Origin of the sequence: Pseudoxanthobacter sp. M-2, from assembly GCF_046156265.1 — a bacterium.
In the GTDB taxonomy this organism is placed as follows: Bacteria; Pseudomonadota; Alphaproteobacteria; order Rhizobiales; family Segnochrobactraceae; genus CAMDHY01.
Genome location: NZ_JAWDIR010000022.1, coordinates 341,291 through 454,338, shown reverse-complemented (window position 1 = coordinate 454,338; position 113,048 = coordinate 341,291). Strand labels below are relative to the sequence as shown.

At 70.7% G+C, this 113,048-nt stretch carries 101 protein-coding genes, 2 pseudogenes and 1 riboswitch (1 of these 104 cut by a window edge); of the genes and pseudogenes, 60 read left to right on the top strand and 43 right to left on the bottom strand.

Going from position 1 to position 113,048, the window contains the following annotated elements; all coding sequences use genetic code 11:
• Positions 1–338: 338 nt before the first annotated feature.
• Positions 339–626, top strand: a complete 288-nt coding sequence (gene rpmB, locus RUR49_RS13770; RefSeq protein WP_409146948.1) for a 50S ribosomal protein L28 — start codon at positions 339–341, stop codon at positions 624–626.
• An 83-nt stretch (positions 627–709) separates the two neighbouring features.
• Positions 710–1,309, top strand: a complete 600-nt coding sequence (locus RUR49_RS13765) for a VUT family protein (RefSeq protein ID WP_409147147.1) — start codon at positions 710–712, stop codon at positions 1,307–1,309.
• A gap of 18 nt (positions 1,310–1,327) precedes the next feature.
• Here RUR49_RS13765 and RUR49_RS13760 read toward each other — a convergent pair whose 3' ends face one another.
• Both RUR49_RS13760 and RUR49_RS13755 read right to left on the bottom strand, forming a co-directional pair.
• Entirely contained in the window at positions 1,328–2,329 is a 1,002-nt protein-coding gene (locus RUR49_RS13760) for an esterase-like activity of phytase family protein (protein WP_409146947.1), read from the bottom strand.
• Between the two features lie 5 nt (positions 2,330–2,334).
• Entirely contained in the window at positions 2,335–3,564 is a 1,230-nt protein-coding gene (locus RUR49_RS13755) for an argininosuccinate synthase (RefSeq protein WP_409146946.1), read from the bottom strand.
• Between the two features lie 148 nt (positions 3,565–3,712).
• On the opposite strand from RUR49_RS13755, the gene RUR49_RS13750 reads away from it, so the two are divergent.
• Together RUR49_RS13750 and RUR49_RS13745 are read left to right on the top strand one after the other, a co-directional pair.
• Positions 3,713–3,976 carry a hypothetical protein gene (locus RUR49_RS13750; RefSeq protein WP_409146945.1) on the top strand — a complete coding sequence of 88 codons (264 nt, stop codon included), beginning with the start codon at positions 3,713–3,715 and terminating at the stop codon, positions 3,974–3,976.
• Positions 3,973–4,278 (top strand): type II toxin-antitoxin system RelE/ParE family toxin, encoded by a 306-nt coding sequence (locus RUR49_RS13745; protein ID WP_409146944.1) that lies wholly within the window; start codon positions 3,973–3,975, stop codon positions 4,276–4,278. The genes RUR49_RS13750 and RUR49_RS13745 overlap by 4 nt, the downstream gene beginning before the upstream one ends.
• Before the next feature lie 52 nt (positions 4,279–4,330).
• Here the strand turns inward: RUR49_RS13745 and RUR49_RS13740 are convergent, their stop codons facing one another.
• Together RUR49_RS13740 and RUR49_RS13735 are read right to left on the bottom strand one after the other, a co-directional pair.
• Entirely contained in the window at positions 4,331–5,377 is a 1,047-nt protein-coding gene (locus RUR49_RS13740; RefSeq protein WP_409146943.1) for an aldo/keto reductase, read from the bottom strand.
• A 38-nt stretch (positions 5,378–5,415) separates the two neighbouring features.
• On the bottom strand, positions 5,416–6,054 hold the full coding sequence (locus RUR49_RS13735; RefSeq protein WP_409146942.1) for an arylesterase: 639 nt from the start codon (positions 6,052–6,054) through the stop codon (positions 5,416–5,418).
• A gap of 165 nt (positions 6,055–6,219) precedes the next feature.
• Between RUR49_RS13735 and RUR49_RS13730 the strand changes: the two genes are divergently transcribed.
• The 7 genes from RUR49_RS13730 to RUR49_RS13700 all read left to right on the top strand — a co-directional run bounded on the left by RUR49_RS13730 (position 6,220) and on the right by RUR49_RS13700 (position 14,510).
• Positions 6,220–6,924 (top strand): ABC transporter ATP-binding protein, encoded by a 705-nt coding sequence (locus RUR49_RS13730; RefSeq protein WP_409146941.1) that lies wholly within the window; start codon positions 6,220–6,222, stop codon positions 6,922–6,924.
• Between the two features lie 19 nt (positions 6,925–6,943).
• Positions 6,944–9,547, top strand: a complete 2,604-nt coding sequence (locus RUR49_RS13725) for an ABC transporter permease (protein ID WP_409146940.1) — start codon at positions 6,944–6,946, stop codon at positions 9,545–9,547.
• A gap of 107 nt (positions 9,548–9,654) precedes the next feature.
• Positions 9,655–10,899, top strand: coding sequence for a diguanylate cyclase (locus tag RUR49_RS13720; protein WP_409146939.1), 1,245 nt, complete (start codon positions 9,655–9,657; stop codon positions 10,897–10,899).
• The gene (locus RUR49_RS13715; protein ID WP_409146938.1) at positions 10,896–12,182 is read left to right on the top strand and encodes a GGDEF domain-containing protein; all 1,287 of its coding nucleotides are present in this window, start codon (positions 10,896–10,898) and stop codon (positions 12,180–12,182) included. The genes RUR49_RS13720 and RUR49_RS13715 overlap by 4 nt, the downstream gene beginning before the upstream one ends.
• 187 nt (positions 12,183–12,369) lie before the next feature.
• On the top strand, positions 12,370–13,128 hold the full coding sequence (locus tag RUR49_RS13710) for a Bax inhibitor-1/YccA family protein (RefSeq protein WP_409146937.1): 759 nt from the start codon (positions 12,370–12,372) through the stop codon (positions 13,126–13,128).
• 228 nt (positions 13,129–13,356) lie between these two features.
• On the top strand, positions 13,357–13,893 hold the full coding sequence (gene thpR / locus RUR49_RS13705) for an RNA 2',3'-cyclic phosphodiesterase (protein ID WP_409146936.1): 537 nt from the start codon (positions 13,357–13,359) through the stop codon (positions 13,891–13,893).
• Positions 13,894–14,027: 134 nt separating this feature from the next.
• On the top strand, positions 14,028–14,510 hold the full coding sequence (locus tag RUR49_RS13700) for a hypothetical protein (protein ID WP_409146935.1): 483 nt from the start codon (positions 14,028–14,030) through the stop codon (positions 14,508–14,510).
• A gap of 66 nt (positions 14,511–14,576) precedes the next feature.
• Here the strand turns inward: RUR49_RS13700 and RUR49_RS13695 are convergent, their stop codons facing one another.
• Positions 14,577–15,128: a gamma-glutamylcyclotransferase gene (locus RUR49_RS13695; protein WP_409146934.1), complete on the bottom strand. Its 552-nt coding sequence runs from the start codon at positions 15,126–15,128 to the stop codon at positions 14,577–14,579.
• 439 nt (positions 15,129–15,567) lie between these two features.
• Between RUR49_RS13695 and RUR49_RS13690 the strand changes: the two genes are divergently transcribed.
• Positions 15,568–16,074, top strand: a complete 507-nt coding sequence (locus RUR49_RS13690) for a DUF1097 domain-containing protein (RefSeq protein ID WP_409146933.1) — start codon at positions 15,568–15,570, stop codon at positions 16,072–16,074.
• Between the two features lie 55 nt (positions 16,075–16,129).
• On the opposite strand, the gene RUR49_RS13685 is transcribed toward RUR49_RS13690, so the two are convergent.
• Genes RUR49_RS13685 through RUR49_RS13675 form a run of 3 tightly spaced genes read right to left on the bottom strand, consistent with a single transcriptional unit; the run spans position 16,130 to position 18,885 of the window.
• Positions 16,130–17,053 (bottom strand): SDR family oxidoreductase, encoded by a 924-nt coding sequence (locus tag RUR49_RS13685; protein WP_409146932.1) that lies wholly within the window; start codon positions 17,051–17,053, stop codon positions 16,130–16,132.
• Positions 17,054–17,056: 3 nt separating this feature from the next.
• Complete coding sequence (gene queG, locus RUR49_RS13680) at positions 17,057–18,196, bottom strand: tRNA epoxyqueuosine(34) reductase QueG (RefSeq protein WP_409147146.1); 1,140 nt, start codon at positions 18,194–18,196, stop codon at positions 17,057–17,059.
• Entirely contained in the window at positions 18,193–18,885 is a 693-nt protein-coding gene (locus tag RUR49_RS13675; protein ID WP_409146931.1) for a glutathione S-transferase family protein, read from the bottom strand. Before RUR49_RS13675 ends, queG begins: the two co-directional genes overlap by 4 nt.
• Before the next feature lie 162 nt (positions 18,886–19,047).
• Between RUR49_RS13675 and RUR49_RS13670 the strand changes: the two are divergent.
• Positions 19,048–19,851: pseudogene (locus RUR49_RS13670) on the top strand (undecaprenyl-diphosphate phosphatase); the annotation flags it as partial.
• Between the two features lie 298 nt (positions 19,852–20,149).
• Here RUR49_RS13670 and RUR49_RS13665 read toward each other — a convergent pair.
• Positions 20,150–21,121, bottom strand: coding sequence for a complex I NDUFA9 subunit family protein (locus tag RUR49_RS13665; RefSeq protein WP_409146930.1), 972 nt, complete (start codon positions 21,119–21,121; stop codon positions 20,150–20,152).
• A gap of 254 nt (positions 21,122–21,375) precedes the next feature.
• Between RUR49_RS13665 and RUR49_RS13660 the strand changes: the two genes are divergently transcribed.
• A complete protein-coding gene (locus tag RUR49_RS13660) occupies positions 21,376–22,317 on the top strand; it encodes an acyltransferase (protein ID WP_409146929.1) in 942 nt (313 codons plus the stop codon).
• Between the two features lie 37 nt (positions 22,318–22,354).
• Here RUR49_RS13660 and RUR49_RS13655 read toward each other — a convergent pair whose 3' ends face one another.
• Entirely contained in the window at positions 22,355–23,296 is a 942-nt protein-coding gene (locus RUR49_RS13655) for a sulfotransferase (RefSeq protein WP_409146928.1), read from the bottom strand.
• A gap of 252 nt (positions 23,297–23,548) precedes the next feature.
• Here RUR49_RS13655 and RUR49_RS13650 point away from each other — a divergent pair, with 252 nt between their 5' ends.
• The 19 genes from RUR49_RS13650 (at position 23,549) to RUR49_RS13560 (ending at position 46,200) form a co-directional block, all read left to right on the top strand.
• Positions 23,549–24,517, top strand: coding sequence for a hypothetical protein (locus RUR49_RS13650; protein WP_409146927.1), 969 nt, complete (start codon positions 23,549–23,551; stop codon positions 24,515–24,517).
• Positions 24,518–24,704: 187 nt separating this feature from the next.
• Complete coding sequence (locus RUR49_RS13645; protein WP_409146926.1) at positions 24,705–31,913, top strand: glycosyltransferase; 7,209 nt, start codon at positions 24,705–24,707, stop codon at positions 31,911–31,913.
• A complete protein-coding gene (locus RUR49_RS13640; RefSeq protein WP_409146925.1) occupies positions 31,910–32,839 on the top strand; it encodes an NAD-dependent epimerase/dehydratase family protein in 930 nt (309 codons plus the stop codon). Before RUR49_RS13645 ends, RUR49_RS13640 begins: the two co-directional genes overlap by 4 nt.
• 258 nt (positions 32,840–33,097) lie before the next feature.
• On the top strand, positions 33,098–33,235 hold the full coding sequence (gene rpmH / locus RUR49_RS13635; protein ID WP_409146924.1) for a 50S ribosomal protein L34: 138 nt from the start codon (positions 33,098–33,100) through the stop codon (positions 33,233–33,235).
• 31 nt (positions 33,236–33,266) lie between these two features.
• Positions 33,267–33,731, top strand: coding sequence for a ribonuclease P protein component (rnpA, locus tag RUR49_RS13630; RefSeq protein ID WP_409146923.1), 465 nt, complete (start codon positions 33,267–33,269; stop codon positions 33,729–33,731).
• Positions 33,728–35,596 carry a membrane protein insertase YidC gene (yidC, locus tag RUR49_RS13625; RefSeq protein WP_409146922.1) on the top strand — a complete coding sequence of 623 codons (1,869 nt, stop codon included), beginning with the start codon at positions 33,728–33,730 and terminating at the stop codon, positions 35,594–35,596. The genes rnpA and yidC overlap by 4 nt, the downstream gene beginning before the upstream one ends.
• A gap of 118 nt (positions 35,597–35,714) precedes the next feature.
• A complete protein-coding gene (gene yihA, locus RUR49_RS13620) occupies positions 35,715–36,290 on the top strand; it encodes a ribosome biogenesis GTP-binding protein YihA/YsxC (RefSeq protein ID WP_409147144.1) in 576 nt (191 codons plus the stop codon).
• 390 nt (positions 36,291–36,680) lie between these two features.
• Positions 36,681–37,367 (top strand): TetR/AcrR family transcriptional regulator, encoded by a 687-nt coding sequence (locus RUR49_RS13615; protein WP_409146921.1) that lies wholly within the window; start codon positions 36,681–36,683, stop codon positions 37,365–37,367.
• Entirely contained in the window at positions 37,364–37,918 is a 555-nt protein-coding gene (locus RUR49_RS13610) for a GFA family protein (protein WP_409146920.1), read from the top strand. The genes RUR49_RS13615 and RUR49_RS13610 overlap by 4 nt, the downstream gene beginning before the upstream one ends.
• Positions 37,911–38,216, top strand: a complete 306-nt coding sequence (locus RUR49_RS13605) for a DUF6958 family protein (RefSeq protein ID WP_409146919.1) — start codon at positions 37,911–37,913, stop codon at positions 38,214–38,216. Before RUR49_RS13610 ends, RUR49_RS13605 begins: the two co-directional genes overlap by 8 nt.
• Positions 38,217–38,413: 197 nt before the next feature.
• A complete protein-coding gene (gene argB, locus RUR49_RS13600; protein ID WP_409147143.1) occupies positions 38,414–39,244 on the top strand; it encodes an acetylglutamate kinase in 831 nt (276 codons plus the stop codon).
• The gene (locus tag RUR49_RS13595; RefSeq protein ID WP_409146918.1) at positions 39,241–40,002 is read left to right on the top strand and encodes a pyrimidine 5'-nucleotidase; all 762 of its coding nucleotides are present in this window, start codon (positions 39,241–39,243) and stop codon (positions 40,000–40,002) included. The genes argB and RUR49_RS13595 overlap by 4 nt, the downstream gene beginning before the upstream one ends.
• A gap of 112 nt (positions 40,003–40,114) precedes the next feature.
• Positions 40,115–40,960, top strand: coding sequence for a 2,3,4,5-tetrahydropyridine-2,6-dicarboxylate N-succinyltransferase (dapD, locus tag RUR49_RS13590; RefSeq protein WP_409146917.1), 846 nt, complete (start codon positions 40,115–40,117; stop codon positions 40,958–40,960).
• Positions 40,961–41,038: 78 nt separating this feature from the next.
• Positions 41,039–41,425, top strand: a complete 387-nt coding sequence (locus RUR49_RS13585; protein WP_409146916.1) for a DUF805 domain-containing protein — start codon at positions 41,039–41,041, stop codon at positions 41,423–41,425.
• A 10-nt stretch (positions 41,426–41,435) separates the two neighbouring features.
• A complete protein-coding gene (gene dapE / locus RUR49_RS13580; protein WP_409146915.1) occupies positions 41,436–42,623 on the top strand; it encodes a succinyl-diaminopimelate desuccinylase in 1,188 nt (395 codons plus the stop codon).
• A complete protein-coding gene (locus RUR49_RS13575; protein ID WP_409146914.1) occupies positions 42,620–43,210 on the top strand; it encodes a hypothetical protein in 591 nt (196 codons plus the stop codon). The genes dapE and RUR49_RS13575 overlap by 4 nt, the downstream gene beginning before the upstream one ends.
• A gap of 90 nt (positions 43,211–43,300) precedes the next feature.
• Positions 43,301–43,573 (top strand): DUF2312 domain-containing protein, encoded by a 273-nt coding sequence (locus RUR49_RS13570; RefSeq protein WP_409146913.1) that lies wholly within the window; start codon positions 43,301–43,303, stop codon positions 43,571–43,573.
• A 95-nt stretch (positions 43,574–43,668) separates the two neighbouring features.
• Entirely contained in the window at positions 43,669–44,892 is a 1,224-nt protein-coding gene (locus tag RUR49_RS13565) for a porin (protein WP_409146912.1), read from the top strand.
• Positions 44,893–45,003: 111 nt separating this feature from the next.
• Positions 45,004–46,200 (top strand): porin, encoded by a 1,197-nt coding sequence (locus tag RUR49_RS13560; protein WP_409146911.1) that lies wholly within the window; start codon positions 45,004–45,006, stop codon positions 46,198–46,200.
• Positions 46,201–46,223: 23 nt separating this feature from the next.
• Here the strand turns inward: RUR49_RS13560 and RUR49_RS13555 are convergent, their stop codons facing one another.
• From RUR49_RS13555 to RUR49_RS13525, 7 genes are all read right to left on the bottom strand, one after another.
• Positions 46,224–46,925: an ABC transporter ATP-binding protein gene (locus RUR49_RS13555; RefSeq protein WP_409146910.1), complete on the bottom strand. Its 702-nt coding sequence runs from the start codon at positions 46,923–46,925 to the stop codon at positions 46,224–46,226.
• Entirely contained in the window at positions 46,925–47,671 is a 747-nt protein-coding gene (locus tag RUR49_RS13550; protein ID WP_409146909.1) for an ABC transporter ATP-binding protein, read from the bottom strand. Before RUR49_RS13550 ends, RUR49_RS13555 begins: the two co-directional genes overlap by 1 nt.
• Entirely contained in the window at positions 47,668–48,660 is a 993-nt protein-coding gene (locus RUR49_RS13545; protein ID WP_409146908.1) for a branched-chain amino acid ABC transporter permease, read from the bottom strand. Before RUR49_RS13545 ends, RUR49_RS13550 begins: the two co-directional genes overlap by 4 nt.
• Before the next feature lie 32 nt (positions 48,661–48,692).
• Positions 48,693–49,613 (bottom strand): branched-chain amino acid ABC transporter permease, encoded by a 921-nt coding sequence (locus RUR49_RS13540; RefSeq protein ID WP_409146907.1) that lies wholly within the window; start codon positions 49,611–49,613, stop codon positions 48,693–48,695.
• Between the two features lie 80 nt (positions 49,614–49,693).
• A complete protein-coding gene (locus RUR49_RS13535; protein ID WP_409146906.1) occupies positions 49,694–50,881 on the bottom strand; it encodes an ABC transporter substrate-binding protein in 1,188 nt (395 codons plus the stop codon).
• Positions 50,882–50,992: 111 nt separating this feature from the next.
• Complete coding sequence (locus tag RUR49_RS13530; RefSeq protein WP_409146905.1) at positions 50,993–52,663, bottom strand: benzoate-CoA ligase family protein; 1,671 nt, start codon at positions 52,661–52,663, stop codon at positions 50,993–50,995.
• A gap of 100 nt (positions 52,664–52,763) precedes the next feature.
• Entirely contained in the window at positions 52,764–53,903 is a 1,140-nt protein-coding gene (locus RUR49_RS13525; RefSeq protein WP_409146904.1) for an FAD-dependent monooxygenase, read from the bottom strand.
• Positions 53,904–54,049: 146 nt separating this feature from the next.
• On the opposite strand from RUR49_RS13525, the gene RUR49_RS13520 reads away from it, so the two are divergent.
• Positions 54,050–54,448, top strand: coding sequence for an acyl-CoA thioesterase (locus tag RUR49_RS13520; RefSeq protein ID WP_409146903.1), 399 nt, complete (start codon positions 54,050–54,052; stop codon positions 54,446–54,448).
• Positions 54,373–55,257, top strand: a complete 885-nt coding sequence (locus RUR49_RS13515) for an IclR family transcriptional regulator (RefSeq protein ID WP_409146902.1) — start codon at positions 54,373–54,375, stop codon at positions 55,255–55,257. Before RUR49_RS13520 ends, RUR49_RS13515 begins: the two co-directional genes overlap by 76 nt.
• A gap of 15 nt (positions 55,258–55,272) precedes the next feature.
• Here the strand turns inward: RUR49_RS13515 and RUR49_RS13510 are convergent, their stop codons facing one another.
• On the bottom strand, positions 55,273–55,953 hold the full coding sequence (locus tag RUR49_RS13510) for a TetR/AcrR family transcriptional regulator (protein WP_409146901.1): 681 nt from the start codon (positions 55,951–55,953) through the stop codon (positions 55,273–55,275).
• 256 nt (positions 55,954–56,209) lie between these two features.
• On the opposite strand from RUR49_RS13510, the gene RUR49_RS13505 reads away from it, so the two are divergent.
• From RUR49_RS13505 to RUR49_RS13495, 3 genes are all read left to right on the top strand, one after another.
• Positions 56,210–57,424: an ABC transporter substrate-binding protein gene (locus tag RUR49_RS13505; protein ID WP_409146900.1), complete on the top strand. Its 1,215-nt coding sequence runs from the start codon at positions 56,210–56,212 to the stop codon at positions 57,422–57,424.
• Between the two features lie 160 nt (positions 57,425–57,584).
• Positions 57,585–58,643, top strand: a complete 1,059-nt coding sequence (locus RUR49_RS13500; protein WP_409146899.1) for a Rieske 2Fe-2S domain-containing protein — start codon at positions 57,585–57,587, stop codon at positions 58,641–58,643.
• A gap of 93 nt (positions 58,644–58,736) precedes the next feature.
• Positions 58,737–59,780 (top strand): PDR/VanB family oxidoreductase, encoded by a 1,044-nt coding sequence (locus RUR49_RS13495; protein ID WP_409146898.1) that lies wholly within the window; start codon positions 58,737–58,739, stop codon positions 59,778–59,780.
• A 7-nt stretch (positions 59,781–59,787) separates the two neighbouring features.
• On the opposite strand, the gene RUR49_RS13490 is transcribed toward RUR49_RS13495, so the two are convergent.
• On the bottom strand, positions 59,788–60,264 hold the full coding sequence (locus tag RUR49_RS13490) for a MarR family winged helix-turn-helix transcriptional regulator (RefSeq protein ID WP_409146897.1): 477 nt from the start codon (positions 60,262–60,264) through the stop codon (positions 59,788–59,790).
• 168 nt (positions 60,265–60,432) lie between these two features.
• On the opposite strand from RUR49_RS13490, the gene RUR49_RS13485 reads away from it, so the two are divergent.
• The 10 genes from RUR49_RS13485 to RUR49_RS13440 all read left to right on the top strand — a co-directional run bounded on the left by RUR49_RS13485 (position 60,433) and on the right by RUR49_RS13440 (position 71,435).
• Entirely contained in the window at positions 60,433–61,533 is a 1,101-nt protein-coding gene (locus RUR49_RS13485; RefSeq protein WP_409146896.1) for a cupin domain-containing protein, read from the top strand.
• 16 nt (positions 61,534–61,549) lie between these two features.
• Positions 61,550–62,338: a maleylpyruvate isomerase family mycothiol-dependent enzyme gene (locus RUR49_RS13480; protein ID WP_409146895.1), complete on the top strand. Its 789-nt coding sequence runs from the start codon at positions 61,550–61,552 to the stop codon at positions 62,336–62,338.
• A 10-nt stretch (positions 62,339–62,348) separates the two neighbouring features.
• Complete coding sequence (locus RUR49_RS13475) at positions 62,349–63,041, top strand: fumarylacetoacetate hydrolase family protein (protein ID WP_409146894.1); 693 nt, start codon at positions 62,349–62,351, stop codon at positions 63,039–63,041.
• On the top strand, positions 63,038–63,685 hold the full coding sequence (maiA, locus tag RUR49_RS13470) for a maleylacetoacetate isomerase (RefSeq protein ID WP_409146893.1): 648 nt from the start codon (positions 63,038–63,040) through the stop codon (positions 63,683–63,685). Before RUR49_RS13475 ends, maiA begins: the two co-directional genes overlap by 4 nt.
• A gap of 142 nt (positions 63,686–63,827) precedes the next feature.
• A riboswitch (TPP riboswitch) is annotated at positions 63,828–63,938 on the top strand.
• 112 nt (positions 63,939–64,050) lie between these two features.
• Complete coding sequence (thiB, locus tag RUR49_RS13465; protein WP_409146892.1) at positions 64,051–65,115, top strand: thiamine ABC transporter substrate binding subunit; 1,065 nt, start codon at positions 64,051–64,053, stop codon at positions 65,113–65,115.
• A 7-nt stretch (positions 65,116–65,122) separates the two neighbouring features.
• Positions 65,123–66,721: an ABC transporter permease subunit gene (locus RUR49_RS13460; RefSeq protein ID WP_409146891.1), complete on the top strand. Its 1,599-nt coding sequence runs from the start codon at positions 65,123–65,125 to the stop codon at positions 66,719–66,721.
• Positions 66,705–67,355, top strand: a complete 651-nt coding sequence (gene thiQ, locus RUR49_RS13455; protein ID WP_409146890.1) for a thiamine ABC transporter ATP-binding protein — start codon at positions 66,705–66,707, stop codon at positions 67,353–67,355. Before RUR49_RS13460 ends, thiQ begins: the two co-directional genes overlap by 17 nt.
• A 186-nt stretch (positions 67,356–67,541) precedes the next feature.
• Positions 67,542–68,291 (top strand): sulfite exporter TauE/SafE family protein, encoded by a 750-nt coding sequence (locus RUR49_RS13450; protein WP_409146889.1) that lies wholly within the window; start codon positions 67,542–67,544, stop codon positions 68,289–68,291.
• A gap of 143 nt (positions 68,292–68,434) precedes the next feature.
• The gene (pobA, locus tag RUR49_RS13445; RefSeq protein WP_409147142.1) at positions 68,435–69,607 is read left to right on the top strand and encodes a 4-hydroxybenzoate 3-monooxygenase; all 1,173 of its coding nucleotides are present in this window, start codon (positions 68,435–68,437) and stop codon (positions 69,605–69,607) included.
• A 226-nt stretch (positions 69,608–69,833) separates the two neighbouring features.
• Positions 69,834–71,435 carry an alkaline phosphatase D family protein gene (locus tag RUR49_RS13440; protein ID WP_409146888.1) on the top strand — a complete coding sequence of 534 codons (1,602 nt, stop codon included), beginning with the start codon at positions 69,834–69,836 and terminating at the stop codon, positions 71,433–71,435.
• Between the two features lie 97 nt (positions 71,436–71,532).
• On the opposite strand, the gene RUR49_RS13435 is transcribed toward RUR49_RS13440, so the two are convergent.
• The gene (locus tag RUR49_RS13435; protein WP_409146887.1) at positions 71,533–72,396 is read right to left on the bottom strand and encodes a sugar phosphate isomerase/epimerase family protein; all 864 of its coding nucleotides are present in this window, start codon (positions 72,394–72,396) and stop codon (positions 71,533–71,535) included.
• A 162-nt stretch (positions 72,397–72,558) separates the two neighbouring features.
• On the opposite strand from RUR49_RS13435, the gene RUR49_RS13430 reads away from it, so the two are divergent.
• Positions 72,559–74,067, top strand: a complete 1,509-nt coding sequence (locus RUR49_RS13430; protein WP_409146886.1) for a hypothetical protein — start codon at positions 72,559–72,561, stop codon at positions 74,065–74,067.
• A 92-nt stretch (positions 74,068–74,159) separates the two neighbouring features.
• On the opposite strand, the gene RUR49_RS13425 is transcribed toward RUR49_RS13430, so the two are convergent.
• The 11 genes and pseudogenes from RUR49_RS13425 to RUR49_RS13375 all read right to left on the bottom strand — a co-directional run bounded on the left by RUR49_RS13425 (position 74,160) and on the right by RUR49_RS13375 (position 84,828).
• A complete protein-coding gene (locus tag RUR49_RS13425) occupies positions 74,160–75,104 on the bottom strand; it encodes an FCD domain-containing protein (protein WP_409146885.1) in 945 nt (314 codons plus the stop codon).
• Between the two features lie 259 nt (positions 75,105–75,363).
• The gene (locus RUR49_RS13420; protein ID WP_409146884.1) at positions 75,364–76,581 is read right to left on the bottom strand and encodes a saccharopine dehydrogenase family protein; all 1,218 of its coding nucleotides are present in this window, start codon (positions 76,579–76,581) and stop codon (positions 75,364–75,366) included.
• Positions 76,582–76,634: 53 nt separating this feature from the next.
• Positions 76,635–78,128 (bottom strand): aldehyde dehydrogenase family protein, encoded by a 1,494-nt coding sequence (locus RUR49_RS13415; protein ID WP_409146883.1) that lies wholly within the window; start codon positions 78,126–78,128, stop codon positions 76,635–76,637.
• A gap of 6 nt (positions 78,129–78,134) precedes the next feature.
• The gene (locus RUR49_RS13410) at positions 78,135–78,857 is read right to left on the bottom strand and encodes a cupin domain-containing protein (protein ID WP_409146882.1); all 723 of its coding nucleotides are present in this window, start codon (positions 78,855–78,857) and stop codon (positions 78,135–78,137) included.
• 8 nt (positions 78,858–78,865) lie between these two features.
• Entirely contained in the window at positions 78,866–79,141 is a 276-nt protein-coding gene (locus RUR49_RS13405; protein ID WP_409147141.1) for a cupin domain-containing protein, read from the bottom strand.
• 120 nt (positions 79,142–79,261) lie between these two features.
• A pseudogene (locus tag RUR49_RS13400) lies at positions 79,262–79,591 on the bottom strand (cupin domain-containing protein); the annotation flags it as partial.
• Positions 79,588–80,877: a glycosyltransferase gene (locus tag RUR49_RS13395; protein ID WP_409146881.1), complete on the bottom strand. Its 1,290-nt coding sequence runs from the start codon at positions 80,875–80,877 to the stop codon at positions 79,588–79,590. The pseudogene RUR49_RS13400 and the gene RUR49_RS13395, both read right to left, overlap by 4 nt.
• Before the next feature lie 14 nt (positions 80,878–80,891).
• Positions 80,892–82,025: an ABC transporter ATP-binding protein gene (locus RUR49_RS13390; protein WP_409146880.1), complete on the bottom strand. Its 1,134-nt coding sequence runs from the start codon at positions 82,023–82,025 to the stop codon at positions 80,892–80,894.
• Positions 82,022–82,813 carry an ABC transporter permease gene (locus RUR49_RS13385; protein WP_409146879.1) on the bottom strand — a complete coding sequence of 264 codons (792 nt, stop codon included), beginning with the start codon at positions 82,811–82,813 and terminating at the stop codon, positions 82,022–82,024. Before RUR49_RS13385 ends, RUR49_RS13390 begins: the two co-directional genes overlap by 4 nt.
• Positions 82,810–83,673, bottom strand: coding sequence for an ABC transporter permease (locus RUR49_RS13380; protein ID WP_409146878.1), 864 nt, complete (start codon positions 83,671–83,673; stop codon positions 82,810–82,812). The genes RUR49_RS13385 and RUR49_RS13380 overlap by 4 nt, the downstream gene beginning before the upstream one ends.
• Positions 83,674–83,748: 75 nt before the next feature.
• Positions 83,749–84,828 carry a spermidine/putrescine ABC transporter substrate-binding protein gene (locus tag RUR49_RS13375; protein WP_409146877.1) on the bottom strand — a complete coding sequence of 360 codons (1,080 nt, stop codon included), beginning with the start codon at positions 84,826–84,828 and terminating at the stop codon, positions 83,749–83,751.
• Between the two features lie 200 nt (positions 84,829–85,028).
• Here RUR49_RS13375 and RUR49_RS13370 point away from each other — a divergent pair, with 200 nt between their 5' ends.
• On the top strand, positions 85,029–86,501 hold the full coding sequence (locus RUR49_RS13370; RefSeq protein ID WP_409146876.1) for an aldehyde dehydrogenase family protein: 1,473 nt from the start codon (positions 85,029–85,031) through the stop codon (positions 86,499–86,501).
• A 48-nt stretch (positions 86,502–86,549) separates the two neighbouring features.
• On the opposite strand, the gene RUR49_RS13365 is transcribed toward RUR49_RS13370, so the two are convergent.
• Genes RUR49_RS13365 through RUR49_RS13350 form a run of 4 tightly spaced genes read right to left on the bottom strand, consistent with a single transcriptional unit; the run spans position 86,550 to position 92,394 of the window.
• The gene (locus RUR49_RS13365; protein WP_409146875.1) at positions 86,550–87,281 is read right to left on the bottom strand and encodes an SDR family NAD(P)-dependent oxidoreductase; all 732 of its coding nucleotides are present in this window, start codon (positions 87,279–87,281) and stop codon (positions 86,550–86,552) included.
• Between the two features lie 18 nt (positions 87,282–87,299).
• The gene (locus RUR49_RS13360) at positions 87,300–88,538 is read right to left on the bottom strand and encodes a M20/M25/M40 family metallo-hydrolase (protein WP_409146874.1); all 1,239 of its coding nucleotides are present in this window, start codon (positions 88,536–88,538) and stop codon (positions 87,300–87,302) included.
• Entirely contained in the window at positions 88,535–90,325 is a 1,791-nt protein-coding gene (locus RUR49_RS13355) for a hydantoinase B/oxoprolinase family protein (protein ID WP_409146873.1), read from the bottom strand. The genes RUR49_RS13360 and RUR49_RS13355 overlap by 4 nt, the downstream gene beginning before the upstream one ends.
• The gene (locus RUR49_RS13350; RefSeq protein WP_409146872.1) at positions 90,322–92,394 is read right to left on the bottom strand and encodes a hydantoinase/oxoprolinase family protein; all 2,073 of its coding nucleotides are present in this window, start codon (positions 92,392–92,394) and stop codon (positions 90,322–90,324) included. Before RUR49_RS13350 ends, RUR49_RS13355 begins: the two co-directional genes overlap by 4 nt.
• 187 nt (positions 92,395–92,581) lie before the next feature.
• Here RUR49_RS13350 and RUR49_RS13345 point away from each other — a divergent pair, with 187 nt between their 5' ends.
• On the top strand, positions 92,582–93,211 hold the full coding sequence (locus RUR49_RS13345; protein ID WP_409146871.1) for a cupin domain-containing protein: 630 nt from the start codon (positions 92,582–92,584) through the stop codon (positions 93,209–93,211).
• A 16-nt stretch (positions 93,212–93,227) separates the two neighbouring features.
• Here the strand turns inward: RUR49_RS13345 and RUR49_RS13340 are convergent, their stop codons facing one another.
• The 4 genes from RUR49_RS13340 to RUR49_RS13325 form a co-directional block, all read right to left on the bottom strand.
• On the bottom strand, positions 93,228–94,985 hold the full coding sequence (locus tag RUR49_RS13340; protein WP_409146870.1) for an amino acid ABC transporter permease/ATP-binding protein: 1,758 nt from the start codon (positions 94,983–94,985) through the stop codon (positions 93,228–93,230).
• 124 nt (positions 94,986–95,109) lie between these two features.
• Positions 95,110–95,976: a transporter substrate-binding domain-containing protein gene (locus RUR49_RS13335; protein WP_409146869.1), complete on the bottom strand. Its 867-nt coding sequence runs from the start codon at positions 95,974–95,976 to the stop codon at positions 95,110–95,112.
• A 241-nt stretch (positions 95,977–96,217) separates the two neighbouring features.
• Positions 96,218–97,213: a succinylglutamate desuccinylase/aspartoacylase family protein gene (locus RUR49_RS13330; RefSeq protein WP_409146868.1), complete on the bottom strand. Its 996-nt coding sequence runs from the start codon at positions 97,211–97,213 to the stop codon at positions 96,218–96,220.
• Positions 97,214–97,221: 8 nt separating this feature from the next.
• A complete protein-coding gene (locus tag RUR49_RS13325) occupies positions 97,222–98,757 on the bottom strand; it encodes a 4-hydroxyphenylacetate 3-hydroxylase family protein (protein ID WP_409146867.1) in 1,536 nt (511 codons plus the stop codon).
• A gap of 160 nt (positions 98,758–98,917) precedes the next feature.
• On the opposite strand from RUR49_RS13325, the gene RUR49_RS13320 reads away from it, so the two are divergent.
• From RUR49_RS13320 to RUR49_RS13305, 4 genes are all read left to right on the top strand, one after another.
• Positions 98,918–99,454, top strand: coding sequence for a MarR family winged helix-turn-helix transcriptional regulator (locus RUR49_RS13320; protein WP_409146866.1), 537 nt, complete (start codon positions 98,918–98,920; stop codon positions 99,452–99,454).
• Positions 99,455–99,639: 185 nt separating this feature from the next.
• On the top strand, positions 99,640–100,536 hold the full coding sequence (locus RUR49_RS13315; RefSeq protein WP_409146865.1) for a polysaccharide deacetylase family protein: 897 nt from the start codon (positions 99,640–99,642) through the stop codon (positions 100,534–100,536).
• Positions 100,533–101,444: an NAD-dependent epimerase/dehydratase family protein gene (locus RUR49_RS13310; protein WP_409146864.1), complete on the top strand. Its 912-nt coding sequence runs from the start codon at positions 100,533–100,535 to the stop codon at positions 101,442–101,444. The genes RUR49_RS13315 and RUR49_RS13310 overlap by 4 nt, the downstream gene beginning before the upstream one ends.
• Before the next feature lie 184 nt (positions 101,445–101,628).
• On the top strand, positions 101,629–102,801 hold the full coding sequence (locus tag RUR49_RS13305; protein WP_409146863.1) for a M20 aminoacylase family protein: 1,173 nt from the start codon (positions 101,629–101,631) through the stop codon (positions 102,799–102,801).
• On the opposite strand, the gene RUR49_RS13300 is transcribed toward RUR49_RS13305, so the two are convergent.
• Entirely contained in the window at positions 102,798–105,335 is a 2,538-nt protein-coding gene (locus RUR49_RS13300) for a heavy metal translocating P-type ATPase (RefSeq protein WP_409146862.1), read from the bottom strand. The two genes, RUR49_RS13305 and RUR49_RS13300, sit on opposite strands and share 4 nt — an antisense overlap.
• An 86-nt stretch (positions 105,336–105,421) precedes the next feature.
• Here RUR49_RS13300 and RUR49_RS13295 point away from each other — a divergent pair, with 86 nt between their 5' ends.
• The 5 genes from RUR49_RS13295 to RUR49_RS13275 all read left to right on the top strand — a co-directional run bounded on the left by RUR49_RS13295 (position 105,422) and on the right by RUR49_RS13275 (position 110,727).
• Positions 105,422–105,697, top strand: coding sequence for a metal-sensitive transcriptional regulator (locus RUR49_RS13295; protein WP_409146861.1), 276 nt, complete (start codon positions 105,422–105,424; stop codon positions 105,695–105,697).
• 29 nt (positions 105,698–105,726) lie between these two features.
• On the top strand, positions 105,727–106,335 hold the full coding sequence (locus RUR49_RS13290; RefSeq protein WP_409146860.1) for a periplasmic heavy metal sensor: 609 nt from the start codon (positions 105,727–105,729) through the stop codon (positions 106,333–106,335).
• A complete protein-coding gene (locus tag RUR49_RS13285; RefSeq protein ID WP_409146859.1) occupies positions 106,310–107,977 on the top strand; it encodes a multicopper oxidase family protein in 1,668 nt (555 codons plus the stop codon). The genes RUR49_RS13290 and RUR49_RS13285 overlap by 26 nt, the downstream gene beginning before the upstream one ends.
• Positions 107,978–108,098: 121 nt before the next feature.
• Positions 108,099–109,052, top strand: a complete 954-nt coding sequence (locus RUR49_RS13280) for an acetyl-CoA carboxylase carboxyltransferase subunit alpha (protein ID WP_409146858.1) — start codon at positions 108,099–108,101, stop codon at positions 109,050–109,052.
• 172 nt (positions 109,053–109,224) lie between these two features.
• Positions 109,225–110,727 (top strand): transcriptional regulator, encoded by a 1,503-nt coding sequence (locus RUR49_RS13275; protein WP_409146857.1) that lies wholly within the window; start codon positions 109,225–109,227, stop codon positions 110,725–110,727.
• 103 nt (positions 110,728–110,830) lie between these two features.
• On the opposite strand, the gene RUR49_RS13270 is transcribed toward RUR49_RS13275, so the two are convergent.
• From RUR49_RS13270 to RUR49_RS13260, 3 genes are all read right to left on the bottom strand, one after another.
• Positions 110,831–111,025: a hypothetical protein gene (locus tag RUR49_RS13270; protein WP_409146856.1), complete on the bottom strand. Its 195-nt coding sequence runs from the start codon at positions 111,023–111,025 to the stop codon at positions 110,831–110,833.
• 109 nt (positions 111,026–111,134) lie between these two features.
• Positions 111,135–112,019: a lipid kinase gene (locus RUR49_RS13265; protein WP_409146855.1), complete on the bottom strand. Its 885-nt coding sequence runs from the start codon at positions 112,017–112,019 to the stop codon at positions 111,135–111,137.
• Positions 112,016–113,048 carry the 3' portion of an adenylate/guanylate cyclase domain-containing protein gene (locus RUR49_RS13260; RefSeq protein WP_409146854.1) on the bottom strand. The gene runs 152 nt beyond the window's last position, so the window shows 1,033 of its 1,185 coding nt (coding positions 153–1,185); its start codon lies beyond the right edge, outside the window; it ends in the stop codon at positions 112,016–112,018. Before RUR49_RS13260 ends, RUR49_RS13265 begins: the two co-directional genes overlap by 4 nt.

Here is a 113,048-nt window from a genome sequence, read left to right as displayed (position 1 = left end):
TCGTCGATCTCAGCGCGCCAGCCCGCGTACTCCCCGCTTCTGAAAACGCCTCGCCGAACGATCACTTGCACCTCCCTCGAACCCGAAGCCCACGCTTAAGCCAGACGTGCCGCAGAGGAGAGTTCCTCAAGGCGCGGGACGCGGAACGAAGCGAGGAGCGTATGGCTGAGGACCGTCCGGGCCGCAACGGCCTTGGTTCTTGACGCCTCCGGGCGCGGTGCCTATAGAAGCGCGACTTCCGACCAGGATCTGGCGACGTCAGGGCGCCGGCCGCTCGCTGCGGACGGCACGATATCCCGAACTGACCGTCGACCGAAGAGACAAGAAGGTTAAGACCGATGGCCCGGCGCTGCGAACTGACCGGCAAGGCCGTGATGACCGGCAACAATGTCAGCCACGCGAACAACAAGACGCGTCGGCGCTATCTGCCGAATCTCGTCAACGTGACGCTGATCTCCGACGCGCTCGGCGAGAAGGTGCGGCTGCGCATCAGCGCCTACGCGCTGCGCTCGGTCGAGCACCGTGGCGGCCTCGACGCTTTCCTCGCCAAGGCGAAGGACAGCGAGCTCGGCCCGCGCGCGCTGCTCGTCAAGAAGCAGATTGCCCGCAAGGCGCTGGCGGCCTGAGGCAGACGCGGGTGCGGACGGTGTCCTCGCGACCCGCCACGCCCGTCTCCCGGTCCGGTGCGGCGATCGCCGCCGTCGCCGCCATGGTGGCGGTGGTGGTGGCCTCGAACGTGCTCGTGCAGTACCCGGTCGACGGCACCCTCGGCCCGCTTGTGCTGGCCGACCTCCTCACCTGGGGCGCCTTCACCTACCCGGTCGCTTTCCTGGTCACCGACCTGACGAACCGCTGGCTCGGGCCGACCGTCGCCCGCCGCGTCGTCTATGTCGGCTTCGCGGTGGCGGTGGCGCTGTCGATCTATCTGGCGACGCCGCGCATCGCGGTCGCCTCCGGCACCGCCTTCCTGGTGGCGCAACTCCTCGACATCTCCGTCTTCAACACGCTGCGCCGCGCCGCCTGGTGGCAGGCGCCGCTGATCGCATCCGTGCTCGGCTCGATCGTCGACACGGCGATCTTCTTCGGCACCGCCTTCGGCCCCTTCGGCATCATCATCGGACCGGACGATCCGTTCGCGGTGGAGTTCGCGCCGCTGTTCGGGATCTTCGCCACCGAGTTGCCGCGCTGGGTTTCCTGGGCGCTCGGTGATCTCGCGGTGAAGCTCGCCGCCGCGCTCCTGCTGCTGGCGCCCTACCGGGCCGCGATGGCACTGGTGTTCGCCGCCCCCTACGAGCCGACACGCGCCTGACGCGGCCTGCCGCTCCGGCTAGTCCACCAGCCGGAAGCGCAGGAGCAGCGTCCGCTGCAGGAACGAGCGGTTGTCGTCGGAGACGAGGGTGAACACCGTGCCGCCGGCGTCGGTGTCGACCGCCATCCCCTCCATATTGTCGATCTGCTGGGAGAACCCGGCCTCGATCAGCACCTCCCCGTCCAGCACCGCGCCGGCCGCTATGGTGTCGGCGGCGATGCGGCGGATGCGCATGCCGATACCGTCGCCGAAGCCGAATCGCCGCTCCAGCACGAGAAGGTCGCCGTCCGGCAGGAAGGCGGCATCCGTCAGCGCGTAGTTGCCGGCGCCGGCAAGCGCGATCGACTGCCACCGGCCGCCGTGGATGAGGCCGCCGGGGATGGTCTCCCCGTCCGCTGACGGCCCCTCGGCGAACACCAGCACCGCGCCGGCGAGCGGCCGCCCGGCCGGCACGACGGCGAGCGCCTCGCCGCGGCTGTTGCGCGGCGCCTTCGCCAGCGCCGGCGGATAGGCGGTGATGCGCGGGGTGGTGTCGAAAGGTGGCGCGTCGCGATAGACGGCGATGTGGCCGGGTGTCTCGAAGGAGACGAGCACCTCGCGGCCGCCGTCGGCCCGCATCCGCACGGCCACCGCCTCGGCATCACCCGGCCGCTTGCCGCGGATCGGCTGTCCGTCCGGTCCGGCGAGACGGCCGACGCGGGCGTCGGCGAGCGCCACCGGCGCTCCGCCGTCGTCGAGGGCGACTGTCGCCGTGATCCAGTCGCCATAGTCGGTGACGGCCAGGAGCCGCCGGCCGCCGTCCTCGGTGACGACGCCGGACAATCCGCCGAGGCGGGCGTCCGCCGAGGTCAGCGAGACGCCGCCGAGCCACTCCAGCGCGCCGAAGCGGGTCACCTCCGGGCGCGACGGGTCGAAGGCGGCGATCGGCGCGGCGCGCAGGACGATCGGCTCGTCGGCGGCCGCGACCGCCGACGCCGCGGCGAGTGCGACGGCGAGGGCCGCCGTCGCGGTTCGCAGCACCCGGCTCAGCCGCCGTGCGCCTTGCGGCGGGCGCCGAGCAGGCGCAGGCGGAGCGCGTTCAGCTTGATGAAGCCCGCGGCGTCCTTCTGGTCGTAGGCGCCCGCATCGTCCTCGAAGGTGACGATCTTCGAGGAATAGAGCGAGTAGGGGCTGTCGCGGCCGATGACGATGACGTTGCCCTTGTAGAGCTTCAGCCGCACCGTGCCGGTGACCATCTCCTGGCTCTTGTCGATCGCCGCCTGCAGCATCTCGCGCTCCGGCGAGAACCAGAAGCCGTAGTAGATGAGCTCCGCATAGCGGGGCATCATCTCGTCCTTCAGGTGGGCGGCGCCGCGGTCGAGCGTCAGGCTCTCCATCGCCCGGTGGGCGACGTGCAGGATGGTGCCGCCGGGGGTCTCGTAGACGCCGCGCGACTTCATGCCGACGAAGCGGTTCTCGACGAGGTCGAGGCGGCCGATGCCGTTCGCCCGGCCGAGCTCGTTCAGCTGCGTCAGCAGTGTCGCCGGCGACAGCGCCTTGCCGTCGATCGACACGGCGTCGCCCTTCTCGAAGCCGATCTCGACGATCGTCGCCTTGTCCGGCGCGTCCTCGGGCGACAGCGTCCGCTGGAAGACGTAGTGCGGCGGCTCCTCCGCCGGGTCCTCGAGCACCTTGCCCTCGGAGGACGAGTGCAGGAGGTTGGCGTCGACGGAGAACGGCGCCTCGCCGCGCTTGTCCTTGGCGATCGGGATCTGGTGCTTCTCGGCGAAGTCTAGCAGGTCGGTGCGCGACTTGAACTCCCAGTCGCGCCACGGCGCGATCACCCGGATCTCCGGCTCGAGCGCATAGTAGCTGAGCTCGAAGCGGACCTGGTCGTTGCCCTTGCCGGTGGCGCCGTGGCAGACGGCGTCGGCGCCGACCTTTCGGGCGATCTCGATCTGGCGCTGGGCGATCAGCGGCCGGGCGATCGAGGTGCCGAGCAGGTAGACGCCCTCGTAGAGCGCGTTCGCCCGCATCATCGGGAAGACGAAGTCGCGGACGAACTCCTCGCGCAGGTCCTCGACGTGGATGTTCTCAGGCTTCACGCCGAGAAGCTCCGCCTTGCGGCGGGCCGGCTCGAGCTCCTCGCCCTGGCCGAGGTCGGCCGTGAAGGTGACGACCTCGCAGCCGTAGGTCGTCTGCAGCCATTTCAGGATGATCGAGGTGTCGAGCCCGCCGGAATAGGCGAGGACGACCTTCTTGACGTCGCGGCTCACGCGCGGCTCTCCGTGTCGGTCGCGGGGCCACCCCGCGGGCGGCCGCACTCTAGTCGCGCGCGGCCGGGACGCAAGCGGAAGGGGAGCCTCGTTTGCCGAGGGTGGGCGGGTGGACTACATTTGTTCGTGTCGCAGAGAGGACCGCCCCATGAAGGTCGCGATCGAATTGACGCCAGAGCAGGACGAACTCGTCCGCGTGTGTGTCGAAAGCGGGCGATACGAGAACGCCGAGGCCGTCGTCGCGACGGCGCTTCGGGTGTTCGCCGCTGTCGAGGTGGAACGAGCAGGGTTCGAGCGCTCGATCATCGAAGCCTCGGAGGAGGCAGAGCGGGATGGGACCTTCACCATCGACGAGGTGATGGAGGAGGTCGAGGCGATCATCGCGGAGGCTGAGCGCGAGCGCGCCGCTTGAGGGCCCGCCTCTCACCCCGTGCGCGCCGGGAGGCCGTCGCGGCTGCCCAATGGATCATGCGCGACAACCCGTCCGCTGCGAGAGGCTTCATGGCGGCCGTTCGCCAGGCAACGCTACAGATCAGCGAGTTCCCGCGGGCAGGGAGGCCGCGGCCAGAACTCTTGCCGGATCGCTTTCGTTTTCTGACGCTGACCCGGTATCCCTATCTACTGCTGTACGACGCCGGATTGACGCCGCCGGTCATCATCCGCGTCATGCATGCGGCACGTGATCTCCCCGCCACGCTTCGATCGCTCCAATGAGAGCGGGGTGCGATTTGGACGACGACTTCGAACCGGGGTCGCTGAGCGCTCCTCACGGGCACGGGTTCATGTGCCGCCGGTGGATCGCGTCGATCTTCGCCTCGAGCTCGGGCGTGATCGTCACGTCGGCGGCGCCAAGGGCGGCCTCGAGCTGCGCCGGCGTCGTTGCACCGACCAGCACCGTCGTCGTGAACGGGCGCGACATCGCGAACGCCAGCGCCATCTGCGACGGGTCGAGGCCGGCCTCGGCGGCGAGGTCGCAGTAAGCGTCATAGGCCTCGTCGGCGTGCGGGCCCTGGTAGCGCTGCTGGCGGTCGAACAGGGCGACACGCGAGCCCACCGGCCGGGCGCCGTTTCGATACTTGCCGGTGAGGAAGCCCTGGGCCAGCGCCGAATAGACGACGAGGCCGACCTTCTCCCGCTCCGCCACCTCGGCGAGCGAGCCCTCGAAGGTGCGGTTCACCAGCGAATAGGCGTTCTGCACCGAGACGATGCGCGGCAGGCCCGCTCGTTCTGCCGCAGCGAGCCACGTCATCACGCCCCAGGCGCTCTCGTTGGAGACGCCGATGTGGCGCACCTTGCCGGCCGTCACGAAGTCGGCCAGCACCTGGAGCGTCTCTTCGATCGGCACCTCGTCGGCGGCGCGGTCGGAGCTGCGCCAGACCGTCGGGTTGGAGCCGAAGCCGCTGACGTTCCGGTCCGGCCAGTGCATCTGGTAGAGATCGACATAGTCGGTGCCGAGCAGGCGGAGGGAGCGCTCCAGCGCCGCCGTCAGGTTCGCCCGATCGAGTTTCGCGGGACCGCCGCGGAACCAGCCCATGCCGGTGCGGCCGACCGCTTTGGTGGCGACGAGCACGCGGTCGCGGCCGCCGCGGCTCTTCAGCCACGAGCCGATGATCTCCTCCGTCCGCCCCTGCGTTTCCGGCTTCGGCGGGATCGGGTAGAGCTCGGCGGCGTCGAACAGGTTGACGCCCGCCGCCACCGCCCGGTCCATCTGGGCGTGGCCCTCGGCCTCGGTGTTCTGCTCGCCGAAGGTCATGGTGCCGAGCGAGAGTGCGCTGACACGCACGTCGGTGCCACCGAGAGGGCGGTATTGCATGGAAATTCCGTTTCAGGAGGGAGGTCGGGCGAGCGGCGTCAGGAGGCGCCGACGCGGTCGAGGAGCTGTTCGACCGCCGGCAGGATGCGCTCGACGATGATGGCGACGCCGGCTTCGTTCGGGTGGATGCCGTCCGGCAGGTTGAGCGCCGGGTCGGCGGCGACGCCGTCGAGGAAGAACGGATAGAACAGCGCGCCATGGCGCTCGGCGACGGTGGCAAACACCGCGTCGAACGCTTCGCCGTAGGCTTCGCCGAGATTGCGCGGGGCGCGCATGCCGGCGACCAGCACCGGCAGGCCGCGGTCCGTCAGTCGCGCGACGATCTGGTTCAGGTTTTCCGCCGTCCGCGCCGGATCGGTGCCACGCAGCATGTCGTTGCCGCCGAGCTCGACGATCACCGCCTGCGCGTCGGTGCCGACCGACCAGTCGAGCCGCGACAGTCCGCCGGCGGTGGTGTCGCCCGACACGCCGGCGTCGATGACCGTGACGTCGCGGCCGCGCTTCTTCAGCGCCGCCTCGAGCCGCGCCGGGAAGCCTGCGCCCGGCGGCAGGCCGTAACCCGCCGTGAGGCTGTCGCCCAGCACGACCAGCCGGATCGGCTCCGCGGCGGCGGGTGTGACGACGGGAGCGGCGGCAAGGGCAAAGAGCACCGCGAAGAGGGCGGCAAGGCGTCTCATGGTCTCTCCAACTCTTCCCCGCGACCAAAGGCGAAGCCCGACGGTCTGGAAGCCGCCACGCTAGAGCCCATATCACCGGGGCGGTATGTAGGCCACCGCAGCGCCGCCGGCGACCTCCCCGCCGCCGTCGCCCCGATTTTCCCGCCTCTGGAGACGATCCCGACGATGACGCGCGACGCTCACCGCCCGGCGGTCGAACTCGAGGGCCTGCACCTGTCCCTCGGCAACGGCGCCGCCCGCGTCGACGTCCTGAAGGGCGTCGACCTGACGATCGAGCGCGGCTCCTCCGTCGGCATCGTCGGGCCATCGGGCTCCGGCAAGTCGACGCTCCTGATGGTGATGGCGGGCCTCGAGCGCCCCGACCGCGGCCACGTCGTCGTCGCCGGCGAGGACTTCGGCACGCTGTCGGAGGATGGCCTCGCCCGCGTCCGCGGCCGCTCGATCGGCATCGTCTTCCAGTCCTTCCACCTCATCCCGACGATGACGGCGCTGGAAAACGTCGCTGTGCCGCTGGAGCTCGCCGGCCGCGCCGATGCCTTCCAGGTCGCCACCGCAGAGCTCTCGGCCGTCGGGCTGTCGCACCGCCTCGACCATCTGCCGAGCGAGATGTCCGGCGGCGAGCAGCAGCGCGTCGCCATCGCCCGCGCGCTCGCGCCCGCCCCGGCGCTGCTGCTCGCCGACGAGCCGACCGGCAACCTCGACGCCGCCACCGGCGGCGCCATCGTCGACCTCCTCTTCCGCATGCAGGCGGCGCGCGGCACGACGCTGGTGCTGGTGACGCATGACGGCGCATTGGCGGCCCGCTGCGGGCGCACGGTGCGCGTCAATTCGGGCGTCATCGCCGACGCCGGCCTCGCGGTGCCCGCGTGACGACGGCGGGGGATCGGCGATGACCGTCGCACCCAGCGAGGCGGCCCCGGCCGGCGGGCTCGCCACCGGCGAAGGCGCGTTCGCGCGCCTCGGCCTTGCGACGCGGCTGGCGCTCCGCGAACTGCGCGGCGGGCTTGCCGGCTTCCGCATCTTCATCGCCTGCATCGCGCTCGGCGTCGCCACCATCGGCGGCGTCGGCTCGCTCGCCCGGGCGCTGACCGACGGCATCGCCGCAGAGGGCCGAACCATTCTGGGCGGCGACATCGACGTGTCGCTGATCCACCGCGAGGCGAGCCCGGAGGAGGCCGCCTTCCTGCAGGGCCTCGGCACCCACTCGACGATCGCGACGCTGCGGGCGATGGCGCGGCTGCCGGACGGCGCCGGTCAGGCGCTGGTCGAGGCGAAGGCGGTCGACGCCGCCTATCCGCTGGTCGGCGCGGTAACGCTCACTGGCGGCGGGTCGCTCGCCGATGCGATCGTCCCTGAGGGCGACGGCTTCGGCGCAGTCGCCGACCCGGAGCTGTTGTCGCGCCTCGGCATCGCGGTCGGCGATGTCGTCGAGCTCGGCCGCGCCCGCCTCACCATCACCGATACGCTTGAGACCGAGCCCGACCGCCTCTCCGGCGGCATCGACTTCGGCCCGCGCCTGCTCGCCTCCCGCGAAGCGCTTGCCGCCTCGGGCCTCGTCCAGCCGGGCAGCCTGGTGCGCTGGCACACCCGAATTGCCTTCGCCGGCGAAGCCTCTGACGAGCGCGTCGCGGCGGTCGTCAAGGAGATCGAGACGACCTTCCCGAAGGCCGGCTGGCGCGTGCAGGCGCGCACCGAGGCCGCCCCGGGCCTGACGCGCAACATCGAGCGCTTCGCGCAATTCCTGACGCTGGTGGGCCTCACCGCGCTCGTCGTCGGCGGCGTCGGCGTGGCGAACGCGGTCGCCTCCTTCGTCGACCGCAAGCGGCCGGTGATCGCGACGCTGAGGACGCTGGGCGCCTCCGGCGACCTCGTCGTGATGATCCACCTCATCGAGGTGATGGCGATCGCCGGCATCGGCATCGCCATCGGCGTCGTCGTCGGCGCGGTGATCCCGCCGATCGCCGGCACGCTGCTCGCCGGCATCCTGCCGATCCCGGCGCTGAACGGCGTGTTCCCGCAGCAACTGTCGCTGGCCGTCGTCTACGGTCTGCTGACGGCGCTCGCCTTCTCGCTGTGGCCACTCGGTCGCGCCCACGACGTGCCGCCGACGACCCTCTATCGCGACCGCTCCGGCACTGCTGCGACGCGGCCCCGCCGGCGCTACATGATCGCCACGGCCGCCGCCGCGCTGGCGCTCGCCGGCATCGCGGTTCTCCTCGCCGGCGACCGCATCGTCGCGCTGGCCTTCGTCGGCGGTGCCGCCGCCGCCTTCGCGCTCCTGCGCGGCGTTGCCGCCGGCGTGATGGCCCTGGCGCGCCGGGTGCCGCGCAAGGGCGCGCCGGAGCTGCGCCTCGCCGTCGCCGCCATCCACCGTCCGGGCGCGCTGACGCCGACGGTGGTGCTGTCGCTCGGCCTCGGGCTGACGCTGCTGGTGACGCTCGCCCTGATCGACGGCTCGCTGCGCAACGAACTCACCGGCCGCCTGCCGGACCGGGCGCCAAGCTTCTTCTTCCTCGACATCCAGGACGCGGAGGCGCCGGCCTTCGACACTCTGCTGGCACAGGCCGCGCCGGAGGCGACGACGCGGCGAGAGGCGATGCTGCGCGGCCGTTTCGTGGCGCTGAAGGGCATCGCCGCCACCGACTATCCGGCACCGCCGGAAGCCGAGTGGGTGCTGCGCGGCGACCGCGGCATCACCTACTCGCCGACACTGCCGGGTGGCTCGACGCTGGTGGCGGGGGACTGGTGGCCAGCCGATTATGACGGGCCGCCGCTCGTCTCCTTCGCCGAGGAACCGGCACGCGAGCTCGGCCTGAAGATCGGCGACGACATCCGCGTCAATGTCCTCGGCCGCGAGATCGACGCGAAGATCGCCAACCTCAGGACGGTGGACTGGCAGAGCCTCGGCATCAACTTCGTGCTGGTGTTCTCGCCGAACACCTTCGCCGGTGCGCCCCACACCCATCTCGCGACGTTGACGCTGCCGGACGAGGCGACCGGCGCGCGCGAGCAGGAGATCCTCGCGACCATCACCCAGGCATTCCCGACCGTCACGGCGATCCGCGTCAAGGATGCGCTGGACGCCGTCAGCGGCCTCGTCGAGGATCTCGCGCTGGCGGTCAGGGCGGCCGCCGGCGTGGCGCTGGCGTCCAGCGTTCTGGTGCTCGCCGGCGCGCTCGCGGCGAGCCACGCCGCCCGTATCCGCGAGGCGGCGATCCTGCAGACGCTCGGGGCGACGCGCGGCCGGCTGGTGACGGCCTTTGCGCTCGAATACCTGCTGCTCGGCCTGTCGACGGCGGTCTTCGCCATTGCCGCCGGCAGTGCGGCCGCCTGGGCCGTGCTCACCCTCGTCATGGACATCCCGTTTGCCTTCGACCCGCTGACGGCGGTGGCGGCGGCGGTGGCGGCGCTGGTGGTCACCGTCGGTCTCGGCCTCGTCGGCACCTGGCGCGTTCTCGGCCACAAGCTCGCCCCGGCGCTCCGCGACCTCTGAGAGCGGCCGCCCCACCGCGGTTGCAGGTCTCGGAGATTCGAGCAAAGCTGGTTCGGGGGGAGTGACCTGAACCGACCGGTCGGCGGCGGCCGGGCCGCTTGGCGGAAATGACGACTTTCAACACAGCGATTCTCGATCTCGTCGCCAAACCGCTGGTCTGGCTGTCGGGGTCGCGGGACACCGTTCTGGCCCTGAACACGGCTGCCCGGCGCGTCTTCGCGACGGTGCATCCGCCCGTGCCGGCCGCGGCCGTGTTCGGCGCTGCCGCGCCCGCTGTCGGCGCATGGCTCGCCGGCCCCGGCGCACCGGAGCCGTTCTGCCGCCTGACGATCGACTGCACCACGCCGGCCGGTCCGCGCCGGCTGGAACTGACGGTCGGCGATCTTCCGGCCGGCGCCGAGGGAGTTCTCGTCTCGGTCGAGGACCACAGCGACGACGTGCTCGACGGAAGTGCCGAGAACGCCTGGCGGGCGACGCTCGCCGACGTGCTGCAATCCCTGCCGGTCGGCCTCGAACTCTACGACCAGGACATGTCGGAAGTGTTCGCCAACACCGAATCGTCGGCGATGTTCGGCTACAGCACCGAGGACGTCGGCCGTCTCGACGACTGGTGGGTGGTGGGCTACCCAGACCCCGAATACCGCCGCAAGGCCCGCCAGGCCTGGTACGACGCGGTGGCGCTGTCGCGCACGACGCGCGCCGACGTGCGCATGCAGGACTGGGAAGTCACCTGCAAGGACGGGAGCCGCAAGCTCGTCGCGTTCCGCTATCGCGCGATCGGCGAGCAGCACGCCCTGCTGTTCTGGGACATGACCGAGCGCCGCAGCCTGGAAACGGAGCTGCGGCGGGTCGCCGAAACCGACGTCCTGACCGGCGTGTACGAGCGGCGGCGCTTCCTCGCCGCCGTCGCGGCGGCGCTCGGCGAGGCGGCGGCGGGCGGCGAGCCGCTGACGCTGCTGATGATCGACATCGACCACTTCAAGGTGATCAACGACACCCTCGGCCATTCCGGCGGCGACGAGGTGCTGCGGACCGTCGGCCGGCGCCTCGCCGAGGGGGTCCGCATCGACGACATCGTCGGCCGGCTCGGCGGCGAGGAGTTCGCGGTGCTCCTGCCCCGGCTGCACGGTGTCCCGGCGCGGGAGGTGGCGGAGCGGCTGCGCACCGCCTTGTCCGGTGCGCCGTTCGAGGTGGCCGGCGAACGCCTGCCGGTGCACGCCAGCATCGGCGGCACGCAGTCGCCGGGCGAGACCGACAGCGTCGACACCCTGCTCGAGCGTGCCGATCAGGCGCTCTACGCCGCCAAGCGCACCGGCCGCAACCGCGTCGTCTTCTTCGGCGATCCGTCATGAGCCGGGCGCCGCGGGCGTACGGGGAGCAGACGCTCCCCCCTTGGCTCACTGCCTGGCTCGGCGGCCTTTCCGTACCGCTCGCAGTGCTGTCGCAGGACGGACGCCAGATCCTCGCCGCCAACGCGGCAGCCCGCCGGCTCCTCGCCCTGCCTGCGGGAGTCCGGTCGGACACCGGCGCGCCCTGGTGGCTCTTCAGCGTCATCGGCCGGGACGCGACCGTCGCGGTCCGGCAGCATCTGCGCGCCGATCCGGTCGGCGGGCCTGACGACTGGCTGGCGCTGCGCTTCCGGACGACCGCGGGTCCGCGGCTGATCGCCTTCAGCCTCCGGCGGTTGCCGGAAGGCGGCTGGCTCGCGACGCTGAAGGACCGCACGCCCGCCGGCCTGCACGAAGGCTCACGCATCACCTGGGGGGAGAACATCGAGGCGCTCGCCAACTGGCTGCCGGTCGGCGTCGAGATCTACGACCGCGATTTGCGGGAACTGTTCTCCAACACCCACTCCTACCGGGTGTTCGACTATGCCGGCACCTATTTCGGCCACCATTCCGACTGGTGGGCGCTCGGCTTTCCCGACCCGGCGGCGCGCGCCGCCGCAATGGCCGAATGGCAGGCGAAGGTGGAGGTGGCCCGCCGGCAGGAGGGCGCGGTGCAGGTGTCGGAATGGACGGTGCGCTGCAGCGACGGCAGCGACCGGACGATGCAGTTCCGCTACCGCTTCCTCGGCGACTACTACATCGTCGTGTTCTGGGACGTGACGGAGCAGCGCCAGCTCGAGGCGGAGCTGAGGCGCAGCGCCGCCACCGACGCGCTGACCGGGCTGCCGAACCGCCGCGCCTTCATGCAGGCGGCGACCCGCGTCGGCGCGGCCCCCGGCGACCCGCGGGCGCTGCTGCTGCTCGACCTCGACCACTTCAAGTCGATCAACGACCGCTTCGGCCACGCCGTCGGCGACCGCGCCCTGCAGGAGACGGCGGGGCGCTGCCGTCGGGTGCTGCGCGACGACGACCAGATCGCCCGCATCGGCGGCGAGGAGTTCGCGGTCCTCCTGCCCTCCACCAGCCTGGACGGCGCCCGCATGGTCGCCGATCGCCTGCACGACGCCATCCGAAGGGCGCCTTACGCGCTGGATCCGCACCGGCTGGAGGTGCGCGCCTGCGTCGGCGGGGCCTACGCCACCGCCGAGACCGGCATCGACGTGCTGTTCGAGCGGGCCGACCGGGCGCTCTACGCAGCGAAATCCCGTGGCCGCGACCGGGTGGTCTTCGACGCCGCCTTCGGCTGATGCCGCCGGCCCGTCCTGGGGCGGGACCGCGGCCGGGCGCCCGCACCACATGACCAAGTGTTCATGCCGCCGGACTTGTCCGCCGCAGCGCTTGCGCCCATATTCGACCTCGGACACATGGGCGGAGCTTCCGCCTTCACGCCTGCCCGCCGTCCCGGCGGGCATCCGAGAGGAGATGGAGTTCTCGATGTCGACCTTCGACCGCAATTCTTCCGCGCGCTACGGCGTGGGCACGGTCCCATCTGCGCGGGCCGGGGCCGCCATCGACCAGGGCCTCCGGTCCTACATGCTCAAGGTCTACAACTACATGGCCCTGGGCCTGGCCATCACCGGCCTGGTCGCCTACGGCGCGTTCTCGATGGCGATCGCGCCGGGTGGCGGCCTGACCGCCTTCGGCGAGGCGATCTATCTCAGCCCGCTCAAGTGGGTGATCATGCTGTCGCCGCTGGCGGTGGTGTTCCTGTTCTCGTTCAAGCTGCAGTCGATGAGCGTCGGCACGGCACAGGCGGTGTTCTGGCTGTTCGCCGCGCTGATGGGCCTGTCACTGTCGTCGATCTTCCTCGTCTACACGGGGGCCAGCATCTCGCGGGTGTTCTTCATCACCGCGGCCTCGTTCGGCGCCCTCAGCCTCTACGGCTACACGACGTCGAAGAGCCTGTCGGGATGGGGCTCCTTCCTGTTCATGGGCCTGATCGGCATCGTCATCGCCTCGCTGGTGAACATCTTCATCGGCTCGACCGCGCTGCAGTTCGCCATCTCGGTCATCGGCGTGCTCGTGTTCGCCGGCCTGACCGCCTACGACACGCAGCAGATCAAGGAGATGTATCTCGCGAGCGACGACAGCACCGTGATGGGCCAGAAGGCGATCATGGGCGCGCTGCGCCTGTACCTCGACTTCATCAACCTGTTTACGATGCTGCTGTCGCTGTTCGGCAACCGCAACTGAGCTGATGCCGATCATCGCTGACGAGACAAGGGGGCGCGGCCGCAGAGGCCGCGCCCTTTCTCGTTGGGCCGATGCGCCGCTCCTGATCCGCACCGCGGAGCTGGGGCCGCTGCCGCCGAGACCCCTGGCCAATCGGGCGGCGCCGCGTCCATCAGAAGGCCGGGCTTGCCTCGCCGCCCCGCCGCGCCGCACTCTCTGCCCGGCTCGAATCCGCTGCGAGACACGGCGATGCTCCGACTGTTCACCGGCCTCGAGGTGCCCGCGAGCGCCGGCCTCATGCTCTCGATCCTGCGCGGCGGCCTCTCCGGCGCCCGCTGGGTCGACCCCGAGAACTACCACCTGACACTGCGCTTCATCGGCGACATCGACGAGCGCACCGCCGACGAGATCGCCGACGCGCTCTCACGCGTGCACCGCCCGGCAGTGCCGGTGCGCTTCTCCGGCGTCGGCGCCTTCGGCGGAACCCGGCCGCACGCGCTCTATGCGGGCATCGCGCCGGCGCCCGAGCTCGCCGAGCTGCAGGCCGAGCACGAGCGCCTGCTGCAGCGCATCGGCCTCCCCTCCGAGGGGCGGAAATTCACGCCGCATGTGACGCTCGCCTACCTGCGCGGCGCCCGCGCCGGCGAGGTGGCGCACTGGCTCGACCTGCGCGCCGGCTTCACCGCCCCCGCCTTCGTCGCCCCGCGCTTCGTGCTGTTCTCCGCCCGCTCCAACGTCGGCGGCGGCCCCTATGTCGTTGAGGAGGCCTACCCGCTGGCGGGGTGACCAGCCGGACGTGGCCCATCTCCCCTCTCGCCGGCACGAACGTGACGCCCGTCACCGCCTCTGGCGCGGGTTCGGCTACCCTCGGGGCGCGCACGGCCCCGTCCGTCCGCAAAGCCGCACCAGGGAGGACGCCCGTGAGAAAGATGATGACTGCCGCCATCGCCGCCTTGCTCGCCGCTGGTCCGGCTCTTGCGAGCGAGAACCCGCGCGAGAACCTGCTCGACCTGCCGGCGCGCGCGCAGGGCGAGAGGATCGGCCCGGCCGCGGGCCCGGTGAAGCCGATCTTCGCCCGCGCCGCCATGAGCTGCGATGCAGCCAGCTGCACCGCTGACTTCGGCAGGAAGAACGGCAAGACGCGCACCATCGCCTGGATCACCTGCGCCGTCTCGACCATCGGCGGCATCATGCGCATCGGCGCGCCACTGCTCAACAACACGTCCGGCCTGGTCGGCTACATGGACGTAACGGCGCGGTCGGCGGACCTCGGCAACGAGACGGCGACCTTCACCTTCACGAAACCGTTCCAGGTGCCGCCCGGCGACAGGTTTCTGGTCCTGGTCACCACCACCAACACTCCCGCAGGCGGGCAGTGCACCTTCAGCGGCACGATCGAGTGATCGCGAGGCCGTGGGTCCGCCCTGCATCTGCGGCCGGGCCGCCGCCTTCCGGGCGGCCGCCGTCGATCACTCCGCCGCGGTACGGTCGGTGGCGGTCTCGGCGAGTGCCGCGGCGATGCGAGCGAGCGCGGCGTCGCGGATGCCGAGGTCGGTGAGCGCCGCCACCGTCGAGAGCACGTAGTCGCGGTTGATGCCGGACTGGCCGATGCCGGTGGAGACGAGGGCGATCTGGCGCTCGGGATCGAGCCGGCCGGCATATTGCGGGTGGCGGCGGTCGGCGACGTAGGCGACCGCCTCGACGCGGCGCGCCGAGCCGTCGAGCAGCGTCACCGGCAGATGGCGCTCGAGATAGACGGCGGTGGCCTGCTCGCGCTCGCGCAGATAGGCGATCGTCGGATCGCGGTGCTGGGCGTCGACCCGGAAGACGCGCCCGAGGCAGGAGCCGCCGCGATCGAGGCCGAGCACGAGGCCCGGCTGTTCGGGCGTGCCGCGGTGGACGTGCGAGTAGATGCAGAGCGAGCGATGGAAGCCGGCGAGACGCGCCGGCACCGCCTCCAGGAACGGAAACCCCGGCCGCCAGATCAGCGAGCCGTACCCGAACACCCACAGCTCGCCCATCGCGGCTCCGCCGGCTCCGATCCCCGTCCCCCGCCGCCTTCTAGCGCAGAACGGCGGCGGGCGGAATCGTCCCGTCGGAACACGTCGCCGCGATCGGCCACCGGCCCGCTCGCTGGCCGGGGCGCTGCCCCTGCGCGGCCGATCGGGCGCGGGATTCTAATAATAAGATATTCGCCGCTGGTCCAAAATAATAATAAGCACATTGATGCCGATAAACTTGGCTTTTCACTGAATTATCGTCACAGAGACTCGTCTCGACTACGATGACTTTGGGAAAAACACTGTCCATACTTTCGTCGCAGGGCTGACGGGCACCGATTCCCGGTCGATGACGGACGTCTCCGCGACGGTCCCATCGCCCTGCCGCGGCGAGCGTCCGGGAGAGACGCGCCGTGTCGGGCCGGCCAATCCAGGCGGCCCGGTCATCGGGAGGGACGACATGAATCTCGTGACGGCATTGGCGATCGTCATCGGCGTGATGGGCGGCATCGCGACGTGGCTGGTACTCGGGCCGCTGGCCATGCTCGGCCTGCAGATCTGGATCATCTTCATCGCCTGGGCGAGCTACTTCCACTGCGGCGGCGGCGAGGCCGGCGCCAAGGCGTCGCTGCCGGCGATGCTGTGGGGCGCCATCATGGGCACCATCGCGCTCGCGGTGATCGGCTCGCTTGGCGGTGCCGGCGGCCTGTTCGGCGTCTCCGCGGTGGTCGGCATAACCGTGATCATCCTGATCCTCGGTGCCCACCTGCCGCTGCTCGCGGCCATTCCCGCCGGCGTCTACGGCTATGCCTGCGCCGCCGCCTTCGGCCTGCTCAAGGCGGATGCCGCCGCGCTCGGCTTCAACCTCGGCACCGGCGTCTTCACCACCGTGGCGCTGTCGATCATCGTTGGCACGCTGCTCGGGTGGATCTCGGGCAAGATCGCCGGCGCGCTCGCCAAGGGCTGACGCCACGATGCCGGGCGGGCCCCCGCCCGCCCGGCAGCCAGATTTCTTGGGCCACTCAGCCGGACAGGCTCTCCTCGCTGCGCCAGCGGCCATCCCGCCACAAGGACGCGAGGCCCTCGCGGTAGGTCGGGCAGACGAAGGCGAGGCCGAGTTCGCGCTTCACCCTGGCGTTCGAGACGCGCTTCACGTCGCCATAGAACGAGCGCGCCATCGGCGACAGCTCCGCCGTCTCGAAAGGCTGCTCGGGCGGCGGCTCCACCCCCATCATCTCCGCAGCGAGCGTGATGACGTCCTGCGGCGGCGCCGGCTCGTCGTCGCTGACGTTGAAGACGCCACCCGCCCGATGCTCCAGCGCCGCCGCGGTGGCGCCGGCGATGTCGTCGACATGGATGCGGTTGAACACCTGTCCCGGCTTGACGATCCGCCGCGCCGACCCCTGGGCGAGGTTGACGAAGGCATTGCGGCCGGGGCCGTAGATGCCGGCGAGGCGCAGCACCGCCACCGGCACGCCGATGCGTTCCCCCAGTGCCAGCCACGCCTTCTCGACCTCGATGCGCTCGCGGTTGCGCCGGGTCGTCGCCCGGCATTCCGCCGTCTCGTCGATCCAGGCACCGCCATGGTCGCCGTAGACGCCGACGGTCGAGAGATAGGCGATGAAGGCGAGATCGCGCGTGTTCGCGAGGTCTTCGGCATGGTGGCGCAGGAACGGGTCGCCAGCGTCGTCCGGTGGCGCCGAGACGATGAGATGGGTGGTGCGCGCCAGCCGCTCGGCCAGGGCCGGGGCGGCAGCGGCGCCGTCGAAGGCGAGGCCTGCGATGCCGGCTGACGCCAGCGCCGCCGCCCGCGCCGGATCGCGCACCGTCGCGACGATCGAACCGGCCCGCGGCCGCAGCCGCCGCACGATCGCCCGAGCCGAGAAGCCGAGCCCGACAACCGTCAGCGCACCGATCGCCGGCCCGCCGTTCGCTTCATCCGCCACGCCTCACACCTCCTCGTGTTGTCCGAGACCCGCCCGCCACTCGGCGGCGACCTCGGCATCGTCCTCGCCGGCGAGCGCCGTCGCCGCCGCACCCTCGAATCGCTCCGCCGGCCACAGCCGCGACAGCGCCCAAACCGCTGCGCCCCGCACCAGCGGCGAGGCATCTGCGAGTCGCGCCTCGGCCACCGGTGCAAGCGCCGCGTCGGCGGAGTTGCCGATCGCCACCAGCACGTTGCGCACGAAGCGGTCTCGCCCCGTGCGTTTGATCGGCGACCCCGCGAAATGGGCCCGGAAGGCCGCGTCGTCGAGCCCCGCCAGCACCGACAGCGGCGGTGCGTCGAGGTCGGCGCGGGCGGAGAGCTTCGCCTCCCGGCCTTGCTCCGCGAACTTGTTCCACGGGCAGACCATCAGGCAGTCGTCGCAGCCGTAGATGCGGTTGCCGATGCCGGCGCGCAGGTCGCGCGGGATCGGCCCGGCGTGCTCGATGGTGAGGTAGGAGATGCAGCGCCGCGCGTCGAGCCGGTAGGGGGCGGGGAAGGCGTTGGTCGGGCAGGCGTCGAGGCAGGCGCGGCAGGAGCCGCAGTGGTCGATCTCGGCCTCGTCCGGCGGCAGCGGCAGCGTCGTGAAGATCGAGGCGAGGAACAGCCACGAGCCGGCGCGGCGCGAGACGAGGTTGGTGTGCTTGCCCTGCCAGCCGAGCCCGGCGGCGGCGGCGAGCGGTTTCTCCATCACCGGCGCGGTGTCGACGAACACCTTCATGTCGCCGCCCGCCCGTGACACGAGGCCACCGGCGATCAGCTTCAGGCGACCCTTCAGGACGTCGTGATAGTCGCGGTGGCGGGCATAGACGGAGATGGCGCCGCGGTCCGGCTGCGACAGTGCCGCGAAGGCGCCCTCGCGTGGGCCGTAGTTGAAGGCGAGCATCGCCACGGCCTGCGCCTCGGGCCACAGCACGCGCGGATCGGCGCGGCGGGCGGCGGTCTCGGCGAGCCAGTCCATGGAGCCGTGGTGGCCGTCGGAGAGCGCGATGGCGAGGCGGGCGCCGGCGTCTACGATCGCGTCCGGGCGGGCGATCCCCACGGCCGCGAAGCCGTGCCCGGCGGCGGCGGCGCGAAGCCAGTCCGCGGCCGCCTCAGGGGTCAGAAGTCGAGGTCGTCGTAGGTCGCCGCCGCCGGCAGCCCGCGCACCACCTCGGTGAGCAGCGGCCGGAACGACGGCCGCGACTTCACCCGGGCGTACCAGGCCTTGGCGTGCTCGGTCTCGCTCCACGGCACCTCGCCCAGATAGTCGGCACACGACAGTTCCGCGGCGGCGGCGAGGTCGGCGAAGCTCAGGCGCTCGCCCGACAGCCATTTCCGCGTCACGGAAAGATAGTCGATGTAGCGCATGTGGTGGCGAAGGTTCGCCCGCGCCGCGCGGAGCACCGCCGATTCCGGCGAGCCGCCGCCCTGCTTGGCGGGAATCTCGAGCTTCAGGATGCGCTCGTGCACGAGATGGCCGACGACCTCGTCCTCGAACTTGTGCAGGAACCAGTCGTTCAGACGCCGCATCTCGGCGCGGGCATCGGGGTGGTCCGGCATCAGCCGGCGGTCGCCCTGGGAGTAGCCGCGGGTCTCGTCGAGATATTCGAGGATGGGGCCGGCCCCCACCACCGGCGGCCCGTCGTTCTCGCGGATCACGGGCACGAAGCCGCCGGGATTGAGCGCCAGAAATTCCCGCCGGCGCTCCCATGGCCGCTCGATGACCAGCTCATGGCGGACGCCGTACTCGGCGAGCACCAGGCGGACGAAGCGACAGGCAGGGGAAAAGGGATGGTGGTAGAGGGTCAGCATCGCGCGCGCAGGGGGGAGGAGGGCGCCCCGCTCTCCCGTGATGCGGTGCGTCGGCGCTCGGGTATAGTGCCGACGCCTGCCTTGAACAACTGCTAAACCTGCCGCACGGAACGCCGATTCGGCCGCGCCGCCACACAGATCGGGCCCCGCCGAGGAGACCGCATGGACCCCGCCAGCCTCGCCGACGCCCTGCTGCTCGGCCTCGTCGAGGGATTAACCGAGTTCATCCCGGTGTCCTCCACCGGCCACCTGCTGCTGCTCGGCCACTTCCTGGGCTTCGAGAGCGCCGGCAAGGCATTCGAGGTGCTGATCCAGCTCGGGGCCGTACTGGCCATCCTGGTGGTCTATTTCCAGCGCTTCTGGAAGATCGCGCTGGCGCTGCCGTCGAGCCGCCGGGCCCGCAACTTCGTCATCGGCATCGTGCTCGCCTTCCTGCCGGCGGCCTTCGCCGGCGTGGCTCTGCACGGCATCATCAAGACGGTGCTGTTCGAATCACCGGCACTCATCTGCATCATGCTGGTGGTCGGCGGGCTCGTGCTGCTCGTGGTCGACCGCATCCCCCTCAAGGCGCGCTATGCGAGCGCCTACGACTTTCCGCCCCGGCTCGCCTTCGGTATCGGCATCTGCCAGATGGTCGCGCTGATCCCCGGCGTTTCCCGTTCCGGCGCCACCATCGTCGGCGCCCTGCTGCTCGGGGCCGAGAAGCGCGCGGCGGCCGAGTTCTCGTTCTTCCTGGCGCTGCCGACGATGGCCGGCGCCTTCGCCTACGACCTCTACAAGAACTTCGACCGCATCGACCCGAACGAGGCGGTGACGATCGCCGTCGGCTTCGTCGCCGCCTTCCTGGCGGCGCTGTTCGTCGTGCGCAAGCTGCTCGATTTCGTCGCCCGCTCGGGCTTCGCACCGTTCGCCTGGTGGCGGATCGGCGTCGGGCTCGCCGGCCTCACGGGCCTGTGGATGACCGGCGCCCTGGCGCTGCCCGGTTTCGGCCCGGCAGCACTGCCGGCCGACGACGGCGCCCGACTCGTCACCACCACGACGGTGAAAGTGAAGGACCCGGTCGACCTGCCGATCAACGGGGAAGCCCTACCGGCGGAGGCTCCCGCCGCCATTCCGATGCCCGCTGCGACCGACGTCTCGCCCGCGGCGCCGGCCGCGCCGGAACGCCAGCCGGGCGACCCGCTCGACCCGGACGGCTTCGAGAACCGCTTCTCGGTGACGCCGCAGCGCTGAGGTCCGGCAGCGTCGAGGCGCGCGGCCGGCCTCAGGCCGAGCGGCGGTCGGCGAACTGGCCCTGCACGCGGTACTGCGCGAGGTAGGTCGGGAGGATCGCCTCGAGGCTGGTCGGCTGGATACCGAGACCGGCGAGGGTGCGGCCCTCCGCCTCGGCTGCGTCGGAGACGACATTGTCGCGCTGCAGCATCAGCACCTGGTCGAGCGTCAGCGGCGCGCCCGGCAGCATCTGCAGGATGCGTCCCTGCAGCTTCGCCGCCCAGAACGGCACCGGCACGATCGACCGCTTGCGGTAGATCTCGGCGAGCAGCAGCTCGAGGCACTCCCGGAAGGTGAGCACCTCCGGACCGCCGAGCTCGTAGACCGTGCCCCGCTCTGCGCGCCCGTCCAGGGCCGCGACGATGGCAGCGGCGACATCGCCGACGAAGACCGGCTGGAAGCGCGTGTCGGGCCCGATCACCGGCAGCACCGGCGAGATCTGCGCCATCTTGGCGAAGCGGTTGAAGAATTCGTCCTCGGGGCCGAACACGATCGAGGGGCGCAGCACGACGGCTTCGGGCACGGCGGCCAGAACGCCGGCCTCGCCCTGGGCCTTGCTGCGCGCATAGAGCGCCGGGGACGCGGGATCGGCGCCGATCGCCGAGACATGGGTGAGATTGGTGATGCCGGCGGCTTGGGCCGCCTCGGCGATCGCCCGCGCACCGAAGGCCTGCACCGCCTCGAAGCTCTGCCGGCCGGAGGGGGCGAGGATGCCGACGAGGTTCGCGACCGCGTCTGCCTCGTCGAGCGCCCGCTCGATCGACCAGCGGTAGCGCAGGTTCGCCTGCACCGCCTGGATCTGCCCGACCGAGCCGAGCGGCTGCAGGAAGCCGGCGAGATCGGGCCGCCGCACCGCGACGCGCACCCGCCAGCCGGCTCTCGCCAGCGCCCTGACCGTGTGCCGCCCGACGAAGCCCGAGCCGCCGAACACCGTCACGAGCTTGCCGTTCAACGGTCCCGCCATGGCCGTCCCTCGCTGTGTGATCCCGCCAGGCGCTGTGCGCCACGCACTCTCGCCGCACGATCTTGCCGCACGCCCGGCACCGGCGAGGAGATAGCGCAGCCGCGGCGCACGTGTACAGGCGCGAAGCGCCGCGGCGCTCGACGGACCGGCGACGAGCCGCTAAGCACGGGCCGACCGCTGGCGGGGGACCGGACGGTCGAGCCTGGAAGGGTGCGACCGGCCGGTCACACCGGCGACGGGTGCGTGGAGGCGTAATGGAAGTCCCCGAGGAGCGGCCCGGCATCGCGGCAAGAGCAGGCGAATACCTGCGGCGGCGGACCCGGCAGGGATGGCGGATCGTCCACCGCAGACTTTTCCCCAACACTCCACCGCCGCCGAGTGCGGCCCAGCTCGCCGCTGCGGCACGCCTCGCGGCGATCGAGACGGACGAGGACGACGAGGCGGCGGCGCTCGCGGCCGTCGCCGCCCGGCTGGAAGCGATGGCGCACTCGGTCGCCGCTCTCGCAGGCGAGGTGGAACGGTGCGAGGTGTCGGCGCTGCGGCCGATGCGCCGTGCCGACGTCGCAGAGATGATGCTCACCGACAATCCGGACGTGCGCCGCGTCTTCATCGGCGAGGGGGTGTCGCTGTCGCGCGGCTGCAGCATCGAGCGCAGCGGCGACGACAACTTCATCGTGCTGGCGCCCAACGTGCGGCTGAGCAAAGTCACCATCACGCTGCGCGGCAGCGGCAACCTCGTCTATATCGGTCCCGACACGCGGCTGAGCAACGTCGTCATCAAGACGGTCGGCGAGGGCAACACCATCGCCGTCGGCAGCGACGTGACATTCGAGTCGGGCACCCTGTTGTGCGAGCGCCACGGCCGCTCGCTCCTCCTCGGCGATGACTGCATGGTGTCGAACAGCGTCGTCGTGCGCACCAGCGATCACCACGGCATCTTCGAGCGGAGCACCGGCCAGCGGCTCAACCCGTCCGCCGACGTCGTCGTCGGGGCGCACGTCTGGCTCGGCAATGGCTGCCGGATCAACAAGGGGACGCGGGTCGGGTCGGGGGCGGTGGTCGGCCAGATGGCCATCGCCAGCGGCGATCTCGACGCCAACTGCATCTACGCCGGCGTGCCGGCCCGCAAGCTGCGCGAGGACATCGTCTGGTCGCGCACGGAGAACATCGGCGGCGTGCCGCGTCAGTATCGCTGACGCCGCGCGAGCGGCACGAGCGTTCGCCCGCCGAGGATCAGGAGCGGGAGGCCGCCGCCGGCCCGTCGCCGCCCTCCGCGTCGCGGGCCCGGGCACCTTGTCCCTTGCCACCAGGCCCCTTGCCGCCTTGCCGCTGCCGCCCGGGCCCACGCCGCATCGCCTCGGCCGGGTCGATCGTCGGCTTGTTGAGGAAGGTCGGGAAGTCCCACCAGTGACCGAGGTCGAGCCCGCTGAGGGCCGCCGTCTCGGCGATGTCCTTCAGGAACATGGCGTGCAGTTCCTCGAGCTCGGCGCGCGGAAACCGCGGACGCACCTGGCCGGCGGCGAGACTCTCGGGCGGGATCTCGGCGACGAGGTCGTCTCCCTCCCAGGCGAGGTTGTAGCCGGCGTTCGCGAGCTTCTCGCTGGTCCGCTCGATCGGGGCGAGATCGAGGAAGCCGAGGGCCGAATTGACGAAGCCGAGCGGGTCGGCGACGAGGTCGTCGTAGCGCATGAAGTGGATGCGCTCGCGCCCGAAGGTATCGATGTAGGTGCGGCAGCCGTGCGCGAACAGGCTGAACGGCACCACGGCGACGCCGCCGGCCTTCATCTGCAGGATGCTCTCGCGACCGGTCAGCCGGCCGCGCTTGAAATTATGCAGATAGAGAGAAACGGCCTTCTCGGTCGGCTGCCGGAACGCCACGATGAAGCGCAGGTCCGTGCCGAAGCGCTTCGCGATTCGCGCCGCCGCCTCGTCCGACTGGAAATAGCGCGTCGAGCCCTCGCCCACCCAGCGTTCGTCGCCGGCGTCGGTGAAGTGCGTCGTCAGATAGTCCTCGATCGCCTCTTCCGTGAAGTGCTTCTGGTGGAAGAAGTGAGGCTCCTTCATCTTCGAGAAGAAGATGTCCGGATGCCGGGCGATCTGGCGGCAGAGGTAGGTCGTTCCGGCCTTCTGCACACCGGGAACGAAGAAATTCGGGACGCGGCCTGAATAGGTCATGCTCGATCGACGGTCGTGGACGGGAGGTGGCGACCGGTAACCGGCCGCGAGCCTGAAGGCGACGGACCCTCGCAGATCGAACCCGACGGCGCAAGGCGAGTGCTGACGGCAGCTCACCGCGTCGGTGCGGTCACCATCCGATGCCGAGCCGTCTATCGATCCGGGTTGCGCTGCCCCGCCGTTCATGCGATCCGCCACGACGCTGGCGACGACCGGACGCGGCGCCGGCAGGCCTGCGGCGACGAGGGGTGGATGACGAAGCGGCTGATCCTGCACGTCGGGCAATCGAAGACCGGCACGTCGACCATCCAGGACTTCCTCGCCCACAACCGGCGACGTCTCTGGCGTGAGGCGGGGGTGCTCTATCCGCAGGCCGGTCGTCAGGGCGCGGCGCATCACCGCATCGCCGCCCTGTTCCTGCCTGCCGGCAACGCCGCCTGGATCCGCCGCGAGGACGCCGCGAGCCTCAGGGCGAGCCTCGACCAGGAAGTCGCGCAGGCCCCCACCAGCACGGTGGTGGTCAGTTCCGAGGCGCTGTTCAATGCGCGCTCGATCGACGACGTGCGATCGTTCTTCGACGGCTTCACCGTCGAGATCCTCGTCATCCTGCGCCGCCAGGACCGCTGGCTCGATTCGCTCTACCAGCACCAGCTCAAAGTCGGCGAGACCGAACTCGAGCCGCAGCCGTGGCTCGCGGCCCGGGTCTCGACCCTCGACTATGCCACCCGCGTCGGCCGCTGGGCCGACGTCTTCGGCGACGCGCGCGTGCGCATCGGCGTCTTCGAACCGGCGAACCTCGCCGGGGGGCTGATGGCCTTCTTCTTCCGCACCGCCGGGCTGCCGGTGCCGCCGGACCTCGACGAGCCGTCGGCCCGCAACGAGCGGCTGTCGCGCGACGCTCTCGCCTACCTTCGCCGCGTGCCCCGCAACGACATCTCCGGGCCGCAGCGCCAGCGGTTGCGGCGGGCGCTCGAGCAGTGGTCGCAGGAGAACCCCGATCCGCCCGCCTGGCGATATTTCTTCTCGCCCGCCGAACGCGCCGACATCCTGAGGCGCTGCAAGGCTACCAACGCCGCCGTCGCCCGCCGTTTTCTACCCGGGAGCGAAGGCGTCTTGTTCCACGACAATGTGATCGAGGCGGCCTTCGAGCCCTATCCCGGGCTCGCCCCGGGCGTGGCTGCGGCGATCGACCGGGCCGTGGCGGCGACGGCCGCGGAGTGACTGGCGGCGGGGGGTATCCTCCCGGCCGCGGCTGGGCTAATCGAGTAGCCGAAATCGGCTGCCCGGTGCGATTCCCACGCCACCCGTTCCACGCCCCGCGGCCCTTCCGGCGCCCGCTCGATCGGGCGCGCGGCCGGCGAGCGGGGATTGCCGGCCGGACGTGGCCAGTGCGAGGTGCTGCCGTACGATGACGGATGCCACCCACTGCCTGTTCGTCGTGCCGATGCACCGCAGCGGCTCCTCCGCCTTCGCCCGCGTCCTCAACCTGCTCGGCGCCAGCCTTCCGGATCGCCTGCTCGGCGCCACCAAGGCGAACGCTCTCGGCCACTGGGAGCCGTCGGACGTGGTGCGCGTCAACGACCGCATCCTGGCGGCGGCGGACCTGTCGTGGGACAGCCTGTTGCCGTTCCCCCCCGGCTGGTTCGACACGTCGGAGGCGCTGGCGCTCGAGAAGCCGGTGACGAGCGCGCTGCGGCGCAACTATGTCGGCCGGCCGCTCTGGCTCCTGAAGGACCCGAGGCTCAGCCGCACGCTGCCGCTGTGGCTGAAGCGGCTGCGGCCGCTCGCGGCGCAGCCGGTCGCCGTGCACCCCGTGCGCAATCCGCTCGAGGTGGCCGAATCGCTGCGCGCCCGCGACGGCATGGACCTCGCGCGCGGGCTGCAGCTGTGGCTGCGCTACATGCTGGAGGGCGAGGCGAACACCCGGGCGGTGCCGCGCCTCTTCGTCCCCTATGACGATCTCCTGGCCGACTGGCGGGCGGTCGCAGGCCGCGTCGGCGAGCACCTCGCGGTGACCTGGCCCGTCGGACCGGATGCCGCTGCGGCCGAGATCGGCGCCTTCCTTTCGGAGGGCCAGCGACACCACCGCATTCCGCTCGCCGGCCGCACCGACGTCCCGCCCGACGTGCTCGCCGTCTATGAGGCCTTTCGGCGCCTCGTGCGCGAGCCGTCGGACGCCTCGGCGCTGTCGGTCCTCGACGAGGTGCGCCGGCGCATCGACGGCGACGCCGCCCAGGCGATCGCCGAGGACCTGCGCGCCGAGCGCCGGCGGGTGCGCGATCGCGAGGCGGAGGCCGCGGCCCGTCTCGACACGCTCGCAGCCCTCGCGGAGCGCTGCGCCGCGATCGTCGGCCATGGTTCGGGCTCCTCGGGCGGCGAGGCCGCGGCCGGCCCGCCCGAGACCGCGGTCCCCGATGCCGCCGCCCGCATCGAGGCGGCGCTCGTCACCCTGTCGGCGGGGGCGGCCCCGGTCGGCAGCGACGACCCGGTCGCTCGCGCGGCGCTGACGGCCGACCGTCTGGCCGCCCTGACGGCGACGCTGCTGCGCGATGGCGTGATCGGGGCCGGCGGCGGCAAGGCCGCCGATGCCGCGGAAGTGGCGGGGCTGGAGGCGGAGCTCGCGCGCATCCAGACCGAGCGGACCCGCGCCGAGACGCTGGCGGGAGAACTGCAGGAGCGCGTCGGGGCGCTCCGGGCGGAACGGGACCGCGTCGCCCGCGAGCGCGAGACGGCACGCCGGGAGCGCGACCAGGCGCGGCGCGAGCGCGACGGGCTCCGCCGGGAGGTCGACGGGCTGCACCTCGAGCTCGAGCGTCTTTGGCCCGAGCGGCGGCGCGACGCGGAGGAGCGCGAGCGCCTCGCCACCGACAACCGGCGGCTCGCCAGCGCCGCGGAGGATCTGAAGGCCGCCGCCGATCGCAGTCGCACGATGACGCGCGCCGCCGTCCGGCTGATCGAGGCCGACTGGCAGGTGCGGGCGGAGCGGGCCCGCCAGACCTTGCGCGCCGCCCAGGCCGCCTGGCAGCCCGCCGACGGCATCCGGCGCACCTACGGGATCGCGCTCGCCGCCCGTCTCGACCAGCCGCTCGCGCCGCTCCCGCCCGAAGCGGAACAGTTGCGCAGTGCCGGCCTCGCGCGTCCGCTGCCCCGGCCGCGCGGCTTTGCCCGCAGCCGTGCCGCGCGCCTCGCGCACCGGCTGGCGCCCGTCCACTTCCTCCCCGCCTTCTATGCCGAGCAGGCGGGGCTGTCCGGGCTCGGGCGGACGGCCCTCGTCGAGCACTACCTGACCGAGGGCCATCGCGCCGGCTTCGATCCGTCGCCGCTGTTTTCCACGCGCCACTATCGCGACGCCCACCTCGGCGGCGACACGAGCGTGCCGCCGCTGCTGCACTACCTCTCGACCGGTGTCGTCGCCGGCCTCTCTCCCCACCCGCTGTTCGACGCCGCCTTCTATGCCGGGCAGCTGCCGCCGGCGGTCCGCGGCGCCGTCGACCTCCTGCTCCACTACGACACGATCGGCTGGCGAAGCGGCCTCGACCCACACCCGGCCTTCTCGACGGTCCACTACCTCAACCGCGGGCGCGACGTCGCCGGCGCCGGCCTGTCGCCGCTGATGCACTATCTGCTGCACGGCCATCGCGAGGGCCGCGAGCCGAACCCGCTGTTCTGGCCGGGCTTCCTGCGCCGGACGGAGGGGGAGGGCGAGGCCCCGCTGCAGGTGGCGCTGGCGCGCCGGGCGGAACCGGAGGGGCCGGACCTCGGCGATCCGCATCCGCTGTTCTCTGTGGCGCACTACCGGTCGGTCGCGCGTCATGGCCGCGACGCCGCTCCGCACCCGCTGGAGCACTTCTTCCGCGTCGGGATGGACCGCCTGCTCTCGCCGTCGCCGGCCTTCGACGTCGATCACTATCTCGTCGCCGTCGAGGGAGAGACCGGCGGCCTGCATCCGCTGATCGACCTCGTCGCCGGGCGCGGCAGCGGCGACGTGGCACCCCACCCGGCCTTCGATCCAGCCTTCTACAAGGCGCAGCGGCGGCTGAGCGAGGCCTTCGCCGGACCGCCGGTCGCCGACTACCTCGCCAAGGTGCCCTCACGGCTCACGGCGGCACCCCATCCGCTGTTCGACGTCGACTACTATCTGCGGCAACATCCTGAGCTGGCGCGGCGCGGCCTCAACCCGCTCCTGCACTATCTCGCCCGCGGCTGGCGGGAGGGCCACTCACCGAGGGCCGATTTCGATCCCGGCTTCTATCGGCGGGAACTGGGCCTGCCGCCCTCGATCGATCCGTTCGTCCACTATCTGCGCTTCGGCCACGACCTCGACGTGCCCGGCAGCAGCGGTGGCCGGGGGGCGCCCACCCTCGGCGGACGGCCGGCGCTTCCCGTCGTCCGGGCAGCGGTGCCGCAGGAATCGGACGGTGCCCACCCCTTCGACCCGGCGCTCGGCAGCGTCCTGGTCGTCGCCCACGTCGTTGGTCGGGAGCGTTACGGCGGGGAGCGGTCGTTCCTCGACATGCTCGAGGGACTGACCGGCGTCGGCCTCAACATCGTGGCGGTGCTTCCGCGGGACGAAGCGGAGTACACGGCCGCCGTCCGCGAGCGATCGTCGAAGGTGGTGGTGCTGCCTTACGGGTGGTGGCGGGGGGACGAGGCGGCGTCTCATGGGGTCGTGTCGGCCTTTTCGGGCCTGATCGCGCGCTACCGGGCGCAGGTGGTCCACGTCAACACCGTGATGCTGCTGGAACCTCTGGTTGCGGCGCGGCGGGCGGGGGTGCGGGGGGTGGTGCACGCCCGCGAGATCCTCGTGCACGACCCGGCGCTCTGCGAGCGGATCGGGCTGTCGGCGGGGGAGATCGTCGCGGCGGTGTGGTCGCGGTCGGACGTCGTGATCGCCAACTCGGCGGCGTGCGCCTCGGCCTACGCGGCGGCGCTCGGGCCGGGCGCGGTGGTCGAAGGTGTGGCCGCAGCCGGCGGTGAGGGCCCTGTGGCGGCGGGCTCGGTCGCATCCTTCTCCGACACATCTGCCTCCGACACATCCTCCCCGGACGGATCGCCCTCCGCCCCGGCGGTCGTTGCGGCGGTTGGTCCGGATGGCCGGCGGGTGCTGGTGGTGGCGAACGCGGTGGACGCCTCGGCGCTGGACATGGCGAACCCGGTGACGGCGACCGGTCCGGTGCGGTTCGGGCTGATCTCGTCGAACGTGGCGAAGAAGGGCCTCGAGGACCTCGTCCGGCTGGCGCGGGCATGCGCGGCGGCGGGGCTTTCGGACGCGGCATTCGTCGTGGTCGGTCCGGAGACGGAGACGGTGAAGGCGCTGAAGGCCGGCCAGGCGGCGGGCGAGGTGCCGGCCTCGATCACGTTCGCGGGCTATGCCGAGGGCCCGGCGGAGGCGCTCGCCGGGGTACAGGTGGTGTTGAACCTGTCGCGCTTCGCCGAGAGTTTCGGGCGCACGGTGGCGGAGGCGATGGCGGCGCGGCGTCCGGTGATCGCCTACCGCTGGGGCGCGCTGCCGGAGCTGGTCGACGACGGCGTGACGGGCTTCCTGGTGCCCTATGGCGAGGCGGAGGCGGCGGTCGCGGCGGTGGCGGCGCTGCTCGCCGACCGGTCGCTGATCGGGCGGATGGGCGAGGCGGGTCGGGCGTCGGTGACGGCGCGCTACGACAAGCCGGCCTACCGGGCGTCGATGGAGGCGGCCTACCGGGAGATCCTGGCGACGCCGCCGCACGGTGGCGGCGGCGGACCTGGCGGCGGCCCCGGCAACGGCGCCTCCGACGGTGGCTCCGGCGGCGTGCGTCTCGGCGCGCAGGCGGTGGCGCCGGCGATCACGGCGGAGGCCTTGGCGGTGCCGCTGCCACAGGCCGGCGAAGGCGCGGTGGTGCTGCCGGCGCGCCAGCGCCCCGGCACTGCCACGATGACCGACGGCACAAGGTCCGACGCTGCCCCTGCCTCCGACGTCCCCTCGGCCGCCAGTTCCGAGCCCGAGGCCCCGACTGCCGACTGCCCACTGCCGACTGCCGGATCGCGGAGCGATCCTCCCCCCCGGATCGCCTACTTCCTCTGGCACTTCCCGGTGCCGTCGGAGACGTTCGTGCTGAACGAGCTCCGCCATCTGGTCGAGGCCGGGTACGACGTGAAGGTCTGGTGCCGGCAGAGCCCGCACAGGGATTTCGTGCCGGACTTCCCCATCGAATGGGAGCGGGTGGCGACGCCGGAGGCGTTCGCCGAGCGGCTCGTCGCGACGGGCCGGACGGCGGTGCACGCCCACTTCACCTATCCGACGGTGACCGACATGGTGTGGCCGGCCTGCGAGATCGCCGGCGTGCCGTTCACCTTCATCGCCCACTCGCAGGACATCTTCCGCCACGAGAACGACGCGAAGAACCGCGTCGGCGAGATCGGCCGCTCGGCCTTCTGCCGCAAGGTGTTCGTGCCGGCGCGCTTCCACCGGGCGTATCTCGCCCAGCGCGGCGTGCCGGAGGGCAAGCTCGCGATCAACCCGAACGGGGTCGACGTCGACGCCTACGCGGCGGCGCGGCGGGACGACCGGGCGGGGACGACGAAGCGCATCGTCGCGGTGCATCGCTTTACGGAGAAGAAGGGGCTCGAGCCCTTGATCGCGGCGATGGCGCTGTTGCAGCGGCGGGCGGAGGTCGGCGACGCGGCGGCCGCCGGCATCACCCTCGACCTCTACGGCTACGGCGAGCTGGAAGAGCGCTTCGCCGCGCTGATCGCCCAGGGGACTGGGAACGGAACCGGAGACGGGCCGCTCACCAACGTCCGGCTCGCCGGCCCGGTGAAGGGCCGCGACGCGCTGGTGGACGTCCTGCGCGACGCCGACCTGTTCGCCTGCCCGTCGGTGCGGGCGGCCGACGGCGACATGGACGGCATCCCGACGGTGGTGCTGGAGGCGATGGCCGCCGGGCTGCCCGTGCTCGCCACCGAGATCGGCGGCCTCGGTGAACTGGTGGTGGACGGCCTCACCGGCGTCACCGTGCCGGCAGCCGAGCCCGACGCGCTCGCAGACGCCATCCTCCGGTACTTCGCGCTTCCTCCCGAGCAGGTGGCAGCGATGGGCCGCACCGGCATCGCCACGGTGTCGGAGCGCTACCGCATCGACCGGCTGATGCGGGTGCTGACGCGCACCTGGGAGAACCGCGGCGTCGACCTCGTCATCGTCGCCTGGAACAACCCGGCCGAGCTCGTCGAGGTGATCGACAGGCTCTACCGCTTCACCGCGAGCCCGTTCCACCTGATCGTGGTGGACAACCTCAGCGGCGACGACACCCGGCGCATCCTGGTGGCCGAGCAGCTTAGGCGGCCGTCGATGACGCTCGTCCTGAACGACGAGAACGCCTTCGTCGGCCCCGGCACCAACCGGGCGATGGCGGAGGGGTCGTCGGACGTCGTCATCTACGTCTGCGGCAAGGAGGGCTTTGCCCTCGCCCCGGGCTGGGAGCTGCCGTTCGTGCACGCGCTCGCCGAGGACCCCTCCGTCGGGCTCGCCGGCACGCTCTGCCACGCGCCGAGCTACCTCACCGGCAAGGACTATCCGACCGGCGTCCGGCTGTTCGACCAGTTCCGCAACCCCGCCTTCGCGGCTGAGAACCCCGACCGGCCGTTCGAGCACGTGCAGGGCGGGCTGTTCGCGATCCGGCGGGCGATGGTGGAGGCGATCGGCGGCTACAGTGACGCCGTCGCGCACGACTACACCGACGTCGAGTTCAGCTACTACGCCGAGAGCTGCGGCTGGAGGCTCGCCGAGGTGCCCGGCATCCTGTCGCTCTACCGCAAGACCCGGCCGGGGCTGATGGAGCGGATCGACGAGCGTATCCTCGCCGCCCACCCGCCGACGCTCGCCGACCTGCCGGCGCTGGACGCCATCGCGCAAGGCCACGCCCGCCACTGCAACCTCTGCGGCTGGACAGGACCCGCCTTCCTCGCCGAGGGGGCGGGGCACAGTGGACACGGGCACGGTGGCGAACTCAACGGCGGCCGCGGGCACGGCACCGCCCCCGCCGCAGGCACCCGTGAGGCGCAGGCGAGCGGCCGCGCCGCCTCCATCACCACCGGTCACGCCGCCCCCTTCCACGCCCGCTGCCCGGGCTGCGGGTCCTCGCCCGCCGATCGCGCGGTCTACGCCGTGCTCGCCGCCTCGCCGTGGCTGAACCGGCGCCTGCCGGCGCTCGTCGCCGGCGCCGGCACGAAGCTCGCCGAGACCCTCGCCCGCGCCTTCCAGGGCCCGCAGATGACCGCCGAAGAGCTCCGCGAGACGCTCGCCACCGGCCGCCGCCTGCCCCTGAAGGACGCAAGCCGACAGCTCATTCTCGCCATGGACACGCGAACCGGCGACGGCGCCCGCAGTGCCGCGCCGGGTCACGCCGGAGGCCCCTCGCGGGCCGACGCCGCCGTTCTCGCCGAGCTCGCCCGCCTCGCCGCCCACGGCGCCCCCATCCTCCTCCACGACACAACGCTGCCGCCGCTCGACGGTGCCACAGCGACCGCCGCCGGCCTCCAGCCCCTCGCGCCCCCCCAGGCCGCCCCAACCGCCCCCTCAAACGCCCTCCAGACACACCACAACCCCGTCACCCTCTGGGTGAGGGGAGGGGAGGGCGCATGACGGTGGTGCTGCTCGGCGGTGCCGGCTTCATCGGCCTTGCCGCGGCGGAGGCGTTGGTGGCGGCCGGCGCGCGGCCGCTTATCGCCGATGGCGCCCGCCGGCTTGCCCGCGCCGCGCCGCGGCTCGACGCGACCAGCGGCGTCGCCACCCACGTCGTCGAACCGGGCGACGCCGCCGCGCTCGCCGCTGCGCTGAAAGGCGCCGAGGCGGTCATCCATCTCGCCTGGACGAGCGTGCCGGCCTCCTCGATGGCGGCGATCGCCGAGGACGCCCGCGACAATGTCGTCGCCACCATCGAGGTGCTGCAGGCCTCCGTCGAGGCGGGCGTCGGGCGATTCGTCTTCGTCTCGAGCGGCGGCGCCGTCTATGGCCGCGCCGCCCGCCTGCCGGCGCGCGAGGACGACCCGACCGAGCCGATCAGCGCCTACGGCGTCGGCAAGCTCGCCGTGGAGAAGTACGTCGCGCTGTTTTCCACCGCCTACGGCCTGCCGGGCGTGACGCTCCGCCTGTCGAACCCATTCGGGGCCTACCAGCTCGCCGGCACGCCGGTCGGCGTCGTCGCCCGCATGGTGCAGAAGCTCGCGGCCGGCGAGGCGATCGAGATCTTCGGCGACGGCTCGACGGTGCGCGACTATCTCGAGATCGGCGACGCCGCCCGTGCTCTGGCGCTGGCCGCCGACCCGGACCGGCTGCCGCCGGGGCTCTACAATGTCGGCAGCGGACAGGGCACCAGCCTCGCCGAGGTGGCGGCGACCGTCGGCGCGGTGGCCGGGCGGCCCTTGCGGCTCGTGCACCGGCCGGCGCGCGGCTTCGACGTGCCGGCGATCGTGCTCGACACGGAGCGCCTGCGCACCGCCTCCGGCTGGCGGCCGGAGGTGTCGTTTGCGGAGGGAGTCGAGCGGCTCTGGCGGGCGGCGGCGGGCTGAGGCCGCCGGGGCTTTCAAACGGGCGCTGAGAGCGGGTGGCCGCGCGGCGGCTCCAGCGGTGCCGCGGTCGGCCGCGCGCGTTGACTTGCACCCCCCCATCCCCTAAACGTCCGGCCGTCGGCCTGCGCTCGCACAGCGCGCGGGCCGGAGAGGTTCGGCGCTCCGCGGCGGCTCCACGGCTCCCGGCGGCGCCTCTCATCGTTTCAATCGGGCTCCGAGCGGGCCTCACGGCACGCCGCCCGGGAGCGGAAGAGATCCATGACCAAGCGCACCTATCAGCCGAGCAAGCTCGTCCGCAAGCGCCGCCACGGCTTCCGGGCCCGCATGGCCACCAAGAACGGCCGGCTGGTGCTGAACCGCCGCCGCGCCAAGGGCCGCGCGCGCCTGTCGGCCTGACGCATCGGCCCCGGCCGGCGGTCGTGGCCCGATGACGGGCGAGGCGACGGCGGGCGGGGCGGGCGAACGGGCCGCTGGCTCACCGGCGGAGCGGCTGGCGCGGCTGAAGAAGCGCGCCGAGTTTCTCGCCGCTGCCGGCGGTGCCCGCACGGGCGGCCGCGGCGTGATGATGCAGGCCCGGCCGCGCGGCGACGGTGCCCCCCCCCGCGTCGGCTTCACGGTGACGAAGAAGGTCGGCAACGCGGTCGAGCGCAACCGCATCCGCCGCCGGCTGCGCGCCGCCGTCGAGCGCTGCGCCGCCGCCGCGACGCCGGGCTGCGACTACGTGCTCGTGGCGCGGCGCCCGGCGATCACTATGTCTTTCGAGGCCCTCGTTGCCGAACTCGCGGCCGGCTTCGACCGGCTCGCCCGGCCACGGGGCGAAGTGCCGTCTCCGCGCCGACGCTCCGGTGGCGGGCGAGCGACCCCCGATCCGACCCGCGAGACGACGTCATGATGGAAAACAAGAACATGCTGCTCGCGATCGCGCTGTCGATCGCGGTGCTGCTGGGCTGGCAGTATTTCTACGTGTCGCCGCAGATGGAGCAGCAGCGGGCGCAACTGGCGCAGCAGCAGGCGCAGCAGCAGGCAACCGCGCCGCAGCCGACGACGGCCGCACCCGGCGCCGACGGCGTGCCGGTGCCGCCCGGTGCTGGCGGTGCCCCCGCCGTGCCCGGCGCCGCGCCGGCCGCCGGTGCGGTCCCCGGTGCCCCCGCCAACCGTGCCGCCGTCCTGGCCGCGACGCCGCGCGTGCCGATCGACACCCCCTCGCTTTCCGGCTCGATCAACCTGCGCGGCGCCCGCCTCGATGACGTTCGGCTGAAGAAGTATCGCGAGACCGTCGACCCGCAGAGCCCGACGATCGTGCTGTTCTCGCCTGCCGGCGCGGCCGACGCGTACTATTCCGACTTCGGCATGGTGGCCGACGCCGGCGCCAACGTGGCGCTGCCGGCCGCCGACACCGAGTGGACGGTGGAGAGCGGCTCGACGCTGACCGCCGAGACCCCGGTCACGCTCGCCTGGGACAACGGCGCCGGCCTCGTCTTCCGCCGCACCTTCTCGGTCGATCCGGACTACATGTTCAACGTCAGCCAGTCGGTGGAGAACCGCGGCGAGACGCCGGTGACGCTCTATGGCTACGGCCGCATCGTCCGCGACGGCGTGCCCCACACCTCCGGCTTCTTCGTGCTGCACGAGGGCCCGATCGGCGTCTTCGGCGATGCCGGCGTCACCGAGCTTTCCTATTCGGACGTGCAGGACGACGGCGCGCTGAAGCAGCCGACCGTCACCTCCGGCTGGCTCGGCTTCACCGACAAGTACTGGGCGGCGACGCTGATCCCGGAGGGCGACCGCACCTTCAATCCCGCCTTCCGCCACGACGTGCCGACCGGTGGCGGCGACCGCTTCCAGGCCGACTACCTGACCGACGGCCTCGCCGTCGCCCCCGGCGCTACCGCCAGCCTCGACACCCGCGTCTTCGCCGGTGCCAAGGAGGTGTCGATCGTCGACGGCTACCAGGACAACCTCGGCATTCACAATTTCGAGCTTCTGATCGATTGGGGATGGTTCTACTTCATCACCAAGCCGATGTTCTTCCTGATCGACTTCTTCTACCGGCTGGTGGGCAACTTCGGCGTGGCGATCCTGCTGGTCACGGTGCTGATCAAGCTGGCGTTCTTCCCGCTCGCCAACAAGTCCTACGTCTCGATGAGCCGCATGAAGCTCGTGCAGCCGCAGATGCTGGAGATCCGCGAGCGCTTCAAGGACGACAAGGTCAAGCAGCAGCAGGCCTTGATGCAGCTCTACAAGGACCAGAAGATCAACCCGCTGTCGGGCTGCCTGCCGATCGTTGTGCAGATCCCGGTGTTCTTCGCGCTCTACAAGGTGCTGTTCGTCACCATCGAGATGCGGCACGCGCCGTTCTTCGGCTGGATCCGGGATCTCGCGGCGCCCGATCCGACGACGATCTTCAACCTGTTCGGGCTGATCCCGTGGGATCCGCCGCAGCTGCTGATGCTCGGCATCTGGCCGATCATCATGGGCATCACGATGTTCCTGCAGATGAAGCTCAACCCGACGCCGCCGGACCCGGCGCAGGCGATGATCTTCAACTGGATGCCGGTGATCTTCACCTTCATGCTGGCGTCGTTCCCGGCCGGCCTCGTCATCTACTGGGCCTGGAACAACACGCTGTCGGTGATGCAGCAGGCCTTCATCATGAAGCGCCAGGGCGTGAAGATCGAGCTGTGGGACAACATCACGGCGCTGTTCAAGAAGAAGCCGAAGCCGACGTCGACGACGCCGACGACTCCCAGCAAATGAGCCGGGCGACATGAGCCGTCCACCGGACGAGGTGCACCTGCCGCCCGACGCCCCGGCGCCGAGCGCCGAGGCGCTGGAGGCGGGGCGGCTCCTGTTCGCCCGGCCGTGGCGGTTCGTGATGGGGGCGCCGTCGCTGAAGTTCCTGCCGCCGCTGGAGGGGCCGGAGATCGCGTTTGCCGGCCGCTCCAACGTCGGCAAGTCAAGCCTGATCAACGCGCTCGTCGGCCAGAAGGACCTCGCCCGCACCTCGAACACGCCGGGACGGACGCAGGAACTCAACTTCTTCCGCCCGGAGGATACCGAGGCCGACCTGACGCTGGTCGACATGCCGGGCTACGGCTATGCGGCGGCGCCAAAGGACCGGGTCGACGCCTGGACGCGGTTCGTCTTCGGCTACCTGCGCGGCCGCCAGACCCTGAAGCGCGTCTATCTCCTGATCGATTCCCGCCATGGCCTGAAGGAGAACGACGGCGAGGTGCTGTCGATGCTCGACCGGGCGGCGGTGTCCTACCAGATCGTGCTGACCAAGGCCGACAAGCCCAAGAAGGGCGGCCTGGAGGCCGTCGTCGCCGCCACCGCCGCTGCCGTGGCGCGCCGTCCGGCCGCCTATCCCGGCATCATCGCGACCTCGAGCGAGACCGGCCTCGGGCTGGACCTCCTGCGCGCGGCGATCGCCACGACGGCGTCGGAGTAGGAGGGGCGGGGGGCGACTTGCGCCGCCCGGCTTCGCCCGTTTCCTTTTCCGCGACCGGTCCCTTCCCCGCGACCGTTCGCTCCCGACCTTCCCGCCCTCTCGAGGTCATTCCCGGCCTTGTGCCGGGAACCCATGCAGCGCCGCCGCGCACGAGGCGCCATGCTGAGGTCGGCGCTCGCCGAGAGGGATGGGTTCCCGGGACACGCCCGGGAATGACTGCGGAGGGGGAGGGCGCCAGGACGGGCGCTCGCGGGCTCTCCAGCACCGGTCTCCGGCAGCGATTGCCAACGAGAGATCGCCGAGGACGGACGGGATGTTGACGGACGCGCCCGCAGGGACCGCTCCAGAAACTGTCTTCCCATTATACCGACCATCCGGTATGCTTGCCCCATGTCGCGCCCCACCAAGCTCCATCCCGACCGCGGCGATGCCCGCCGGCGCCTTCTCGAAGAGGCCGTCGACGTCATCCGCGCCAAGGGCTTCGCCGCGACCTCGGTCGACGATCTCTGTCGCGCCGCCGGGGTGACGAAGGGCGCCTTCTTCCATCACTTCGCGAGCAAGGAGGCGCTCGGCGTGGCGGCGGCCGAGCACTGGGCGGAGACGACGACGGCCTTCTTCGCGGCGGCGCCCTACCACGAACCCGCCGACCCGCTCGACCGCGTGCTCGCCTATGTCGCCTTCCGCAAGGCGATCGTCTCGGACGACATCACGGACTCGAGCTGCCTCGTCGGCACGATGGTGCAGGAGGTGCATCAGAGCGCCCCGGCGATCCGCGATGCCTGCGCCGCCAGCATTTTCGGCCACGCCGGGACACTCGAGGCCGACATCCGCCAGGCGATGGCTGAGCGCGGCATCGTCGCCGACTGGACGGCCGAGAGCCTCGCCCGCCAGACCCAGGCGGTGGTGCAGGGGGCACTGGTTCTCGCCAAGGCCGGCGACGACCCGGTGCTCGCCCGCGACAGCCTCGACCACCTCGACCGCTACATCCGCCTGCTGTTCGGCGTGGCGGCGCCCGGGCCCGACAGGACCGGGGAGGCCCACACGCCCGCGACCGTCGCGGCCGGGGTGCCGGCATGACCGCCGTCGCCGCCGGGGCGGGCACGCCGCTCGCCTGCCGCTGCGGGACCGTTCGTCTCGCCGTGCACGGGCAGCCGATCGTTGCCGCCGAATGCCATTGCGACAGCTGCCGGGAGGCCGCCCGGCGGCTTGGCGGACTCCCCGGCGCGCCGGACGTGCGGGCGGCGAATGGCGGGGTACCCTACGTGCTCTGGCGCAAGGACCGCGTCCGCTTCCTCGCCGGCGCGGAGCGGCTGCAGGAGTTCCGGCTGACGCCGGGATCGAAGACCCGCCGCGTCGTCGCCGGCTGCTGCGCCACGCCGATCTTCACCGAGTTCGAGAGCGGCCACTGGCTCAGCCTGTTCTCGTCGCTCTGGCCAGGCGGGACGCGGCCCGCGCCGGAGATCCGCACCATGACGGGCGACCGGCCCTCGGGAACCGTCCTCGACGCCAGCGTGCCGAACGCCCGTCGCCACACGGCGTCCTTCATGCTGAGGCTGCTCGCCGCGTGGGTGGCGATGGGGTTTCGCGTCCCGAAGGTGACCGTCGCGGGGGGAACGCTCGATGCCTGAAGCCGACAGGATCGCCATCGAGAACGTCGTCTCGCCCGGCCGGACCTATCGCGTCGACCGCGCCAAGTACGAGGCGATGCGGGCCGCGCTCCTCGCCGTACTGCCGGCCGGGCCGCCCGGGATGACCCCGGCCGAGGCGCAGCGGGCGCTCCTGCCGCATCTGCCCGCCGACCACTTCCCCGGCGGTGCCAAGGCCGGCTGGTGGATGAAGGCGGCGCAGCTCGATCTCGAGGCAAAGGGCGTCATCGCCCGCGCGCCGAAGCCGCCGGTGCGGCTCTTCCGCGTCGTTGGAGGCTGAGCCGCCGCGCCCGGCTGCCAGCCACCGCATCGGCTGCGTCTTTCGCCCGAAGCGGGCTCTTCTGTCCGTCGCACGGAGCGGCTATGGAGAGCCGCGGCGGGCGCGAGGCACGGGAGAGCGGCATGGCGGCAGAGACGAACGGCAGCAGCGACGACGCGGTGTCGCGGGCGCGCATCATCGCCGAATCCCTGCCCTACATGCTGCGCTACGACGAGGAGACCGTCGTCGTGAAGTATGGCGGTCACGCCATGGGCGACGCGGCGCTCGGCCGTGCCTTCGCCGAGGACGTGACGCTGCTGAAGCTCGCCGGGATCAACCCGGTCGTCGTCCACGGCGGCGGGCCGCAGATCGGCGCCATGCTCGAGCGGCTCGGCATCAAGAGCGAGTTCCGCGGCGGCCTGCGCGTTACCGACAAGGCGACGGTGGACATCGTCGAGATGGTCCTCGCCGGTTCCATCAACAAGGAGATCGTCGCCTCGATCAACGCCGTCGGCGGCCGCGCCGTCGGCCTGTGCGGCAAGGACGGGCGGATGGTGACGGCGCGCAAGCTGACGCGCACCACCATCGACCCGGATTCCAACATCGAGAAGATCCTCGACCTCGGCTTCGTCGGCGAACCGGCCACCGTCCGCCGCGAGGTGCTCGACGTTTTGGCGAAGAGCGAGATCATCCCGGTGCTCGCCCCCGTCGCCCCCGGCGAGGACGGCGAGACCTACAACGTCAACGCCGACACCTTCGCCGGTGCGGTGGCTGGCGCGCTCAACGCCAAGCGGCTCCTGTTCCTCACCGACGTCGCCGGCGTGCTCGACAAGGACAAGACCCTCATCAAGGAGCTCACCGTCGCCGAGGCGCGCCGGCTGATCGCCGACGGCACCGTGTCGGGGGGCATGATCCCGAAGGTCGAGACCTGCATCGAGGCGATCGAGCGTGGCGTCGAGGGCGTCGTCATCCTCGACGGCAAGGTGCCGCACGCCGTGCTGCTCGAGCTCTTCACCGAGGGCGGCGCCGGCACGCTGATCACGCCGTGACGGTCGCAGCTCCCGTGCGGTCCGATCTCTCGCGCTTCGCCGGGGTCGATACCTGGATCTTTGACCTCGACAACACGCTCTATCCGCCGTCGACGGCGCTCTTCCCGCAGATCGAGGTGAAGATGCGCACTTTCGTCGGGCGCCTGCTCGATCTCGACGAGGCCGAGGCGCGGGCGCTGCAGAAGCAGTACTACCGCCGCTACGGCACGACGCTGCGCGGGCTGATGACCGAGCACGGCGTCAAGCCGGAGGACTTCCTCTCCTTCGTCCACGACATCGACCACAGCGCGCTCACGCCGGACCACCGCCTCGCCGAGGCGCTCGCCCGCCTGCCGGGCAAGCGCTACATCATGACGAGCGGGTCGCGGTCGCACGCGAGCGCAGTCGCGAGCCGGCTCGCCATCGAGCACCACTTCGACGACGTCTTCGACATCATCGCCGCCGACTACATCCCGAAGCCGGCGGCCGAGACCTACGACCGCTTCTGGAAGGCGACCGGCATCCGGCCGGAGCGGGCGGCGATGTTCGAGGACCTCGCCCGCAACCTCGAGACGCCGCACGCCTTCGGCATGCGCACCGTCCTCGTCGTGCCGCCGGAGGAGGGCGGCCACGAGGACCCGGAGCTTCCGGACTGGGAGCGCGCGGGGCGCACGGCCGCCCATATCGAGCACGTCACCGACGACCTCGCCGGTTTCCTCGAGGCCGTGCTCGACGTGATCGGCGCCCCGGCACCGGCCTCCGCCGCCGTGGCGCGTTGACAGCGGCCCCTCCGCCGATATGGTCCGCCGGCCCGCCGCGCGTGCGGGTTGCGCGGCCTTTTTGGCCCGCCGACACGAACGACGCCCGCTGGGGCCCTCAGGAAACCGCCCGATGACCGACCTCGTCACGCTCGCCGCCACCGTCGACGCCGCATTCGAGGACCGCGCCAACGTCGGTCCGCAGACGACCGGCCCGGTGCGCGAGGCGGTCGAGACGACGCTGTTGCTGCTCGATTCCGGCGAGATCCGCGTCGCCGAGCCGGACGGCGACGGCTGGATGGTCAACCAGTGGGCGAAGAAGGCGGTGCTGCTGTCCTTCCGCCTCGCCGCGATGGAGGCGATCTCCGGCGGCCCGGGCGGCGCGCCGTGGTGGGACAAGGTGCCCTCGAAGTTTCTCGGCTGGGGGCAGGCGGAGTTCGAGGCGGCCGCCTTCCGCGCGGTGCCGGGCGCGATCGTCCGCCGCTCCGCCTACATCGCGCCGGGCGTCGTGCTGATGCCGTGCTTCGTCAACCTCGGCGCCCGCGTCGGCGAGGGCACGATGATCGACACCTGGTCGACCGTCGGCTCGTGTGCGCAGGTCGGCCGCAACTGCCACATCTCCGGCGGCGTCGGCCTCGGCGGCGTGCTCGAGCCGCTGCAGGCCGGCCCCGTCATCATCGAGGACGACTGCTTCGTCGGCGCCCGCTCGGAGGTCGTCGAGGGCGTCGTCGTCGGCAAGGGCTCGGTCTTGTCGATGGGCGTGTTCATCTCCGCCTCGACGAAGATCGTCGACCGCGAGACGGGCGAGGTGTTCATGGGCAAGGTGCCGCCCTATTCGGTGGTTGTGCCCGGCGCGCTGCCTGGCAAGCCGCTGCCGGACGGCTCGCCCGGCCCGTCGCTGTCGTGCGCCGTCATCGTCAAGCGCGTCGACGAGCGCACCCGCGCCAAGACCTCGATCAACGAGCTCTTGCGCGACTGATGCGCCCGTCCCATTGGCAAGGCGCCTGCGCGCGCCTAGCTGAGGGACCCGAACCCGAAAAACCCGGAACGAGCCCAGATGGCGCCGCCGAGCCCGACTGCCCCCCGTGCCGCCACCGTCCCGTGGGTTCTGTTCGGCCTCGACGGCCGCATCGGCCGGCAGGCCTACTGGCTGGCGTTCCTGCTCACCATCGCGCTGATGAGCATCGCCTTCACGCCCTACCGCGCCGGCCTGCCACAGGAGCCGGACCTCTACTTCCTGGTCCTCGCCGGCATCGGCCTGTGGATGGAGGTGGCGCTGGTGATGAAGCGGCTGCACGATCGCGGACTGTCGGGCCTGTTCGCGCTGCTCCTGCTCGTCCCGCTCGTCAACATCGGTGTCGTGATCTTCGTCGGGCTGATGCCGGGCGACCCAGGGCCGAACCGCTTCGGGCCGCACACCGACAGCCGCGGGCGATTCGGGTGAGGCGGCGGCGATGAGCGCGCCGAGCGAGGCCCCCGGCGTCGTCGAGATCGCCCGTGATCTCCTGCGCGTGCCGAGCCTGACGCCGGCCGGCCCGGACGCCTTCGACATCGTCGAGGCCTGGCTTAAGGCCGCCGGCTTCACCGTCCGCCGCCGCGTCTTCTCCGAGCCCGGCACCACCGACACGATCAATCTCTGGGCCGAGATCGGCGAAGGCCGGCCGCACCTCGCCTTCAACGGCCACCTCGACGTGGTGCCGCCCGGGCCGGAGGCGCGCTGGCGCCACGGCCCGTTCTCCGGCGACCTCGCCGGCGGCGAGCTCTGGGGCCGCGGCGCCGTCGACATGAAGGGCGGCGTCGCCGCCTTCCTCGCCGCAGCCATCGCCTACGTCACCGCGAACCGGAGCGGCCACCTTTCGATCCTGCTCACTGGTGACGAGGAGGGGCCGGCCGTCAACGGCACCCGCAAGATCGTCGACTGGTGCGCGGCCGAGGGTGCCGCCTTCGACGCGGCGATCGTCGGCGAGCCGACCTCGATCGCCCGCCTCGGCGACAACCTCAAGATCGGCCGGCGCGGCTCGCTGTCGGGCACCGTCACCGTCACCGGCGTGCAGGGCCACGCCGCCTACCCTGAGCGCGCCGCCAACCCGGTGCCGCCGCTGCTCGCCATCGCCGCGGCCCTGAACCACCCACCGCTCGATGCCGGCACAGCCCACTTTGCGCCATCGAACCTCGAGATCGTCTCGGTCGACGTCGGCAATCCCTCGTGGAACGTCATCCCCGGCGAGGCGCGGCTGCGCTTCAACGTCCGCTACAACGACACCTACAGCCGCGACACGCTGCCGGACGAACTCGCCCGCCGCGTCGCCGCCGTGGCGCTGCCGGCGGGGATATCGGCCACGCTGGCGATCGAGCCCGGCTACGGCGACGTCTTCCTCACCGAGCCCGGCCCGTTCGTCGAGGGTCTGACGGCGGCGATCGCCGAGGTCACCGGCCTGACGCCGGAACTCGGCACCGGCGGTGGCACGTCGGACGCGCGCTTCCTCAAGGACCTCTGCCCGGTGGTCGAGTTCGGCCTCGTCGGCACCACCATGCACCAACTCGACGAGCGCGTGCCGGTGGCCGAGCTCGAGGCGCTCACCGACATCTACGGCCGCTTCCTGGCGCGCTTCTTCGCCGTCGACGGGGCGGGCGCGCGGTGACGACGGCCGACTTCCGCGCCGGTATCGAGGCGGCGGTGGCGCTGCTCTTCGGCAAGCCGGGGGCACTCGGCCGCTTCGACGTGTCGCTGGAAGGCTTCTGGCGTTCGTTTGCCGCGATCGTGCTGGTGCTGCCGAGCTTCGCGATCTCGCTGATGGCGGTGTGGCGCGGCCAGATGGAGCAGTTGCCGGCCGAGGCGGTCGATGTGCCGTGGCTGGGCTTTGTGCTGGAGCGTGTCGTCTCCCTCGGACTCGCCTGGGTGGCGCTGCCGCTGGTGCTGGCGCTCATCGCCGGCCGGCTCGGGCTCAGCGGGCGCTACGTGCCGTTCATCGTCGCCCGCAACTGGGCCGAGCCGGTGGTTTCGGCGTTCTATGCCGTGCCGGCGCTGTTCTACGCCGCCGGCTTCATCGACAGCGACGTCGCCGCCTTCATCAGCCTTCCCGTGCTCTTCGTCGCCCTGCACTACCTCTACCGCATCGCCCGCCAGACCCTCGGCGCGACCATCAGCCTCGCGATCGGGGTGGTGGTGCTCGACCTGCTGCTCGGGCTTCTCGTCAGCGAGACGGTGAGCCGCCTCTGGCCGGCTTGACCCGAAAGGCCGTTTCGCGCCATCCCTCCGGCCCGCTTCCGTTCCCCGTCCGACCCACCTTTCCCGCCGACCTTCCCTGAGGAGCCACGTATGGAACCCACCGATTCCGGTCCCGGCGGTTTCGCCGCCGGCCAGCTGAAGTCCTTCGTCGAGCGCATCGAGCGGCTCGAGGAGGAGAAGAAGACGATTTCCGACGACATCAAGGACGTCTACGGCGAGGCGAAGGCGAACGGCTTCGACGTGAAGATCCTCCGGCAGGTCATCCGCCTCCGCAAGCAGGACGCCGACGAGCGCTCCGAGCAGGAAACGCTGCTCGACCTCTACATGGCCGCCCTCGGCATGCTGCCAGGCTCGAACGCCTGATGTCGCTGGTGGCGGGCCATCCGGCTGTCGCCACCGCCACCCGCGTTGACCGGCGCCGTCCCCTCCGCCACCTTGCCAATGGGCGGAAACGGGTGATGGGCAAAGCCGACGAAAATCGACCGTCCCGAGCCTGGGCGACTTGGGCCCTGATGCTCGGCGTCGGCCTTCCCGGGTTCACAGACGCAGCGCGGGCCGGCGACCTGCCGGCCGAGCCCGCCGCCATCACCTACGTGCGCGCCTGCACGGCCTTCGGCGACGGATACCTCGTCGTCCCCGGCACCGACACCTGCTTCCAGATCAACGGCTACACGGTGGCCGAATGGCACATCTTTGGCGGCGACAAGGCGTCCCGCCAGCCGGGCTTCTACGGCGACCAGGATGCCAACGTCGGCTACATCAAGGCGAACCTCGCCTGGAACGCAGCGACCAACACCGAGATCGGCCTCGTCCGCACCTACGCGAAGCTCGAGCTCGTCGACACGGCGACGTTCGGCGGCCTCGTCTACAATCTGAAGGCCGCCTACGTGGAGTTCGGCGGCCTGACCTTCGGCCGGCTGCAGTCGATGTTCGACTTCATCACCGGCACCACCTACGCCGATCTCTACGAGCCCGCCTGGTCCGACAGACAGAACACCGTCCTTGCCTACACGGGCACGCTCGGAGAGGGCCTGACGGCGACGCTGTCGATCGAGGACGCCGTCACCCGCCGCACCGGCATCATCGGCGTCGGCGGTGGCGATTGGGGATATGCCCCGGGCGCCCGCATGCCCGACATCGTCGGTGCGCTCGCCTTCGAGCAGGGCACCACCCAGGCGAAGCTGATGGCGGTGCTGCACGAGGTCCGCGCCAACCGCCGCGCCACGGCGGCCGAGATGGGCTGGACGGTGGCTGCCGGCGCGATCTTCGACGTGCCGTTCACCGGCAAGGGCGACCAGGCGATGCTGCAGGCCTCGATCGGCCAGGGCGCGCTCAACTACAACGCCACCAACCCGATCGGCCCCGGCCGCCTCTTCGCCGGTGCCGATGCCCGCGTTGTCGGCCGGCGGCTGGTGCTTGCCGACGTCTGGGCGGTCGGGGCGGTGTACGACCACTACTGGACAACCGAATGGGTAACGGAGCTGAACGGCTCCTTCCTCGACGTCGACCAGGCCGGCCGCCGATACGACTTCCGCAACATCGACGCGCAGCTCAATTTGTCATTCGCGCCGGTCGACGGGCTGAAGTTCACCAGCGAGGCCGAGTACAAGTACATCGACCGTTCGCAGGGCAAGGACGGCGAGGCCTTCGTCATGATGTTCGTCGTCGAGCGCGGATTCTGAGGAAGGCCGCAGGGGCGTGTCTCCGCGCCGGCGCGCGTTGACCCTCTCGGCTCCGCCCGCCACTCTCGCCGCTCGCGGGGGATTCGGATGCGGCGTCGTGTGCGTGAAAGGGTGAGCCGACCGGCAGGCTGGGGCGCGGCGACCTTGATCGCGGGCGCGCTGGCGTCTCCCATCGCAGCTTTCGCCACGGACCTTCCCGCCGAGCCGGCGCCGATCACCTACGTGCGCGCCTGCAACGGCTTCGGCGAGGGCTTCCTCGTCATACCCGGCACCGACACCTGCTTCGAGCTCAACGGTTACCTCGTCGCCGAGTGGCACATCTTCGGCAGCGACAAGGCCTCGCGACAGCCCGGCTGGTATGGCGACCAGGACGCCAATACCGGTTACATCCGCTATGACTTCTTCTCGAACTCCGCCACCAACACCGAGTACGGGCTGCTGCGCAGCTACGCCAAGGTCGAGCTCGTCGAGACGCCGCCATACGGCCTCATCGGCACGCTGAAGTGGGCCTACATCGAGTTCGGCGGCCTCACCGTCGGCCGCAAGCAGTCGATGTTCGACTTCTTCACCGGCAATACCTACGAGGACTACTTCGAGCCCGCGTGGTCGGACACGCAGAATATGGTCGCCGCCTACACCGCCCGCCTCGGTGGCGGCCTCGCGGCGACGCTGTCCCTCGAGGACAATCTCGGCCGCCGCGACGGCATCATCGGGGGCGGCGGCAGTCCCGACGGCTATGGCGGCGCCCGCTTCCCCGATCTCGTCGGCGTGCTGTCCGCCGAGGGAACCTGGGGCCAGGCGCAGGTGATGGCGGCCCTGCACGAGGTGCGCGCCCGTCGCGCCGCGGCCGGGTCGCAGATGGGCTGGGCGCTTGCCGCCGGCACGACGCTGAACGTGCCGTTCACCGGCAAGGGCGACCAGTTCACCCTGCAGGCCTCCATCGGCCAGGGTGCGCTCAGCTACAACGCCACCAACCCCATCGGCCCCGGCCCTGGCTTCGAAGGCGCGGACGCGCGGGTGCTCGGTGGCAACCGCCTGGTGCTCGCCGACATCTGGGCGGTCGGCGCCGAGTTCGACCACAACTGGAGCGACAAGTGGGTGAGCGAGCTGAACGGCTCCTTCCTCGACGTCGACCAGGCCGGCCGCCGCTACGACTTCCGCAACATCGACGCCCAGCTCAACCTCTCCTTCGCCCCGGTCGACGACCTCAAGTTCACCGCCGAGGGCGAGTACAAGTACATCGACCGCACGAAGGGCCGCGACGGCAACGCCTTCGTCATGATGTTCGTGGTGGAGCGCGATTTCTGAGACGGCCGGTGGGCCGTCCCAGGCTAGACGGTCAGGTACTGCGTCAGCCGCTGCGGGTCGCCACCGACGTCGGCGAGCGTGCCGGACCAGCCGATCCGGCCCCTTTCGATGACATAGAAGCGATCGACCAGGGTGGCGAGATGCCGGACGTGCTTGTCGACGATCAGGATCGACTGCTCGAGGGCGCGCAGGCGCTTGAGGCAGATCCAGATCTGGTCGCGCACCACCGGGGCGAGGCCCTCGGTCGCCTCGTCGAGGATGAGGAGCTCCGGGTTCGTCATCAGCGCCCGGCCGATAGCCAGCATCTGCTGTTCGCCGCCGGACAAGAGGTTGCCGTGGGCGTGCCGACGCTCGGCGAGGCCGGGGAAGAGCTCGTAGACCCGCTCGAGCGTCCACGGGTCCGACCGTCCGGCCCGGTTCGCCGCGGTCACCAGGAGATTCTCCTCGGCCGTCAGGTTGGGGAAGATCTGCCGGCCCTCCGGCACGAGCCCGACCCCGGCGCGGGCGACGCGGGCGGCGGAGCGGCGCGACAGCGCCTGGCCCTTGAAGCGCACCTCGCCGTCCCACGCCGGCAACAGGCCCATCACCGTGCGGATGGTCGTCGTCTTGCCCATGCCGTTGCGTCCCATCAGGCAGATCGCTTCGCCCGCGCCGATCTCGAAGGAGAGGTCGAACAGCACCTGTGCCTTGCCGTAGCCGCCCGACAGACCGCGAACCTCCAGCATCAGTCGTCCTCCCCGAGATAGGCGTCGCGAACGGCGGGATGGCTGCGGATCTCGTCCGGCGTGCCGACGGCGATGACGGCGCCGCGCACGAGCACCGTGATGCGGTCGGCGAGGCCGAACACCGCCTCCATGTCATGCTCGACGAGAACGACTGTCGTGCGCCCCTTGAGGGCACGCAGCGCCGTCGTCATGGCGCGGCCCTCCTCCGGGCCGAGGCCCGCCATCGGCTCGTCGAGGAGCACGAGCTTCGGCGTGCCGAGGAGGGCGATCGCGAGCTCGAGCTGGCGCTGCTCGCCGTGGCTGAGGTTGGCGACTGGCTCGTCTGCGCGGCGCTCGAGACCGGCGCGCGCGAGGGCGGCGCCCGCGACGGCGAGGAGCCTCGGATCGCGCCGAACGGGTGGCCAGAGGCGGAAGCCGTGGCCCTCTTTGGCGGCGGCGCCGACGAGGACGTTCTCGAGCACGGTAAGGTCGCGCGCGAGGGTCGTGATCTGGAACGAGCGCGCGAGGCCGCGGCGGGCGCGGGCGTGCGGCGGCAGGTGGGTGATGTCCTCGCCGGCGACTCGGATCGCGCCCTTGTCCGGCGCAAGCTCGCCGAAAAGCTGGCAGATCAGTGTCGTCTTGCCGGCGCCGTTCGGACCGATGACGGCGTGGAGCTCGTTCTCGGCGACGGTCATCGAGACGTCCGCGGTGGCGCGCAGGCCGCCGAAGGACTTCTCGAGGTGGGAGACTTCGAGCGCGGCGGTCATCGGCCCCTCCGGGTGATGAGGCCGACGAGCCCGCCGCGCGCCCACAGCACCACCGCGATCAGGAACAGGCCGAACCAGAAATGCCAGTAGATGGTCAGCGAACCGAACACCTCCTCGATGAGGAGAAAGACGGTCGCCCCCACCAGCGGGCCGGCGAGCGTGCCGACGCCGCCGAGGATGATCATGAACAGCAGTTCGCCGGATCGCGACCAGCTCATCATCTCCGGTGTCACGAAGGTCGAGAAGTTGGCATTGAGGAACCCCGCCAGACCGCAGAGCGTGCCGGCGATGACGTAGGCCACGAGACGGTAGCGGAAGGGGTCGAAACCGACGGCGGCAGCGCGGCGCTCGCTCTCCTTGGCCGTCGTCAGAACGAGGCCGAAGCGCGAGGCGCGCAGCAGGACGAGGACGGCGAGGCCGAGGGCGAGGGCACCAAGGGTGACGTAGTAGAGGACGAGACGGTCGTCGAGATCGAGCGGCGCGGGGAACTGGCTGCGCATGTCGATCGTCAGGCCGTCGTCGCCGCCATATTCCTCGAGCCCGACCAGCAGAAAGTAGATCATCTGCGCGAAGGCCATGGTGATCATGATGAAGTGGACGCCGCGGGTGCGCAGCACCACGAGGCCACTCGCGAGCGCCCAGAGGGCGCTGATGCCGAGGGCGAGGGCGAGCTGGGTGAAGCCGTCCTCGACGCCGTAGAAGGCGGCGATGCCGACCGCGTAGCTGCCGATGCCGAGGAAGGCCGCGTGGCCGAAGCTGACGAGCCCGGCCGCGCCGACCAGGAAGTTGAGGGAGCTCGCGGCGAGCGCGAGGATCAGGGCGCGGTTGATGACGTCGATCCAGAATGGTGCGCCGACGAGGGTCAGCACGGTCGGTGCGGCGGCGGCGGCGGCCAGCAGGGCCAGCGTCAGGCCGGTGTCGAGGGTGATGCGGCGCGCCGGCAGCGTGACCGGTGGCGCCGCGACGGCAGCGGAGATCGGCGCAGACATGGCTCGGTTCCCTGTCGCTCGCCCGCCGTCCATCATCGCGTCGCCGGCGGGAACAGGCCCGCGGGACGGAAGACGAGGACGACGGTCATCGTGAGGTAGATGAGGATCGACGCGAGCGCGGGGCCCGCGGCGGAGGCGAAGCTCGGCGAGACCAGCGCGCCGAGGGCCGTCGGCAGGTAGGCCCGGCCGAGGGTGTCGACGAGGCCGACGCCGAGCGCCGCGATGAAGGCGCCGCGGATGGAGCCGACGCCGCCGACGATGATGACGACGAGGGCGAGGATGACGATCTGGTTGCCCATTCCGATCGAGGTGCCGGTGACCGGGGCGACGAGCATGCCGGCGAGGCCCGCGAGCACCGCGCCGATGCCGAAGACGAGGGCGAAGACGAGCCGCGTCTCGACGCCGAGCGCCCGCGCCATCGGCTCGTTCGAGGCCGCCGCGCGGACCAGCATGCCGGCGCGGGTGAACGAGATGACCGCCCAGAGGATTGCGGCGACCGCCAGTCCGACGGCGACGACGAACAACCGGTAGGCCGGCAGCACGATGCCGCCGAAACCGACCTGGCCCGACAACATCTCGGGGAGCGGCACCGAGAGCCCCTCCGGCCCCCACAGATACTTCACGGCCGTGTCGAAGCAGAGGATCAGGCCGAAGGTGGCGAGCACCTGGTCGAGATGGTCGCGGGCGTAGAGGCGGCCGGCGACGGCCCATTCGACCGCCAGCCCGACGATGAACGCCGCCGGCAGTCCGGCGAGGAGCCCGAGCAGGAAGGAGCCGGTCTCGATCGCCACCGTCGCCGAGACATAGGCGGCGACCATGTAGAAGGCGCCGTGGGCGATGTTGATGAAGTTCATGATGCCGAAGACGAGCGACAGGCCCGCGGCGAGCAGGAACAGGATCAGCCCGAGCTGCAGCCCGTTCAGGACCTGGTTGGCGAAGAGGATGAGATCCATCGGAACGTCCCGGCGGCGAATTTCGAGAACGGGTTCATGGGCGCGGCGCGGGCGCCGCGCGGCCGCGCCCGGTCGGCTGCTCAGCCCGAGAGCTTGCAGTCGCCGACATAGGGATCGGGGGTGTTCTCGAGCACGACCTCGCCCGCCTTCAGCGTCCAGCGGCCGGCCGCGTCGACGACCACTTGCTGGGCGTAGTAGCGGTCGATCGGGAAGTTGTTGGCGCCGAGGCTGTAGCGGCCGCGCACCGAATCGTAGTTCGCCGCCTTCAGCATCGTCCGCACCTTGGCGGTATCGGCGACGTCGCCGCCCGACTGCTCGACGGCGGCCTTGATGTAGGGGATGAGGTCGTAGGCGGCGGCGGCGTAGTTCGACGGCAGGCGGCCGTACTTCTTCTCGAAGTCGGCGACGAAGCGCTTGTTCGTCGGGTTGTCGAGATCGGGCGACCAGTAGTCGGCTGCCTCGGTGCCGATGACGCTGTTGACACCCGCTTCCTGGAGGCGGGGCAAGGACAGCTGGTCGACGGTGTAGACGCTGTAGAGCTTCACCTCGCCCGACAGTCCCGCCTGGTCGTATTGGCGGGTGAAGGCGGCGGCGGCCCGGCCGGGATAGAAGACGAAGATCGCGTCGGCGCCGCTCGCCCGCGCCTTGGCGAGCTCGGCCGAGAAGTCGAGCTGCGGATCTTCGCCCCATTTGGTGAAGTCCCGGCCGACCATCTCACCCGCGAAGGTGCGCTCGACGCCGGCGACCATGTCCTTGCCGGCGGCGTAGTTCGGGGCCATCGCGTAGAGCTTCTTGACGCCGTCCTTGTTCATCACCTCGCCGAGGGCCATCGGCACCATGTCGTTCTGGCCGCGCACCGAGAAGAAGTTCTCGTTGCAGAGCTTGCCGGCGATGTCCGACGGGCCGGCGTTCGTCGAGATGAAGATCTTGCCGGAATCGAGGATCGGCCGCCGCGCCGCCAGAAGCACGTTCGACCAGTTGAAGCCGGCGATGATGTCGACCTCGTCCTGGTTGAGGAGCTTCTCGGCCTTCTGCTTGCCGAGCTCGGGCTTGGTGCCGTCGTCCTCGATGACGAGCTCGATCGGCTTGCCGGCGATGGTGCCGCCGACGTGCTCGACCGCGAGGTTCACCGCGTCGACGACGTCCTGGCCGATCACCGCCGAAGGGGTGGTGAGGGTGGTGACGAGGCCGATCTTGACGGTATCTCCGGCGAAAGCCGGGCTTGCGGCCAGCGCCGCCAGCGAGGCGGCGATGAGGGTGCGCTTCATGGCTGTTCCTCCGTCTGGTGGGGTTTTGGGCGCCGCCGTTCAGAGGGCGGTTCTCAAGGTGTCAGATTTCGCGAAGGCGAGGGCGCAGGGCCGAGGCCGGCGCCTGGATGTTCACGCCGCATCTCCTGATAGTACGACCGGCATCTTCAGGATCGCCTGGCGGTCGACCTTGCCGGTGCCGGTCTTCGGCAGGTCGTCGACGAAGGTGACGATCCGCGGATATTTGTGGGGAAGCAGCATCGTCTTGACGTAGTCCTGCAGGAGGCGGGTCAATTCGCCGGGGTCGGCACCGGGCTGCCGCAGCACGACGACTGCCTTCAGGGTGGTGCGGCGGTCGGGAAGCTCGATCGCGGCGACGGCGCATTCCTTCACCGCCGGGTGCTCGGCGAGACAGAGCTCGACCTCGAGCGGATAGACCCACTGGCCGGACACCTTGACGAGGTCGTCGGCGCGGCCGCGGAAGAAGTAGAAGCCGTCCTCATCGCGCACGAAGCGGTCGCCGGTGTAGATCCAGCCGTCCTCGCGCATCGTCTCGGCGGTCTTGTCGGGACGGTTCCAGTAGGTCGGCGCGTTGGAATCTCCGCGCACCCAGAGGATGCCCTCCTCGCCGTCGGCGACGGCGGCGCCGGCCGGGTCGCGCAGCGCGATCTCGTAGCCGGGCACGCGCCGCCCGGCGGCGCCGAGCTTCTTGGCGTCGACCGTGTTCGACAGATAGATGTGCAGCACCTCGGTCGAGCCGAGGCCCTCGACGATCTCGAGCCCGGTCATCGCCTTCCAGGCGTTGAAGACGTCGGCCGAGAGGATCTCGGCGGCCGAGACGGCGAGCCGCAGCGACGAGAGCTCCGCCGTCGCCGCCTCGGCCGACTTCGTCAGCGCGGTGTAGAGCGTCGGCAGCCCGAACAGCACCGTCGGCTTGAAGCGGGCGATGGCGTCGAAGACGGCGGCCGGTCGCGGCTGTCCCGGCAACAGCAGGGTCGCGGCACCCGCGGCGTAGGGGAAGGTGATCGCGTTTCCGAAGCCATAGGCGAAGAAGATCTTCGGCACGGAGAAGCAGACGTCGTCTTCCCCGAGCCGCAGGATCGTCTCGGCGTAGGAGGCGACGGTGTAGGCCATGTCGTGGTGGAGGTGGACGATGCCCTTTGGCCGGCCGGTGCTGCCGGAGGAGTACATCCAGAACGCCATGTCGTCCCGGTGGGTGTCGGCGGGGGCAAGCGTCGACGGATGGGCCGCCGTCCGGTCGGAGAGCGCCTCGGCGCCGGCGAGGTCGGCGGGGCAGGGACCGTTGGCGACGAGGATTTTGGCGAGGTCGGTGCCCTCCGTGGTCGCGGCACCGAAGTGGGCGGCGAAGGTGGCGTCCGTCACGGCGATGCGGGCGCCGGAGTCCTGCAGGTAGAAGCGCAGCAGATCGGGCGGCGTCAGCGTGTTGACGAGGATCGGCACCGCCCCGATGCGGAGCGCGCCGAAGACGGCGGCGGGATAGACGGGCGTATCGTCGAGGAAGAGCACGATCCGGTCGCCGGGGCCGGCGCCGAGCGACAGCAGAGCGTGGCCGAACCGGCAGGCATCGGCGGCGAGTTCGGCATAGGTGCGCTCGCCCCCCGGTCCGACGACGGCCGTCCGGTCGCCGCGGCCGCGGTCGAGGTTGTCGAACAGGATGGCGCTCGCGTTGTAGCGCTCCGGAACCGAGAACCCGATCTCGCGCGCGCCCGGACAGTCGCGGGGCACCGCATCGCGGATCGCCCCGGCCGGCGCCGCCGCCTCGGCGACGATGTCGATCGTCATCGCGTCTCTATCCCTCTCTGTTCGAAGGCGTTTTCTTGTCGAAGACGGGTGCTCGTGAGGACGACTGCTCGCCGACGGCGCGTCTGGCCGACGACGATCGTCAGGCGGCGGCGACGGGGCGTTCCGCGTCGTAGCGGGCCATGAACCCGGGTGACATCTGCCGGAGCCGCTGGTCGTCGATGCGGCCCGAGCGGGTGATGTAGCTGCGGGCGAGATCGATCGGCGAAAGCCGCATGTGCGCCGGGAAGTGCTCGTACCAGTCGGCCGAAGTGCGGGCGGCGCGGACGAGCTTCTCCACCACCGGCCGCCGCTCCGCCTCGTAGCGCTCGAGCCCGGCCCTGACGTCGCCCGGGCTCTCGTCGAGGGCCTTCACGAGGGCGATGACATCCTCGAGGGCGAGCCGCGTGCCGGAGCCGATCGAATAGTGCGCGGTCCGGAGGGCGTCGCCGACCAGCACCATGTTGCGGTGCGACCAGCGCTCGTTCCAGATCCAGGGGAAATTGCGCCAGGTCGACTTGTTGGCGACGAGCGGGTGGCCGTCGAGGACTTCGGCAAAGACGGCTTCGCAGCGCGAGCGCGCTGCCTCGGGATCGAGATGGTCGAAGCCGGCACCCAGCCAGGTGGCACGGTCGCACTCGACGATGAAGGTGCTCATCCCCGGCGCATAGCGGTAGTGGTGCGCGTTGAAGGTGCCGTCCGGGCTCTCGACGAAGGTCTGCGTCAGCGTTTCGAAGCGCTTCGTCGTGCCGAACCAGACGAACTTGTTGTCGAGGTAGCTGACGGAGGTGCCGAAGTCGCCCTCGAAGCTGCGCCGGACCAGCGAATTGACGCCATCGGCGGCGACGATGAGGTCGAAGTCTTTGAGGCCGTCCAGCGACTGCAGCGGTGTCGAAAAGCGCGGCACCACCCCGACGGTGGCGAGCCGGCTCTGCAGCAGCTGCAGCAGGTGCAGCCGGCCGATCGCAGAGAAGCCGACGCCGTCGATGGTGACGGTCTCGCCGCGGTGGACGAGCGTCATGTCGCGCCAGCTCTCCATGTCCGCGGCGATGAGGTCGGCGGTGTCGGGATCGTCGAGGCGCAGGAAGTCGAGGGCGCGGTCGGAGAACACGACGCCGAAGCCGAAGGTCGACCCGGCGGCGTTCTGCTCGAACAGCACCACCTCGGCCTCGGGATGCCGACGCTTCCAAAGATAGGCGAAGTAGAGCCCGGCGGGACCGCCGCCGAGAACCGCGATGCGCATGGGGCGCCTCCTGATGCTTCCTCTGCCCCACGTTGCCGGCCGGTTTCGGTGGCCTGACCATGGATGCGACTTTTGCGTATGATACAAATCATTGCGCGATACGCAATAACTATCCGCACGGAAGCGGCGCAACCGGGAGGATGAGGATGTTCGAGAACCGCCTGACGGTGGAGTGGGGGGATTGCGACGAAGCCGGAATCGTCTTTTATCCCAACTACTTCTACTGGCTGGACTGCACCTTCCAGCGCCTCCTGCGCAGCCGCGGGCTGAGCCAGCGCGAGCTCACCCGCCGCTTCGGTGGGGTGACGCCCTTGGTCGACGTCGGCGCCACCTTTCGTCGACCGTCGCGCTATGACGACGAGCTCGCGATCAGCGCCGAGGTCGTCGAGTGGGAGGAGAGGCGGTTCAAGCTGTGCTATCGGGTGAGCCGCGACGGCGATCTCGTCGCCGAGGCCTTCGAGGTTCGGGCATGGGCACTGATCGACGCGGACGGACGGGCACGCGGCGCCCCGATCCCGCCGGAGCTGCGGGACCTGCTGAGCTGACCGCCGTCGACGAGGGCGAGGAGACGCGGGACGCGAACGCCCGGGGCGGGATCCAGTCGCTCGACGCGGCGCTGTCGGTCCTGCGGGCGCTCGCCGGCTTTCCCGGCCCCGTGACGCTCACCGACATCGCGCGCGCCGCCGGCATGCCGGCGAGCAAGGTGCACCGCTACCTCGCAAGCTTCATCCACGCCGGCTTCGTGGTGCAGCGCGAGCGCTCGGGCCGGTATGATCTCGGCCCGTTTGCGAGCGAGTTCGGCCTCGCCGCCCTCGCCCGCAACGACTTCGTCAACCGCGCCGCTGACGGGCTCGAGGAGCTCAGCCAGGAGACCGACCTCACCTCGCTGTTGACCGTGTGGGGCAACCGCGGCGCCACCGTCGTGCGCTGGCAGCGCGTGCCGAGCTTCACCGTCACCTCGCTCGGCCTCGGCAGCACGCTGCCGCTGCTCACCTCGGCGAGCGGACGCGTCTTCCTCGCCTTCCTGCCGCGCCGGCTGACCGAGAGCCTCCTGCGCCTCGAGATCGAGCGTGCGCTCGCGGCGGGGATCGAGTGGCCGGACGTGTCGCCGCGGGAAGACAGCATCGCCGCCCTGATCTCGGACACCCGGGCGCGCCGTCTCGCCAGCGTCGACGGCCGGTTCGTGCCGGGGTTGCGCGCCGTCGCGGCACCGGTGACCAACTGGCAGGGCGAAGCGGAGGTGGTCGTCACCCTCATCGGCACGGAGGAGGCGATCCTCGCCTCCGACAGTGCCGCACGCCGCCACCTGTCGGCATTCGCCCGCCGGTTGTCAGTGCCGCGCTGCGAAGAGTGAACGGCCGCCGCGCGGTCAGGCGCGCCGGCGCGGCCGCTTCGGCGCCCGCGGCCCGGCGACAGCCGCTGTCGTCGCATCGCCGCCGCGGACGAGTTTCACCCGGCCGAGCCAATCGTCGATCAGCCGCCGGTATTCCTCGGCATCGTTCTGCCAGATGCGGTTCGTCGCCATGCCGCGCAGGAGGTTGAGCGTCAGTCGCAGATCGATTTCCGTCTGTGTCCGGTCGTAGCCGGCCCGCACCAGCGCCTCGAGCCAGGTGCGGCGCATGCCGTCGTGAAAGCGCTGCAGCACCGGGTGGATCTTGGCGAACAGCGCCGGATCGCTGCGCGCGGCGAGGACGACCTCGAGGGCGGCGATGAACGGCCAGTCGAAATAGATCGACAGGCAGTCGTCGACATAGTCGCGCAAGGGTTCCTGCGAGCAGCTGGCCGCCTCCGCGCGCTGCTGGCCGAGCTCGCCGCAGCGCTCGTAGACATAGGCGGTGGCCGCGATCACGAGGTCGGCCTTCGTGGGGAAGTGATGCACCCGGGCACCGCTCGTCACGCCGGCGCGGGCGTCAACGAGGGCGGTGGTCAGGCCGGCATAGCCGCTCTCGAGCAGCACGTCGATGGTGGCGCGGAGCAGTTTCTCGCGGGTCTCGCGGCTGCGCGTCTCCTGCGTCCGTCGCCGCAGCCGATCCGGTTTTTCCTCAAGCACGCACGCGTCCCCGTTTCCTAACCATCATAACCCCAACCATCCCGGCCGCATGCTCGCGATCGACATTTCAGAACGGTTCGAGCCTCTTGACAAAAGATACCGATCAATCGGTATATATCAGAAGCCCAGGGTGGGGGCGGCCGAAAACCAAGAAATCACCCGGGATGGAACCCGCCGGCCGAGCGCCGGGCGCCTCGCCGGCGCCCTGAGACGTCCGGCACGCCGGCGCCCGATGTCGCGGCGCCCAGGAGGATCAATGCTGAAACGCTCGCGGTCGCTTCTCGCGGCCACCGCCGCCGTGTCCACCGTGGTCATGGCCGCGGCCACCATCCCCGCTGGCGCCGCCGAAGACGAGATCAAGGTCGGCGTCGTCACGACGCTCACCACCCCGGCATCCGTCATCGGTCGCGAAGTCCAGGACGCGATGACCCTCGCCCTCGAAGAGATGGGCGGCACCATCGCCGGCAAGCCGGTGCGCCTGATCTTCGAGGACGACGGGCTGAAGCCGGTCGTCGGCCGCCAGAAGACGGAAAAGCTGGTGCGCCAGGACGAGGTGGACTTCATCACCGGCTACATCTGGTCGAATGTGCTGCTCGCCTCGCGCCGGGCGGCGCTCGACGCCGACACCTTCCTGATCAGCGCCAATGCGGCGCCCTCGGACATGGCCGGAAAGCTGTGCGACCCCGACTTCTTCTCGATGCGCGGCCAGGGCGACGTCATGTCGATGGCCCTCGGCGAGGAACTGAACAAGCGCGGTGTCAAGAAGATCTACACGATGGCGCCCAACTATGCCGCCGGCAAGGACGTCGTCGCGGGGCTGCTGCGGACCTACAAGGGCGAAGTTGTCGGCCAGGACTTCACGAAGTGGGGTGACGACCCGCAGCTCGACTTCTCGGCCGAGTTCGCCAAGGTGCGCGCGAGTGGCGCCGAGGCACTCTTCGCCTTCTATCCCGGCCGCGCCTCGGCCTTCATGACACAGTTCGAGCAGGCCGGGTTGAAGGACACGACCAAGCTCTTCACCGTCTATACCATCGACAACATCGCCCTGCCGAACCTGCAGAAGGGCAACGTCACCGGTGCCCTCGGCTCGAGCCTCGTCGACTACTGGTATCCGGCGCTCGAAACCGAAGAGAACACGCGCTTCGTCGCAGCGTTCCAGCAGAAGTACGAGCGCCTGCCGTCGAACTATGCCGCCGCGGCCTACGACGTGCTGCCACTGATCAAGTCCGCGGTGGAAGCGGCCGGCGGCGACCTCGCCGACCGGGATGCCGTCCGCAAGGGCCTCGAGGCGGCCGACTTCGCCTCCGTGCGCGGCAAGCTCGTCTTCGGGGCCAACCACATGCCGCTCGACAACTACTACGCCCTCGACGTCGAGGCCGGGGCCGACGGCACCTGGGGCGTCGTCTCCAAGGGCCTGGTGCTGGAGCGCGGCGCCGATCCCTACGCCGCCGAGTGCAAGATGGGCTCCTGAGAGCCGCACCGCCGGCGCCACGCGGCTGGTCCCACGATCGTTCGCCGGCTCCGTGGCCGGCGAACGACGCGGTCGGCCCCCGGAGAGGGGCGCCCGCATTGCCGGTATCGACCGTGACGCGGTGCCGGCCCGACCGACCGTCCCAACCGGGAGAACGGCCTTGGAATTTCTACAGAACACCTGGTACTTCGCCGCCTGGGGCGCCGACATCGAGCCCGGCAAGCTGTTTGCGCGGACGTTGCTCGGCAAGCCGCTCGTGTTCTTCCGTCCGTCCGGAGGAGCTGTCGTCGCGCTGGACGACCGCTGCGCCCACCGGGCGGCGCCGCTGTCGATGGGGCGCCTCGACGGCGACCGCGTCGTCTGCGGCTACCACGGGCTCGAGTTCGACGGCAGCGGCGCCTGCGTCCGCAATCCGCACCCGTCGGGGCGCATCCCGGCGGCGGCGCGGGTGCGCAGCTATCCGGTGGTCGAGCGCCACACCGGCCTATGGATATGGCTCGGCGACGAGGCCGCCGATCCGGCCCTGATCCCGGACTTTTCCAAGCTCGACGACACCGGGCCGAGCGTCACGCGCCGCGACCACATGGTGATGGACGCGGCCTATGACCTCATCGTCGACAACCTGCTCGACTGCAGCCATACGAGCTTCCTGCACGAGGGCATCCTCGGCAACCAGCCGATGATCGCGGCGCCGACCGAAGTCCGGCAGAGCGGCCGGACCCTCAACGTCATCCGCACCGCCCGCAACGTGCCGCCGCCGGGCATGTTCGACATGCTCTTCCGCCAGGACGGCGCGCCGGTCGATTGCTGGACCGATTTCCGCTGGGATCCGCCGAGCTGCCTTCTGCTCGATGTCGGCGTGACGCCGCCCGGGCGCCCGAAGGAAGAGGGTACCGGCTATTTCGGCACCCACATCCTCACCCCCGAGACCGAGCGCACCACCCACTATCAGTTCGCCGCAACGCGCTGGAACATCCGCGCCGGCTCCGAAACCGAGGAGATGCGGCAGAAGATCTCCGACCTGCGCCGCTTCGCCTTCGAGGAACAGGACGAGCCGATGATCCGCGCCCAGCAGCGCATCATCGACCTGACGCCGCCGCACGAGCTGAAGCGCGTGCTGCTCGAGACCGACGCCGGTGTGGTGCACTGGCGCCGCATCATCGACGAGATGATCGCCGCCGAGCGCCGACCGTCGGAGCGTCTCGCCGTCGGCGCCTGACCCCCGGCCCCTGCGCAACGTATGCTCCGGGCCGTCCGACGCCGCCCGGGGCGCCGGAAGAGTGCGCGCCCCGCCGCAGCGGAGACCCATCCGATGACGACCATGCCCGCGGTCGCGCAGGCCGCCACACCCGTCGCCGCGCCTGCCGGCGACCGCCTGACGGTGCGCGTGCGCGCGCTGCACGACGAGACGGCCGAGATCCGCCGCTTCGTTCTCGAAAGCGCCGACGGCGCGCTGTTGCCGCCCGCGACGCCCGGCAGCCATGTCGACGTTCACCTGCGCGGCGCGGCGACCGTGACGGCCGGCGCGGCACCGGCGGCGTCGATCATGCGGCAGTATTCGCTCTGCAACGGCCCCGACGATCGCGACGTCTACGTCCTCGCGGTGAAGCGAGAGCCGCACTCGCGTGGCGGCTCGGCGGCGATGCACCGCCTCGCCGTCGGTGACCGGCTGGAGATCGGCCGGCCGCGCAACAACTTTCCCCTCGCGGCCGGGGCGGCGCACCATCTGCTGCTCGCCGGCGGCATCGGCGTGACGCCGCTGCTGGCGATGGCCCGCCATCTCGCTGGCGACGGTGGCGCGTTCGCGCTCCACCATTTCGTGCGCGGGCCGGAGCACGCCGCCTTCGGCGACCTGTTCGCCGGCGCGCTGGCGCCGCGGGCGCACGTGCACGCGGGCCTCGACGCGGTGGCGACGCAGGCCCGGCTCGCCGCCCTCGTCGCCGATCGCGGCGACGGAGCCCACCTCTACGTCTGCGGTCCGGAGCTGTTCATGGCGGCCGCGATCGGCGCAGCCCTGGCGAACGGGTGGCCCGACGCGGGCATCCACCGCGAGTATTTCGGCGCCGCACCGACGGTGGGGGCCGGCGCGGGCTTCGAGGTCGTGCTGGCGGCGAGCGGCGGCGTCAGCGTCCGCGTCGCCGCGGACGAGACCATCGTCGCGGCGCTGGCGCGCATCGGGGTGGTGGTCGAGGTCTCCTGCGAGCAGGGCATCTGTGGAACCTGTCTCACCCGCGTGATCGAGGGGGTGCCCGACCACCGCGACGTCTTCCTGACCGAGGCTGAACAGAGGGCCGGCGACCGGATGTGCCTCTGCGTCTCGCGCGCGGCTTCGAACCGCCTCGTGATCGATCGCTAGCGGCCGGTCAGTCGGCGTCTTTCGACGCGGCGGCGCGCAGCGGGGCGCGGCTGCGCTCGTTCACCGCGTCCGTCGCCTTCGTCAGCAGCGCGATGAGGACACGGCGCTCGTCCGCGTCGAGGCCGGACAGGATGCTCTCCTGGGCACGGGCGACGGCGGGCAGGACATCCTCGAGCGCCCGATGGCCGGCGGGCGTCAGGCGCAGTTCCCGGGCCCGCCGGTCGCGCCCGGCGACATGGCGGGCGACGTAGCCCTTCTGCACGAGACGATCGACGACGCCGCCGATGGTGCTGCGGTCGTAGGCGATGAGGCCGGCGAGAGTCGCCTGGTCGACGCCCGGTTGCGCCGCCACCATCGACAGGGCGGCGAACTGCACCGGCGTCAGCTCGAGCCCGACGCCGGCCACCTCCTCCAGGAAGATCGCCACTGCGATCTGCTGGAATCGGCGGACGAGGTAGCCCGGCATGGCGTGAATGTCGGTCATCGCTCCCGCGCCCCGCTGCTGCGCTGCACCCCCGTCCGCATAGCACCATCACCCCCCATTCGCTACATTGACGGGTATACTCATCATAGGCATACTTACCAATAATCACCGGCAAATTTCACCCGGCGCGTACGACGCCGGGGAGCCGGCGTGACGAGGGAGGACGCGATGTCGGTCGCCGTGACGATGGCCCCAGCCGCCCCCACTGCGGAGGAGGAGGCGCAACTCGCCCGGCTCTATGCCGACTTCGAGCGTCACCATTTGATGCCGCTGTGGACCCAGACCAACGACCTGATGCCGCTGACGCCGAAGCCGAAGGCGGTGCCGCACGTCTGGGCGTGGAAGGACCTCTATCCGCTGGCGCAGCGCTCGGGCGAGCTGGTGCCGGTCGGGCGTGGCGGGGAGCGCCGTGCCATCGGCCTCGCCAATCCGGGGCTCGGCGGCCATGCCTATGTCAGCCCGACGCTGTGGGCGGCGATCCAGTATCTCGGCCCGCGCGAGACCGCGCCGGAGCATCGCCACTCGCAGAACGCCTTCCGCTTCGTCGTCGAGGGCGAGGGCGTGTGGACGGTCGTCAACGGCGACCCGGTGCGGATGAGCCGCGGCGACTTCCTGCTCACCCCCGGCTGGAACTTCCACGGCCACCACAATGTCACTGACCATCCGATGGCGTGGATCGACGGCCTCGACATCCCGTTCGCCCAGCAGATGGACGTCGGCTTCTTCGAGTTCGGCTCGGAACGCGTCACCGACGCCGCGACGCCGGCGTTCTCGCGCGGCGAGCGGCTGTGGTGCCATCCGGGCCTCAGGCCGCTCTCGGGGCTGCGCGACACCGTCTCCTCGCCGATCGGCGCCTACCGCTGGGAGGTCACCGACCGGGCGTTGACCGAGCAGCTCCTCCTCGAGGAGGAGGGCCAGCCGGCCACTGTCGCGCCGGGCCACGCGGCGGTCCGCTACGTCAACCCGACCACCGGTGGCGACGTCATGCCGACCATCCGCGCCGAGTTCCACCGCCTGCGCCCCGGCACGGTGACGCAGACGCGCCGCGAGGTGGGCTCGTCTGTTTTCCAGGTCTTCGAGGGACGCGGCGTGGTGACGCTCGACGGTGGCGAGACGTCGTTAGAGACGGGCGACCTGTTCGTGGTGCCGTCCTGGTGCGCCTGGTCGCTGGCCGCCGAAGGATCGTTCGACCTCTTCCGCTTCTCCGACGCGCCGATCATGGAGCGGCTGAGCTTCGCCCGCACACAGGTCGAGGGTGGCGACCGCTGAGGCGGGGAGGCCGGAGATGGATCCCCTCGAAGCGGCCCGTGCCGCTCTGCGCGTCCGGCAGGGCGCCGGCGCGCGCCATGACGCACCCGAAGCGCCGGCCGAGGCCTTGCTCTGGGCGCGGCTCGGCACGGCCTGCGTCGCCCGGCTTTTGAACGAGCTGCCGGACGCGGCGCTGTACGCGCCGAGTGCTGTGCCCGGCTGGACGAGGGCGCACGTCGTCGCCCGCCTCGGCTATCAGGCGCGGGCGCTCGCCTGTCTGGCGGAGGGTGCGGCGAGCGGTGCCATGCAGCCGATGCACGCCTCGGAGGAGGCCCGCAGGGTGGAGATCGAGAACGGCGCCTCGCTGCCGGCGCGGGCGCTGCGCCACCTCGTCAGTCACGCGGCCGCCCATCTCGACGTCGAATGGCGCGATCTCTCCGGCCCCGCCTGGGACGCCCCCCTGACGCTGCCGGACGGGTCCGTGATCGCCACCCGCGACACGCCCTGGCTTCGCGCCCGCGCGCTCTGGCTCGGCGCCGTCGATCTCGACGCCGGGGGCTCGCTGCGCGACGCGCCGGAGGGCTTCCTCGACCGTCTCCTCGCCGAGGCGGCGGCGACCTGGCAGGGTCCCGACCGCACGCTCATTGCCACCGATCGCGCGTCCCCAATCCGCCTCGGCGCCGGCGGCTCCGCCATCCGCGGCCGTGCCGCCGACCTCGCCCGCTGGATCACCGGGCGAGGTCCGCCGGCCGGACCGGCGGCACCAGGCCTTTCGCACGAGGAACCGCTGCCCGGCGTGGCGGTCGACCCGACATCCGAGCTCTGAAGGAGCGTTCATGTCCCGACATCTGTTCCCGCCTCTGCAGTATCCGACGGTGCCGGCCGGTTCGGCGCACTATCCGGTCCACCGGATCTTCTGCGTCGGGCGCAACTACGCAGAGCACGCCGCCGAGATGGGCGTCGAGGTCGATCGCGAGGCGCCGTTCTACTTCCTGAAGGATGCGCAGGCGCTCGTGCAGAGCGGCGCCACGATCGCCTATCCGCCGGGCACCGGGAACTTCCACTACGAGATGGAGCTCGTGCTGGCGATCGGGGCGCCCGTCTTCCGGGCTTCGCCGGAGGCGGCGACCGCCGCCATCTGGGGCTACGGCTGCGGCCTCGACATGACCCGGCGCGACCTGCAGCTCGCCGCCCGCGCCAAGCAGCGCCCGTGGGATCTCGGCAAGAACGTCGAGCAGTCCGCGGTGATCTCATCGCTGGTGCCGGCGGCCGAGGTCGGCACCATCGGGCCGCAGCGCATCTGGCTCAGCGTCAACGGCGTCGTGAAGCAGGACGCCCACCTGTCCGACCTCGTGTGGTCGACGGTCGAGCTCGTCGCCCACCTGTCGCGCTTCTACCACCTGGCGCCGGGCGACCTGATCTATACCGGTACGCCGGCAGGGGTCGGCGCCGTCGTAGCTGGCGATGTCATCCACGGGGGCATCGACGGCCTGCCGCCGATCGAGCTGAGGGTAGGACCGGCCGAATGATCTTCCACGGCTATTTCCGTTCGTCCGCCGCCTGGCGGTGCCGCATTGCGTTCAATCTCAAGGGCGTGGCGATCGAGGACCATCGCTTCGTCCACCTGCGGCGGGTCGAGCAGCGTGCGCCGGACTATCTGGCGCTCAGTCCGCAAGGCCTGGTGCCGGCGCTCGAGCTCGATGACGGCACCACCCTCATCCAGTCGCTGGCGATCATCGAGTGGCTGGAGGAGACGCACCCGGCGCCGCCGCTGCTTCCCGCCGATCCCGAGCACCGGGCGCTGGTCAGAGGATTCGCCCAGGTCATCGCCTGCGACATCCATCCGCTGCAGAACCTGCGGGTGCTGAAATATCTGCGTGAGGAGCTCGGCCAGACACAGGCCGGGCTCGATGCCTGGTGTGCGCGTTGGCTCGGCGACGGGCTCGCCGCCTGCGAGGCGCTCGTCGTGCGGAGCGGCGGCGACGGGCGGTTCTGCTTCGGCGACAGGCCGGGCCTCGCCGACGTCTGCCTGGTGCCGCAAATGGCCTCGGCCGACCGCTTCGGCGTCGACACCTCGGCCATGCCGCGGCTGCGGGCGGTGGCCGCCGCCTGTGCCGAGATCCCCGCCTTCGCCGACGCCGCTCCGGCGCGCCAGCCGGACGCCGAGCCCTGAGGCCGTGGCACCGGGAGCGCTCGAACCTCCCGTCGCTGCCCTTCGCGCTTGCGAGCCTTCACCGTTCGCGGACCCCGCGTCGGTCTCCATCCGGACGTCGGTCCCACCCTTGCGGCCCACCCCCTTCGTCGTCTAACGTCCCACTCGTCTCACGGGGTGCCCGTTCCCACGGGCTGAGAGGCGGCTTCAAGCCGTAAACCCGTCGAACCTGATCCGGGTCGTGCCGGCGGAGGGATCGAGATGACGGCCTTTGCGCCTTCAATCGAATGCTACCCCCTTGCTCGTTCTCAGTCCGACGGCGCTCGCCCGCGCCGCTGGATGGCCGCGTCCCGGTTTCCCGCTCCCCGCGCACCGGATGCCGCTCTATGAACCAGCCCGACAAGAACCAGCCGGACCGCTCCCGCACGCCCAGCCTTCGCCGCTCGGTCGCGACCGCCCTCACCGCCGCGCTCGCCCTCGGTGCCTTCGCGGCCGGCCCGGCGGCGGCCCAGGACAAGCCCGTCCTCACCGTCTACACCTATGACGGCTTCCCCTCGAAATATGGCCCCGGCGGCACCATCAAGGAGCGCTTCGAGGCGGAGTGCGACTGCACCCTCGAGTGGGTCACGGCCGACGACGGCGGCACGCTGCTCGCCCGCCTGAAGCTCGAGGGCGACGCCACCCAGGCCGACGTCGTGCTCGGCCTCGACACCAACCTGATGGGCGAGGCGGAGGCGAGCGGGATGTTCGCCCCGCACGGCATCACGCCGACCGGCCTCACCATCCCGGTCGAGTGGACGAGCGAGACCTTCCTGCCCTTCGACTGGGGCTGGTTCGCCTTCGTCTACAACGAAAAGAAGCTTCCCAACCCGCCGAAGAGCCTCGCCGAGCTCGTCGACGGCGAGGGCGGTCCGACGCTGCTCATCCAGGACCCGCGCACCTCCACTCCCGGCCTCGGGCTGCTGCTCTGGCTGCAGGAGGTCTATGGCGACAAGTCCGGCGAGGCGTGGGCGAAGCTGAAGCCGAAGATCGTCACCGTGACGAAGGGCTGGTCGGAAGCCTACGGCATGTTCATCGAGGGCGAGGCCGACATGGTGCTGAGCTACCAGAGCTCGCCCGCCTACCACGTCATCGCCGAGAACCAGGAAGGCTTCCACGCGGCGATCTTCCCCGAGGGCCACTACGTGCAGATCGAGGTCGCCGGCATCACCAAGGCGACCGACGATCCCGAACTTGCGAAGAAATTCATGGCCTTCATGATCTCCGACGGCTTCCAGTCGGCGATCCCGACCGGCAACTGGATGTATCCGGCGGCGCTGCCGGAGAGCGAACTGCCGCCGGCGTTTGCGGCGCTGCCGAAGCCGGGGAAGAGCTTCCTGCTCGATCCGAAGGTGGTGCAGGAGAACCGCCGCGCCTGGATCGACGCGTGGCTCGCCGCCTACGGCAACTGACCTCCCGGTGAGAGCCCTTACGCTCGCGCCGTCGGCGCTCGCCGGCGGCGCGGCGCTCGCCCTCGTCGGCGGCGTCGTCGCGATCGCCGCGGTCGGCCTCGTTTCGGCCGCCGGCACCCTGCCGGCGGTGCCGTGGGCCTATGTGCGCGGCATCCTCGCCTTCACCGTGCTGCAGGCGACGCTTTCGACGGCGATCTCGCTCATCCTCGGCGCTAGCCTCGCGCTGGCGCTCGCTCGCCGGCCGGCGTTTCCCTGTCGCGGTGCCGTGCTGGCGCTGCTCGACCTCGCCTTTGTGCTGCCGCCGGTGGTGGTGATCTTCGGCGTCGTCGCCGTCTACGGCAATGCCGGCTACGTCCGCGAGATCAGCGACGCCATCGGCCTTTCCACCGGCCGCTGGCTCTACGGCCTGCCGGGCATCCTCATCGCCCACGCCGTCTTCAACGCGCCGTTCTGCGCCCGCGTCTTCCTCGCGGCGCTGGAGGCGGTGCCCGGTGAGCACTTCCGCCTTGCCGAGCAGCTCGGCATGAAGCCCGGCGCGATCTTCCGGCTGATCGACCGGCCGATCCTGCTTCGCGAGGCGCCCGGCGCCGGCGGCCTCGTCTTCCTGCTCTGCTTCACGAGCTTCCCGATCGTTCTGGCCCTCGGCGGCGGCCCCGGCGCGGCGACGCTCGAGGTCGCGATCTACGAGGCGATCATGTCGGAGGCCGATTTCGGCCGCGCGGCGGTGCTGGCGAGCGTTCAGATCCTCTGCTGCCTGGCGCTGATCGGCGTCGCCGCGGCGCTCGAGCGGCGGCCGGCGGAAGGCGGGGAGGGCGGCTGGCGGCAGCCGCGGCCGGACCGCGCCGCCGCCCTGCCGCGCGCGATCGACACCCTCGCCGGCCTCGCCGGTCTCGCCGTCGTCGCGGTGCCGGTTGCCGCCGTCGCCATCTCCGGCGTGCCGGCGCTGCCGCGGCTCCTCGATCGCGAGGTGCTCGACGCCGCCGTGACGAGCGCCGTCATCGCGCTGCCGGCGGCCGTGCTCGCCTCGGCGCTGGCGCTGTCGCTCGCCGCCTTCTCCCGCCACCTGAAGCTCGACCGCGCCGCGCCGCGCTGGGCCATGCTGCCGCGCCTCGCCGCCTTCGCCATCCTGCTAGTGCCGCCGATCGCGCTCGCCGCCGGCCTGTTCGTCGCAGCCCGCGCCGTCACCAACCCGTTCGCGCTGGGTGCGCCGCTGATCGTGCTCGTCAACGGCCTGATCGCGCTGCCCTTCGTGCTGCGACGGGTGGAGCCGCCGCTGATGCTCGCCGGCGAACGCTGGGGGCGGCTTGCCGACGGCCTCGGCATCGGCGGCCTCGCGCGCCTTCGCATCGTCGACGCGCCGCTGCTGCGGGCGCCGCTCGCGGCGGGCTTCGCCACCGCGCTGGCGCTCTCCTTCGGCGATCTCGGCGTCGCCGCCTTCTTCGGCTCCGGCCGGCTCGTCACGCTGCCGGTGCTGCTCTACCAGCGCCTCGGCAGCTACCGCCTGGACGAGGCGGCCGCCATCGCGCTTCTCATCGGCGTCGTCACGTTCGCCGCCTTCCTGCTCGCCCGCCGGCTCGGCGGAGGTCCCGATGCTGATCGTCTCTGAACTTGCGGTCGAGATGGCGGGTTTCTCCGCCCGCTACGACCTCACCGTGCCGCGCGGCGCGCTCTGCGCCGTCGTCGGCCCCTCCGGCGGCGGCAAGACGACGCTCTTGCACGCCATCGCCGGCTTCGTTCGCCCCGCCTCCGGCACGCTCACCTTCGACGGCCGCGATCTCCTGCCCCTCGGGCCGGCCGAGCGGCCGCTGACGCTGGTCTTCCAGGAGCACAACCTCTTCCCGCACCTCACCGCCGCCGACAATGTCGGCCTCGGTATCCATCCAGGCCTGCGGCTGACGGCCCCCGACCGGGCGCGCGTCGATGCTGGCCTCGCCCGCGTCGGCCTCGAAGGCCTCGGCCCACGTCGGCCGAACCAGCTCTCCGGCGGCCAGCGCCAGCGCGTCGCGCTCGCCCGCGCGCTGGTGCGCGACCGGCCGCTGCTGCTGCTGGACGAGCCGTTCTCCGCCCTTGACCAGGACCTCCGCCGCGAGATGATCGCGCTGGTCGACGACGTCCGCCGCGAACGCGGTCTCACCGTCGTCATGTCGATCCACACGCCGGAGGACGCCGCCGCGGTCGCCGACATGATCGTCGAGGTGCGCGACGGCCGCGTCGACAGCCTCGCGCCGCCGCGCTCCTGAGGGGGCGGGCGCCGGCGACTGTGACGCCGGAGGCCGTGTCGCCGCCCCGTCTTGTCGACACGCGCGGCGAGGCGTAGACAGGGTTCCGCTGCCGTGTACGACCGCGCCGATGCGCCGCCGGTAGCCCCGCCCTCCGCGGCACGCCGGCCGAGCGCCGCTGCCCGCCCCCGACCGGACCTTTCCGCCTTGCTCGAACCGACCACGCTCGCCATCGTCACCGTCGGCCTCGGGCTCGGCGGCATCGTCAAGGGCGTCACCGGCATGGGCCTGCCGCTGATCGGCGTGACGCTGCTCGCCACCTTCATCGGCGTGCCGCACGCCATCGCCATCCTGGTGGTGCCGACCCTCGTCACGAACGCCTGGCAGCTGTGGTCCTACCGGCACGCCTGCGAGCGCGGGCAGATGCGCTTCCTCGTGCCGATGCTCGGCCTCGGCGCCATCGGCATCGGCTTCGGCACCTGGCTGCTGGTCGAGATCGACGAGACGCTCTTGTCGCTCGGCCTCGCCTTCATGCTGCTCGCCTACGTGGCACTGCGCCTGACGAGCCCGAACTTCCGCATCGCGCCGGGCCTCGGCCTCATGCTGTCGGCCCCCGTCGGCTTCGCCGCCGGCGTGCTGCAGGGGGCGACCGGCATCTCGGCGCCGATCGGCGTCACCTTCATCCACGCCATGCGCTTCGCGCGGGCCGCGCACGTCTTCGCCGTCTCGGCGATGTTCATGGTGTTCGCCGTCTCCCAGGTGCCGGCGCTGACGGTCGCCGGCGTGCTGACGCCGCAGCGCTGGCTGGAGAGCGCCTTCGCGCTCCTGCCGGTGGCGCTGTTCATGCCGGTCGGCACCTGGATCGGCCGCCGCGTCGACCACGCCACCTTCGACAAGGCGATCCTCCTGCTTCTGACCGTCACCGCGCTGAAGATGATCATCGACGCGATCTGGTGACCGGCGGCCCGGACGTCCGGGCGCTCGAAAAGTCCAAGTCTGCGCCGGCTTCGTGCATGGCGACGCCCGTTCCCTTGCGCCACAGTCGCCTCGATGGTGACCCCGACGGGTCGCGTGTCGGGAGGCAAAAATCCATGCGCAAGCTGCGCACCCAGGTCGGCATCGTCGGCGCCGGTCCCGCCGGCCTCGTGCTCGGCGAGCTGCTCGCCCGCGCCGGCATCGAGGCGGTGATCGTCGAGCGCCACGATCGCCCCTACATCGAGGAGCGCATCCGCGCCGGCGTCATCGAGCATTGGGCGGCAGCCCTCCTCGACGAGCTCGGCCTCGGCGCCCGCCTGCGCCGCGAGGGCCTCGCCCACCACGGCATCGAGCTGCGCTTCGCCGGCCGCGGCCACCGCATCGACTTCCCCTCGCTCACCGGCGGCAAGGAGGTCGTCGTCTACGGCCAGCACGAGGTGGTGAAGGACGTCGTTGCCGCCCGCCTCGCCGCCGACCGGCCGCTGCTCTTCGAGGTGTCGGACACCCGGGTCGAGGGGATCGAGACCGATCGTCCGGTGATCCGCTTCGTCCACGAGGGCGAGGAGGTGGAGCTTTCCTGCGACTTCATCACCGGCTGCGACGGCTTCCACGGCATCTGCCGGCCCGCGATCCCCGCCGGCGTGCTGACAGCCTACGACCGCGTCTACCCGTTCGGCTGGCTCGGCATCCTCGCCGAGGCGCCGCCGTCGAGCGAGGAACTGATCTACGCCTGGAGCGAACGCGGATTTGCCCTCGCCTCGATGCGCTCGCCGACGATCACCCGCCTCTACGTGCAGTGCCCGCCCGACGACGATGTCGCCGCGTGGTCCGACGACCGCATCTGGGACGAACTGCACCGCCGGCTCGCGGCGCCGGGCTTCTCGCTGACCGAGGGGCCGGTGCTGCAGAAGTCGATCACCGCCATGCGCTCCTTCGTCGTCGAGCCGATGCGGCACGGGCGGCTGTTCCTCGCCGGCGACGCCGCCCACATCGTGCCGCCGACCGGGGCGAAGGGCATGAACCTCGCGCTCGCCGACGTGCTGGTGCTGTCGCGGGCGCTCGAGGCCTTCTACCAGGACGGCGGCACCGCCGGCCTCGACACTTATTCCGACACCTGCCTGCGGCGAATCTGGAAGGCACAGCGGTTCTCTTGGTGGATGACGTCGATGCTGCATCTGTTCGAGGACGACAGCGCCTTCGACCGCCGACGCCAGCTCGCCGAGCTCGACTACGTCACTTCGTCGACCGCCGCCGCCACCGCGCTTGCCGAGAACTATGTCGGGCTGCCGTTCGACTGAGCGCCCGCCGCGACGGCCCTACTGTCAAGAAGCTGTGATCGAACGGTTCTAGGGTTCGCTTGTCCCCGAGGCGCCCGCCGATTCGGTGGCGGTCCCGCCCCAGGCCCGCCGCCGCACGAAGACCCACCCTCCGTACCGACCCCGCCCGCCGGTCCGCCGCGACCCGCGGCCCGGGATGCGTGCGCCGCGGTGACAGCGGTCGCCTCCGCAACCCGCGGAGCCCTGCATGACCCGCCTCATCCTCGACCGCCCGCTCGACCGCCGCCGCCTGCTCGACATCTCCTGGAAGGCGTCCGCCGGCGCCATCGCGCTGTCGCTGATCCCCGGCGACGACCTCTTCGCCGCGCCCTCGCTCGGCACCAATCCGTTCACGCTCGGCGTCGCATCGGGCGACCCGACGCCGGACGGCATCGTGCTGTGGACACGCCTCGCCCCCGATCCCCTCGTCGGCGGCGGCATGCCCGCCCGCGGCGTCGGCGTCCGTTGGCGGATCGCTACCGATGCGGCCATGACCAACGTCGTGCAGGAGGGCAAGGCCTCGGCGCTGCCCGAGCTCGCCCATTCCGTCCACGTGGAGGTCACCGGCCTCCGGCCGCGCCGGCACTACTGGTACCAGTTCTCCTACGGCGCCGAGGAGGAGAGCCCGATCGGCCACTTCCGCACCGCGCCGGCGGCGACCGATCTCGTCGACGAGCTGCGCTTCGCGGCGATCACCTGCCAGAAGTGGGAGGAGGGCTACTACACGGTGCTGCGCGACGTCGCCGCCCAGAAGCTCGACGCCGTCTTCCACCTCGGCGACTACCTCTACGAGTACAGCCCGCTCGAGAACGTTCGCGGCGTCGTCCTCGACCCCGCCCGCTTCACCGGCGAGACGGTGACGCTCGCCCGCTACCGCGACCAGTACGCCCTCTACAAGATGGACGCCGACCTGCAGGCGGCTCACCACGCCCATCCGTTCGTCGTCATCTGGGACGATCACGAGGTGCAGAACGACTATTCCGGCCGCCACCCGGAATACAACCAGACGTCGCCGCAGGAGTTCGTCGTCCGCCGCGCCGCGGGCTACCAGGCCTTCTACGAGCACATGCCGATCCGCGCCAAGCCGCAGGTCGACAAGAACAACCACCTGCGCATCTACCGCAGCCTGCGCTATGGCCGCTCGGCCGAGTTCATCATGCTCGACGACCGCCAGTACCGCTCCGACAACCCCTGCGGCGATGGCGAATCCGCCCGCTGCGAGGGCGCCTTCGACCCGAAGGTGACGATGCTCGGCGCCGGCCAGGAGGCGTGGCTGCAGAAGACGCTCGCCAAATCCGACGCCGAGTGGACGTTCATCGCCCAGCAGCTCCTCGTCGCCGAGCTCGAGCACGACTCGAGCCCGACCGTCGACCGCTTCTGGAACGACGCCTGGGACGGCTATCCCGGCGCCCGCGACCGCCTGCTCGGCACCATCGTCGACACCAAGGTGCGCAACCCGGTGATCCTCACCGGTGACTGGCACTCGACCTTCGTCAACGACATCAAGCGCGACTTCTCGAAGGACTACTCGAAGCTCGTCGCCACCGAGTTCGTCACGCCGGCGATCACCAGCGGCGGCGACGGCACGCCGTATGGGCCCTACTACGCGCCGATGATCCCGAACAACCAGCACATCCGCTACTATGACGGCGATCGTCGCGGCTACTTCCTGATGAAGCTCGGCCGTGACCGTCTCGATGCGGAGTTGCGGATGGTGACGAAGGTCGAGACGCCGGACGGCACGCCCTACAAGGCGGCCCGCTTCGTCGTCGAGAACGGCCGCCCCGGCGCCTACGTCGAGCGCATCTGACAGGTCGTTTCAGCAGCCGGAACGGCGATCGGGGGCAGCTCGCACTGCCCCCGATCATTTGCGCCAAAGCCGATGCGTGGTCGTACTGCGCCGTCGCTCAGGCGAGGCCGTGCAGCTTCGCGAGGCTCTTCAGATAGGGCACGCCGCGCTCCAGCACGGCGTGCCGGTCCGGCGCCACGTCGCGCCAGACGCAGAGCGCCGAGGCGATCTCCGGCGGCAGCGTCACGAAGCTCTCCATCACGAGGTCGCCGGCAAAGCCCGCCTCGGCGAGCGCCCGGAACGTCTCGTCCCAGTCGATGGTGCCGGTGCCGGGCACGCCGCGGTCGCTCTCCGACAGGTGGATGTAGGCGCAGGCGCTGCCGGCCTCGCGGATGGCGGCGCCGAGGCCCTTCTCCTCGATGTTCATGTGGTAGGTGTCGAGGTGCACCGTCAGGTTCGGCTCGTCGATGCGCTCGATCAGCGCCATCGTTTGCGCGCCGGTGTTGAGGAGGTGCGTCTCGTAGCGGTTGCACGGCTCGAGGCCGATCACCATGCCGTAGCCGCGGGCGCGCCGGGCGACCGGCTTCAGCGCCCGGACGATGTTGTCGTACTCGCCCTCCGTCGGCCGCGCGCCGGACTTCCAGCCGAGCGTCGAGTAGGTGACGCCGCAGAGGATATCGCAGCCGAGGGCGTGGGCGGTGTCGAGGGCGGTCGTCAGGAACGCCTCCGCCTTCTCCGGAAGGAGTGGCGCCGTCACCTCGAACGGCAGGCAGAGCGAGGCGGTGGGCTCGACGCCGTGCTTCTCGAACAGCCGCCGCGAGTGCTCGACGTCGACGACGCCGGGGTCGAGCAGCGCGATCTCCAATACCTCGAGCCCGTGCTCGGCCGCCTCGGGAATGGCGAGTTCAGCCGCCTCCCGCGTCCACGACGACGCCCACAGGCTGGTGTGCATGCCGATGCGGCAGCGGGGTTTCTCGGCCACGGTCGAATCCTCCTCGAAATGCCGGTGATGCTAGCGCGGGGGAGGAGACGAGGGCAGTGGGGGAGGGGTCGTTCCGGTGTCTTGTTGCGGAGGTGGGCCCTGCCGCGGCCCCACCTTGGCCGTGCTACCCTCCCCTCTCGTTGAAACCTCGGGAGACCGCCTTTGCGTCCGTTCGGCTCCACCTGGATCGTCTGGCTCGCCGCCATCCTTTCGGTTGTCGCGTCCCCGCTACAGGCCGAGGGCTGGCTCGCGGACCGCGGCGGTCGCCTCGAGATCGTGCCGGCGGCGAACGGCGACCGCATCCCGGACTTCTCGGCCGCCGGCTATGGTGCCCCCGGGGCGGCGCTGCCCGTCGTGGCGGAAGCCGTCCGCCTCGCCCCGCAGCCCGACGCTGGCGACCGCGCCGCGATCCAGGCGGCCATCGACGCGGTGTCGGCCCGTCCGTTGCCGTCATCGGGCGTGCGCGGCGCCATCGTCCTCGCACCCGGCACTTACCGGCTCGACGGACCGCTGCAGATCTCCGCCTCCGGCGTGGTGCTGCGCGGCTCCGGCTCGGGCGATGGCGGCACCGTGCTGTCGTTCGAGCAGCCGCCGGGCCCGGTGATCAGCATCGAAGGGGCCGGCCGCTGGCGCGCCACGGAGGAACCACGTGCCATCGTCGACGCCTACGTCCCCGTGGGGGCCGAGGCGGTAACGCTCGATTCAGCTGACGGCCTCTCCGTCGGAGACCGCGTCATCGTCCAGCGCCCGTTCACCGCGGCCTTCGTGGCAGAAATCGGCATGGACCAGATTCCGCCGCGGGCGGGCCGGACGACCGTGCAGTGGAAGCCCGGGCGCGGCCTCCTGATGGCGCGCACCATCGTCTCGGTGACCGGCGACACCATCGGCCTTGACGCGCCCGTCATCGACGCCATCGAGGCCGCGGACGGCGGCACGGTCTGGCGCTACACGTTTCCCGGCGAAATCATCGGTGTCGGCCTCGAGAACCTGTCGATCGACGGGACGCCGGCGGCTCCGCTCGCTCCCGTGCCGTTCAAGGAACTCCGGGACTTTAGGCTGGCCGGCATCCGCTTGGACAAGGTGTCGGATGCCTGGGTCCGCGACGTGCGGTTCCGCAACCTCTCCAGCTACGTCGTCGTCGATGCGCTGGCGCGCGAGATCACCATCGAGGACGTGCACGGCCGCAACGACCTGCCGCCGTGGTGGCCGGTGCCGGCCTTCGCCTTCAGCGTCGATGGCCAGCGCACCCTCGTGCGTCGCTGCTCCGTCGAGGCAGACAACATGCTGGTCGCGACGACGCAATCCCGCGCCGCCGGCCCGATCGTCTTCCAGGACTGCGAAGGGCAGGGGCCGCGCGTCGGCGCCGGCCCGCACCAGCGCTGGGCCGCCGGCATCCTGTTCGACAACATCGACGTGTCCGGGTCGATCGCGGTCGTGGACCGCGGCAACATGGGCAGCGGCCAGGGCTGGGCGGGCGCCAACGTCGTCGTCTGGAACAGCGCCGCCGACCGGGGCTTCCACGTCGCCAGCCCCCCGACCGCCTACACCTGGGTCATCGGCGCCACCGGCGAAGTCCTCCCAGACCCAGACCACCCGCCCGTCGTACTGCCGCTCCCGCCCGGCGCGCCCCGCAGTCTCTACGATGCCCAGGTGAGCGGGGCGATCCCGTAGCGCCGTCGGGTCGGGCACGGGATGGCGCTTCGGATCGGCTCCGGCTCCTCGTCAACTCGAGAGGCTTGCGCTGCCCGAGGCAGGAAAGGCCATTACCGCCGCGTCAGGCGACGGAACGCCAGGGCCCGGACCTTGTCGAATGCCGGGCGGCGGTCGAGGCCGGCTTCGAGGTGGGCCTTGAGGCGGGCCGCCGCGCCGGCGAGGTCGCCCGCCGCGATGGCGTCGAGGATGGCGAGGTGCTCGGCGAAGACCTCGTGCACACGGTCGCGCATCGCCTGGCGGTGATACTCGCCGACGCGGCGGAGCTCCGTGTGCTGGCGGATCGCCGCGGCGAGGAAGCGGTTGCCGGAGGAGTCGCCGAGGAAGGCGTGGAACTCGGCGTCGAGCTCCATCAGTTCGCCGAGGCGTGGCGGCACCGACGGGTCCTCGGCGAGGACAGCGGCGTGCTGGCGGCGCAGCGCCTCCAGCCGGTTCGGATTGGGGGAAAAGCCCGGCTCGGCCAGCGCCGCGGGCTCGATCAGGATGCGGTAGCGCGTACTCTCGGCGAAGGAGGCGTCGTCGACGAGGCCGGGCGTGAACAGCCAGTGGTGGCCCTCGGAGCGCTCGACCACGCCGTCGCGACGCAGCGCCTCCAGCACCTCGAGGGCGGCGGCGCGCGGCAGGCCATAGCGGGCGGCGAGCTCGGCCTGGGTGATCTGCTCGCCGACGAGCCCCGCGAAGTGCTCGGCGACGAGGGTGCGGGCGAACTCCTCGGTGGCGGAACCCGGCAGGCGGGACCGGTCGAAGCCGGGCGAGCCCGGCTCGGCGGCGAGCTCGAGCCCGCCCTTCTCGGAGCGCCGGGCGAGGCCGCAGCGTTCGAGCAGCTCGAGCGCCTTCCTCACCGGCGTCCGCGATACCGACAAGCGCTCGGCGAGCCTGGGCTCGGCGAGGCGGTGGCCGGTCGGCCAGCCCTCGGCCTCGGCGGCGTCGAGGATCTGGCGGGCGAGCGCGGCGTAGCGCGTCAGGCCGTCGTCCTCGGTATGGCCGGCAATCGTCATCGAAGCGGTGCCTCGGGCGGGAGAAGGGGGCGGTGCTCCTTATCGTGCCGGGGGCAGCGTGGGTGCAAGGGGGTGTTAACCCTCCCCCCCTTGCGGGGGAGGTGGCGGGCTTTGCCCGCCGGAGGGGGCCGCCGCGCGCGAGCGCGGCGGTGCGGCGCCTGAATTTTCGGAACCGTCGCCCGCCGACGGCTGCGCCATCGGCGGCCCTCCCCGGTCCGCTGACGCGGCCCGACCCTCCCACAGGGGGAGGGTCAAGAACTCACGCCTCGCGCGTCGTCGTCTCGATCTCGACCGTGAACTTCCGGCGGCGGACCTCGGCGAGGTAGGCGTCGACGTCGAAGTACTCCTCCGCTGCCCAGACGCCGGGGTTCAGCGGATTCTTCAGGATCTGCTGGGCGGCGATCGACATGTTCATCGAGGTGCCGGCGTCGATGTAGCCGTCATAGAGCGGGTCGGGCTTGCCGAGCACGGTGACGATGACGGTGGTGGGCTTGCCGTCCTTCAGGCCCCGGCCGACGGCCATGTGGAGCTCGTGGCCCTCAGCGTCAGGGATCTGGCCGGCGTGGGCGCCGATGTTGCGGTCGATCACGGCCGACAGCACGTCGAGCGGCTTGACGGTTGCCTTCGTGCCCGGCGCGCCGTCGGCGCGGACGGTGACCGGCGTGTCGAAGTCGCCGAAGCCGGCCTGCACGAGGCCGATCCAGGCGGACTGGTCGGCGGCCGGCAGCGCGAGCTTCCAGGTGAACTCCTGGATGCCCTTCTCGGCGATGCCTTTGGCGAACGGCACCGTCAGCGGCTCCGAATGCTGGGTGTGGATGAAGGTGGTGCGGCCGAACGGGGCGGGCAGGTCGAGCGTCTCGGCGCCGGACTGCGGCGGCACTTCGACGAGGCGGCCGTTGATGAACTGCTGCGAGGTGTTGGCGAACTCGGCGAGCACCGTCGACACCGAATAGGGCGGCATCAGCACCGGCGAGGGCGGGCCGAGACGGGTCGCGGTCCAGTAGAGGTTGATCGAGGTGATCTGGTCGAGCCGGTCGGCGGCGGCGCGGCAGATCAGGTTCGACAGACCCGGATCGGCGCCGAGGCCGATGACGGCGGTGACGCCGGCGTCGACGAAGCGGGCGTGCCAGGCCTTCTGCTTCACGGTGTAGACGCCCATGCCGCCATAGTCGGCATAGGCGCGGCCGGCCTTCAGGCAGGCCTCGAAGATCGCCATCTGCAGGCCGGCGAAGGTCGGCACGCCGTTGATGCAGAGGTCGCAGTCGGCCAGCAGCGCCGCGATGGCGGCCTCGTCGGTGACGTCGACGGTGCGGGTTTCGAGCCGCGGGTCGGGCAGCGCGGCCTTCAGCGCGGCGAGGCGGTCGGCGCTGGCGTCGGCGGCGACGATGCGGGCGACGCCGGGCGACAGCTCGGAGAGCAGGTCGCGGGCGGTGCCGGCGCTCATCATGCCGGCGCCGCCGAGGATCAGGATGTTCATGGGACGTCTCGCTTCGAAAGGCTCAGGTAACGGAGGGCGGCGAGGGCATTCGGTCAACCGCGGTAGAAGACGTCGTCCGGGTAGGGGTACCACCAGTCATGGATCTTCGGCACCGGATCGACGATCGCCATCTTGGAGCGGCGGAAGGCGGAAAGGCCCTCGCGGCCGAGCGCCCGGCCGAGGCCGGAGGTCTTCCAGCCGCCGAAGGGCAGGGCGTCGTTGTCGACGAGGGGGTTGTTCACCCACACCATACCGGCCTCGATCTCGTCCACCGCCCGCATCGCCTCGGACAGCTCTGTGGTGAAGACGGAGGCACCGAGGCCGAACTCCGACCGGTTCGCCACCGCGATCGCCTCGTCGAAGCTCGCCACCTTGCGGATCGCCGCGACGGGGCCGAACAGCTCCTCGCGCGAGATGGCCATCGCGTCGGTGACGCCGGTGATGACCGTCGGCTCGTAGAACCAGCCGGGGCCGGCGGCCTCGGGGATGCGGCCGCCGGTCTCGATGCGGGCACCCTTGGCGACGGCGTCGTCGACGAGACGGATCACCTTCGCGCGCGCCGCCTCCGAGACCAGCGGGCCGATCTCGTTGTGGCCGAGGCCGTCGCCGACGCGCAGCGCCTTCGCCGCCGTGACGAGCTTCTCGACGAATTCGTCGTGGACGGCGGCGTGGACGATGATGCGCTCGGCCGAGGTGCAGATCTGGCCGGAGAGGTGGAAGGCCGCCGTCACCGTGCCGGCGACCGCGACGTCGAGCGGGCCGTGGTCGGTGACGATCAGGGCGTCGTTGCCGCCGGCCTCGATGACGCACGGCTTCAGCCGCGCCGCGCAGGCGGTCGCCACCGCACGGGCGACCCCGACCGAGCCGGTGAAGGCGACGACGTGGGTGCGGTCGCTCTCCACCAGCGCCCGGCCGACGTCGGCCCCGCCGGCGAGGCAGCCGACAACGCCCGCCGGCAGGCCGGCGAAGTGGCGCATGAAGGCCAGCGTGCAGAGCGTCGTCGCCTCGGCCGGCTTGATGATCGCGACGTTGCCGGCGGCGAGCGAAGCCGCGACCGTCCACGCCATCAGCAGGATCGGGAAGTTGTAGGGGACGACGTGGACGCTGATGCCGTAGGGGAACTCGCGCGAATACTGGAACGACCCCGGCTGGATCGGGCCAGCGACCCGGCCGGCCTCGTCGCGCGCCATCTCGGCGAAGTAGCGGAAAACCGAGCCAACATTGGCGATCTCGCCGATGGCTTCAGGGTAAGGCTTGCCCATCTCGAGCGTCATGAGCCGGGCGACCTCGGTGTGGTCGGCGGTCTCGATCGACTGGGCGATGGCGTGCAGGTGGCGGGCGCGGGCCTTGGCGTCGAGGCCGGCCCAGCCGGGGCGCGCCGCCTCGGCGGCCGACAGCGCCGCCTCGATCTCGGCCTCGGTCGCCTCGGCGATGCGGCCGACGGTCTCGAGCGTCGACGGGTTGACGACGGTGCGCGGTTCACCGGCGGCGGGTGCGAGGGCGCCGCCGAGGAAGTGGGCCGGGCAGCAGGGTTCGAGGCGGATCATGGGTCCTCAGCGGATCAGGTAGATCTTGCGCACCGGCTGGTGGACGGTGCAGGTGCCGGTCCAGCCGCGCGGGAAGAAGGCGGCGGTGTCCGGGGCGATCTCGATGACGTCGCCGCTGTCGTGGACGTAGGTCGCCCGGCCCGCGAGGAAGTGGCAGAACTCGTCGCTCGTCACGGTGCAGCGCCATTTGCCCGGCGTGCAGGCCCAGACGCCGCTCTCGGCGCGGCCGTCGGGCTCGGCGGAGAGCACGAGGCCCGACACCTTCGAGGTGCCGGTGATCATCGTCGGCACGACGCCCCAGTCCTCGAGCCCCGTGAGCGTCGCTGGGTCGCGCAGCACGGGGGTGGCGGTGGCGGGGCCGCCTTCGGAAAACATGTAGGTGACGAAGATCGTCTCGGTGATCTCCGCCTCGCCCTGCCAGCCTTCCTTGAAGTGGACGAGGGTGCCGGGGGTGATCTCGATCACCTCGCCGCCGTCGGACCGGTAGGTGGCGCGGCCGGCGGTGAAGTAGCAGAGCTCGTCGGCCGGCAGCATCGGCCGCCACGAGCCCGGCGTCGCCCGCCAGATGCCCGCCTCCGGCAGCCCGTCCTCGCCCTTGAACAGGAGCCGCCCGCGATTGCGCGAGCGCCCGTCGAGCGGGTGCTGGTGGCCCGCCCAGTCGACCATGTCCGCGTCGAAGCTCGACGCGGCATGGACGTGCGGGGCGGTGGAGGCGAGGTGGAGGGTCATCGGGCGGGTCAGCGGATCATGTAGACCTTGCGCACGGTCTCGTGGACCGTGCAGACGCCGGTCCAGCCCTGCGGGAAGAAGGCGAGCGTGTCCGGCTCGATCTCGATGACTTCGCCGCTCTCGTGCACGTAGGTGCAGCGGCCGGACAGGAAGTGACAGTACTCGTCCTTGGTGACGTGGCAGGCCCAGCGGCCGGGCGTGCAGATCCAGATTCCGGTCTCGGCGTCGCCGTTCGGCTCGCGCGACAGCAGGATGCCGGAGGTGCGGGATTCCCCCTCGAGCATCGTCGGGATGACGCCCCAGTCCTTGGCCGCCGGCACGGTGGCCGGTTCGCGCAGCACCGGCGTCGGGCCGGTGGCGGGGCCGCCCTCACTCAGCATGTAGGTGGTGAAGATCGTCTCGGTCACTTCCGCCTCGCCGGCCCAGCCTTCCTTGAAGTGGACGACGGTGCCGGGGCCGACCTCGATCACCTCGCCGTTGTCGCCGCGGTAGACGGCGCGGCCCTTGGTGAAGTGGACGAGCTCGTCGGCGGGGAAGGCGAGGCGCCAGCGGCCGGGCGTGCAGCGCCACAGCCCGACCTCGGGCCGGTTGCCCGGGCCCTTGTGCAGCAGCCGGCCTCGGCTCTTCGAGACGCCCTCGACCGCATCCGGCTGCACGCCCCAATCGACGAGGTCGTCGTCGATGGTGGAGGCGTGCGTCACATGCGGCGCGGTCGAGGTGAGGTGGAAGCTCATGCGTGCTCCTTGACGAGCTGGTCGATCAGCTGCGCGGCCTTCGTGGGGCCGTGGCGGCCCTGCATGTGGGCGGCGGTCGCCTTCAGCTTCGCGGCCATGGCGGGATCGGTGAGGAGGCGGTCGAGGGCAGCGCCGAGCTCGGCGTCGGTCCAGTCGCCGCGGTGCATCTTTAGGCCGTGGCCGGTCTCCTCGACTCGGGTGGCGTTGTCGTGGCCGTCCCAGACGTAGGGCATGACGATCGCCGGCTTGCCGAAATAGAGGCACTCGGTGAACGTGTTGTTGCCGCCGTGGTGGATGACGGCGTCAGCGAGCGGGATCACCGAAGGCTGCGGAAACCACTTGTCGACGATGACGTTGCCGGGCACGTCGGTGTACTCGTCGACATAGCCGCCGACATTGACGAGCGCCTTCACCGGCAGCTTGCCGAGTGCGGCGACGAGGCGCTTCAGGGTGGCGGTGTCGCCGCAGCCGAGCGAGCCGAACGAGACGTAGACGAGCGGCTTGTCGTTGTTTTCCTTGAAGGTCGGCACCGTGTAGGCGGCCTCCTTGCGGACGCAGCCCTCGAGGTACTGGAAGCGCTCCGGATCGAGGGGGTGGCGGCGCTTGAACTTCACCGGCTCGGGATAGAGCAGCAGGTTGAGGTACGGCGAGGCCTCGAAGAACTCGCCGAGCGGGTAGGGCTTCTCGCCGTTTTCCGCCAGGAAGTCGTTGAAGCGGGCGTGGATCGGGCCCACGACCTCGTTGAATCGCTCCTCGAAGGCCTTGAAGCCGGCCTTGTCGGTCTCGCTGCAGCCGGACAGGTGCGGCGGGATGTCGGCGTCGGGGATCTCGTTCTCGCTGCACGAGATGATGCGGACCCACGGCTTGCCGTACTGCTTGATCGCCGGAAACAGGATGACGTTGTCGACGCAGACGATGTCGGGCTTCACCTTGGCGAGCACGTCGGGCAGGCTCTTCTGCGCCCACACGGCGGTCTCGACGATCGCGTCCCAGCAGTCCTTCACATAGGTGTCGATCTGCTCGTAGGGCGTCTTGTTGAAGTTCGGGATGTGGCCGTCGATGAAGGTCTGCCAGTAGGCGGCGACCTCCTCGGCCGGCATCGGCGCCGACATCGGCACGATGTGCTCCTCGAAGCCGTAGCCGGCATAGACGCCGGCCATGTCGGGCGCCGTGAAGAACACGGCGCGGTGGCCGAGCGCCTCGGTCGCCTGGGCGATGCCGACGGAGTTCAGCGCCGGCCCGAAGGCGGCCTCGGGAAAGAACGCGACGACTTTCTTCTCGGCCATCAGAGCCTCCTTCGTCAGTGGGCGTCCGCTTCGGCGGACGCCGCGGCGCTGGTGTCGGGTCCGCCGGCGAGCAGGCGGACGTGTTCGGGCGGGACAGTGAGGCGCACGGCCTCTCCGCTCGCGACGGGTCGGGCATCGGCGGCGGTGCTCGACCGCGACACGGCGATACGGGTGCCGGCGGCGCCATCGAGGCGGACGATCAGCGACTGGCTGTTGCCGTGATAGGCGATCGCCTCGACGGTGCCCTGGAAGCCATTACCCACCTCGGTGCCGCCATCGCCGATCTCGACGCGCTCCGGCCGGAAGGCGGCACAGCCGATGCCGGCGGCACCGTTCGCGCCAGCCGGGCGGACGCCACGGACGAGTCCGAGGCCGTCGACAGCAAGCCCGTCGGGGCCGAGGCTGCCCTCCAGGAAATTCATCTGGCCGAGGAAGCGGGCGGTGAAGCGGTTCTCCGGCCGGTCATAGAGGTCGCGCGGGCTGCCGAGCTGGGCGATGCGGCCGCGGTCGAGGACGGCGATGCGGTCGGCCATGACCAGCGCCTCCTCCTGGTCGTGGGTGACGACCACGAAGGTGATGCCGACGTCCGAGCGCATCCGCTTCAGTTCGAGCTGCATCTGCTCGCGCAGCCGCCGGTCGAGCGCCGACAGCGGCTCGTCGAGGAGGAGGAGGCGCGGCTTCTTGACGAGGGCGCGGGCGAGCGCGACGCGCTGGCGCTGGCCGCCGGAGAGCTCGTGCGGGCGGCGCTTCGCAAGCTCGCCCAGAACGGTGAGCTCGAGCACCTCGCCGACGCGGCGGCGAATCTCGTCACGCGGCCTTCCCTCCGCTTCCAGGCCGTAGGCGACGTTCGCCTCGACGCTCATGTGCGGGAAGAGGGCGTAGGACTGGAACATCAGGTTCACCGGCCGCCGGTTCGGCGGCACGGTGGTGATGTCGCGGCCGTCCAGCGTCAGGCGCCCGGCGGTCGGCGTCTCGAACCCGGCGATCATCCGCAGCAACGTCGTCTTGCCGCAGCCGGACGGGCCGAGCAAAGCGAAGAACTCGTTCTCGGCGATCGCGAGGTCGATGCCGTCGACGGCGACGACGCCGCCGAAGCGCTTTTCCACCTTCTCGGCGGCGAGCAGGGTGTTCCGGACCGCGGCGGTCATCGCACCGCCCTCGGCTCGAGGCGCTGGGCGACGATCAGCGCGAACACGCTGACGCCGAGCACGACGGTGGCGAGCGCGTTGATCTCGGGCGTCACGCCAAAGCGGATCATCGCGTAGATCTGCATCGGCAGCGTCGTGGAGGCCGATCCCGGCCCGGCGGTGAAGTAGGCAATGATGAACTCGTCGAAGGAGAGGGTGAAGGCGAGCAGCCCCGCCGCGACGACGCCCGGCAGGATCTGCGGCAGCACCACGCGGACGAAGGTGCGGACCGGCCCGGCGCCGAGGTCCGCGGAGGCCTCGATCAGCGAGAAATCGAAGTTCTTCAGCCGGGCCCGCACCACCGCGGCGACGAAGGCGATGTTGAAGACGGCGTGGGCGATGATGATCGTGTGCAAACCGAGGGTCGCCTGCAGCATCGTGTAGAAGGTCAGAAGCGCGATCGCCATGACGATGTCGGGGATGATCATCGGCGCCACCAGCGAGGCTTCGAGCAGGCCGGACGGCCGCCCGCGCTCCAGCCCGAAGGCGAGCATGGTGCCGAGGATGGTCGAGATCAGCGTCGCGCCGATGGCGACGATGATGCTGTTCTTCGCCGCCGACAGGATCGGCCCGGCGGAGGCGAGCTTGACGTACCAGTCGAAGCTGAAGCCGGTCCACACCGTCGGCAGGCCGGCCCGGTTGAAGGAGAGCAGCACCAGCACCGCAATCGGCACGTAGAGGAAGACGTAGACGAGGACGAGGTGGACCTTCAGCACGCGCCGGGTCGTCGAGGGGCGGGCGGCGCTCATGCCCGCCCTCCCGTCCGGGCGGAGGCCCGGTGCACGACGACGGCCTGGGTGAACAGGAGCACCATCATCACGGCGATCAGGAGCATCGACAGCGCGGCGCCGAACGGCCAGTCGCGGGCGGTGAGGAACTGGTCGTAGATGAGGTTGCCGAGCATCTGCACGTGGCCGCCGCCGAGCAGGTCCGGCGTGATGAAGTTGCCGATCGACAGCACGAAGACGAACACCGAGCCGGCGGCGACGCCCGGCAGCGTCAGCGGCAGCACCACCTTCAGGAAGGTGCGCGCGCCGGAGGCGCCGAGGTCGGCGGAGGCCTCGATCAGCGAGCGGTCGAGGCGGGCCAGCGACGCGTAGGCCGCGAGGATGACGAAGGGCACGTAGCTGTAGACGAGCCCGAGGATGACGGCGAACTCGTTGTAGAGGAGCGGCAGCGGCTCGGTGATCACGCCGGCGTCGATCAGGCCGGCGTTGATCAGGCCGGTGCGGTTGAGGAGCACCATCCAGGCGTAGGTGCGGATGAGGTAGTTCGTCCAGAACGGCAGCATCGCCAGGATCAGGAGCCGCGTCTGCGCGCCCGGCGAGGCGAGCGTGATCGCGTAGGCGGCGGGGTAGCCGATCAGCACCGCGAGCACCGTGGTGATGAGGGCGATGCGGGCCGAGCCGAGGAAGACCTCGACATAAAGCGGGTCGATCAGCCGCCGGAAGTTCTCAGTGGTGAAGGCGTCGTAGTCGACCCCGCCATAGATGCCGCGCTCGTAGAAGGCGTTGAAGAAGACGAGCAGGCACGGCACGAGCAGGAACAGCGCCAGCCAGCCGAGGCCGGGCGCCATCAGGATCGTGCGGGTGAGGCGGGGGGAGGTCATGGTGCGCTAGCCGGCCGTGGCGCCGTCCCGGCGCGTTGGACGCGCCGGGACGAGCCGTGAGCCCGAGCCGTCAGATCACTTCGCGTTCATGATCTCGGTGACGGTGCGCGAGTAGGCCTTCTGCGTCTGGCCGACGTCGACCATCTGTTCCTGCGCGAGAAGCTCGGCCGGCGTCATCTTCATGTTGGGGAACTGCTCGAGGAGGGCGGGGTCGAGGGCCTCCATCGCCTTCTTGTTGGGCGTCTTGTACATGATGTTCTCGGTCACCCACTTGCCGACGTCTTCCGACAGCACGAAGTCGATGAAGGCGTGGGCGGCGTCCTTGTTCTCCGACGCGGCGGTGACGACCATGGTGTCCGTCCAGAGGTCGGTGCCCTCCTTCGGGATGACGTAGGTGATGTCCTTGTTCTCGGCGATGCCGTAGTTGCACCAGCCGTCCCAGGCGTGCACCAGCGAGGCCTCGCCCGACACGAGCTTCGAGTAGAACGTCGTGTCGTCGTAGGAGAGGAGGTTCTTCTTCGCCGCGATCAGGGCGTCGCGGGCCTGGTCGATCTTCGCCGGGTCGGTCTCGTTCACCGAGAAGCCGAGCGACTTGAAGCCGGCGCCGAGCAGCCAGCGGTCGGTGGCGAGCATGGTGATCTTGCCCTTGAGGGCGTCCGGCGGGTTCATCAGCGCCTGCCAGCTGTCCGGCGAGCCCTCGACGAGGTCGGTGCGGTAGCAGAGGCCGGTGGTGCCCCAGGCGTAGGGGACGGAGAAGGTGTTGCCGGGGTCGTACTTCAGCTGCGAGCCCTCGGGATAGAGGTTCGCAAGGTTCGGGATCTTCGCGTGGTCGATCGGCGCCGAGAGGTTGAGGGCGTGCAGCGCCTGGGCGAACGGGGCGGAGACGAAGAGCACGTCGTAGCCCTTGCCGCCGCCGGCGACGACCTTGCCCATCACCTCCTCGTTGGTGGCGTGGACCGTGAGCTCGGCGTCGTAGCCGGTGGCAGCCTTGAAGCGCTCCAGCAGGTCCGGCGGCATGTAGCCGTCCCAGTTGCCGATGACGATCTTGCCCTTCGAGGCGTCCTGCGCGAGGGCCGCGGGGGCCGCGAGCAGCAGTCCGGCGCCGATGGCGGCCGCGGCGCCGAGGAGGCGCGCCTTGTGGTCGATGAATGCCATTGCCGTTCCCCTTCGTGCGGTGGCCGGTGCGAGGGCACGCGGGTCCGCCATTGCGCGCCCCCGCTCCCGATCCCGCAGCGGCGCCGATGCAGCAGTGAAGCGCGAGGGGCGGGGGACGTCCAGCGCAAATGTGTACTTTTGACGAAAATAATGCAGTCTGGTTCGTGACAGGTCGGGCCGGTTCGGACGGAGGAGTGGGAATGCGGGACGGTCTCTACATCGGCGGGCGCTGGGAGAAGCCGGCGGCGGGCGGCACGTTCGAGGTCATCGACCCGGCGACGGAACAGCCGATTGCCAGCGTCGCGGCAGCGACGGCGGCGGACGTCGACCGGGCGGTGACGGCGGCCGCCGAGGCGCTGCCGGCGTGGAAGCGCACCAGCGGCGCCGAGCGCGCGAAAATCCTGCGCGCCATCGCCGAGGGCATCCGCGCCCGGCGCGACGAGCTCGCGGCGATCGAGGTCGCCGACAACGGCAAGCCGCTGCCCGAGGCGAAGTGGGACATCGACGACACCGCCGGCTGCTTCGACTTCTATGCCGGCCTGGCCGAGGAGCTGGACGGGCGGCAGGAACAGCCGGTCGCAGTCGGCGACCCGCGCTTCACCTCGAAGGTGCGGCGCGAGGCGGTCGGCGTCGCCGGCGCCATCATCCCGTGGAACTACCCGATGCTGATGGCGGCCTGGAAGGTCGCCCCGGCGCTCGCCGCCGGCTGCACGATGGTGCTGAAGCCGTCCGAACTGACGCCGCTGACGGCGCTCGAGCTCGGCGCCATCGCCGGCGCGGCCGGGCTGCCGGCGGGGGTGCTCAACGTCGTGCCGGGGCTCGGCCGCGACGCCGGCGAGCCGCTGACGCACCATCCGCGCGTCGACAAGCTCGCCTTCACCGGCAGCCTCGCCACCGGGCGGCGGGTGATGGCGGCGGCGGCCGAGGACATCAAGGCGGTGTCGCTGGAGCTCGGCGGAAAGTCGCCCTTCCTCGTCTTCGCCGACAGCGACGTCGAGGCTGCCGTCGAGTGGATCCTGTTCGGCATCTTCTGGAACCAGGGCCAGGTGTGCTCGGCGACCTCGCGGGTGCTGGTCGAGCGGCCGCTCTACGACGCCGTGCTGGAGCGCCTCGTCGAGGAGAGCCGGAAGATCACCATCGGCGGCGGCCTTGAGGAGGGCGTGCTGCTCGGCCCGCTCGTCAGCCGCGGCCAGCACGAGAAGGTGCTCGGCATGATCGGCGAGGGCGTCCGCGACGGGGCGAAGGTCGCCACTGGCGGCCGCGTGCCACAGCGCCGCGACCGTGGCTACTTCGTCGAGCCGACGGTGCTCGTCGACGTGCCGGAAACGTCCGCCGCCTGGCGGGAGGAGATCTTCGGGCCGGTGGTCTGCGTGAAGCCGTTCGACGGCGAGGCGGAGGGCCTCCGGCTCGCCAATGACAGCCCCTACGGGCTGGCGGCGGCGGTGATGTCGAAGGACGAGGAGCGGACGGAACGGGTGGCGCGCGATCTCGAGGCAGGCATCGTCTGGATCAACTGCTCGCAGCCGACCTTCAGCGAGGCGCCCTGGGGCGGCGTCAAGCGCAGCGGCATCGGCCGCGAGCTCGGCGTCTGGGGGCTGGAGAACTACCTGACGGTGAAGCAGGTGACCCGCTATGCGTCCGACGAGCCGTGGGGCTGGTACATCAAGGGGTGATGGGGGTCGGCGGCGCGCGCCGCCGCCGCCGTTCCGCCCGGCCCGTCGTCAGCCGACGATGTCCTCGCCGCCGTTCAGGTGGGTCACCGTGCCGGTGATGTAGTCGGCCGCGTCGGAGGCGAGGAATTCGGCGAGCCTCGCCACCTCCACGGGCCTGCCGTGGCGACGCAGCGGGATGCGGGCGATGCGCTCGGGGCTCGTTTCCAGAAGCGCGGTCTCGATGCCGCCCGGTGCAATGGCGTTGACCGTGATGCCCCACGGCGCGAATTCGCGTGCCCAGGACTTTGTCAGACCCAGGATCGCGGCCTTCGAGGCGGAGTAGATCGACGCGTTCGCGTGGCCGACGACACCCCAGTTCGAGGAGGTGTTGACGATCCGTCCGGCGCGCCGCCGCTTCATGCCGGCGAGGACGCCGCGCGTGGCTGAGATCGTGCCGCCGACGTTGACGTCGAACACGTGGCCGATGAAGGCGGCGTCGACGTCCTCGAGGGCGCCGTCGCCGGCGATGCCGGCATTGTTGATGAGAACGTCGACCGGATGCGCCTCGTCCAGCGCGCGGATACCGGCCTCGAAGCGGTCCACCTCCAGCATGTCGCAGGCGAAGGCGATCGCCGTGTGGCCGGAGCCCTCGAGCTCGCCCAGGGTGTCGGCGAGGGCGGCAGGCGTGATGTCGTGGGCGATGACGGTGCTGCCGAGGCCGGCGAAATGCAGTGCATGGGCCCGCCCGATGCCGGAGCCGGCGCCGGTGACGAGCACGGTCTTTCCCGCGAGATCGGACATGGCGCTGGCCCCCGGCCCTCAGCCGTTGAGATAGTCGAAGGCCGTCAGCGCGAAGATCGCGCCGAGGGCCACCAGTTCGTCGACGACGACGTGCTCGTCGGCGCCGCCCATGTTGTAGGCGGTCGGCCCGCACACGACGGTCGGCACGCCGGCGCCGCGATAGTGTCGCGCGTCGGAGGCGCCGACCCGCATGGTCACGGCCGGCACGCTGCCGAGCAGCGCCGCGCAGTTGGCGGACAAGAGGCGGATGATCGCGTGTTCGGGGTCGGTCCAGCTCGGCTCGTAGCGGCGGGTGATCTCCACGCCCACATCATGGAGGGCCGCTAGCCGGACGATCTCGCGCTCGACCTCGGCGACGGTGATGCCAACGGGCAGGCGAATATCGGCCGTGGCCTCGGCATGATCGGCGATGAGATTGGGGAGCCGGCCCCCCGAAATTGTGCCGAAGGTGATGGTGACGCGGCGCAGCACGTCGCTCTCGCCGGCACCCGACAGCACCTCGGAGACCTGGGAGGAGGCGGCGATGGCGTCCAGTACGCGCGGCGGCGCGTCGACCGGCAGATCCCGGACCGCGCGCAGGGCCGCGATGGCGTCGACCAGCTTCTCGATGGCGCTTTCGCCGCGGTGGACGTGGGCGGCATGGGCCGACCGGCCGCGGGCGGTGAGCTTCAGCCAGATCATGCCCTTCTCGCCGAAGCGCAGCACCCGCGGCGAGCCGGCGTCGGCGCTGATCATGGCGTCGCCGCGGGCGTGCGGCACGGTGTCGAGCAGGAGCTTCGAGCCGAGCACGCCCATGGTCTCCTCGTCGCCGGCGAAGGTGGCGACGACCTCCCCCTGCAGCGCCTCGCGGTGGGCGGCGAGATGGATCAGTGCGAACAGGATGGCGGCGAGCCCGCCCTTCATGTCGGAAATGCCGAGGCCGTAGAGCCTGCCGTCGCGCACCTCACCGTCCGGAGAGGCCGACCAGGCCGCGCGGCTGCCGAGCGGAAAGGTATCCAGATGGCCGTTCAGGATCAGGCGGCGGCCGGGCTGGCCGCCGCTGAGCCGCATCACGAGGTTCATCACATGGTCGGCGCCGCGATGGCGCTCGACCTCGATGGAGGGTGTGTCGGCGAGGATCGCCACCACCTCGTCGGCGACGGCGTTGGTGTCGCCGGGCGGAGTCTCGCTGCGCCTCGCCAGGAGCCGCAGCGCGATGGCGACGAGGCTGTCGCCATCCGCCCGTGCCGCCTGCGCCAGTCGATCGCGTACGCTCATCCCCGCTCCCCGGCCGCCCGAAGCGCCGCGGTGGCCGCGGCATCCACCGCGAAGTCGGCGGTGAGCGCCACCCGATAGACGGCACGGGCGCGCTCCGCGCTTACCCAGCCTTCGGCGACATCGGCGGCGACACGGGCGGGGTCGCGCGCTCCGGGCGCCCCGAACCCGCCGCCGCCGTTCGACAAGGACACCACCCGCTGGTCGGCCCGCACATGGACGTGCTCGGAGGTGGCGAGGGGGACGATCTCGCCGGCGTCCGATTCCAGATACTGGCTGGCCGGCAGCGCGTTGCCGCCGCCGCGCGTGCCGAGCGAGGGGTTGACGGTGCCGTCGCTGCAGAAGCCGAGCTCGAAATCGCAGTCGATCGGCCGGAACGTCGTCTTGATGCCCGGGGCGCCCCGGAAGGTGCCGGCCCCTTCGCTGTCGACGAGGATCTTGCGGGTCTCGATCATCATCGGGTGCAGCATCTCGTCGATCTCGATGCTGTCGTAGAAGGGCATGCCGGCATTGCCCATGCAGAACAGCGACAGCCAGCCGTCCTGGACCGGCGTGCCGGGGCCGCCGCCCGCGGCGAGGATCACCTCGTTGACGAAGGCGTGGCCGTTGCGCGGGTCGTGGCCAGAAATGACGCCGGCCGAGGGCGGCAGCGCGGCGCCGCCTTCCGCCATGCCGACGCTCGGGTCGATGGCGGCCATGGCGAGCTGCACGGCATTGGAGACGCGGTCGCCGAGATTGGTGGTGGCGACCGAGGTGGAGTGCGGGTGCCGCGGAATGCCGACGACGCAGTTCTCGCGCAGCCGCACCTCGATCCGCCGCAAGCTGCCGGCGTTCGGTGTCACCGGGCGCGGCAGGCTGTTGAGGACGCCGACCAGCGCGGCGGTGCGCGCACAGGCGTGGCTGAGGTTCACGCCGACCGGCAGGCAGTCGATGTTGTCGGTGAGGTCGACGATGATGCGGCCGCCGGCGGCGTCGACGGTGACGTCCGCATTGGCGGGAATGCCACCTGCCGGCGTGCCGGGCAGCGGGTCGTGCGTGCAGGTGCCGCGCGCCCGGCCCGACCGGATGGTTGAGATCACGTCGACCATCTGGCGCTCGGTGACGTCGAACCATTGCGCCGCGTGCTCGGTGAGGGCGTCCCAGCCGAGCTCCCGGCCCATCCGGATGATCTCGCGCTCGCCGATGCGGGCGGCGCCGACCATGGCGAGATAGTCGCCGCGCCATTGCTCCGGCACGCGGATGCGCATCAGGCACATGTTGATGATGTCGCGATTGTCGCTATAGCCGGACTGTACCTTCACGGCGGGGAAGATCAGCGCGCCTTCCTCGTAGACGTCGCGCGCACTGCCCATGTAGGTGGTGGGCAACGAGTTGCCGCAGTCGGCCTGGTGAGCCTTCGCGACCACCGTGAAGCGGTGGACGTCGTCGTCGTCGAACACCGGCACCAGGATCGTGTGGTCGGCGGCGTGCGAATTGCCGTGATAGGGCGAGTTGTGCAGGAAGGCGTCGCCGCGCTTGACGTCCGGGTGGATGTCGAGCATCGCGCGCGCCATCAGGTCGGCGCCGCCAATGACGTGGATCGGATAGCTGTCGGCGGCAGTGAGCAGCTCGCACTCGGCGGTGACCAGCGCGCAGGAGAAATCGCGCGCGGTGTTGATGACGCCGGAGCGGGCGGTGCGCAGCAGTGTGTTGGCCATCTTGCGGGTCACGCCGTCGAAGCGCTTCTGCATGATCGCCATCTTCACGCCGTCGAAGCGGGTGGCCGCCGGGGAGGGTGCCTGCATGTTCATGTCCTCTCCTCTGCCGCGCCCTGGACGACGAGATGGCCACCGGGGCGCCGCACCGCGCGGGCACCGGGATTGATCACGATGGTGGTGAAGTTGCTGTCGACGATCGCCGGCCCGTGCACCTCGGTATCCGCCGGCAACTGCTCGAGCCGGTAGGCCGGGGCGTCGACCATCCCGGTCTCGCGGAAGAACATCCGCCGGTGCGACAGCGCCCCGATCCCCTGACCCTCGTCGCCAAGCCGGATCGCCTTGGCATCCGACAGTCGGCATCGGGCCAGTGCCCGCCAGCTCATGATCTCGACGGCGTCGCCATCGTCGCGGAAGGAGAACAGGTCGGTGTGGCGGGCGTGGAAGTCGGCGATCAGCGCAGCGACGTCTTCCTCGGTGTCGAAGCGGGCGCCGCGTAGCGGTACTTCGATCTCCCACACCTGCGAGGGATAGCGCGCCTCGATGGCGAGATCGATCCGCTGGTCGCGCGCCCCGGGGCCGGCCTTGTCGAAGAAGGCCTGCGCCCGGCCGATCAGTTCGGCAATGATGGCATTGGCGCGGGCCGCATCGAACGCCGTGGTCTTCATGAAACCGATCTGAGAGTACTCCGTCGAAAGTTCCGACATCATCGCGCCGGCGGCGCTGAGAGCAGCACCGACATCGGGGAAGATGATGGTGTCGCAGCGCAGCCGCCGCGCGATCAGCACCGCATTGATGCCGGCCGCGCCGCCGCCGCCGATCATCACCGTCTCCTGTGGATCGATGCCCTGCTTGACGGTGATGTCCTCGATGGCATTCACCATCCCCTCGGTGGTGAGGTCGAGGATCGACAGCGCCGCCTCCTCGATGCTGAGGCCGAGGGGGCCGGCGACATCGGCCTGGATGGCGTCGCGGGCCGCCTGCAAGGCGAGGCTCATCTGGCCACCGAGGAAGAAGGCGGGGTCGATGTAGCCGAGCGCGACGGCGGCATCCGTCACCGTCGGCCGGGTGCCGCCGCGGCCGTAGCAGACGGGACCGGGCGTCGAGCCGGCGCTCTCCGGGCCGACGTGCAGGAGGCCGGCGCTGTCGACCCGCGCGATGCTGCCACCGCCGGCGCCGACGCTCTTCACGTCCACCGAGGGGAAGCCGGTGAGGTTGCCCTGATAGATCGGCCCGAGCCAAGTCTCGCGGGTCCACGGCAGGGCGCCGTCCTTCACCAGCGAGACGTCGTAGGTGGTGCCGCCGGCATCGGTGACGATGGCCGTCGACGCGCCTTCCAACTCGGCGAAATGCCGGCCGGCGACCGGCGCCATGGCGGGCCCGGAGTTCAGCGCCAGGATCGGACGCTCGGCGAGGTCGGAGACGTCGACCAGCCCGCCCTGCGAGGTCACGGCGAAGATCTGGCCCGCGAGCCCGCGCTCCTCCAGCCGCTGCTTCAGGGCGCGCAGATAGTCGCTCATGATCGGCTTGAGCGAAGCGTCGATGGCGCAGGACGACGTGCGGCGATACTCCCGCACCGTCGGGTTGAGCTGGTGGGAAAGCGTGTATGGCACCCCCGGCAGGTGCTCCTCCAGCATCTCGCCGAGTCGCTGCTCATGGCGTGGATTGACGATCGACCAGATCAGCGAGACCGCCACGGCCTCGACCTTCTTCACCTTCAGTTGCTCGATCGTGGCCAGCGCCGCGACCTCGTCCAGCGGCGCATGCACCCGGCCGTCGGCCCAGATACGCTCGGGGATCTCGAAGGTCAGCGAGCGCGGGATGTAGGGCGCGGGGTAGGCGTTGCGATAGTTGAAGGGGTCGGTGCGGCCGCCCTCGCGGATCAGGAGAATGTCCGGATGGCCCTCTGTCACCAGCAGGGCGGTGCGGGCGGCCGTGCCGGTGACGACGGCGTTGATGGCGCGCGTCGTCGAGTGGAACAGGATCTCGGTCTGCGCCAGCAGGTCCCGGACGCTGACGCCGCGGGCGTCGGCCGCCAGTTCGACGGCGCCCAGAATGCCGCCGAGCGGGTCGGGATAGGTGGTGGGCGACTTGAACATGGTCGCGGCGTTGCCGGGGTCATCGACCATCAAGTCGGTGAAGGTACCCCCCACGTCGATCGACATCCGCATCACTGATCCCTCTCCGACCCTGTCCAGTCACCTATGCAAGTCACTTGCGCATAATGCAATAAAATTTCATGAAATGCGGCAAAAGCGTTTTTGCTTGCGTTTTGCACAAGCTCCGGGGGCTCTGTTAAGGAAGAACGGGCGTGGGCACCCGAATCCCCCAGCGGATGAATCCGAGGTCACGGTGGCAGAAGCCGCCAACGAACCGGGCAGTGTGACGATGACGAACATCGAGATCGACGATGGCGACGACGGCCTGCCGGCGGTCGGCCCGCGGGTGCGCTATCTGCGCCGGATGCACAGGCTGCGGCTGAAGGACCTGGCGGCCGCCGCAGGGTGCTCGGAGAGCCTCTTGTCCCGCATAGAGAATTCATTGGTGGTGCCGTCGCTGAGCACGCTGCACCGCCTCTGCAAGGCTCTGAACGTCAATGTCGCCGCTCTGCTCGACCCTAAAGAGGACGAGATCTGCACCATCTACGGGCCGAACGACCGTCCGCGCTACACCCGCAACGCCGCCGAGGAGGGGGATGGCAGCACCGCGGAAATCCTCACTCCGTTCACCCAGCACCGCCAACTCGAAGGATTGCTGCTGGAAATGCCCGCCGGTGGACCGATGTGCGGGCCTTTCCAGCATGCCGGCGAAGAGGTCGGCTATGTGCTGACCGGCGAACTCGAACTCGTCGTCGAGGGTGAGCAGTACCGGGTTCCGACCGGCTACAGCTTCTTCTTCCTCTCCGACCGCATCCACAGCTATCGCGCCGCCGGCGACGAGAACTGCAGGGTGATCTGGATCAACACCCCGCCGACATTCTGAGAGACTGCCCGGGACGTCAGCCATGACTGACCGCGCGAAGGAAGCGGCGCGTGCGGTCATGGGTCGGATTGTCGATCACCTGCTCTGGCGGCCCCTCCTCGACCACGACACCGCCATCGATGAAGACGACCCGGTCGGCGACTTCTCGGGCGAAGCGGATCTCGTGCGTCACCACCACCATCGTCATGCCGGCATCCGCGAGTTTGCGCATCACGCCGAGCACTTCGCCGACCAGTTCCGGGTCGAGCGCCGAGGTCGGCTCGTCGAACAGCATCAGGCGGGGCGAGATGGCGAGGGCGCGCGCGATGGCGACGCGCTGCTGTTGCCCGCCGGACAGGCGGTGGGGCAGATGATGGATGTGGTTCTGCAGGCCCACCTCGCCGAGCAGGCGGGTCGCCATCGTGCGCGCGACGTCGGGCTTGATGCCGAACACCCGGACCGGCGCTTCCATGACGTTCTCGAGCGCGCTCAGATGGTTGAACAGGTTGAAGTGCTGGAAGACCATGGCGATGCGGGCGTCCGCCCGCGCCTTCGCCAGCCGCCCCGTCGGGCGCGGCTGTCCGCCGGGCAGCATCTGGTAGCCGACATAGGCGCCGCCCACGGTGATGGTGCCCCAGTCCACCGATTCCAGGTGGTTGATGGCGCGCAGGAAGGTGCTCTTGCCGGAGCCGCTCGGTCCGAGCAGGACGACGACCTCGCCCCGGTTGACCGTGAGGTCGATGCCGTTCAGCACCTTGTTGGACCCGTATTCCTTCTGCACGTTGCGGCAGACCACCAGCGGCTCGCCGCGCGGCACCGGGTCGGCGTCGGCGTTCACCAGGGTCTTGAACAGATCGTCCGAGGCCGCCGTCCGGGCGGCCGGCGTCTCGTCGGCCGCCGCATCGACCGGGATCGGTGCAGGAGACGGAGCGGCCTCGGGCTTGAGCCGGAAGCCGAACATCCTGCCGAAGTCATTGGTGCTGCGCTTGTCCTTCTCCAGGTCGAAGCGTCGCTCGGCCCAGCCCTGTGCAATCGAAATGACGCTCACCAGGATCAGATAGATCACCGCCGTTGCGGCGAACACCGTGAAGAACTTGTTGTTCTGTCCGACGATCTGCTGCGATCGAAAAGTCAGTTCGTTGACGAAGACGATAGAGGCGATCGATGTCAGCTTCAGCATGCTGATCGTGTCGTTGCCGACGCCGGGCAGGATGGCACGCATCGCCTGCGGCAGGATGATCCGGCGCAGCGACAGGAACGGACCCATGCCGAGCGACGACGCCGCGATCGACTGGTTGCGGTTGACCGACAGAATGCCGCCGCGAATGATCTCTGCGCTGAACGCGGCCTGGTTGAGGGAGAAGCCGATGACGGCGGTGGTGAAGCTGTCGAACTTCAGGCCGACGAAGGGCAGGGCGTTGAAGATGAACACCAGTTGCAGCAGCTGCGGGGTGCCGCGCGTGATCCAGATGTAGAACCACGACACCGCCCGCACGATCGCGAGCGTGGACAGCCGCATCAGCGCCAGCACGAGGCCCAGGATCAGGCCGAGCGTCATCGAGATGGCGGTAATCTTGACGGCGACCCAGGCGCCCTCCCACAGGAACGCCGAGGCGCAGTAGGACAGGAATTCCCAGAACCAGCCGAACGCCATGTTCGCGTAAGGGTCGACGGCGCTCAGGCCGCTCGCCATGTCCTCGATGCTCGTTCCGGCCGGGGCCTGCGCCCGGGCCGGCATGACGCCGACCAGTGCCGTTACCGCCGTGCCGAGGCCGGCTTTTTGAAGTCGTTTCATCTGCGAGGGTCCCGCGCCCTGGACGCCGCCTTCGTGCGGGCAGCCATCCCACGGAGGCATGCCGGACCGGCGGACCGCTCCGGCATGCCGTGATGACAAACGAGCAGCAATCGCTCTGTTTTTCTCACTCCGTCTTTATGACGACCGGAATCTGCAGCGCTTCGTCTGTGTTGTACCGGGAAAAGATCTCTTTCTGGGTGCCGTTCGCCTGCATGATCTTGAGGCCGTCATAGACGGCCCTGACGAGATCCTCGTTGCCCTTCTTGATGCCGACGCCCATCTCGAAGCCGCTGGCGATCGAGAAGGCGCGCGTGTACTTGGTCGGGTTGGAGGCCGCGATGAAGTCGATGTAGCCGAGGTCCCACATCAGGATTTCGGTGCGCTCGCTCTCGAGCAGGCGCAGGCCGGCGGCGAGATCCTGGAACGGCATGGTGGTGATGGCCTCCTTGCCTTCGGCCGCGCAGACCTCCTGCTGCTTCAGGGTGGCAGCCTCTTCGATGCTGCCGACGCCATAGGCGACGGACTTGCCGCAGAAATCAGAAAGGGAGGCGACACCCTTCGGGTTGCCAGACGAGACGAGGGCGCCGGTGCCGGCTCCCATGTACATGACGAAGTCGATGTTCTTGGCGCGGTCCGGCTTGTAGTAGAGGTCGTCCCACATCGCATCGATCTGGCCGGACGTGACCGCCGGCAGGATGCCCGACCAGGCGCCGAGCACGAATTCGTACTTCGCGCCGGCGCAATCCATCACCACCTTTGCCAGATCGACGGCGATGCCGCGAAGCTTGTCGAAGTCGGCCGGGTCGCGTGCGACGTAAGGCGGGGTCTGCGGGTCGGCTCCGAATGTGACGGTCTTGCCGACGAGGGCCGGATACTTGGTGGCGAGCTTGTCCGGCTCGCAGGCCGGGTCCATCGACGCCGAGGCGACATTGGCAGACAGGAGGCTCGCGGAAACTGCCGCGGCGAATGTGAAGGACAGGCGAACGCTCATTATTCGACTCCGTGATTGTCGCTGAGGCAAGCCGCTGTACCCACCGGAGCAAGACGGCAATTTCGTTTTATCGATATGCAAGTCAACTTGCATAAGACGCAATGAAGCAATCCGCGTGCCAGGCGGCCGCGAGGGTATTGCTGATGTTGGCGGAAGGGGGCTGCCGCTTTTTTGCCCATCGGGCGGGTCTTTGCGCCCGCCTGCGATCCAACGGGCGCCACCGGCCTGCGTGGCCTGGGGGTCAGACGAGTCCGAGCGTGGCGACGCGCTCGCCGCGCGATACCGTGCTGAGCGTGGTGGCGCGAACGAACAGGCCGTCCTCCGGCGCCGTCACCACTTCCACCTCGTCGCCATACACATTGAAGATGCGGCACAGGACCTGACCGCGCACGACCGGCTGCCCGAGTGCGACTTCGGTGATCAGGAGTCCGCCGTGCTGGGCGCGGATGCCGAGGAAGTCACGCATCACATGGGTCTGCGCCGGGGCCACGGGCTCGCCGCCGATCATCCCCAGCGAGCGCAGCAGGTTCAGCACGCAGTCCGCGCCGATTTCAACGAACTCGATGTCGAGCCGCCCGCCCTCGCCGATCTCGAAGGTCAGAGACGGGACGCCGGCCCGGGTGGCCTCCACGCACAAGATCCCGTCGCTGATGTACATGCCGTGCTCACCCCGCATGATCCAGCCGGTGCCAAGGGCATGCGCCATGTCCTCGGCTCTGGCCGCGTGGGGGCCGAGCCCGTGATGGGGCAGGATGGCGATCGGAACATACTTGCCGCCGCGCGTCGGGGTGTGGACGTCGAGCGCGTAGTCGCACCGGGTGATCAGGCGGAACAGCGTCGCCGCCATCACCTGGGCGATGTTGCCATTCGCGTCGCCGGGAAAGCAGGTCCAGGCGTCGGCCGGCACTTGGTCGAGCGGCGATTTCAGAAACTGGGCGAGCGGCAGGCGATGGTCCGCCTGTAGGGCGAGGGGCTGCTGAACCGGCACGCAGACGATGCTGCCGGTCAGCTGCTCCGGATCGACGCGGGCGAGGGCGCGCGTCACCAGCGCGATGCTGTTGACCTCGTCGCCGTGGATTCCGGCACCGATGTAGAGCCGCGGGCCGGGCCGCACGCCGTTGATGAGCAGCAGCGGCAGGTTCACCACCGTGCCATCCGCCAGTTCCAGCGCCGGCAGCTGTGCGCGCACGCTCGTCCCCGGCGCGACCGTGATGCCTTCGAGAATGAGGGGGTCCATCGCGGTCCTCAGTGCGCCAACGCCACCAGCGGGGCGGGGGTTCGAGCGAGAGGCGAAGCCGAGGTCGCTGCGGGGGGCACGGCGTCGGTGGCCAGGTCCGGCGTGCCATAGCTTCCCAGCATCGCATCCACTGCGCCGCTCGCCTTCGCCCAGTCGAAGGTCCGGAAGGCCATCCCGGTCGTCACCGTGCGCGGACCGGAATAGAAGATCTCGTATTGCGCATGGCGTGAGGCGAATTCCGAGCCGATCGCATCCCAGGCCAGCTTGAACAGCTTGACCCGTTCCTGCGAGCTCATGGCGGGGGAGTACTGTGTCCGCTTGATCAGCGGCGCAATGTCCGGGTGCTCGAAGTCCTCGACACAGGACGGCAGCATGAGCACGCCGCCGCCGGAAAGTTCGCGCAAGGCATGGATGATCTTGGGGTAAAGCAGCTGCGACTGCACCTGTGCGGCATAGATCAGGCCCGCATCGGGCAGGAAGTACTTCCCGCGGTGACGCCCCTTGGCCTCGGCGCCGTAGACGAAGGCTTCGATCATCCCGACGTGGGCGGCGAGTTCGCCGAGCGTCTCCCGCACCTGCGGATAGTTGAACGTGCCGATGGTCTCGGTGATCTTGCGCGCCAAGCCGACGAGAAAGCGCAGCTTGACCAAGAGGCGGATCTCCGACTGGTAGTTCTGGTAGGCATGGGCCGGCGTGTCGTGCCACTGCGCCAGCTGGGCCCGGGTGTCGCGATGCACGAAGATGCGGTCCCACGGGATCTTCACGTCGTCGAAGTAGAGCAGCGCATCGTTCTCATCGAACCGGCTCGACAGCGGATAGTCGAATGCGGACGAGGCCGCCCCTTCATAGGACCGGCGCGACAGCAGCTTGATCCCGCGCAGGTTCAGCGGGACGGCGGCGGTGAAGGCATAGCGGGCTTCGTCGTCCTTCAGCGGGCGCAGCGTCGTGACCAGCACCTCGTTGGACAGCACCGCGCCGGTACCGAGCATCTTGGAACCACGCACCGTGATGCCACCGGCATCCTCGTCGACGATGGCGACCGCCAGGTCGGCGTTGCCCTCGGAGCCGGTGGACCGGGAGCGGTCGCCCTGCGGGTCGATGACGACGTAGGAAATGTAGAGGTCGTTCTCGCTGGCGTAGCGATAATAGTCGCTGACCACGCCGGGCCTGCCGCCAGCATGCGCCGCATAGACATCGAGGCCCATGTACATGGCCCCGATGGTGGAGGCGACATGGTCGGGCGCCCGCCCCATGAAGCCGTGATGCACCTCGGCCCAGGCGACCAGCGCCTCGCGGCGGGCGACGAGTTCCTCGTAGCGCGTCGGCAGATGCCAGGCACGGCTGACGCGCGCGCCGTTGCCGGCTTCGATCGTCATCTTTCCGATGTTCTCGGGCAGAGACTGAACATCATAGAGGTCGGCGACCGTGCGGGCGGCGTTGCGGAAGGCCGGATGATCGGCGACGTTCTGCACCCGCGCGCCGTCGATGTAGACGCAGCGGCCGTCGTTCAGGCTGCGCAGATGGCTCTCGGCTGATTTCGACATGAGCGGGCCCTCGGCATCCGGCGTTGACGAATGATCGATAACTAACTTAGCTATGTCAATTATATAAATCCGGCCGGGCCTGCCTGTCTTGGAGGCACTTTGCGTGTGATGTCGGCTTGCGCTAACGCAGACGCCGGTTGGCGCGTGACGGGTGAATCAGTTGGCAGATGACAAGCAGGCCGCGCCGGCCCGGGCCGCACCCCTGACGACATCACGCGCCGCTCTGCTGGTGGACGGCAGCGACCGCCCGTTCCGCGACACGGTGCGCGACCTGGTGGATTTTTCGGCCCGGTTGCAGCAGATCCGCGAGGGCATCGCCCGCGGCATGGGCCTGACGCCGCCGCAGTACAACATGCTGATGACGCTCTCCCAGCTCGGCGACGACGTGACGGTCGGCGACCTCGCCGAGCGACTGCGGGTCAGCGTTCCATTCGTCGTCACCGAGACGCGGCGGCTGGTGGTGTTGGGCCTGCTGGAGAAGCGCCCCGACGCCGTCGACCGCCGCCGGGTCATGCTGGTGCTCACCGACAAGGCATGGGCAGCTCTTGACGACATCGCCCCGCTGCAGGTGAGCGTCAACGACACGCTGTTCGGCACGCTCGCCGCCGGCGATCTGGAAACGCTGACGCGCCTGACGCGCGGGCTGCTGTCGTCCTGCGATGCGGCTCTCGCCACGGCCCTGGACAAGCGCGACTAGCTGGCGTGCAAGCCGCCGTGTGCAGTGCCTGGGGCCAGCGCGCACGGGTGTCGCTCCGCCAGCGTTCCGCCTGAAGGTCCAGAACCTGCATGCGTGGTGTCCGCCGCGCCGCCAAGCCTTGTGTCGCGTCGGTGAGTTGCGTATTACGCAATTGACTTGCATGAATGCCGAGGGGGACGGACCCGATGTCGATGCGCGATTTCCTGGGGTACGGCGAGCATCCTCCGCACGCCCGCTGGCCGAACGGCGCGCGCATCGCGCTCAACATCAACCTCAATTTCGAAGGCGGCGGCGAGCGATCGCTCGCGGAGGGTGACGGCCAGTCGGAGGACGTCCTCAACGACATCGGCCAGCCGGCCCTGACCGGCCTGCGCAGTCCGATGGTCGAGACCGTGTTCGAGTATGGCTCGCGCGTCGGCGGCTGGCGCCTGCTGCGGCTGTTCCGCGAGCGCGGCATCAAGGTGAGCCTGCTGGCGGTGGCGAAGGCGGCCGAGGCAAACCCCGATCTCACCCGCGCTTTCGTCGCCGACGGCCATGAACTCGTCTCGCATGGCTATCGCTGGCTGGACTACCAGGTCATGCCCGAAGCCGAGGAACGGGAGCACGTCCGCCTCGCCATCGAGACGCTGGAGCGCGTCACCGGCGTGCGCCCGACCGGCTGGATGACGGGCCGCCCGAGCGCCAACACGCGCCGTCTTCTCGTCGAGCACGGCGGCATCACCTACGACCGGGACGCCCTGAACGACGAACTGCCTTACTGGGTCGACGTCGACGGCCACCAGCATCTGGTCGTGCCCTATTCGTTCGAGACCAACGACAACCGCTTCAACCAGAACAGCGGCTTCTCCAGCGGCGATGATTTTGCCCGCTACATGAGCGACTGCTTCGACGTCATGTATGCCGAGGGCGCCACCAGCCCGAAGCTGATGTCGCTCGCACTGCATGACCGGCTGATCGGCCGGCCTGGCCGCATCACCGGCCTGATGCGCTTCCTCGACCATGTCGCGCGCCACGACGACGTTTGGATCTGCACCAGCGCGGAGATCGCCGCCCACTGGCGCGCCGAACACCCCGCGCCGTGAAGCGGGTCCACGTCACAGGCGCCAGCGGCTTCATCGGGCGCGCCGTCGTCGCGCGCCTGCGCGAAGCCGGGCACGACGTGACCGGAAGCGACCTCGCCGCTGCGCATGGGGTGCTGCCGCTCGATCTGCGCGACCGGGCGGCCGTAGTTGCGATGATCCGTGATCTCGCGCCCGACATCGTCGTGCATGGCGGCGCCATCTCCGGCGCCATGCTGGCGACCGGCGATCCGGCGCTGATGTTCGACATCAACGTCGCCGGCACCCTCAACGTCGCGGAGGCGATGCGCCAGGCCAGGGTCGCCCGCCTCGTCTTCCTGTCGCCCAACGCGGTCTATGCCGAGGCGCCGACGCGCGCGCCGGTGGGCGAAGAGGCCCCCCTCGGCGCCGGCGACGCCTATGGCGCCAGCAAGCTCGCCGCGGAGGCGATCCTGCGTGCCTATGCGGCGAGCCACGGCATCGCCACCATCGCGCTGCGGATTTCCTCGGTGTTCGGCGCCGGCCGTGTGACGCCCTATCTGATCTCGCAGACCCTCGATGCGGCGCGGACCGGTGCCGCCATCGAGGTCACCGACACGCGCTCCAACATGCGCCAGTTCGTCCATGTGTCGGACGCCGCCCGCGCGGTGTGCCTGGCGGTGGCGACGACGACGGTGGGCTTCACGCCGGTCAACATCAACGGCGGCACCTATCTGTCCGAGGAACAGGTCGTCCGGCTGTTGCTGGCCGAGATGCCGTCGCCGGTGCTGTCCGTCATCGCCGATCGCGGCCGCGACGACGACGGCTGCGTCGGCCCGCTCGATATCTCCCGCGCGGCCGCCCTGCTGGGCTACGCGCCCTCCGTCGACATCGCGGAGGCGCTGGCGGCGCTGGCGCAGCCGGCCGTGACGGCAGGCGCCCCGACATCCTGACGGGCACGCCCTCCAGTGGCGGGGACGTCGGGACCCGTCGACATCGGCATCCGCCTCGATGGCGCATCGGAAAGCGGCTTACAGCGGGTGCAAACGGCTTGGCAGGGGTGTCGGGCCGGGCCATTGTCGCACCGTCGGCGCCGCCCGTGGTGCAAGCGCGGACGCTGAGGGTTGAGGATCGAGAATGCCGCTCGTCGATGAGATCGTGAACGCCCACGCCGATCTGACCGCCTGGCGGCAGGAGTTGCACAGTTTTCCCGAGACGGCCTTCGAGGAGCACCGCACCTCGGCCTATGTCGCCGCAAAGCTCGAGAGCTTCGGCATCCCCCTGCAGCGCGGGCTGGCCGGCACCGGCATCGTCGCGACGCTGCAGGGCCGCCAGCCCGGCCCGGCCATCGGCCTGCGCGCCGACATGGACGCGCTCGACATCCTGGAAGCCACCGACCTTCCCTACCGCTCGACCATTCCCGGCAAGATGCACGCCTGCGGTCACGACGGCCACATGACGATGCTGCTCGGCGCCGCGCAGCACCTCGCCAGGACGCGCGATTTCGCCGGCACCGTCCACTTCATCTTCCAGCCCGCAGAGGAGATGGCCGGCGGCGGCAAGGTGATGGTGGAGCAGGGCCTGTTCGAGCGCTTCCCGATGCAGCAGGTCTATGGCCTGCACAACTGGCCGGGGCAGGCGTTCGGCACCTTCGCCGCCAGACCCGGTCCGATGCTGGCGGCGTCGGACGTGTTCGAACTGACGATCAAGGGCAGCGCCGCCCATGGCGCGATGCCGCATCTCGGCATCGATCCGATCGTGGTGGCGGCGGAACTGGTCTCGGCGCTGCAGACGATCACGAGCCGCAACCTCGACCCCCTGGACGCGGCGGTGGTGAGCGTCACGCAGATCCACGGCGGCGATGCCTGGAACATCATCCCGCCCGAGGTGGTGCTGCGCGGCACGGTGCGGACGTCCCTGCCGGCGGTGCGCGCCCTGGTGGAGGCGCGGATCCGCGCGGTCACCGCCGGCATCTGCGCGGCGCACGGCGCGACGGGCACGGTCTGGTACGACTATCGCTATCCGACGACGGTCAACACGGTGGCCGAGGTCGCACTCGCCCAGGCCGCCGCCGGTGCGGCCGTGGGATCGGCGAAGGTGATCACCGATCCGCAGCCGTCCATGGCCTCGGAGGATTTCGCCTACATGCTGGAGGTGAAGCCCGGTGCCTATCTCTGGCTGGGCAGCGGCCCGGGCCCGAGCCTGCACAACCCGGACTACGACTTCAACGACGCGCTCCTTCCCGTCGGCGCCAGCTATTGGGTGCGGCTGACCGAGCGGCTGCTCGCCGCCCCTGCCGTCGCCTCCTAAAGCTTTACCCGCCCCAGCCTCAGGGCATTGCCGATGACGCTCACCGACGACAGCGCCATCGCGGCGGCGGCGAGCATCGGCGAGAGAAGAAGCCCGAGGACGGGGTAGAGGATGCCGGCGGCGATCGGCACGCCGGCGGCGTTGTATACGAAGGCGAAGACGAGGTTCTGGCGGATGTTCGCCATCGTCGCCTTCGAGAGTTTCCGCGCCTGCACGATGCCGGACAGGTCTCCCTTCACCAGCGTCACGCCGGCGCTCTCGATGGCGACGTCGGTGCCGGTGCCCATGGCGATGCCGACATCGGCCGCGGCGAGCGCCGGGGCGTCGTTGACGCCGTCGCCGGCCATGGCGACGACGCGGCCGGCCTTCTGCAGCCGCTCGACGACGAGGCGCTTGTCGGACGGCAGCACCTCCGCCTCCACCTCGGTGATGCCGAGGGTGCGGGCGACGGCCTCCGCCGTGGTGCGGCCATCGCCGGTCAGCATGACGACGCGCAGGCCGTCGGCCTTCAGGGCGGCGATCGCCGCGGCGGCGGACGGCTTCACCGGATCGGCGACGGCGAGCGCCGCGGCCGCCTGCCCGTCGACGGCAACGAGGACGGCAGTGGCGCCGTCGCGGCGCAGCGCCTCGGCGGCCTCGACCGCCGCCGTCACGTCGATGCCGAGGCCGTGCAGGTAGCCGGCATTGCCGATCGCCACCCGCCGACCGTCGACAGTGCCGGAGACGCCCTTGCCGGCGACGCTGTCGAAGCCGGTCGCCTCGGCGAGCACCAGGCCACGCGCGGCGGCCCCGGCGACGACGGCCGCGGCGATCGGATGCTCGCTGCCGCGCTCGAGGCTGGCGGCGAGGCGCAGCGCCTCGTCCTCCGGGAGGGCGCCGAGGGTGCGGACGGCGGCGAGCGCCGGCCGGCCCTCGGTGAGCGTGCCGGTCTTGTCGACCACCAGCGTGTCGACGGCCTCCAGCCGCTCCAGTGCCTCGGCGTTGCGGATCAGCACGCCGGCGCGCGCGCCGCGGCCGACGCCGACCATGATCGACATCGGCGTGGCGAGCCCGAGCGCACACGGGCAGGCGATGATCAGCACCGAGACGGCGGCGACCAGGGCGTAGGTGATGCGCGGCTCCGGCCCGAACAGCGACCAGGCGGCGAAGGCGAGCACGGCGACGGCGACGACCAGCGGCACGAACCAGCCGGAGACGCGATCGGCGAGGCGCTGGATCGGCGCCCGCGAGCGCTGCGCCTCGGCGACCATCTGGACGATGCGCGCGAGCAGCGTGTCGCGGCCGACCTTCTCGGCCCGCATCACGAAGCCACCGGCCCGGTTGATGGTGCCGCCGACAACGGCGGCGCCCGTCTCCTTCTCGACCGGCATCGGCTCGCCGGTGACCATCGCCTCGTCGAGCGTGCCGCGGCCTTCCGCGATCGTGCCATCGACCGGCACCTTCTCGCCGGGGCGGACGCGCAGGCGGTCACCGACGGCGATCACGTCGAGGTCGACCTCCTCGTCGGTGCCGTCGGGGCGGATGCGGCTGGCGGTCTTCGGCGCGAGGCCGAGCAGGGCCTTGATGGCGCCGGAGGTGCGGTCGCGGGCCTTGAGTTCCAGCACCTGGCCGAGCAGCACGAGCACGGTGATGACGGCGGCAGCCTCGAAATAGACGGCGACCGCGCCGTGGGCGTCGCGGAAGCTCGGCGGGAAGACCTCCGGTGCCAGCGTCGCCACCAGGCTGTAGGCGAAGGCGACGCCGGTGCCGAGCGCGATCAGGGTGAACATGTTGAGGTTGCGCGTCTGGATCGACTGCCAGCCGCGCTCGAAGAACGGCCAGCCGGCCCACACCACCACCGGCGTCGACAGGGCGAGTTGCACATACGTCGAGGTGCGGGCATCGAACAGGTGCAGGCCCAGGACGTGGCCGCCCATCTCGAGGACGAACACCGGCAGCGTCAGCGCCAGCGCGATCCAGAACCGCCGCGTCATGTCGGCGAGCTCGGGGTTGGGGCCGCTGTCGGCGGTGATCACGTCCGGCTCGAGCGCCATGCCGCAGATCGGGCAGGAGCCGGGACCGACCTGTCGGATCTCCGGGTGCATCGGGCAGGTGTAGACGGTGCCTTCCGGCATCGGGGCCGGCGGCGGCGCGTCGGCCTTGTTCAGATACTTGCCCGGATCGGCCTCGAACTTCGTCCGGCAGCCGGCGCTGCAGAAGAAATACGGCTGGCCCTCGTGCTCGAAGCGGTGCTTCGCCGTCTGCGGGTCGACGCGCATGCCACAGACCGGATCGAGCACGCGGCCGTCGTCGACGGCGGGGGCGGTGTCGTGCCCGTGGGCGCCGTGGCTGTGTCCGGCGTGACCGTCGGCGCCGTGGTCATGGATGCCGTGGTCATGGGTGCCATGGCCGTGATCGGCGGGACCGGTCGCGGCCGCCTTGGCGCTCCCCCCGCAGCAGCTCGACGGCGCCGGTGCGTCGGCGGGCGCGTGACCGTGTCCCGTCTGCCCCGCGTGAGCCCGGCCGTGTCCGCCGTCGCTGCGCTCGTTTGCCATCGCTTGTCTCCGTCATCCCCGGCTCTATACCCTCACGGGGTATGCTCGTCTTGTCAAATATACCCTGGTGGGGTATATGTCCAGTCATGCAGACCGAAACCAAATCCGCCTGTCTGAAGCGCCTCTCCCGCATCGAGGGGCAGGTCCGCGGCCTCTCCCGCATGGTGGAGGATGACCGCTACTGCATCGACGTGGTGACGCAGATCGCCGCCGTCCGTGCGGCGCTCCGCCGCGTCGAGGAGGAGGTCCTGAAGGATCACGTCGCCCACTGCGTCGAGCACGCCATCGCCTCCGGCGACCCGGACGAGCAGCGCCGCAAGATCGGTGAGCTGATCGACGTGCTGGGCCGTACCGACAGGTAGCCACCGCCGATCCGAACAGGAGACCGCCCATGGCCCGCCGCGTCACCATCCGCTTCCGACCCTTCCAGTTGCCGCTGGTGGCACTCGCCGCGACGGCTGGGGTGGCGGCCTCTGCGCCCGCGTGGGCGGCGTCGCCGTCGCCCTATGCCGGCGACACGACGCGGGCCGTGAAGGCGCTTTCCGCCGCCGAGCTCGACGATCTCGCCGCCGGCCGCGGCATGGGACTGGCACGGGCCGCCGAGCTCAACGGCCATCCCGGGCCGATGCACGCGCGCGAGCTCTCGTCCGAACTCGGCCTGACGCCCGAGCAGATGCGGCGCCTCGCGGCGATCGAGGCGGCGATGCGGGCCGAGGCGAGGCGTCTCGGTGCCGAGATCGTCGCCGCCGAGCGCACGCTCGACGAAGGCTTCGCGATGCGCCGGCTCGACGCGCCGGCGGTGGAGCGCCTGACGGCGGAGATCGGCCTGCTCGCCGGTCGGCTGCGGGGTGTCCATCTCGCGGCCCATGTCGAGACTGCGGCCGTGCTCACCCGCCATCAGATCCACCGCTACGACGTGCTGCGCGGCTACGCCGACGCGCCGGCCGCAGCGGGCGAGGAGACGGCGCCCGCCGGTGGCCATCACCACCATCCGCAGTGACGGCAGCGGCCGAGCCGCGCGCCCAACAGACCGCGAACGGATCGAGACGATGATCGAGAACCCGCTTTCCCCCGGTCTCACCCGCCGCACGCTCATCTCCGCCGGCGCCGGCCTCGCCGCCGCGGCCGCTCTGCCGGGGATCGGGCCTGTACGCGCGGCGGCGCCGTCTCTCGTGGCGGGCAAGCGCACGCTCGAGGTGAACGGCAAGGCGGCGACGGTGTTCGGCATCGCCGGGCCGGGCGGGCGCGACGGCGCCGTGCTGGAGCCCGGCGCACGCTTCGCCTTCGATCTCGTCAACGAACTCGGTGAGGAGACGATCATCCACTGGCACGGCCAGACGCCGCCCGACGGCGAGGACGGGGTCGCCGGACCGGGGATCACGCCCATCGCCGCCGGCGGGCGCCGTCCCTACGACTATGCCGCCCGCCCGGGCACGCACTGGATGCACTCGCACCACGGCCTGCAGGAACAGCGCCTGCTGTCGGCGCCGCTGATCGTGCGGACGGCAGAGGACGTGCGGGCCGACATACAGGAGGTGGTGCTGATCCTCGAGGACTTCACCTTCCGCGACCCGGCCGAGATCCTCGCCGGCCTGACGGCGGGTGGCGGCCACGGCGGGCACGGCGGCCACGGCGGCCACGGCGGACACGGTGCCGCCGCGATGACGGTGACCGACCCGCATGCCGGCCACGGCATGGCCGTACCGGTCGACCCGCACGCGGGTCACGGCAAGGCGGCGGCCCCGGCTGATCCGCACGCCGGACATGGCATGGCTGGGCACGGCATGGCGGGTCACGACATGACGGGCGGCGGGATGCCGGCCGGCATGGTGATGGATCTCAACGACGTCGACTACGACGCCTACCTCGCCAACCGCCGCACGCTCGCCGACCCCGAGGTGGTGCGAACTGATCGCGGCGGGCGGGTCCGTCTCAGGATCATCAACGCCTTCGCCGCCACCGCCTACTGGATCGACCTCGGCGGTGCCGACGCGAGCCTGATCGCCGTCGACGGCACGCCGGTGGTCCCCGTCGCCGGCACGCGCTTCCCGCTGTCGATGGCACAGCGCATCGATCTTCTCGTCGACGTGCCGGCCGGCAGAGTCGTGCCCGTCTTGGCGCAACGCGAAGGCGACGTCGCCCGCACGGGGTTGATCTTGGCCGCTCCGGGCGCGGCCGTCGCGAAGCTTGGTGCGGCCGCCGATCAGGCGCCGCCGCTCGACCTCGTCCTGGAGCGCCGCCTGCGGGCCATGGAGCCGCTGCCGGTGCGGGCGGCCGACCGGACGGTCCGCATCGACCTCGGCGGCGGCATGGCGCCCTACGCCTGGTCCCTCAACGGCGCGTTCTGGCCGAAGCCGGCGCCGATCCACGTGCGCGGCGGCGAGCGGGTGATGCTCGACATTCTCAACGACACCATGATGGCGCATCCGATGCACTTGCACGGCCATGCCTTCCAGGTGGTGGAGATCGACGGGACGCCGCTCGCCGGTGCGGTGCGCGACACGGTACTGGTGGCGCCGATGGGGCGGGTGAAGGTCGTCTTCGACGCCGACAACCCCGGCCGCTGGCCGTTCCACTGCCACAACCTCTACCACATGGCGACCGGCATGATGACCGACGTCGTCTATGAGGGCGTCGGCTGAGCGCGGGCTTGCGCGAGGCCGATTTGGCGCCTTTCGCACGTCCCCTTCGCCTTGACTTTGCCGCGCTCGGCTGGCCAACGTCCGGCCGCATGGGGCAGCGAGGGGAGCAGCGGACGGGACGATGAGAAGCTATCTGGACTTCGAGAAGCCGGTCGCCGATCTCGAAGGCAAAGTGCAGGAGCTTCGCGCGCTCGCGGCACAGGGCGAGTCGGTCGACGTCGGCGACGAGATCGGCAAGCTCGAGGCGAAGGCCGCCGCTGCCCTTCTGGACGTCTATGCCAAGCTGACGCCGTGGCAGAAGACGCTGGTCGCCCGCCATCCCGACCGGCCACACGCGATCGACTACATCGCCCACCTGGTCACTGAGTTCACGCCGCTCGCCGGCGACCGCGGCTTCGGCGAGGACGCGGCGATCGTCGCTGGTCTCGGCCGCTTCCGCGGCACGCCCGTGGCCGTCCTCGGCCAGGAGAAGGGCAACGACACCCAGAGCCGCATCAAGCACAACTTCGGCATGGCGCGGCCCGAGGGCTACCGCAAGGCGGTGCGTGTCATGGAACTCGCCGACCGCTTCGGGCTTCCGGTGATCGCCCTCGTCGACACCGCTGGCGCCTATCCCGGCATCGACGCGGAAGAGCGCGGCCAGGCCGAGGCGATCGCCCGCTCCACCCAGGCCTGCCTCGCCCTCGGCGTGCCGAACGTTGCCGTCGTCATCGGCGAGGGCGGCTCGGGCGGCGCCATTGCGCTCGCCACTGCCAACCGCGTCATCATGCTCGAACATTCCGTCTACAGCGTCATCTCGCCGGAGGGTGCTGCCTCGATCCTGTGGCGCGACGCGGCGCGGGCGCCCGACGCGGCGACCAACATGAAGATCACCGCCGACGACCTCGTCCGCCTCGGTGTCGTCGACGAGATCGTCAAGGAGCCGGTCGGCGGCGCCCACCGGGCACCGGCGGCTGTCATCGCGGCGGTGGGTGACGCGATCGAGCGGGCGCTCGGCAGCTATGCCGGCCAGGACGCGGCGGCAGTGCGCCAGGCCCGGCGTGCCAAGTTCCTCGCGATTGGCCGCGGCCTCTGAGCACGAGCGGGCGGACACCGGCGGGCGGCCACACGCTCGCCGCATTCCCGCCCGAGTGAAGAGGCCTCTCGCGCCTCCCGTCGCGGCGCGATATGGTTACGACTCGGTAAGGATTGCGCTCCTAAGGTCGGATAGGCCGGGGGGCCAGGGAACGCCGGCTTTGCAGGATCTCATGCCGACAACGCCAGACGCTCACTCGCTCGCCGCGGTGCCTCCGGCTCCGCAGCGCCGCTCGTTCTCCTTCGGTGCCCTCAAGGGCCGCGGTGGTGCGCTCGCCAAGGGCGCCGTCCTCGCAGCGGCCCTCGTGCTCGCCGGGTGCCAGGCCGACGAGGTCGGCTATGGCGGTGGCGGTGCCAAGGCGAACCGTCCGATCGCGCCCGCCACGCTCGCGAAGATGCGCGAACTCAACATGAGCGCGGCCTCGCCGATCCTGATCCGTCTGTTCAAGCAGGAATCTGAGCTCGAGGTCTGGAAGAAGGGCCCGGACGGCAAGTTCGCCCTGCTCAACACCTACGAGATCTGCAAGTGGTCCGGCGATCTCGGCCCGAAGGTGAAGGAAGGCGACCGGCAGGCGCCGGAAGGCTTCTACATGATCACCCCGGGCCTGATGAACCCGAACTCCAGCTACCACCTCGCCTTCAACCTCGGCTTCCCGAACGCCTACGACCGTTCGCACGGCCGCACCGGCTCGCACCTGATGGTGCACGGCGCGTGCTCCTCGCGTGGCTGCTACGCCATGGAGGACAAGCAGATCCAGGACATCTACGCGCTCGGTCGCGAGGCGTTCAGGGGTGGCCAGCGGTCGTTCCAGGTGCAGGCCTTCCCCTTCAAGATGACGCCGGAGAACCTCGCCAAGCACGAGGGCAATCCGAACATGCCGTTCTGGCAGATGCTGAAGGAAGGCTACGACCACTTCGAGGTGACGCGCCTCGAGCCGAAGGTCGATGTCTGCGGCCGCCAGTACGTGTTCAACGCCAAGTCCGCCGATCCCAACCGCGGCCTCGATCCGAGCCGCGCCTGCCCGATCCTCGACGTGCCGCAGGAAATCTCCATCGCCGTCGCTTCGAAGAAGCAGAAGGACGAGGAGGCGGTCCGCCAGATCGTCGCCGCGATGAAGGCGAAGCAGCAGAAGATGGACGAGAACAAGGCGCGTGATCTGATGATCGCCAGCGCCATCGAGAAGACCAAGGACAAGGGTCCGGTGCCGCTGGCACCGGGTGCCGCGCCCGCCGCCGGCGAGGAGCCGGACGAGGCGACGCGCATCATGATCGCCTCGGGCGTGCCGCTGCCGATCGCCGCCCCCGGCCGCGTGCCGTCGGCCACGGCCGTCGCCTCGGCGAAGCCCGAGGGCGTCGGCGGCTTCTTCGGCTCGATGTTCTCGTTCGCCGGGGGTGGCTCGTCGGATGCCGCGGCCGCCGCGAATGCCGGCAGTGCGCCGCCGGTGGCGGTGAGCACGGTCGCGTCCGCCGGCGCTCCGACTGCCGACATGGCCGCCGTGCAGGTGGCTCCTGCGGCGGCGCCGAGCCTCGCCGCTCCGGCGGATGCCGCTCCCGCTGCCGCCGCTCCGGCCGATGCGGCTGCTGCGCCGGTCGTCCTGACCGAGACGGCCGCCGCACCGCCGGCGGAGAACGGCAACTTCCTCTCGAAGGCGTTCGGCTCGCTGTTCGGCGGCTGATCGCGGCGGCGGACCGACGCCGCCGCTGGTCCATGTGACGGGCGTCGCCGCGGGGCGCCACACGCGAACCGGCCCGATTGACGGCCCCGGTCACAGGCGGCGCTCAGACGATGGACGCGGTCGGGATGCTCGCGGTCGCCGGCGGGGCCGAGACGTCCGTCTGCACCGCCGGTGCGGCAAACTCGACGGGCCACGGCCAGTCCGCGACCGCGTAGGCGGCCATCAGCAGCCCGACGACGGCAGCCACCAGAACGAGGTCGATCAGCGGTCGCGGGGCGAGGTTTCGGCGGGGGTGCACGGGTCTTCTCCTGCGGCTGTGGCCGCGATGGGGCTTTCGCTTACCCTCGCCTTGTGCCACCGGCCGCCTGAACCGCCGCTGAACCGCTTGCCGCCGCCGTCGTTGCCGGTCAGCCCCCCGCCGGCACGAACACCGCGAGTGCGCTGCGCTGCACCGAGAAGTCGGCCGGGGTCTCCGTCGAGATCTCGCCGTCGGTGTTGATCGGCATCGGCCGGTTCGTCTCGATGCGGACGTCGCGGCCGCGGAAGGTGCGGGTGTGCGGGTTCTTGTCCTGCAGCCCGAAGCGGATCGCCGGCGCCGCATGGATGAGATCGGCGATGGTCTCCGCCTCGATCGCGAAGACGTCGAGCAGGCCGTCGTCGATCGCCGGGCTCGAGCCGACGCGCATGCCGCCGCCGAATCGTTCGCCGTTGCCGACGGTGACCTGCAACGCCTTCAGTTCGCTCCGCTCGCCGTCGACGGTGATCCGCACGGTGAAGCGCCGGATGGTCCGCAGCGCCCGGATGGTGGCGATGACGTAGCTGAAGCCGCGGAGCCGCCGCTTCAGCTCCGGATCCTGGCTCTGCGCCACCGTCACCGGCAGGCCGAGGCTCGCCGCATTGACGAACACCTGGTCGTTGACGTGGCCGAGGTCGATCCGCCGCGTGTGACCGGCGACGATGACCGCCGCAGCGGCGGTGGGCGACACCGGCACGCCGAGGGTGTGGGCGAGGTCGTTGGCGGTGCCGAAGGGCAGGATGCCCATCGGCCGGTCGATGTCGGCCATCGGGCCGGCGGCGGCATTCACGGTGCCGTCGCCGCCCGCGATCACCACCGCACCGAAGTCCGGCCCGCGGGTGCGGATCGCCTCCTTCATCGCCTCCGCCGAACGCGGCCGGGCGACCTGGAAGTCGACGTCCGCCTCGACGAAGACGTTGAGAGCCGCGGCGAGGCCTTGGGCTGCCCGGCCGCTCTTCGGGTTGGCGAGCACGAGCACGCGGAGAGGATGGATCAAGGACGGGCTCGCGCGTGGAGCGGGACGGGGGCACCGAAGCCGTCGAGCGGGAAGCTGCCGACGGCGCGCCAGTCAGCCGGGGCAGTGCGGGCGACGTGCTCGGTCGCGAGCACCGGCTCGCCGATCTGCTTCGTCATCTTCTCGATGCGGGCGACGGCGTTGACTGTGCTGCCGATCACCGAGAAGGACAGCCGGTTGGGAATGCCGATGTTGCCGAACATGACGTCGCCGACCGCGAGCGCGACACCGAAGTCGAGGGCGGGCGAGGCTTCCGTCATCGGCGCGATGCGGCTGACGGCGGCGTCGGCGGCCTCGGTGGCGGCGGCTGCCGCCGTCTCGACGCTGGCGCCGTCGACGACGGGGAAGACGCCGAGAACCGCGTCGCCGATGAAGTCGAGGACTTCGCCGCCGGCATCCATCACCGTGCCGGCGGTATATTCGAAGTAGCGGTTGAGCATCGCGATGTAGGCGTCGGGCGCGAGGCTTTCGGCCAGCGCCGTCGAGCCGCGCAGATCCGAGTACCAGATCACGGCGCGGATCGTGTGACCATCGCCGCGGCGGATGCGGCCGGCGAGCACATCACCTCCGGCGCGGCGGCCGAGATAGGTCTCGGCGATGTTGCTCGCGATGCGCGACAGCAAGGCTCCGCGGCAGGTGATGGCGAGCGGCCGGTTGAGGCGGCTCAGCATCGCGATGTCGCCGTCGGTGAAGCCGCCGGAGCGGTCGGTCGTCCAGCTGACGACGATGCCGCGGTCCTCGTCGACGATCTTCGGGATGTCGAAGCGGACCGTGAAGGCGACGTAGTCGGTGTCGCCGACCGACGCGAGTTCCTCGCAGAGCGGGAAGTCAAGCTCCGCCGCCGCACCGGCGAGGCGGCGGCGCAGGGTCTCGAGACCGTTCGCCAGCATGTGGCGGATCGGGCTCTTCGACCACGCCTCGCGCTCGCGCTGGGTGTGCGGAAATTGGCTGAGAACCGGCCCGTCGGCTCGCGTCCAGGTGACGGCCTCGGCGTCGAACAGCGGATGCAGG

Excerpts from the sequence above, each read along its gene's own strand:
- dapE (WP_409146915.1), top strand. The coding sequence starts at position 41,436 with ATGAGCGCGCCGAGCGAGGCCCCCGGCGTCGTCGAGATCGCCCGTGAT.
- RUR49_RS13530 (WP_409146905.1), bottom strand. The coding sequence starts at position 52,663 with ATGACGATCGACATCGTCGCCGAGGCGGCGGCGCCGGCCGGGGCGATC.
- RUR49_RS13415 (WP_409146883.1), bottom strand. The coding sequence starts at position 78,128 with ATGATCCGCCTCGAACCCTGCTGCCCGGCCCACTTCCTCGGCGGCGCC.
- thiB (WP_409146892.1), top strand. The coding sequence starts at position 64,051 with ATGAACCAGCCCGACAAGAACCAGCCGGACCGCTCCCGCACGCCCAGC.
- RUR49_RS13410 (WP_409146882.1), bottom strand. The coding sequence starts at position 78,857 with ATGACCCTCCACCTCGCCTCCACCGCCCCGCACGTCCATGCCGCGTCG.
- RUR49_RS13690 (WP_409146933.1), top strand. The coding sequence starts at position 15,568 with ATGAATCTCGTGACGGCATTGGCGATCGTCATCGGCGTGATGGGCGGC.
- RUR49_RS13475 (WP_409146894.1), top strand. The coding sequence starts at position 62,349 with ATGTCCCGACATCTGTTCCCGCCTCTGCAGTATCCGACGGTGCCGGCC.
- RUR49_RS13720 (WP_409146939.1), top strand. The coding sequence starts at position 9,655 with ATGACGACTTTCAACACAGCGATTCTCGATCTCGTCGCCAAACCGCTG.
- RUR49_RS13385 (WP_409146879.1), bottom strand. The coding sequence starts at position 82,813 with ATGAGCGCCGCCCGCCCCTCGACGACCCGGCGCGTGCTGAAGGTCCAC.
- RUR49_RS13380 (WP_409146878.1), bottom strand. The coding sequence starts at position 83,673 with ATGACCTCCCCCCGCCTCACCCGCACGATCCTGATGGCGCCCGGCCTC.
- RUR49_RS13280 (WP_409146858.1), top strand. The coding sequence starts at position 108,099 with ATGAGAAGCTATCTGGACTTCGAGAAGCCGGTCGCCGATCTCGAAGGC.
- RUR49_RS13535 (WP_409146906.1), bottom strand. The coding sequence starts at position 50,881 with ATGAAGCGCACCCTCATCGCCGCCTCGCTGGCGGCGCTGGCCGCAAGC.
- RUR49_RS13425 (WP_409146885.1), bottom strand. The coding sequence starts at position 75,104 with ATGACGATTGCCGGCCATACCGAGGACGACGGCCTGACGCGCTACGCC.
- RUR49_RS13520 (WP_409146903.1), top strand. The coding sequence starts at position 54,050 with ATGTTCGAGAACCGCCTGACGGTGGAGTGGGGGGATTGCGACGAAGCC.
- RUR49_RS13405 (WP_409147141.1), bottom strand. The coding sequence starts at position 79,141 with ATGCTCGAGGGGGAATCCCGCACCTCCGGCATCCTGCTGTCGCGCGAG.
- maiA (WP_409146893.1), top strand. The coding sequence starts at position 63,038 with ATGATCTTCCACGGCTATTTCCGTTCGTCCGCCGCCTGGCGGTGCCGC.
- RUR49_RS13640 (WP_409146925.1), top strand. The coding sequence starts at position 31,910 with ATGACGGTGGTGCTGCTCGGCGGTGCCGGCTTCATCGGCCTTGCCGCG.
- RUR49_RS13315 (WP_409146865.1), top strand. The coding sequence starts at position 99,640 with ATGTCGATGCGCGATTTCCTGGGGTACGGCGAGCATCCTCCGCACGCC.
- dapD (WP_409146917.1), top strand. The coding sequence starts at position 40,115 with ATGACCGACCTCGTCACGCTCGCCGCCACCGTCGACGCCGCATTCGAG.
- RUR49_RS13660 (WP_409146929.1), top strand. The coding sequence starts at position 21,376 with ATGGAAGTCCCCGAGGAGCGGCCCGGCATCGCGGCAAGAGCAGGCGAA.
- RUR49_RS13710 (WP_409146937.1), top strand. The coding sequence starts at position 12,370 with ATGTCGACCTTCGACCGCAATTCTTCCGCGCGCTACGGCGTGGGCACG.
- RUR49_RS13395 (WP_409146881.1), bottom strand. The coding sequence starts at position 80,877 with ATGGCCGAGAAGAAAGTCGTCGCGTTCTTTCCCGAGGCCGCCTTCGGG.
- RUR49_RS13480 (WP_409146895.1), top strand. The coding sequence starts at position 61,550 with ATGGATCCCCTCGAAGCGGCCCGTGCCGCTCTGCGCGTCCGGCAGGGC.
- thiQ (WP_409146890.1), top strand. The coding sequence starts at position 66,705 with ATGCTGATCGTCTCTGAACTTGCGGTCGAGATGGCGGGTTTCTCCGCC.
- RUR49_RS13300 (WP_409146862.1), bottom strand. The coding sequence starts at position 105,335 with ATGGCAAACGAGCGCAGCGACGGCGGACACGGCCGGGCTCACGCGGGG.
- RUR49_RS13335 (WP_409146869.1), bottom strand. The coding sequence starts at position 95,976 with ATGAGCGTTCGCCTGTCCTTCACATTCGCCGCGGCAGTTTCCGCGAGC.
- RUR49_RS13330 (WP_409146868.1), bottom strand. The coding sequence starts at position 97,213 with ATGGACCCCCTCATTCTCGAAGGCATCACGGTCGCGCCGGGGACGAGC.
- RUR49_RS13505 (WP_409146900.1), top strand. The coding sequence starts at position 56,210 with ATGCTGAAACGCTCGCGGTCGCTTCTCGCGGCCACCGCCGCCGTGTCC.
- RUR49_RS13305 (WP_409146863.1), top strand. The coding sequence starts at position 101,629 with ATGCCGCTCGTCGATGAGATCGTGAACGCCCACGCCGATCTGACCGCC.
- RUR49_RS13375 (WP_409146877.1), bottom strand. The coding sequence starts at position 84,828 with ATGGCATTCATCGACCACAAGGCGCGCCTCCTCGGCGCCGCGGCCGCC.
- RUR49_RS13735 (WP_409146942.1), bottom strand. The coding sequence starts at position 6,054 with ATGAGACGCCTTGCCGCCCTCTTCGCGGTGCTCTTTGCCCTTGCCGCC.
- RUR49_RS13765 (WP_409147147.1), top strand. The coding sequence starts at position 710 with ATGGTGGCGGTGGTGGTGGCCTCGAACGTGCTCGTGCAGTACCCGGTC.
- RUR49_RS13565 (WP_409146912.1), top strand. The coding sequence starts at position 43,669 with ATGGGCAAAGCCGACGAAAATCGACCGTCCCGAGCCTGGGCGACTTGG.
- RUR49_RS13495 (WP_409146898.1), top strand. The coding sequence starts at position 58,737 with ATGACGACCATGCCCGCGGTCGCGCAGGCCGCCACACCCGTCGCCGCG.
- RUR49_RS13750 (WP_409146945.1), top strand. The coding sequence starts at position 3,713 with ATGAAGGTCGCGATCGAATTGACGCCAGAGCAGGACGAACTCGTCCGC.
- RUR49_RS13370 (WP_409146876.1), top strand. The coding sequence starts at position 85,029 with ATGCGGGACGGTCTCTACATCGGCGGGCGCTGGGAGAAGCCGGCGGCG.
- RUR49_RS13290 (WP_409146860.1), top strand. The coding sequence starts at position 105,727 with ATGGCCCGCCGCGTCACCATCCGCTTCCGACCCTTCCAGTTGCCGCTG.
- yihA (WP_409147144.1), top strand. The coding sequence starts at position 35,715 with ATGGGGGCGCCGTCGCTGAAGTTCCTGCCGCCGCTGGAGGGGCCGGAG.
- RUR49_RS13515 (WP_409146902.1), top strand. The coding sequence starts at position 54,373 with ATGGGCACTGATCGACGCGGACGGACGGGCACGCGGCGCCCCGATCCC.
- argB (WP_409147143.1), top strand. The coding sequence starts at position 38,414 with ATGCTGCGCTACGACGAGGAGACCGTCGTCGTGAAGTATGGCGGTCAC.
- RUR49_RS13655 (WP_409146928.1), bottom strand. The coding sequence starts at position 23,296 with ATGACCTATTCAGGCCGCGTCCCGAATTTCTTCGTTCCCGGTGTGCAG.
- RUR49_RS13715 (WP_409146938.1), top strand. The coding sequence starts at position 10,896 with ATGAGCCGGGCGCCGCGGGCGTACGGGGAGCAGACGCTCCCCCCTTGG.
- RUR49_RS13390 (WP_409146880.1), bottom strand. The coding sequence starts at position 82,025 with ATGACCGCCGCGGTCCGGAACACCCTGCTCGCCGCCGAGAAGGTGGAA.
- thpR (WP_409146936.1), top strand. The coding sequence starts at position 13,357 with ATGCTCCGACTGTTCACCGGCCTCGAGGTGCCCGCGAGCGCCGGCCTC.
- RUR49_RS13570 (WP_409146913.1), top strand. The coding sequence starts at position 43,301 with ATGGAACCCACCGATTCCGGTCCCGGCGGTTTCGCCGCCGGCCAGCTG.
- RUR49_RS13490 (WP_409146897.1), bottom strand. The coding sequence starts at position 60,264 with ATGACCGACATTCACGCCATGCCGGGCTACCTCGTCCGCCGATTCCAG.
- RUR49_RS13525 (WP_409146904.1), bottom strand. The coding sequence starts at position 53,903 with ATGCGCATCGCGGTTCTCGGCGGCGGTCCCGCCGGGCTCTACTTCGCC.
- rpmB (WP_409146948.1), top strand. The coding sequence starts at position 339 with ATGGCCCGGCGCTGCGAACTGACCGGCAAGGCCGTGATGACCGGCAAC.
- RUR49_RS13365 (WP_409146875.1), bottom strand. The coding sequence starts at position 87,281 with ATGTCCGATCTCGCGGGAAAGACCGTGCTCGTCACCGGCGCCGGCTCC.
- RUR49_RS13585 (WP_409146916.1), top strand. The coding sequence starts at position 41,039 with ATGGCGCCGCCGAGCCCGACTGCCCCCCGTGCCGCCACCGTCCCGTGG.
- RUR49_RS13665 (WP_409146930.1), bottom strand. The coding sequence starts at position 21,121 with ATGGCGGGACCGTTGAACGGCAAGCTCGTGACGGTGTTCGGCGGCTCG.
- RUR49_RS13610 (WP_409146920.1), top strand. The coding sequence starts at position 37,364 with ATGACCGCCGTCGCCGCCGGGGCGGGCACGCCGCTCGCCTGCCGCTGC.
- RUR49_RS13675 (WP_409146931.1), bottom strand. The coding sequence starts at position 18,885 with ATGCTGACCCTCTACCACCATCCCTTTTCCCCTGCCTGTCGCTTCGTC.
- RUR49_RS13740 (WP_409146943.1), bottom strand. The coding sequence starts at position 5,377 with ATGCAATACCGCCCTCTCGGTGGCACCGACGTGCGTGTCAGCGCACTC.
- RUR49_RS13545 (WP_409146908.1), bottom strand. The coding sequence starts at position 48,660 with ATGTCTGCGCCGATCTCCGCTGCCGTCGCGGCGCCACCGGTCACGCTG.
- RUR49_RS13550 (WP_409146909.1), bottom strand. The coding sequence starts at position 47,671 with ATGACCGCCGCGCTCGAAGTCTCCCACCTCGAGAAGTCCTTCGGCGGC.
- RUR49_RS13440 (WP_409146888.1), top strand. The coding sequence starts at position 69,834 with ATGACCCGCCTCATCCTCGACCGCCCGCTCGACCGCCGCCGCCTGCTC.
- RUR49_RS13485 (WP_409146896.1), top strand. The coding sequence starts at position 60,433 with ATGTCGGTCGCCGTGACGATGGCCCCAGCCGCCCCCACTGCGGAGGAG.
- RUR49_RS13615 (WP_409146921.1), top strand. The coding sequence starts at position 36,681 with ATGTCGCGCCCCACCAAGCTCCATCCCGACCGCGGCGATGCCCGCCGG.
- rpmH (WP_409146924.1), top strand. The coding sequence starts at position 33,098 with ATGACCAAGCGCACCTATCAGCCGAGCAAGCTCGTCCGCAAGCGCCGC.
- RUR49_RS13650 (WP_409146927.1), top strand. The coding sequence starts at position 23,549 with ATGACGAAGCGGCTGATCCTGCACGTCGGGCAATCGAAGACCGGCACG.
- RUR49_RS13355 (WP_409146873.1), bottom strand. The coding sequence starts at position 90,325 with ATGAACATGCAGGCACCCTCCCCGGCGGCCACCCGCTTCGACGGCGTG.
- RUR49_RS13540 (WP_409146907.1), bottom strand. The coding sequence starts at position 49,613 with ATGGATCTCATCCTCTTCGCCAACCAGGTCCTGAACGGGCTGCAGCTC.
- RUR49_RS13725 (WP_409146940.1), top strand. The coding sequence starts at position 6,944 with ATGACCGTCGCACCCAGCGAGGCGGCCCCGGCCGGCGGGCTCGCCACC.
- RUR49_RS13695 (WP_409146934.1), bottom strand. The coding sequence starts at position 15,128 with ATGGGCGAGCTGTGGGTGTTCGGGTACGGCTCGCTGATCTGGCGGCCG.
- RUR49_RS13555 (WP_409146910.1), bottom strand. The coding sequence starts at position 46,925 with ATGCTGGAGGTTCGCGGTCTGTCGGGCGGCTACGGCAAGGCACAGGTG.
- RUR49_RS13360 (WP_409146874.1), bottom strand. The coding sequence starts at position 88,538 with ATGAGCGTACGCGATCGACTGGCGCAGGCGGCACGGGCGGATGGCGAC.
- RUR49_RS13325 (WP_409146867.1), bottom strand. The coding sequence starts at position 98,757 with ATGTCGAAATCAGCCGAGAGCCATCTGCGCAGCCTGAACGACGGCCGC.
- RUR49_RS13605 (WP_409146919.1), top strand. The coding sequence starts at position 37,911 with ATGCCTGAAGCCGACAGGATCGCCATCGAGAACGTCGTCTCGCCCGGC.
- RUR49_RS13275 (WP_409146857.1), top strand. The coding sequence starts at position 109,225 with ATGCCGACAACGCCAGACGCTCACTCGCTCGCCGCGGTGCCTCCGGCT.
- RUR49_RS13645 (WP_409146926.1), top strand. The coding sequence starts at position 24,705 with ATGACGGATGCCACCCACTGCCTGTTCGTCGTGCCGATGCACCGCAGC.
- RUR49_RS13340 (WP_409146870.1), bottom strand. The coding sequence starts at position 94,985 with ATGAAACGACTTCAAAAAGCCGGCCTCGGCACGGCGGTAACGGCACTG.
- RUR49_RS13730 (WP_409146941.1), top strand. The coding sequence starts at position 6,220 with ATGACGCGCGACGCTCACCGCCCGGCGGTCGAACTCGAGGGCCTGCAC.
- RUR49_RS13420 (WP_409146884.1), bottom strand. The coding sequence starts at position 76,581 with ATGAACATCCTGATCCTCGGCGGCGCCGGCATGATGAGCGCCGGCACC.
- yidC (WP_409146922.1), top strand. The coding sequence starts at position 33,728 with ATGATGGAAAACAAGAACATGCTGCTCGCGATCGCGCTGTCGATCGCG.
- RUR49_RS13295 (WP_409146861.1), top strand. The coding sequence starts at position 105,422 with ATGCAGACCGAAACCAAATCCGCCTGTCTGAAGCGCCTCTCCCGCATC.
- rnpA (WP_409146923.1), top strand. The coding sequence starts at position 33,267 with ATGACGGGCGAGGCGACGGCGGGCGGGGCGGGCGAACGGGCCGCTGGC.
- RUR49_RS13350 (WP_409146872.1), bottom strand. The coding sequence starts at position 92,394 with ATGTCGATCGACGTGGGGGGTACCTTCACCGACTTGATGGTCGATGAC.